Here is a 115343-nt window from a genome sequence, read left to right as displayed (position 1 = left end):
TGAACATACGTCACAAAATTTCCTGATTTTTAGTGAACGGTTAACTGGAATGTTGGCAATTCCAATTGAAACAAGGCAATTGATTGAATCACAGAAAGCGCTTTTGGAGGCTTTCATTCTGGTTCTTGCCGATGCGATTGATACTAAAAGTGCCCATACAGGAGGCCATTGTCGTCGTGTGCCCAAACTGGCAATGATGATTGTGGATCACTTGTCAGCAGAAACACAAGGGCAATATGCTGATTTCCATTGCAATGCGGATGATCGTGAGGCTTTCCGTCTGGCAGCATGGTTACATGACTGTGGTAAGATTACCACGCCTGAACATATTATTGACAAAGCCACCAAACTGGAAACCTTGTACAACCGTATCCATGAAATCCGTACCCGTTTTGAAGTGTTATATCGGGATGCCGAGATAGCGTGTCTAAAGGCTCAACTGACAGGAACAGAACAGGCATGTGCGGAAGCCCAGCGTGATGCACAGTATGCGCAACTACAGGATGATTTTGCCTTTATTGCCAAATGCAATATTGGAGGGGAGTTTTTAAGTGATGAGACGATTTTACGTTTAGAACAGATCGGGCAGCGAACATGGTTACGTCATTTTGATAACCGTCTTGGGCTATCGCTACTGGAACAGTCACTTTATCATAACCCTGCGCCATCACTCCCCGTACAGGAGCGACTATTGGCAGATAAACCTGAGCATATCGTTGCATGGGATGAAAATTATAAACCCCATGTAGAGCGGGATGATCCATTAAACATGCATGGTTTTGATATGCAACTTCCACATTACCAAAGAAATACTGGGGAAATTTATAATCTCAGTATTCGCCGAGGGACACTGACCAACGAAGATCGTTTTGCGATTAACAATCATATCGTCCAGACCCTGATTATGCTGACCAAATTACCTTGGCCCAAGCATTTGCAGCGTATTCCCGACCTTGCCACTAACCATCATGAACGTATGGATGGACAGGGTTATCCAAGACGCTTACAAGCGGCACAAATGTCTGTTGAGGAGCGTGTTCTGGCATTGGCCGATGTTTTTGAGGCGCTCACTGCCGCGGATCGTCCTTACAAATCTGCCAAAACCATTTCTGAGTCGCTGATGATCATGGCAAAAATGTGTCAGGAAAATCATCTTGACCGTACACTGTTTATCTATTTTGTCCAAAGTCGTTTATGGCTGGATTATGCCCAACAGTTTATTCCACCTCATCAAATTGATGAAGTAGATATAGACGCTGTGGTGCGTACCGCCAAAGCTAATCACGCATGATAATGCTTATTTTACAAACCAAGCACTTGCTTGGTTTGTGAAGTGGGGATATATTGTGAAGCATGACTGGGTTGTGTGAGGGGCTGAGGTCATGGTCATCTGGGTTATAACAATGTCATATGTTGGGCAAGGATCTTTGATCCAGGTAATGCTGCCCCTGTGATCATGTGGTTGCGTATGACGTTGATCCTGTATAGCTAACCTGTGATTAAGAATGAAAAATTAGGAATAAAATGAGTAATCTGGATACTTTACAAGTGGATGACAGCATCCAGCTTGAACGACAAGGCAGTATTTTAACGCTATGGCTGAACCGACCTGAAAGCCGTAATGCCATGAGTCTCAACATGGTCAATGCCATTCAGCAGGTCTTTGCTCATATTGTCGAAGATAGCTCGATTCGTGCCGTAATCCTGCGTGGAAAAGGCGGGCATTTCTGTGCAGGTGGTGATATTAAAGATATGGCAGCTTTGCGTGTTGAAGCGGCGAGTGTGGGCAGTTTACAGCCTTATGTTGATTTTAACCGCCGTTTTGGTGCCATGATTGAACAAGTTGATCAAGCTCCGCAAACGGTTGTTGTAATTTTAGAAGGGGCCGTGCTCGGCGGTGGCTTTGGTTTAGCATGTGTCTCTGATATAGCGATTAGTCGTGATAATGCTCAGTTTGGCTTACCTGAAACAGGGCTTGGGGTATTACCTGCACAAATTGCACCGTTCGTAGTGAAACGGATTGGGTTGACCCAAGCGCGTCGTTTGGCATTGTTAGGTTCACGTTTTAATGGTGAGACTGCGCAGAAGTTAGGTGTGATACATGAAGTTGTACGTGATCATATTGAGCTTGAGCAATTGCTTGCTGATACCATTCAACAGATCAAACGTGCTGCGCCGTTGGCATCTCGAAACACAAAAGCATTGCTACATCGAACTTTAAATGAGCCTCTAGATTCTTTACTGGATGCTGCTGCACAGCAGTTTGCTCAAGCCGTTGGTGGGGCAGAGGGGCAGGAAGGCACGATGGCCTTTATTAAAAAACGTTTGCCAAATTGGACTGAGCAATAATGAAATTTTCAAAAGTTTTAGTCGCAAATCGTGGTGAAATCGCAGTTCGGGTGATGCAAACGGCCAAAGCAATGGGCTATCAGACCGTTGCTGTGTATTCAGATGCAGATGAAAATGCACGCCATGTTCAAGTTGCCGATGAGGCGGTTTATATCGGGCCATCTAAAGTTTCAGAATCTTATTTGTCGATCACCAATATTATTGAAGCCTGCAAAAAGACAGGCGCAGATGCGGTCCATCCTGGTTATGGTTTCTTGTCTGAAAATACCGATTTTGCCCAAGCTTGTAGCGACAACGGTATCACCTTTATTGGGCCAAACGCCGCTGCGATTCATTTAATGGGCAGTAAGCGTTTATCTAAAATTGCCATGATTGAAGCGGGTGTACCGTGTGTACCTGGTTATGAGGGTGATCAGCAAGAGATTGAATACTTGGCTGAGCAAGCGGAAAAAATTGGTTTTCCATTGATGGTCAAAGCATCTGCTGGTGGTGGTGGGCGTGGTATGCGTTTGGTACACCAGTCGGCTGATTTGTTGGAAGCCTTAAAAACCGCACGTTCAGAGGCCGAAAATGCCTTTGGTTCAGGTGAATTAATTATTGAAAAAGCGGTGATCGCACCTCGTCATGTGGAAATCCAAGTGTTTGGTGATACACATGGCAATTATGTATACCTGTTTGAACGAGATTGTTCGATTCAACGCCGCCATCAAAAAGTGGTGGAAGAAGCCCCTTGTCCAGTGATGACATCTGAGTTACGCCAAAAAATGGGAGAAGCTGCGGTGGCGGCAGCAAAATCCTGTGATTATATCGGTGCAGGTACGGTTGAATTTTTACTGGATCAGTCTGGCGAATTTTATTTCCTTGAAATGAATACTCGTTTACAAGTTGAGCATCCTGTGACAGAAATGATTACGGGACTAGATTTGGTCGAGTGGCAACTGCGTATCGCCAATGGTGAAACTTTACCCTTGCAGCAGCATGAACTTAGTTTAAGTGGACATGCGATCGAAGTACGCTTATATGCCGAAGATCCACGTCAGGATTTCTTACCACAAACAGGCAAAGTATTACGTTGGCAGCCTGCGGCGTTGCCTAATGTCCGTATTGATCATGGCATGTTAGAGGCGGGTGAAATTAGCCCATTCTATGATCCGATGGTGGCGAAGGTGATTGCCTATGGTAAAACCCGTGAAGATGCTATTCGCTTATTAGCGCGTGCAGTAGATGATTGTGTATTGCTTGGTGTAAATAGCAATAAACAATTTTTGGTAAATTTATTGCGTCATCCGATTATTGTGGCGGGTGATACCAATACTGCATTTATCCAGCAGCATTTTCAGGATGATGTTAGCCTACATCAAGAAGTTCCAACCCTCGAAAGTTTAGCGATTGCAGCAACACTATTTGCGCAACACAAGGCTTCAAAAACGGCATGGCAAACAGGTATTGCAACGCCGCTACCATTAAAGTTGAAATGTGCAGATCAACAACTGTCACTACAAGTCGAGATGGATCAACAGCAAGTTACCGTGCGATTATGTGATCAGCAAAGTACGGTGGATGTGGTTGAGATAAGTGATACTCAGATCATCTATAAGGTTGATGGCGTGCGTCGAAAGTTGAGTTATGTACTTGATCAAAATCAACTCTATTTAGATACAGCAAATGGTAATTTAGTGATTGAAAATATCACCTATGCCGCACCTGAAGCTGCTGAAGTGGTAGGGGATGGTAAAATCCGTGCGCCGATGGATGGTGCGATTGTGAATCTGTTGGTTAATGCTGGAGACACGGTTGTTAAGGGACAAACCTTATTGATCTTGGAGGCCATGAAAATCCAACAACAAATCAAGTCGGATGTTGATGGTGTGGTAGATGAGCTGATTGGTCAAATTGGACAACAAGTGAAAAAACGACAATTATTATTAAATGTCGCAATTGCATAAAATGTGTAAATTAAAAAGCTAGGTTCCACGCCTAGCTTTTTAATAGCTTTTCAACCGTGATCAGTGAGTGTGTAGAATTGCCTTTCGGATTAATCAATGAGTTAAGGATTATGTTTGATCAGCGGCTACAATCGCTGCACTAGCCTGTTTTAAGCTATAAAGTAATTGTCCTAAAAGAACGTCTTTATTACTTAATGTCACCATCACCATCGGATGGTGTGGTGCAGGAATCGAAGTTAGGATTGCCTTACCATTCTCCGCATCCAGGGTGATGCTTTGACATCCAGTCAACTGGATTTCATTTAAGAATGCACTGACCATTGCCAGAATGGAACTGCTGACAGCAGCCAACTTGGTACTGTTATAAGGATTCTTCTTATAAACGGAAGCCAGTTCAAATCCATCTGTTGAACAGAGCATGATGTAATCAATACCCCGAATGTTCATTAAAATATCATTGGCCTGAGCTTTCGCCATTTGAATAAGTTCTTTGGGTGCTGTACGTTGTTGACTCGGGATACTGAACATAATTCTTCTCTTTATAAAGTGATTAATTTGTTGCTTTTAAATTGACTTCTAATGCCGCGATGAGTGATTCAATCATGAGCAGAACATGCTCCTGTTTACGGGCATCAATAAAAAACAGGGGATATTGATACTCATTCTGGATCAGCCACTCCCGATAAATGGAAGTAGAATGTTCCTTATTTTCATCGACATGCGTAATACCAATCGCAATATTTCTGGTATAGTCCTTAAATGTGTCAAGGTAGCCCTCAAGCTCTTCAAGGGGAACCTTGCTGTTGTGGTCGACTAATAGAATAACACCTAAAGCACCCTGACAGATAACAGGCCAGATAAAGTCAAAACGCGATTGCCCAGGCGTTCCATATAAACCAATCTTTACGCCATCATCTAATGTGATTTCACCATAATCAATACCAACTGTCGTTTGCATTTTATTATGGGCCTGAGAGTCTGTATTGAATGCTTCGGTGGCAAGGACAGGAATTTCAGAAAGGGACTTAATCGCTTCTGTCTTACCTGCACCCATGCTTCCTGCAAACACAATTTTATATTGTTGAAGAATCATATTGTTCCTTAAAGTCCAAAGCGACGTCTGATTTTGCCGAAAAATTTATTAAAAAAGTTGTGTTCTTCAACAGGCTGTTCGGCTGCTTCTGATTTCAAATAATGACTTTCTGTTGCTGGAATAATGTCTCCATTATTTGAAATGATGCAGGCAGCAATAAATTGTTGAACCGTTTGAATTGGGATTTTTAATTGCGTTGCCACTTGTGAAAGTTGAGCTCCTTGTATAAAACATGCTGAAAGCAAAAGTATAATTTTTCGATCCGTACTTTGACTAGGTTGAGGCCAATGTTCAATTTTAAAATATTCATTTTCATTCGGCGCAAGTCTTTGAAAATCTAAAGAATGCCAAAATAAATTCCATAACCAATCCTGTAAGTCATATTCAACTTTACGAGAAACTTTTGTGCAATCAAAAGTGGTCGCAAATTCATATTTAAAGCTATGATTGGTTTGCGTGTGTATGCGAGTTGGTTCTAACCATGCAATCTGACTACGCGTATCAATGATCGCTAAAGTCCCATGATCATCAAAAAGATGAAGTCGGGCATTTTCTGGATTCAGCATGTCTGTTAAAAACTTTTTATTGACCGCATCATGTCCTGAAACAGGCTCTATCTTGGTGTGTTGCGATTGTTGCTTGGATAGATAACTTAAAAGACGAAGATGAATCCATTTTTTCAATGCATCGGTCTGTTGAAAGGGTAAGTAAAGTGTATCGTATTCTTCTATGTTACAAGTTCCTGGCCCTTTGGAAACCTTTAAGCAGGGGAGTTGTTTTTGTTCTAAAATACGTTGAATGCTTTCAGTATTAAAAAAATTTTCATTTATGAGTAGTAAGTCGATATTTGGATCGGCAATGTTAATCCAGTTAATGCCAAATTCATGAGGTATTGTTTTTCTAAGTTCTATTTTTAATTCATCTGAAACCTTTAAACTTATACCCGAAATCGCGATATTAATGCAATGCCCATTCATAGTATCACTTTAATAATTTATAAAATATTGGACTGCACAAAACTAGTCTTTATAATAGAGACTAATAATAGACCGCTTGTATATATTTATCTTCTTATTATAAATAAAGAAGATGAAAATATATACAAGAAGTCTAATTATATTAAATCATTGTGTAATTGCCAATTAAGCAAAGTCTAACTCTTTTTCAAATGTTTTTAACTCATGTCGAGCCATTGCCAGATTAGATTTAGTGCGGTCCAATACCAGATAAAGGAACAGGTTGCCATTGCTTTCCAGAGGGCGGATCAAGTGATATGCCTTACCAAGGGTGATGAGAATATCTTCAATATCATCATTCAATTTCAGTGAGTTAGCAACACGGCGTTTTGCTCGAACAACCTCAGTGTTACCCGCAGCTGCCAATTCTAAATCAAGTGTGCCCCCACCTTGAGTTGCCAGCGCTAAGCCACTTTCAGTGTCTACTAATGCCGCTGCCACAAAACCATCAATATTTGTCAAGCTTTCTAGGGCTTGTTGAGAATTAACAAAGGCAACTGATTAATTTATAATAGTACTATGGATAGATACATACTTACTGATGCCCAATGGGCAAAAATGGAACCTTTTTGCCTAGGTAAAGTGACCGATCGAGGTCGTAGTGGAAAAGATAATCGATTATTTTTAGAAGCAGTTCTATGGATTGCCCGTACAGGCAGTCCATGGCGTGATCTACCTGCTCATTTTGGTAAATGGAATACCGTCTTTAAAAGATACCGTGATTGGGTGAAAGCTGGTGTATTTGAAGCTATTTTTGCATCTGTAAATGAAGATGTTGATTTGGAATACGCCATGATTGATGGAACGATTGTTAAAGTTCATCGACATGGCCAAGGTGCAAAAGGGGGACTTTCAAACAGTCTATAGGTAAATCTCGAGGTGGAATGACCTGTAAAATTCTTGCCTTAGTGGATAGTCTAGGCAACCTCATTAAGTTTCGATTAATGCCTGGTCAATATCACGATTTAGTAGAAACCAAACCTTTAATCGAAGATGTTGATTTTCAAGCATTACTAGCGGATAAAGCATTTGATGCAGATTGGCTCATCCAAGAACTCAATGAACGTAAAGTGAAAGTGGTGATCCCACCTAAATCTAATCGAAAAGTAATGAGAGCATTTGATACGATTATGTATAAATGGCGTCATCTCATTGAAAACTATTTCTGTAAGTTAAAAGAATTTAAACGTATAGCGATGCGTAGTTGTAAAACAGATACGAGTTTTGAAGCCATGATTCAATTGTGCGCGAGTTTAATTAACTCTCGGTAATTCTCAACAGACCCTAGTGAAATTTTAGCCATGATATTATCTCTACTGATACATCTTGTTTATAAAGTAATCTTCCCTACTTTTGTTTTTGATTCGTTTTCAAAAGTAGATAGTCTCATTATAGGAAACTCTTTTATTAAATCAATAAGACTTTAAAAGTATCAAAATCACAGGATCGCTAATCATTGATAATTTTTGTCAAATAAACAAATTAAAATGCCAATTAAAGATAATAATTTAAATTTAATGTGATTTTTACCACAAATACAGGGTGATTTTAAGTATTTTTTTTATTGTAAATAAATGTAAATCTTTATAATTATATAGTTTTTCTTATTTTAGTATGATTTAAATATCTGTAAATGTTTGATAAAGAAAGTAATATACTTTCTTTATCATTTTTAATATGCTTAAATAGTCGTCAGCTGAATGTAGCTGCAATATAAAAATAATAAAATAATAAGTGCTGTTACAGGTGCAATAATAAAAGACCATGTCGGTGTAGTTGGTTCAGGAGTTGAAATTTCTTCAGTATGTTGTGCTTGATGTACCATTTGATTAAATTCCTGTATCGTTGTCTCTAGAGAAACTTCTTGCTGTATGACTGGTTTTGAACCTAAAAGTTCAGTGAGTTGGTTGGTTGACCAAACCCAATCTTCTGCTTGTCCAGATAAATGTTCTATTTGACCTAAGAGAAGCTCACTAAAACCTGTTTGACCAAAGCTACCTGTTTGGTCTAATTGATTTAATTCTGCGAATTGTAAAGTGAGTATTTCTGAAATACTTGACTCTAACTCAGAAGGGCTTAAAGCGGATTGATTATATGCAGAGGTTGTAAGATGTCTAGCTATTCCTTGGATATAAAGGGGATCAGATGTTTTTATTTCCTGATAAAGTTTTTGATTATCTTTTTTCCAAAGACTGACCAGCTGTCCAAGAGCAAGCATATTCACTTCATCAATAAAATAAAGTCTTTCTTTTGATGAGTGTTGATCAAAGAGCTGTGGTTTTTGAAGTTTAATTTGTTCAGAAAAGTATTGAACTAAGTCAAATGCCATCGTGCATTTCCTCGCTTTTAATCTAAAATCCTAAGAGAAGGTTTTTTCTTATTCGGTTCGGCTTCTTGCTTTTTATCTTCTATTGGAGTTTCGATAGTCTCTTGAATATCGCCATATTCGCTTGGATCAAAAAATAAACCTTGTCCATTTTCTCTAGCATAGAGCCCTAAAACAGCGCGAATAGGTACATAAATATCTTTTGCTACCCCACCGAAACGAGCTGAAAATGAAATAGCATCATTATCCATATGAAATTGATGGATTGCATGGGGTGCCAGATTTAAAACGATTTGTCCATCTTTTACAAATTGTTGAGGAACATCTGTGTGTTGTTGTGTTGCATCAACGAGTAAATAAGGCGTCAATTGGTTATCACAAATCCATTCATAAATGGCACGTGCAAGATAAGGGCGTGTGGGTGTAACATTTAATTGATCTGACATAATTTACAAGCTTATTTAATCATAGGAATTAAATCATTGTAGCTGTTTTTTTCTTGAGCTGTCATTGATTTAATGAAAGATGGGCGACTGAAAACACGATGACAATATAAAAAAATAGGTCGGCAATGTTGCGGTGGAAGTTCAATTCCCATACTTTTTAATCTAAGAAAAATTGGTGCGAGCATACAATCTAAGATTGAAAACGTCTCAGACATAAAAAAAGGAAAATGTTGGAATAATGGGGTGAGTGAAATAAGCGTATCTCTAAGTTCTTTCTGGGCTTTTTGTTTTTCTTGCGGGTTCAACGTATCGGTATGTCTAAGCATTTGATCTGCAAGCTTGAACCAATCTTGTTCAAAACGCCAAATATATTGACGTTGCTCCGCTCTGGCCATTGGAGCATCCGCATAAAGCTTATTTTGACGATAGCGATCATCCAGATATTCACTAATGATATTTGGTGAAAAAAGTTTTAGATTTTGTTCAATCAACATAGGAAGTTGATTGTAGGGATTGAGATCAGCCAAATCCTCATCTTCATGATCAGTGATAATGAGCTGATATTTAATCTGCTTTTCAGCGAGTAAAAAGCGAATCCAATGTGAGCGGAAATCATCTGCATGACTATAAAGTGTAATGCCCTGAACTGGGGTCGTTTCAACAGATGACATATCACAAAGCTAATCAAGTAAACGGTTTAGCATACTAAAAAAATATAAGAAAAGCATCTTAGAAATATATAGATCTATATAAATAAAAAAACCTCGGATAAATCCGAGGTTTTTTGTCCAATTCGTAAAACGATTAACGTTTAGAGAATTGAGGACGTTTACGAGCTTTACGTAAACCAAGTTTCTTACGTTCAACTTCACGAGCATCACGAGTAACGAAACCAGCTTGACGAAGAGCAGGTTTTAAAGTTTCGTCAGCAGCGATCAATGCACGAGTAATACCGTGACGGATAGCGCCAGCTTGACCACCAATACCACCACCTTTAACAGTGATGTAAAGGTCAAATTTTTCAGTAACTTCTAAAAGCTCTAAAGGCTGACGTACAACCATACGAGCAGTTTCACGACCGAAATATTGCTCTAAAGTACGATTGTTGATTACGAGTTTGCCTGTACCAGCTGATAAGAAAACACGTGCAGTTGCGGTCTTACGGCGACCTGTACCATAATTAGTAGCCATGTGCTGTATCCCTTAGATGTCCAAAACTTGTGGCTGTTGAGCAGTATGAGGATGCTCGCTACCAGCGTACACTTTCATTTTTTTGATCATTGCATAACCAAGAGGACCTTTTGGTAACATACCTTTAACAGCTTTTTCTAAAACTGCTTCAGGTTTGTGAGCGATTAACTTTTCAAAGTTAGTCTCACGGATACCACCAGGGAAACCAGTATGGCGATAGTATTTCTTATCAAGTGATTTATTACCAGTCACTTGAACGTGTTCAGCATTGATCACAACGATGTAGTCACCAGTGTCAACGTGAGGAGTATAAGAAGTTTTGTGCTTACCGCGTAAACGACGAGCGATTTCAGTCGCAAGGCGACCTAAAGTTTTGCCAGAAGCATCAACAACATACCAGTCGTGTTGAACTTCAGCAGGCTTAGCGCTGAGAGTTTTCATTAACCACTACCTATTATAGTTGGTTTGAGCAAGGAATCGCCCAAACAAAAGGAGACCGAATTCTATATGAATTTCTAAAATCACACAAGAACAATTCATTGTTAATGTCATATTTTGCTGCAATGTGACTGATTTTGTAACTATATCGCCGTTAATTTTGAGCTACATTTTTTGGCTTGAGAGGCGGTGGTATTTGACTTATCATTTTTCAATTAATTATTTGAAATAAGTAGAAGTATTTACCTCTTCTTTTGGGGAATTTGATGAAATTGTCGTTTTCTACAAACATTATTGTAATCGCTATTTGCGTAATAGCTTGTTCCACACAAGCGAATGCACGACGCCTCTACAAATGGGTCGATCAGGGCAGTGTAACCAATTATTCTGAATTTCAGCCCAAAGAAGGTACAAGTCGTAAAGTTGAAGTCTTGGAGACTCGTGGTGAGCATGTTGATCCAGCAATGATGGTCACTGCTGAAATGAAACCACTTGAAATACCAGATGATCAAACGAACCCCTTAGCACAACCCTCAAGTTCTTCAGTGCAAGCAAATGCTCCCCTGCATCAACAATCATCGCAGACTATTGTAAAACAAGGTGCTATAGCATCTCCTTATACTTCTCACCCAGTAAATACGCCTCCATTGCCAGAAAAGAAAGAACCACAACTTGTGCAGCAGCCTCAACCTGTAGAGAAAAAAGAGCCGATTGCAAATCCATTTATAGAGAAGCCGAGTAGTGTTGCGGTTGTTGCGGTAGAAAAGAAAGATGAGACAGCGGTTGTTCAACCTGAGAAAAAGGTACAACCAAAAATTAACCCATGGACTCGTCAAGTTGAATTTGTACCTTCTAATCTCGTGCCTGAAAATCTGCCTAAAGCGAAAAAACCTTAAAAATTTCAAATTGTTCGCTATTTAGTTTTATTCTCTTTCTTGATTGCTTCTTATTTAGGAGGGGCGCGCTGAGAGGGAATAGAATTTGATGGATAATCATTTTAAGTGTTTCATCATTTTAAGTGTTTCATCAGCGTTATGTTGTGGCATCTAATCGCTCTAATGTTATTCCGATTGATTTTCTTTAGTCGCATTTAAATTCTATTTTTATAGTTTATATTCTTGTATTTATTGGTAAAAATAAATTTATTGTATTTATTGTTTATCAGCTTGTAAATTTTCACTTCATATTTTTTCAAAAACTTTTGCTTATATGGGGAGTGGATTGTTTTTTTCGGTAAACTATAACGTAATGCTTAAAATTAGAATTGGTGAGTCATGTTGCCTTTGTATGTCACTTCTGGCGAACCAGCCGGAATTGGACCAGATATTTGTCTAAGTCTAGCAAACCGTGTTGATGAGCGACCGATCGTTATTTTGGCTGATGTCCAGATGTTGCAGCAGCGCGCCAAACAGTTAAATATTGATGTTGAACTTATTCCATTTCAGGGCGAAAAACGGTCGAGTTTAGCAGGGCAGCTTTTCGTTGAGCATGTGCCTTTAGCAAAACCTGTTATTTTAGGTCAGTTAGATTCAGCCAATGCTGCTTATGTTTTAGAGCAATTACGTCGTTCAGCTGACTATGCGATGTCGGGGCGGAGTGTAGGGGTTGCTACAGCGCCAGTGCAAAAGTCGATTATTAATGATGCAGGCATTCTATTTAGCGGACATACTGAGTTTTACCAAGAGTTTGCAGGTGTGGATCGTGTGGTGATGATGTTGGCGACTAAAACATTGCGTGTTGCATTGGCAACCACACATTTGCCGTTGCGAGATGTACCTGATGCGATTACTAAAGAGCGTTTGCATCAAGTGATTGATATTCTGATTCAAGACTTAAAAAGCAAATTTAAAATCGCACAACCACGCATTCTGGTCTGTGGCTTAAATCCACATGCAGGTGAAGATGGTTATTTAGGTCGAGAAGAAATCGACGTGATTAATCCAGTGCTAGAAAGCTATCGTGCACAAGGTATAGGGATGAGCCTCTGTTTGCCTGCAGATACCTTATTTACCCCAGAAAATCTAAAAGATGCAGATGCTGTTTTAGCAATGTATCACGATCAAGGTTTACCTGTGTTAAAATCACAAGGCTTTGGTAAAGCAGTAAACATTACATTAGGCTTGCCATTTATTCGAACTTCGGTCGATCATGGTACAGCACTTTCTCTTGCAGGCACTGGACAAGCAAAAGCATCAAGTTTGCAGGTTGCAGTGGATTTAGCACTTGATTTAGCCCGTCAGTAATGGGCGAGTAAATTATTCACGTTGGAATTATTATGTATCAAATTAATGCCCTAAACCCTAAAGATGAAGGGCATCAGGCTCGAAAACGTTTTGGTCAAAACTTCTTACATGATCAACGTGTGATTGCCAAAATTGTACGTTCAGTGAATCCGCGTGCGGGTGAAAATATTGTCGAAATTGGACCGGGTTTAGCTGCATTGACCTCACCTTTAATTGGCGAGTGTGATGCGTTGACCGTGGTTGAGCTAGATCGTGATTTGGCTGCCGGCTTACCGGGACGTGTGCCACATCCTGAACGACTGACCATTATTGAAGCCGATGCTTTAAAATATGATTTCACGCAATTGTTTCAAGACGGTCGTCCACTACGTGTGGTGGGAAATTTACCCTATAATATTTCTACGCCTTTGTTGTTCCATCTCTTGGAGTTTGGTGACAAGGTCAAAGACATGCATTTCATGTTGCAAAAGGAAGTGGTTGATCGTATTACGGCAACACCAAACACCAAAGAATATGGTCGTTTATCGGTGATGATTCAGTATTACTGTAAACCGACTTTCTTATTTGAAGTGCCACCGGGTTCATTTAATCCGCCACCAAAAGTAACATCAGCCGTATTTCGTTTGGAACCTTATGACGTAAAACCGATCGTAGCAAAAAATGAGAAAGCATTGGCGCGTTTAGTGGGGCATGTGTTTACCCAACGTCGTAAGACCTTGCGCAATAGCTTAAAAGGGATGTTGGCAGAAGATGGCTTTGAAAAAGCAGGTGTTGATCCGATGGCGCGCCCAGAAACCTTAAGCTTGGCTGATTTTGTCGCACTTTCTGATCAGATGGTATCTTAATGTCTAAACGCTATAACTATGTCATTGGTGATGTACAAGGTTGTTTTGAAGCGCTGAAAGCGTTATTGAAAGAAATTCGCTTTGATCCAGATCAAGACTTTTTATGGTTTGCGGGTGATTTAGTTGCACGTGGCGAAAACTCGGTGGGCGCATTACGCTTTATTAAAAAACTGGCTGATCGTGGTGCTGCTGCAACTGTATTAGGTAATCATGACCTGACCTTGATTGCTTGTGCCCGTGGTTTTAAAAAAGTTAAAGATAAAGATCGTACTCAGGATGTGATTGATGCGATTGATGGCGATGAGTTGATTGATTGGCTGCGTAAACAGCCGTTAAGCCTATCTCCAAATGCACAGACCTTGATTTCCCATGCAGGTGTGCCGTGTATCTGGAATGCCGAAAAAACGGTGGCATTGGCACAAGAAGTCCAGCAGGTAGTGGGTCATGACGATCTTTCGATTTTAGATAGCTTTCTTGCCGAGATGTATGGTTCACAACCTGATTTATGGTCAGATGAGCTGACAGGTATGGCACGTTTGCGCTGTATTACCAATTATCTGACCCGAATGCGTTTGACTGATGCCGAAGGGCGTTTAGAGTTTGACTTTAAAGATGCACTTGATGCGCCGATGCCAACAGGCTTTCAGCCGTGGTTTGAGTTTGATAGTCAGGCTGCACAGACTCATCAAATTATTTTTGGACATTGGGCGGCCTTACAGGGTAAAACTATTAGTCCTCAAATTCAAAATGTCGATGGTGGTTGTGTTTGGGGACAGCAATTGATGGCGTTCCGTTTAGAAGATCAACAGCTTTTCGCTGTGGATAATCCTTTGGCTTGATTAGCCTGTGATCTCTTTTAAATGTCCATTTTCATATTGAAATCGGGCATTTTCTATTTTTAAGACTGTCAAAAAACTGTCATACACTGATCATTAAAGTGTCAAAAAATATTTATAAGCTAAAAGCATGAAAATAACGACACGAATGGATGGCGATATGCAAAGTACATACGCGACATCTCTACTAAAGCAAGAACAGTTTCCTGAAAGTTTTAAATTTTACTTTAAAAGGAAACAACTCAAAAATAAACAAGATGAATTGTCTGAACTTCGGGATTTAGTTCGCCCTCGTTTGAGAATCGCAATTGTCACTGAAACATGGCCACCAGAAATTAATGGTGTAGCATTATCTATGATGCAATTATGTCAGGGGCTACAACGGCTTGGACATAAAATTCTATTGGTCAGGCCTATACAAAAAACGATTTGTACAGAATTTAACCCTGAACAAGAATGCTTGGTGATGTCTCAGCCTATTCCAAAATACCCAAGTGTTCAATTTGGTTGGCCACAATATCTTAAAGTCTCTAAAGCATTTGAGCAGTTCGCACCTGACGTAGTGCATATCGTGACTGAAGGTCCATTAGGTTTAATAGCACTACAAGCTGCAAAGTCAAAAAAAATCGCCGTATCGAGTGGATTCCATTCAGCTTTCCAAGATTTTAGCCGTTTCTTTGACTTGGCTTTTTTAGTCAAACCGATTCAACGTTACTTAACATGGTTCCATAATAGTACAGATGTCACGTGTGTACCCAGTCAATACACGGAACAAGCACTACGTGGTTTTGGTGTGACTTGTCCTTTAGTTGTTGTTGGACGAGGTGTTGATACCGCGAAGTTTTCCCCAAAACATCGTTCACAGCAATTACGCCAACAATGGGGTGTAGGTGCTGATACCCGTGTAATGCTGTATGTTGGACGCTTATCACCAGAAAAAGAAATTGATGTCTTAATTGAAGCTTTCCATGCTTGGCAGAGACAGCAAGGTGCAAATACAAAATTTGTAATTGTTGGAGATGGGCCTGATCGTATTCGTTTGAGTAAATTAGCGATATCAGAAGATATTATTTTTACTGGTAGCTTAAGTGGTAAGAATCTTTCAGCCGCTTATGCAAGTGCAGATGTTTTCGCCTTTGCTAGTCAAGCTGATACGTTTGGAAATGTAGTGCTAGAAGCAATTGCTAGCGGATTACCAGTGATTGCTTATGACTACGTATGTGCGCATCAGCATGTCAAACATGGTGTTACAGGTTGGTTGAGTCCTCTCGGACAGGCCGCAGATTTAACCCAATCCATTTGTCATTTGCCAGCTCTCCCAGAACTGAGAAAAATGGGTTTATTAGCAAGTGAAACTGTACAGGAAACCAGTTGGCAGTTTCCTGTACAACAATTAGAACAAGCACTTTATCAGGTAGCGCAGGAACCTCTTATGAACTCTACCTAAAGTATCCTCAGAAAGGAGAAAAGTATGAAATTTCAAAATGCAAAAATAAAAATACTCGATCTAGATCTAAAAGGGTGTGTATACCTTAATCATCTCTCACAGTCACAACGCATTGCCTTATTTTTTAAAACGATTAGTCGTTTGGGTGATGGAGCATTTTGGTATGTCATGTTGTTATCAGTATGGATCGCACAAGGTTTGGCATACGGTCTGCAAATTCTATATTTGCTCGTTGCAGGTTCTGTTGGTACGGGGATTTATAAGTTTTTAAAGCATAAAACGACTCGACCACGTCCTTATCAAGTTCACCAAGTGATTGTACTGGGCGAGCGACCATTGGATCATTTTAGTTTTCCATCAGGTCATACTTTGCATGCGGTCATGGTTACTATTACATTAGGCTATATCCAACCGTTGTTATTAATCTTGATGTTGCCATTTACGATTCTAGTTGCATTGTCCCGCATGATTTTAGGATTACATTACCCAAGTGATGTGATCGTCGGGGCGGTGATTGGTGCATCCGTCGCTAGCTGTATTATTTTGTTGGCACCAAGCTTCAATATCATTCTTTGAATAATTTAACGAGTTTTAATGATAGAAGACTATTTTTTAAATCTTGGGATTTGTTAAAGTACGCTCAATCACAAACTGTTAATTAGGTTATCAAATGGGCTTACGTTGGACAGATACGATTGATATCGCAATCGAACTTACTGAAGCACACCCAGATGTAGATCCTCAATGGATTCGTTTTACTGATTTACATGCTTGGGTTTGTGCATTACCAGACTTTAATGATGACCCAAATAAGTCGACGGAAGGTTTGCTTGAAGCGATTCAAATGGCTTGGTTGGATGAAGTTCGTTAAAAAAACATCAGAAATCACTGAACTTTTACAGATTCAAGCTGATTATTGGCGATGACATCGGTATAATGCGGCAAATTTTTTAGTTTACACCATAAATAGGAGTCAATCATGGCGATTGAACGTACTTTATCTATCGTAAAACCAGATGCAGTTTCTAAAAACCACATTGGTGACATTTTTGCTCGTTTTGAAAAAGCGGGTTTAAAAATTGTTGCGACTAAAATGAAACACCTTTCTCAAGCTGATGCTGAAGGTTTCTATGCTGAGCACAAAGAACGTGGTTTCTTTGGTGATTTAGTTGCATTCATGACTTCTGGCCCAGTTGTTGTTTCTGTTCTTGAAGGCGAAAATGCAGTTCTTGCTCACCGTGAAATCTTAGGTGCTACAAACCCTAAAGAAGCAGCTCCAGGTACAATCCGCGCTGATTTCGCTGTAAGCATCGACGAAAATGCTGCTCACGGTTCTGACTCAGTTGCTTCTGCTGAGCGTGAAATCGCTTACTTCTTTGCTGACAACGAGATCTGCCCACGCACTCGTTAATCCAAAGTATTCAAGCCAGATAAGTGGTATACTACTTATCTGGTTTTTTATTTTTTATAGATTGAGTTGTGTGAAAAACACACAGCATTTTCTAGCGCTGATATCGTTTAGGTAAATATACATGAGTTCTGTAGTGGTCGTTTCATCTGAGAATGTCGATGAAAAACAACAGTCTTTAACTACGTCTGTCGTTCAAGCTGCCGATAAGAAAGTAAATTTACTTGGCATGTCCAGAGCCGAATTAGAAAAATTCTTTGAAGACTTAGGCGAAAAGAAGTTTCGTGCCGGTCAAGTCATGAAATGGATACACCAGTTTTTCGTCACTGATTTTGCTGAAATGAGTAATATTTCAGGAAAATTACGTGAAAAATTAGAAAAAATCTGCGAAATCAAAGCACCTGAAGTGGTGCACCGTAACTATTCTAAAGATGGTACCCGTAAATGGGTGTTTCGTGTAGGTGATGGTGAAGGTTCTCTGGTTGAAACCGTACTGATTCCTGCAGAAGATAAAACAGGTACACGTAAAACCCTGTGTATTTCATCACAAGTGGGTTGTGCACTGGATTGTTCATTCTGTTCGACGGGTAAACAAGGTTTCCAACGTGATCTAACACCAGCAGAAATCATCGGTCAGTTGTGGATGGCAAATTATTCTTATATGGAAGATGTGCCTGTTGCTGAGCGTGAACGTACCGTGACCAATGTGGTCATGATGGGTATGGGTGAACCTTTACTTAATTACGATGCAGTACTCAGTTCAATGCAGTTAATGTTAGATGATTTTGCCTACGGAATGTCTAAACGCCGTGTAACTTTATCAACATCAGGTGTTGTTCCAAAAATTGATCAATTAGCACAAGACATTGATGTTGCACTTGCGATTTCGTTACATGCACCAAATGATGAACTACGTAATGAATTGGTTCCTATTAATAAAAAATATCCATTACAGCAACTTATTGCTGCGTGCCAACGTTATTTAGCTAAAGATGGCAATGAAAGCTCACGTCGCCATGTCACTATCGAATATGTGATGTTGGAGGGTGTCAATGATCAGCCTGAGCATGCACAGCAATTATTAAAATTATTGAAAAACTTGCCAAGTAAAATCAATCTGATCCCATTTAATCCATTTCCACATGCACCTTACGGACGTTCGAGTCGTAATCGTATCATTGCTTTTCAAAAAACTTTGTCTGACGCTGGATTTGTGTGTACGATTCGTCAGACACGTGGCGATGATATCGATGCTGCATGTGGTCAATTGGTAGGACAGGTTGCTGACCGTACGCGTCGTGCGGAACAGTGGAAGAAGAAAGTGGCGCAACGACAAGAAATTTTGCGCACACAAGGATAAAACTTGGGGATATAGCGTTGAATACAACTCGACTAAAAACGATTATAACGACTGCTGTTGTGTTTACTGTAATGGGTTTAACCGCTTGTCAATCTTCGACAGGGTTGAAGAAAGACCCAGAAAAAGCTGTTCAAGTTCGTTCTCAACTGGCTGCTGAATATATTCGTACAGGTGATTTGGATTCCGCTAAACGTTCTCTTGATCAAGCTTTAAATATTGATTCGCGTGATGCAAACGCCAATATGATGATGGGGATTCTACTGCAACAAGAAGGCAGTAAACCTAATATGGAAAAAGCAGATGCTTATTTTAAGCGTGCGATTTCTTCAGAACCAGATAATGCACAAGCTCGTAATAATTACGGTACATATTTGTATCAAATGCAACGTTATAATGAAGCGATTGAGCAATTTACCCGTGCAGGTGCAACCTTAGGTTATGAACAGCGATTTCAATCGTTGGAAAACTTGGGGCGAATCTATTTAAAGTTAGGCGATGTTGCGAATGCTGAAAAAGCATTCAAACAAGCGCTACAAGCAAATCGTAATGCAACTATTTCAATGTTAGAGTTGGCAGAAATTTTCTATTTGCAACAAAATAATAGAGATGCATCGCAACTATACGAACAGTATGTTCGTAATGTGGGGCAAAAAAACCAAGGTGCACGTGCACTTTGGATTGGTATACGCATTGCTCGAGCGAGTGCGGATCAATTAGGAATGCAAGTGTTAGTGAATCAATTACGAGCATTATTTCCTGAGAGTCCAGAATATCAACGTTATTTGCAATTACAGTACAGTACTGAGGCCGTATGGAAATAAATCCAAATTCACATCAGCCAACTGGCTCAACCTCGCCATCGTCAACGTTAGGAAATATTCAACGACCTGGTGAGTATTTGCGTCAAATTCGTATTGCACAAAAGAAAGAACTTGAAGAAATTGCAAGCGTATTGAATATGCCCGTTAAAACATTAACGGCATTAGAGCAAGATGACTATAAATCCTTGCCTGAAGCCACATTTATCAAAGGCTATTACCGTGCCTATGCAAAACTGCTCAATGCAGATGCTAGTGCCATCATCCAGCGTTTTGATGAAATCTATGCCAATGACACAGGTCTCAAGGCCAATCATGCCCTGAGCAACTCCCCAATCAAGACTATGGGCAAGCTTGCTGGATCGAAAAGTGTACGTAATCGTAAATGGTTGAAGCGTATTGCTATTTTAGCTGCTGTTTTAGTCTTAGCTTGGTTAGCAGTGATGGCTGTACAAAATTGGACATCAAGCCACAAAGATGATGCAGAAGTTGAAGCGCCGAAAGCAAAAAGTTCTGATGTCGAAATTATACCGATGGGAACCACAACGAACGTAACTTCTGGCGACCAATTAGTTTTGAACTTTAGTCGACCAACATCTGTGCATATCGTTGATGCAACAGGTAAAGTATTAGCAACAGGTCGTCAAGCATCTACATTAACTTTGAGTGGTGAATCACCATTCCAAATTCGTTTAGATGATGCAACAGCTGTATCCTTGACCTTGAATCAGGAGCAAATATCTTTGTCTCCATATACGGTTAATGGAAAAGCAGAATTCCGTTTGTCTCGTTAATGCCAAAGAGTAGAGCTATACGATGATTGTGAATCCAATTAAACGCCGTCCAACACGTAAAATTCGTGTTGGTTCAGTGTATGTCGGTGGTGATGCCCCGATTAGTGTTCAAAGTATGACCAATACTGAAACCTGTGATGTGGATGCAACTGTAGCGCAAATCCAGCGCTGTGCAGATGCAGGTGCGGATATCATGCGTGTTTCTGTACCGTCAATGGAAGCAGCAGAAGCTTTTGGGGCAATTCGAAAACGAGTCTCTGTCCCATTGGTTGCTGATATTCACTTTGATCATCGTATTGCTTTAGCAGTTGCGGACTATGGCGCAGATTGTTTGCGCATTAATCCGGGTAATATTGGTTCGGATCAGAAAGTACGTGAAGTCGTTGCTGCAGCAAAACATCATGGTATTTCGATTCGTATCGGTGTGAATGCAGGTTCTCTGGAAAAAGACTTACAAGTGAAATATGGTGAGCCGACAGGGCAGGCCTTGCTTGAGTCAGCGATGCGCCATATCGATATTCTCGACCGTTTAGATTTCCATGAGTTCAAAGTCAGCGTTAAGGCATCGAATGTATTTTTAACGATGGATGCTTATCGTTTGCTGTCTCAACAGATAGATAATCCACTGCATCTTGGTGTGACTGAAGCAGGGATTTACCGTACGGGTACAGTCAAATCAGCAATTGCCTTGGGCGGACTGTTGATGGAAGGCATTGGCGATACTATGCGTATTTCGCTCGCGGCTGAACCTGAGGATGAAATTAAAATCGGTTTTGATATTTTAAAATCGTTGGGCTTACGTTCAAATGGTATTAACTTTATTGCTTGCCCAAGCTGCTCACGTCAGGAATTTAATGTGATTCAAGTGATGCAGGCTTTGGAAGAGCGCCTAGAAGATATCCGTACACCGATGGATTTATCCGTGATTGGATGTAAAGTGAATGGTCCTGGTGAAGCTAAAGAGGCGGATATCGGTATCGTTGGCGCATCACCACGTTCACTGGTCTATCGTAATGGTGAAAAAAGTCATTTAATTGACACAAATCAGTTGGTTGATGAAATTGAAACAATGGTTCGTCAACGTGTTCAAGAGCTTGAAGAAGCTAAATCTAAAGAAATTATTCGTAGTTCATCATGAGTTCAATTGTCGCGATCAAAGGTTTTAATGACACCCTTCCAACACAAACTGCTGCTTGGAGAAGTCTGGAACAACAATTAGCATCTTTAATGGATGCCTATGGCTATCAACAAATCCGTTTACCGATCGTTGAACAAACGGGTTTGTTTAAGCGTGCGATTGGTGATGCAACCGATATCGTTGAAAAGGAAATGTATACCTTTTTTGATAAAGGTACTCCACCTGAATCGCTGACTTTGCGTCCAGAAGGTACGGCTGGGTGTGTGCGTGCGATGTTGGAACATAACTTATTGCGTGGCGCAACACCGCGTGTTTGGTATGTGGGTCCAATGTTCCGCTATGAAAAGCCACAAAAAGGTCGCTATCGCCAGTTCCATCAATTTGGTGTTGAAACTTTTGGTGTGGCAACGCCAGATATTGATGCAGAAATCATTTTAATGACGGCTCGCCTATGGAAACGTATGGGTGTAGCAGCAAATGTTCGTCTAGAACTCAATACTTTAGGTGAGACGGATGAGCGTGCGGAATATCGTGCTGCTTTGGTTGAGTTTTTAAATCAGCACAAAGATGCATTAGATGAGGATTCACAACGCCGTTTAAGTACCAATCCATTACGTATTTTAGACTCTAAAATTGAATCAACACAAAAGATTTTAGAAAATGCACCAAAGTTGCATGATTTCTTAAAAGAAGATTCGATCAATCATTTCCAACAGTTACAACAGTACCTCACTGATGCAGGCGTTGAGTTTGTAATTAACCAGAAGTTAGTACGTGGCTTGGACTACTACAACAAAACTGTATTTGAATGGACGACAACGATGTTGGGTTCACAAGGAACAGTCTGCGCAGGCGGTCGTTACGATGGCTTGGTAGGACAACTGAAAGGTAAAGCAGATCAATCTGTACCTGCAGTTGGTTTTGCAATGGGTATGGAACGTTTACTGTTGTTGCTTGAGCAGGTTGAACAAGCCCAAGAAGTACGTGATTGTGAAGTTTTCTTATTGGCTGAGCCTGCATTTCAAGCTAAAGCTTTAGTATTAGCAGAGCAAATCCGTGACCAGTTAGAATCAGCAAACAGCTCAATTCGTCTGAAAACAGGTTCACAAGGCAGTATGAAAAGCCAAATGAAAAAGGCTGATCAATCGGGTGCAATCTATGCAGTGATTTTGGGTGAGCGCGAGTGGGAATCACAACAGCTTTTGGTCAAAGAGCTAGCAACGGGTGAGCAGGCGCAGGTCGCTTTAACTGAGCTGACATCTTTTTTTATCGAAAAATTTAAACAATAAATTGCATAATATTTAGGGAAAGGACAATCACATGAGTTTAAGTGATGAAGAACAACTCGACCAATTAAAGTCTTTTGGCAAAAAATATGGTTCTGCCATGATTAGCGGGATTCTGATTGCCTTGATTGCCTTTTTCGGATGGGAATATTGGCAAAAGAAAAATTTAGCTGAGGCACAGAGTCAAACGGCGAAAGTACAAAAATTGATGGACGAAGCTAAGGCTGCATCAGGTCAACCAAATGCTTTCGCTACAGTATCTGAAGCAGCAGATAAAATTGTGAAAGATGATGCTAACTCGGTTCAGGCGATTCAAACCCAATTTATCTTGGCGAAGCTTGCTTATGATAAACAAGACTATGCTGCAGCTGAAAAAGCATTAAAGAAAGTTGAAAACTCAAAAGTTAAAGATGCGGGTTTGCTGCAAATTGTAAAAATACGTTTAGCGGATTCACAATTAGCACAAAAGAAATATGATGAGGCGCTGAAAACCTTATCAAACGTGACTGAACCAGCGTTTAAAGCAACTGCAGAAGAGTTACGTGGTGATATTTTTGTTGCAAAGAAAGATACTGCATCGGCGCAAAAAGCATATCAAAGTGCTTGGGATAGCCTCATTGAACGTAAACAAGAGCGTCAGCTTTTACAAATTAAACTCGAAAGCGTTGGTATTTTAGTAGATGATCCTGAAATTGAGCGCCCGATCTTAGATACCAAAGTGGATGAGTCTTAATGCAGAACAAACTAAAATTACCTTTGGCAATTGCAATTGCTTCAGCTTTATTAATTGGATGTTCAACCAATAAAGTAAAAGAAGTGAAACCGAATCCGTTGCCAAAAATTACGCAACAGCAAGGCTTAAATCTGGTCTTTTCTCAAAGTGTTTCGTCGACAAATGCAGCAGAAGCTTTACGCTTGCAGTTAGATACAGATAACGGTGTAATTTTTGCGATTGATCCAGATGGTCAGGTTTCTGCTTATAAAGCTAAGCAGCGTCTTTGGAAAAGTAAGGTTACTAAGCAAGAACTTACTGCTGGTGTAGAAGCAGGTGAGGGTATTGTCATTATTGGTAATCGTAAAGGTGAGTTATTTGCCTTAGATCAGACTACTGGTAGCCAAAAATGGTCTGCCAAATTATCTGGTGCGATTTTGTCTCCTTCACTCATTCAATCGGGACGAGTTATTACGATTGCAAATGACGGGACTGTATTTGCGCATGATACTGTTACTGGACAGCAAGTGTGGGCATATAAATTACCAAACGTTCAGTTTAGTTTACGTGGTCAACCTGCACCCGTTCGTTTAGATGAACGTACAGTCGTTGTTGCATCAGCGAATGCTTATGTTTATGCATTGGATGTAATCAGTGGCGTGCCGCGTTTCCAACGTCGAGTTGCAGTAAGTGATGGTCGTTCGGATATTCAACGTTTGATTGATGTTGTCGGTGACCCAGTTGTTGCAGGTCAATATCTAGTAACAACCAGTTTCCAAGGGCAAGTGACAACTACTGATCTTACGACACAGCGTGTGGTGTGGAGTGAAGATGCAAGTAGTACGAATAGCGCTGAAGTTTCAGGTGATAAAGTTTTTGTCTCGACTGCAGATGGAAAATTGAAAGCTTATAATTTAGCGACAGGCGAACTTCTTTGGCAGAATGAGGAATTACTTAACCGTCAATTAAGTAATCCTGTGATGCTTGGACAGAACCTTGTGGTTGGCGATTTAGATGGAGTTATTCATTTGATTGATCCAAACACAGGGAAGTTGATTGGTCGTGCGAAAACTAGTGGTGAAGTCCGTTCATTGCGTGTGATTGATAATCAGCTTTACGTTGCAACTCGAAAAGGTGCATTAAGCATTTGGCAGAATCGTTAATTTTGCCTTAGCTTGTGGTAAAATATTTAATTAGCAATTGCTAATAAAAGAATGATCGGGGTATTTGTTTGAACAAAACCCCGAATTTTTATTGTGATTATTTGATCACCAAAATCTTCCATACTGTTTCTGATACGATGTCATGAATGATGGCTCGTCTGAATTAAGGTTAATTTATGAAACCCGTTATTGCGCTTATTGGTCGTCCAAACGTCGGAAAATCAACGCTATTTAACCAAATCACTAAAAGTCGTGATGCTTTGGTTGCTGACTTCGCTGGTTTAACTCGTGACCGCAAATATGGCGATGCGGTGTATCAAAATAAATCATTCATCGTCGTTGATACTGGCGGTATTGGTGAGAATGAAGGCGGTATTGACTCATACATGGCGGAGCAGTCAAAAACTGCTATCCATGAAGCAGATATCATTGTTTTTGTTGTGGATGCACGTGCAGGTTTGTTGGCATCAGATGAACAGATTGCCCGTGAATTGCGTACACTAGGTAAGAAAGTTTATTTAGTTGCCAATAAGGTTGATGGTGTTCATGCAGAAGCAGCGCTAGTTGAATTCTATAAACTTGGTATGGGAGAACCTATTCAAGTTGCGGCCAGCCATGGTCGTGGTGTGCAGCAAATGCTTGAGGAAGTATTAGCTGAAGTACCAGAAGATGAAAATCCTGAAGAACATAACAAAAATACAGGTTTGCGTTTAGCGATTATTGGTCGTCCTAACGTAGGTAAGTCAACTTTAGTCAACCGCTTGCTTGGCGAAGAGCGTGTAGTTGCATTTGACCAGCCCGGTACTACACGTGACTCAATTTATATTCCTTATGAGCGTGATGGTCGTCAATATACGTTGATTGATACTGCGGGCGTGCGTCGTAAAGGTAAAGTTGATGAAATGATTGAGAAGTTCTCAATCGTGAAAACATTACAAGCGATCAAAGATGCTCACGTGATTGTCGTCGTGCTTGATGCACGTGAAGGGGTCGTTGAGCAAGATCTACATTTAATTGGTTATGCATTAGAAGCTGGTCGTGCCATGGTAATCGCCATTAATAAATGGGACAACATGACTGAATATGATCGTAAGCAATGTAAGCTTGATGTTGATCGCCGTTTTGACTTTATTCCTTGGGCGAAAGTACATTTAATCTCGGCATTACATGGAACTGGTGTGGGTGATTTATACCCAACCATTCATCGTGCTTATGATTCATCACATTTGAAAGTGTCACCAGCAAAATTAACGCAGATTTTGAATGACGCGACTGACGCGCATCAACCACCAATGATTAGTGGTAAGCGTATTAAAATGCGTTATGCGCATATGGGCGGACAAAATCCACCTACAATCGTGATTCATGGTAACAAAGTAGATAAAACACCTGCTGATTACCGTCGTTATTTGGAAAACGTGTTCCGTAAAGTGTACAAGCTGGAAGGTACACCAGTACGTATTGATTTTAAAACCTCAGAAAACCCATTTGAAGGTCGCAAATCTCAAGTTGATGAGCGTGTTGCAGCACGTAAACGTCGTTATATACAGAAATTTAAAAAGGCTGAGAAAAAATTTAAGCGTTAAGCTGAATTTGCCGTTAAAACCCAAACATTGTTTTGGGTTTTTTTATGCTTTTAATGTGACTCATGAGATAAGTTGCTCATGCACTTGCGAATGAAGTCTTAAGTTAGGCGATTAAACGAAATAAGCTTGATTATAATCTTCTAGGTTTTTATACAATCAGGTTTATATTGAACGATGTTTTGTTGAGTGAAGCTGATGGTGATACGTAAAATTGAAATACATATTCAAGCTTTGGCTTCACTTCTTGAGCGAGATAAAGCGGATTTCTCAGATTTTAGATCGTTTAATGATTATCAAAAACAACAGATTAAAGCCTATCGGGATCACCTTCTGGCAAATAAATTAAAGTGTTTAACGACTGATCTACAATTTTCAAAACATGAATACGGTAAGCCATTTTTAAGCTCTCATACCTTGGAATTTAATCATTCACATAGTCAAAAATACTATGCTTTGGCGATGAGCGAGCGTGTGAAAGAGATTGGTGTTGATGTGGAAGAGTTGGATCGGAAAGTTCGTTTTGATGCTTTGGCTCAACATGCCTTTCATCCTGAAGAATATCAAGCATGGTTGCAACAAGATCAAGACCCAGAGTATTGGCTCAGAGTATGGACGACTAAGGAAGCAATTCTAAAAGCATCAGGTTTTGGAATTAGACTGGATTTAAATAGTCTAAATACACAAGTTCATCCATCACATGATGGTGGAATGTGTACTCATCCTTTGATTGGAACATTTGCTTATCAAAATTTTGTTTTAAATCAGAAGATCATGCTGACTATCGCATGGGGTGCAGAGCAGTCTTGTCGCGGTTTTCAATTTCCGCAGATTCAAATTATTCAACATTGATAAATGAAGAACGTACAACCCCGTGCTCTAATCTTAATCAAAAAAGCCAGCATTATGCTGGCTTTTTTGATTTGAATTTTACGATGATTCAGATTTAAGGAATTTCTTCTTCATCAAATTCAGGTTTAACTTGGACAATAAAATCTTGACGATTTAAACCACGCCATAAAGCAAATGCGGTACCAATATAAATAGATGAGTACGTACCAATAAAAATACCAACACACATTGCAATTGAGAACCAATGTAAACCATCACCTCCCCAGAACATCATGGCAAGAACCACAAGTAATAGCGTCATTGATGTATGGATTGTACGACGCAAGGTCTCTGTTAATGCGATATCTACAATTTCACGTGGTGTTGCTCCACGAATTTTACGGAAGTTCTCACGGATACGATCCGATACAACGATGTTATCGTTGAGTGAGAAACCCATTACCGCAAGTATTGCTGCAAGCACGGTTAAATCAAATTGCCATTGGAACAATGCAAATGTTCCGATGATAATTACGATATCGTGAAATAATGAGATTACGGCACCCATTGCAAGTTTAAACTCGAAACGAATGGTGACGTAGATCAGCATTAAGATCAAAGCAAGTGCAAGCGCACCTGCAGAGCGGATATAAAGCTCATTACCTACTTGACCGCCAACAGAGTCAACTTTATGAACTTCTGCTTGGTTATTTGGCAATTGGACTGCTTTAGTGATGGTATCGTTTAGATCTTCAACTTTAAGATCTTCTTGCACTGGCATACGTACAATCAGGTCTTTATTACTTCCTAATGTTTGTACAACGGCGTCTTTAAAGCCTGCTTTATCGAGTGCTTGAGCGACTTGAGCGGGTTGAACAGCTTCTTTGTAGTTGAGTTCAGCAGAGATACCTCCAGTGAAGTCCAAACCGAGATTCAGCCCTTTTGTGACGATAAAGAAAACGCTCGCAAGGGTAATCAAGATCGAGAAGATTGCAGCAGGTTTAGCAATCTTCATGAAAGGAATGATTTTTAGATCATCTGGGCGACCGTATTGTTTTGAGTCTTGTTGAGTCAGATCAGTCATGTGAATCTCCTTAAATACTCAACTTAGTCAAATTACGGCGTTTGCCATAAATGAGCTGGACGACAGCACGGGTCACAGTAATCGCAGTAAACATTGAACATACGATACCGATCATCAAGGTGACCGCAAATCCTTTGATTGGACCTGTACCAATTGCGAACAAGATAAATGCCACGATGAAAGTGGTTAAGTTCGAGTCAAAAATAGTGTTGTAGGCCCGATCATAACCCGCGATAATCGCTTGTTTAGGGGAGGCGCCCCAAAGCATTTCTTCTCGGATACGTTCGCAGATCAGTACGTTGGCATCAACCGCCATACCAATACCAATGACGATCCCCGCGATACCTGGTAAGGTGAGGGAAGCACCAATCCATGACATAAAAGTTAAAATCATGGCAAGGTTGAATACCAAGGCAAAGTTTGCAATTAAACCAAACAGACGGAAGAAAACAACCATCCAAATTGCAACCAATAAGAAACCGATTTGAGTCGATAACACACCCTTATCAATATTCTCTTGACCAAGACTTGGACCAACAACACGCTCTTCTACAAAGTACATTGGTGCAGCTAAAGCACCTGCTCGAAGCATCAAGGCAAGTTCTGCTGCCTCTTGAGGTGAATCTAAGCCAGTGATACGGAATTGTGAGCCCAATACCGCTTGAATAGTTGCCGCATTGATGACCACAGATTCTGTATATGGTGTGCGTACTTCAGTTTGAGCACCCGTCTTAGGATCAGCAACATAAGAGATCTTTTGTTTATTTTCAATAAACAATACTGCCATACGTTTACCCACGGCATTACGTGTTGCATCTGCCATGAGCTTACCACCAGCGGTATCTAGGGTGATATTTACTTCAGCGCCGCCAGAATCTTGACTAAAACCAGAGCTTGCATTTTGAACACGCTCACCTGTCAAAATACGATTACGTTGTAAAAGAAGTTGACGACCGCTGTCCAGAGATTGATAAGCAAAAACCTCAGTACCCGGTGGAAGTGGTTGACCATTATATTTGCCAGTGTATTGATCAATATATTGATCATTACTGTCAGCAACTAAACGGAATTCTAAGTTCGCGGTACGACCTAATACACGTTTTGCTTCAGCAGTATCTTGAACACCCGGTAGCTCAACCACGATACGGTTACTACCTTGTGTTTGTACCAATGCTTCTGCTACACCAAGTTCGTTAATACGATTACGTAATGTAGTTAAGTTTTGGTTGACTGCATAAGACTGAATTTCTTGACGACGAGTATCTGTATAATTCAGTTTTAGAGTCGCGCCAGATGTCGTTGCAATGGCTTGTTGAGTAAACTCATTACTGTTACGACGTAAAAAATCTGCTGCGGCATCACGATCTGTATTGTCAGCAAATTGGATCGTAATGGTGTTATTACTTAAAGCAAGATTATTAAATTTAATTTTGTTGTCACGAAATTGACGACGCAAATCAGTCGCAGATGTTTCCATACGCTGACCAATCGCTTTATCCATGTCGACTTCAAGCAAGAAATGTACACCGCCACGTAAGTCCAAACCGAGTTTCATCGGTTTAGCCCCAATCTTTCGCAACCATTCTGGTGTTGTTGGTGCAAGGTTGAGTGCAACCACATAGTCATCACCTAAATCACGGCGCAACACTTCTTTGGCTTTTAACTGTGCTTCTGAAGAGTTTAATCGTAATAATGCCGCATTATTGGTGAAGCTATTGTCGTGACTGCTAATGTTGGCAGTTTTTAAAATCTGCTCCGCTTTTTGCACAATGGTTTGATCTATTTTTGTGCCTGCTTTAGCGCCTGAAATTTGGACAGCAGGTTCATCTGGATACAAACTAGGAAGTGCATATAACGTACTGATCACAAGTACCACAAGGATCAGTAAATATTTCCATGCAGGGTAACGCATTCGCTTTCTTCTTAAATGAAAAAGTCGTGCTGAGGCACGACTATCTTATGATTAAAGGTTATTTAGTGTGCCTTCAGGTAATACTGAAATGACACTCGCACGTTGAATTTTTACATCGACACCACGGCTGAGTTCAACGACTGCAAAGTCACCATCAAGTTTGGTGATTTTTCCCATCAAACCGCCTGCAAATACGATTTCACTGCCCACACCTAAGCTTTCGATTAAAGAACGATGCTCTTTAGCACGTTTTGCTTGAGGTCTCCAAATCAAGAAATAAAAGATCCCGATAAATACAGCAATCATCAACAAGTTTGCCATCAGGCTAGGGCCTTGTGCAGCCGCTGGAGCAGCGTGAGCAGAAGAAATTAAAAAGCTCATTTCGATTTCCTAAAATTAAAAAGTCAAAAATTAATAATAAAATTCCAATTCGTTTTGCAATGTACCTTGTCTTGCGGTCAGGCGCAAATCTTGATGCAATTCATTCACATTAGTCTTCAGGACAAGCGGGAACTTCTAGACCACGACGTGCATAAAAGTCCTGAACATATTCGTCAAATGTGCCGTTATCCAATGCATCACGCATCCCTTGAGTCAGTCTTTGGTAGTAACGCAAGTTATGAATGGTACCGAGCATAGATGCCAACATTTCTCCGCATTTCTCTAAATGATATAAATAGGCACGAGTGAAGTTTTTACAAGTGTAACAATCACAATGTGGATCTAAAGGTCCTTTATCATGACGATATTTACTATTACGAATTCTTACCAAACCATCAGTGACAAAATAATGACCATTACGTGCATTACGGGTTGGCATGACACAGTCGAACATATCGACACCACGGCGAACTGCCTCAACGATGTCTTCTGGTTTACCAACACCCATCAAATAACGTGGTTTGTCCTGTGGCATTTTGTTTGGTAAATAATCAAGCACTTTGATCATTTCTTCTTTGGGTTCACCAACTGATAAGCCACCAATTGCATAACCGTCAAAGCCAACTTCTAATAAACCTTTAAGTGATTCATCACGGAGGTCTTCATACATACCGCCTTGAATAATACCGAATAAGGCATTTTTATTCTTAAGCTCATCATGGTGGTGGGTTTTACAGCGTTTAGCCCAACGCAAAGACAGTTGCAGAGATTTTTGCGCTTCTTCATGCGTTGCAGGGTAAGGAGTACATTCATCAAAGATCATCACGATATCTGAATTCAGTACGTGTTGGATCTCCATTGAAATTTCTGGAGACAAAAACACCTTTGAACCGTCAATAGGAGAACGGAAAGTTACACCGTCTTCTTTGATTTTGCGCATTGCGCCTAAGCTAAATACTTGGAAACCACCTGAGTCGGTCAAAATTGGTTTATCCCATTGGATAAACTCATGTAGACCCCCATGCTCCTTGATCACTTCCAAGCCAGGGCGTAAATATAAATGGAAGGTGTTACCTAAAATAATCTGTGCCTGAATTTCTTCAATGTCACGAGGTAACATGCCTTTCACTGTACCGTAAGTACCGACAGGCATAAACACAGGTGTTTCAACCACACCATGCTCTAACGTAAGTCGACCACGACGGGCACGTCCCGACTGACCTAATTTTTCAAATTTCATCACACATCCATCAAGGCGAAAAAACAGTTCGCTGATCAAAAGCGGCTATTTTCCTTGATTATGGCGTGTAGTTCTACTACTAAATGTAGCGTAAGTTAAAAAATAAAAAAGCCAATCAAGATAAAGCTTAGATTGACTTATATTCAAGTAAAAATAAATTTTAAAAATTTGGTTTATAGTCAAAATTTTCAGTTGCAAGATTATCCTTAAACGGGCGAATGGCTTTCTTGGATAAGGTGAGGGTATTGATCAGGTTGTTGGGGAACACCTCGATCTGGTTATTAAACAACTCTACGTTACGGTTGAATATCGTGATTGCCGCACCCACATTCTCGTTTTGTTCCTGAATATCATCCATCATCTTGCTATAAAGTGCATCAGCTTTCAGCTCGGGATAGTTTTCCACCACTACATTGAGGCTACGAATCAGTTCCTTACTCATTTTCTCAATCTGTTGTAATTGAGAAATATCGGTATCATTGACATTCAGATTCAGAATTTGTTGGCGTAATTCAGTCACTTTTTCCAAAGTTGATTTTTCAAACTGAGTATATCGATCTAATGTTGCTTCCAATGCTTCTAAAGTCTTTACTTTTTGGCGCTCAAAGTTGGCAACTTCTGACCATGCCCGTTTGGTGGCATTAAAATACCGTACGATGTTGTTGCGAATAGAAACGCCCCATACGATCAGCACCACAAAAATTCCCAAAAAAATCAGTAAACCGGTCATCGTCATTCCCCTTATTGTTATGGCTAAATGATTAGCTAATTAAATTCAGCATGAGCTGTTGAAACTTTTGATATTGCGGCATGGTCATGGTACGTAAATGTCCACGTAATGCTGAAATATCATGGATTTCACTACGTTTACTGGCGGTTTGGAAAAGGTTTTGTTCGCCGAGGTAACACAAAATTTGCTCTTCATGATGATAAATTAAATCACCAGTAAAATGTTGAAAAAAATCATGTAGCTTTAAGGTCAAACTTGGACTAATTTCTTTTGCTAATTGATGTTGATCGACCCCAAAAATATTTAGCTCTTGGTTAATTAAAATATCGCTGCTTTGCCATGAACTTGTATATGGTTCAAAAAAACGAGAACGTTTATTGCTGACCGCTATTCCTGAAGCAGGCATTTGAAAAATAAAAGCGCCCCATAGATCTTTGTGAATTTCTTTGGCAATTTTCTGATTGCTATTTTCTTCCTGAAAAATGGGGAGTTCACTGACATAGTGATATTGAAACAATAAAACTTGATGTTCAGTCGTACCATCATGCCATGTAGTTGAAGCATATTGGGTGATTTCGTTAGATTCAGTGCCACGATTAAATAATGGGAAAAATTGCTTCAATCTACTGATCACCAATAATGGCTGTGCTTGAATGGGTAAATAAGTGGGTAGCTGTTGAAATTGCAGACCATAACGTAAGACGGTCATGCGTTGTTCGAGATATGTAATGACCTGTGTGAGTGGCTCTTTCGGCTCATACAGTAAATACGCTAAAAAGCCAGTCAAAAAGGCAGCGAGGAGGCTAAAGATATACTGAATATGTGGGTGAAAAAAATAGCCAAATACTAATGTGCAGACGCTCACAATGCCTAAAATAAACGGCAATACATTAAAAAAGCATAAGCTATGATCATCACGCCACGGATGTAAAGCATCCAGCAAATCTTGATCACTATGTGATTTTTGTCCTATATCCCAAAGCCGAGCAATATTGCGGAAAACCTGCGCATTTTTTTTTCGTCTTATATGTAAGGCTTGTTCTACAGTATCGATCGGCATCGTTCTATTTAAATCAGGTGTTTAATTGATCCACTAGCATAGCATCACCATAGCTAAAGAAACGATAGCGTTGTTCAACAGCATGTTGGTAAGCCGCTAAAATGTGGTCTCGATTTGATAATGCAGAAACTAGCATCAGCAAAGTGGATTCTGGTAAATGGAAATTAGTAATCAAACGATCTACGATACAGAATTGATAACCTGGATAAATAAAGATTTGCGTATCACCTGTCCAAGCTGCAATTTTACCTTGATTAGCTTGCGCAGCACTCTCTAAGGCACGAGTCGCAGTCGTTCCAACAGCAATGACTTTATTACCACGAGCTTTAGTTTCTAAAATTAGATCAATTGTGGCTTGCGGCACATCACACCATTCACTGTGCATAATATGATTGGTGATATCGGTGGTACGTACAGGCATAAAGGTGCCTGCACCTACGTGTAAGGTCACAAAAGTTTTTTGCACGCCTTTAGCGGCTAATTTTTCTAATAAGCCTTGATCGAAATGTAGGCTTGCTGTCGGCGCTGCAACACTGGCAATTTTTTCAGGATCGTGGAATACAGTTTGATAACGCTCAGTATCAATCTCTTCGGCTTCACGGTTGAAATATGGTGGAATAGGGAGTTGACCGTATTGATCCAGTACCGACAAAATTGGTTGTGAAAACTTCACCACAAACAGATTTTCATGGCGACCTTGTACGGTGACAGGAACGGCATCTTCACCGATATACAGTTCTGCGCCTGCTTTAGGTGAGTTACTTGATTTGATATGGCAATGTGCGGTGTGGGTGTCCAACATGCGCTCAACCAGTACTTCGATTGCGCCACCTGTAGCGCGTTTGCCTTTTAAGCGTGCTTTCATGACTTTAGTATCATTCAGTACCAGCAAATCACCTTCTTCAAGTAAATCAAGAATATCGGTGAAAACATGATCGTGATACTGACCTTGAGCATCGATATGGAGTAGGCGAGATGCGCTACGGCTATCTAGTGGGTAGCGAGCAATAAGTTCATCAGGAAGATCAAACGAAAAGTCGGAGAGTTGCATACATCTAAAACATTGCAAAAAATTGGGTGTAGTATAGTCTTTTTTGTGTTTTCTCGCTGAGTTCACGTGTTTATAAGCAGAAAAATATCTGAGTGACTTAAAAGTGAGCAATAAGCGGTAGTTAGTGTTTGACAATAAAATCAAACAGGTTATGATACGCAACACAAAGCATCGCACTCTTCCCGAGGTGGTGAAATTGGTAGACGCGGCGGACTCAAAATCCGCTGTCAGAGATGACGTGTCGGTTCGAGTCCGACCCTCGGGACCAAGATTCAAAGACCCCAAGCTGGTATTAAAGGCTTGGGGTTTTTTAATGCTTATAATTTTTAATTAAAAATTATGTTCCAAGAACAAAGATGAACAAAGAGTTGAATCTTAAATTTCATATTGAAAGCATTTATAATTTTGAATTATTTAAATATTTTTACATCATAATTGTTTCTAAAGCGTTTAATGTTGATTCTTGGCTCCTTTTAATATGAAATGTAGCCACACTTATTATTGGAATCTTAGTTGCTTTTATTTCAGGAATATTATTTCTGAGTGTGGATGCATTGATTGAGATATATGATGATTTGAAAGTTCAACAAATTTCCAAAAATTGGATTCCCTACGGAATTAATTTAAGTTTAAATTTCATGAAAGTTCACGTTTTGTTGCGAATTGGTTTAAGAATGAATTGCCTTTTATGTTAAATTTTGTTAATAGTGGGTGATGGTTTTGACATTTTTCTTAGTGATTTGTAAATAACCGTATAAGGATAATACACGAGAGGCGGGCATGGCTATTCAACTATTAGAATTACAGCAAGCCGATAAGTTAAGTGCTTGTAAAATTTCGCTTTCTTTAGGCTTGAATTCTGAGCAAAATTTACTTGAACAATTTTTACAGTTTAACCGTAAATTGATGCAAGCAGATACTGCTTTGCTCGCATTCCATCAAGAACCCTACCTTTGGCATTGTTGTGCAGAAAAGTTACACGTAGTTGATATTTCAAAAATTAGTAAAAGTCTAAATACACTGTTTGTAAATGGTGATTTGATCGATCAACAACACCCGCAATATCAGAGTTTATTGGCCTTTCTAGCGCCATTCAAACGTAAAATACAAACTGCAATTGCAATACACTTAAGGCATCCAGATCAAACATCATTAGGATATCTTGTTTTATTTGATGATGTTGCACAAGATTTCAGCGAATTACAAAAACAATTACTTCAAGAGCACTGTATGAGTTTTATGCAGAAACTGGAGTTAAAGGTCAATCATGACCAACTGAAAGAATTATACGAGCAAGAAGCCGCATTAAACTTTAGTAAAACTAAATTCTTTTCGATTATATCTCATGATCTACGAGCACCATTTCATGGTCTATTAGGTTTCTCTGAAATATTGGCAAAAGAGCGTGACACTTTAGATGAATCTAGCATTCAGAATATCGCGGACTATCTTTACGATACTTCTCAGTCGACCTATAACTTGTTGGAAAGTTTACTAAATTGGTCGATGGCTGAAGGCGGGCGCTTTGTTTACCACCCAATTAATTTTAAGCTACGACAGATTACCAATATTGTTACGGATGTCTTAAAAACACTGGCGATCAAGAAAAATATCCAGTTGATTAATGAAGTGGATGAAAATCTTAAAGTTTATGCTGATATGAATATGATCACTTCCGTGATTCAGAATTTAGTATCCAATGCGCTGAAATTTACTGATATTGATGGTTCTGGCAAAGTCTTCATGCAAGCTCAAACTCAAGGTAACTTTGTTGAAATTTATATTAAAGATACTGGCTTAGGGATGACCCTTGAGCAGATTGAAACGCTATTTCAGCCGAGAATCACGGTCAGTTTTAAAGGTACTGCGGGTGAAAAAGGGGCGGGTCTAGGGTTAACATTGTGCAAACGGTTCGTTGATCTAAATCATGGTGAAATTAGTGTTAGCTCGAATGAGGGTGAGGGCACAATCTTTAAAGTTGTATTGCCTGCTGCAAATGAATCAATAGATTTATCTGTAGAACAGTATAAATCTAAAGCGAAATTAGCCTAAAGAGATTTTAAAGATAAGCGCGTAACTGATATAACTAATCCTAGATAATACGAGATTAGCCGAGCCTTTTTATATGAATGCGGAACAGCTACAGAAAACTTTAGTTGCCAGTCAATATGCTGAGCAAGTTTTAAATTTATATCAAACACAATTAGAACAAGATTATTGCAAAGATCAATTTCTCCAATCACTTTCTACTGAAAGTATTCATGAAAAAGTTCAACAAGCTGTTGCTGATGTAACAGATGAGCACGCTTGGATGAAAGCATTACGAGTCTTGCGTGCAAAGTTGATGTTTCGCTGGATTTGGCAAGATGCTAATCAACTTACCAATGTGGTGACGCTGACACGTGAACTTTCAGATTTTGCTGATGCCAGTATTTGTGCTGCAAAAGCTTTTGCATTGCCACCGCTCTTAGCCAAACATGGCGAACCGATTGGTTATTCAGGTCATTTACAAGATTTGATCGTGATAGGAATGGGGAAACTTGGTGCACAAGAACTTAACCTTTCTAGCGATATAGATCTCATTTTTGCCTTCGATGAACAAGGCGAAACCAATGGACGTAAATGTATTGATGTACAGCAGTTCTGCATTCTATGGGGGCAGAAGCTGATTTATCTGCTTGATCATATTACTGCAGATGGTTTTGTATTCCGTGTCGATATGCGCTTACGTCCGTGGGGCGATGGTTCAGCTTTGGCGATTAGCCACAGCGGGTTAGAAAAATATTTAAGTCAGCATGGGCGTGAATGGGAACGCTATGCTTGGATTAAAGCACGGGTGATTACAGGGGGCAAAGCAGGCGCTGAACTGATGGAAATGGCGCGTCCATTTGTGTTTCGCCGTTATGTCGATTATTCCGCCTTTGCCGCGATGCGTGAAATGAAAGCCATGATCGAGCGTGAGGTGATGCGCCGTAATATTGAGGATGACATTAAGCTTGGTGCTGGCGGCATTCGTGAAATTGAATTTATCGTTCAAGTGTTTCAACTCATTTATGGTGGCTCGAAACGTGAGTTGCAGCACCGTCAATGTCTGGTCAATCTGCACTATCTCGGTGAGGCTGAATTACTGGATCAGCAAGCAGTGATTGACCTTGAGGATGCCTACCTGTTTTTAAGGCGGGTTGAACATGCCATTCAGGCACTGAATGACCAGCAAACCCAGTCCCTGCCCAATGAACCTGAGTTAAGGCAGCGCATGATTGAGACTTTGGGCTTTGCAGATTGGCAAGCCTTTGTTGATGTGCTGAATCAGAAACGTGACAAGGTCAAGGTTCAGTTCAAGCAACTGATTCAGGAACAGGAATTTGCATCCCCCATTGATGATTTTTCACAACTGGAACAGCGTCTCAATAGTGTACTGGATGATAATGCCCAAAACCTGATTCAAAACTTCTGGCATGGGCAGGCTTTACGCAAGATTCCAGCCAGTGCGCTGGAACGTTTAAAGAAATTCTGGCCGCATTTGATCGAGGCAATCTTACAGTCACCGCAACCACAGGTTGCCTTGTTGCGTTTGATGCCATTGGTGGAGTCAGTGCTGCGCCGTACCGTGTATTTGGTGATGTTGATGGAGAGCCGTGGTGCCTTGCAGCGACTGGTCAAAATGGCAACGGTGAGTCCGTGGATTTGTGAGGAACTGGCGCAATATCCAGTGTTGCTGGATGAATTCTTGTCGATGGATTTTGGCTTGCCGCAACGCAAGGATTTAGAGGATTCATTACGCCAGCAATTACTACGTATTGAGATTGATCAGGTTGAAGACCAGATGCGGGTATTGCGCTTATTTAAAAAGAGCAATGTATTGACCGTTGCGGCCAGCGATGTACTGGCTGAAAGTCCACTGATGAAGGTTTCCGATGCCTTAACCGATATTGCCGAAGTCAGCGTACAGGCAACTTTAAATTTAGCCTATCAGGCGGTGGTGGAACGGCATGGCTATCCTGTCGGAATCAATGGTCAGCGCTGTCGTCTCGATGCCAAAGGCTTTGCGGTGATTGGTTATGGCAAGCTGGGTGGGATTGAGTTGGGTTATGGTTCTGACCTTGATCTGGTGTTTATTCATGCACTTGAGGAACAAAGTGAAACCGATGGCAAGAAAAGCATTAGTGGTGCCGAGTTCGCCATTCGGGTGGCACAAAAGTTTATGTCCCTGATGACCACGCAAACGCTGGATGGACGGGTGTATGAAATTGATACACGTCTCAGACCCTCAGGTGAGGCAGGGATGCTGGTCACCAGTCTGAAAGCCTATGAACATTATCTGCAAAAAAGCGCATGGCTATGGGAACATCAGGCACTGGTTCGGGCACGTTCAATTGCGGGGGATGCTGATTTATGCCAGCAGTTTGAACAGATTCGCCGCCAGATTCTGACCCAAGTCCGTGATGAAAATGAAGTTCGTCAGGAAGTGCTAAAAATGCGTCAAAAAATGAAAGACCATTTGGGATCGTCTTCTGAACAAAAAAAACATGGCATTTTTCATTTAAAACAGGATGCAGGTGGTATCGTTGACATCGAATTTATGGCACAGTATGCAGTGCTTGCATGGGGCGGGACGAATCCAGATCTTGCCCATTATTCTGATAACGTAAGAATTCTTGAAGATGCTGCTCGAGCAGGCTGCTTATCCAGTGAAGATGCCACAGCACTCATCCATGCTTATCTCCGTGAACGAGCTGAGAGCCACCGTTTAGCGCTTGCAAATCAATCTATGCAAGTCAATGCTGCGGATTGGCACGATACCCGAGAGATCGTTTGCAAGTTATGGCAAAGGTTAATTGATCCAACTGCAATAGCATTGGAAAGTGAATGATTGTGTAAAAATTTGGAGTATGTGCCATGAATTTGGCTGATCGTGATGGTTTTATTTGGCAAGATGGAAAATTAGTTGATTGGCGTGATGCAAAAATTCACGTCTTAACACACACATTACATTACAGTATGGGTGTTTTTGAAGGCGTCCGTGCTTATGAAACCCCAAATGGTACAGCAATCTTTCGTTTGCAAGATCACACTAAACGCTTATTAAATTCAGCAAAAATTTATCAAATGAATGTACCATTTGATCAAGCGACTTTAGAGCAGGCGCAGATTGATGTTGTGCGTGAAAATAAATTGGTTTCAGCTTATTTGCGTCCTCTCATTTGGATTGGCTCTGAGAAACTAGGAATTGCTGCAACAGACAATACCATCCATGCTGCTGTAGCAGCTTGGTCATGGGGTGCATACCTTGGTGAAGAAGCGATGGCACGTGGTATTCGTGTTAAAACATCATCATTTACGCACCACCATCCAAACGTGACGATGTGTAAAGCAAAAGCATGTGGTAACTATACCGTATCGATTTTGGCACACCAAGAAGTTGCACGTTCAGGTTATGACGAAGCAATGTTGCTTGATCCTCAAGGCTTTGTTTGTCAAGGTGCAGGTGAAAACGTATTCTTAATCAAAGATGGTGTTTTACATACACCTGACTTGGCAGGTGGTGCGTTAGAAGGGATTACCCGTCAAACCGTAATTACCATTGCCAAAGACCTTGGTTATGAAGTGGTTGAGCGTCGTATCACACGTGATGAGTTTTACATCGCTGATGAAGCATTCTTTACCGGTACTGCTGCGGAAGTAACGCCAATTCGTGAATATGATGACCGTGAAATCGGTTGTGGTTCACGTGGCCCGATTACCACTGTTATTCAAAAAACTTTCTTTGATGCAGTACAAGGTCGTAACGATAAATATGCACATTGGTTGACTTATGTAAAATAAGATCAAACCAGATCAATTAAGCGAAGCTCAAGCTTCGCTTTTTTTATTGCTGAGTTGTCAATAGATTGCAACTAAATCATCATCAATCTTTCATTTAATTTGATTACGGTAAACTTTAAGTGCAATTAAAACAATAGAGAAGCAATGAAAATTACTGTTGTAGGTGCAGGTTATGTTGGCTTATCCAATGCTTTATTATTTTCAAAACAACATGATGTGATGGTCTACGATATTGATAAAACACGCGTAAAGAACATTAATCAGCGCGTATCTCCGATGAGTGATACCTGTATTCAAAACTATTTATCTGAGTCTAATATTGAAGCGACTTGTGACCAAGAGCTGGCTTATCAACAGGCTAAACTGATTATTATCGCAACACCCACCAATTATAATCCTGAAACAAACTATTTCGATACATCGAGTATTGAAAACGTTATTCATAGTATTCAAAAAATAAATCCTAAAGCGTTGATGTTGATCAAATCTACAGTTCCAGTTGGCTATACCAAGGAACTTTCTAAAAAACTTGCGTTAAATAATCTTATTTTTTCTCCTGAATTTCTAAGAGAGGGGCAAGCTTTACAAGATAATTTATACCCGTCACGGATTATTGTGGGGGAAAAGTCAAAGCGAGCTGAGAAAATTGCCAAGCTTTATTTGAAAGCAACCATAAAAAAAGATGCGGTATTGTTATGTGTTGACTCAACGGAAGCAGAAGCAATTAAGCTGTTTTCAAATACATATTTGGCGATGCGAGTTGCTTTTTTTAATGAGTTGGATACCTATTGTCTAAAAAACAAATTGAGTGCTTTAGATATAATTAAAGGGGTGGGATTAGATCAACGCATCGGTGATCACTACAATAATCCTTCTTTTGGTTATGGAGGTTATTGCTTGCCTAAAGATACCAAACAGCTTTTAGCTAATTATGATGATACTCCTCAAGAACTGATTTCAGCGATCATTCGCTCTAACCAGACTCGTAAGCAAGCGATTATTGAAGATATACTGTGTCGAAATGTCACTTGTGTTGGTATTTATCGATTAACCATGAAAGCCGACTCAGATAATTTTAGAGAGTCAGCTGTACATGATGTGCTGAGTGGTTTGGCGGATGCAGGAATCCAAATCGTGATCTATGAACCCACATTGGGTGTGAAAGCGTACCTTGGTCATCCTTTAATATCGAGTCTACAAAAATTTAAAGCAATCTCTGATTTGATTATTGTCAATCGTATGGTGCCGATGTTTAGTGACGTGATGGAAAAAATATATACACGAGATTTATTTGGGATAAATTAGCGCTTAAATGATTAAACAAAACTATAAACAATCCTCCTAGTTTGGTGAATTAATAATAATTTTTTTGATAACGCCTATGCTAAGATAGCCCAATATTCAGTGCATATGATTGAACACTTAATTGCATGTTAAGACGGCAAAGTGGCACATCGTATCTCAAGCATTAAGGTTATCAAATGGCAGATATTCAACAAGATTCGGCAACTCATGAAGACAATATTATTTTGTGCATGAAATGGGGAACCAAATATGGCGCAGAATATGTCAACCGTTTGTATAATATGGTTAAACGCCATCTGACCTTGCCGTTTAAAATGGTTTGTTTGACTGATCGTACAGAGGGAATTGACCCCAATGTACAATGCTTCCCAATCCCACCTTTAGATTTGCCAGCAGGTGCACCTGAACGTGGCTGGAACAAGCTTTCAACCTTTGAACCAGATTTATATGGCTTAAAAGGTAACGCACTTTTTCTCGATCTTGATGTCGTGATTATTGATAATATTGACTGCTTTTTTCAGGAGAAAGGTGAGTTTTTAATTATCCACGATTGGAAAAGACCTTGGCGTATAACGGGCAATAGTTCTGTATATCGTTTTAAATTGGGCGGATTTCCTGAAATCTTGCCTTATTTCCGTGAAAACTTTGATGAGATTCGTCAAAAATTTCGTAATGAACAAGCTTATTTATCATGGTTCGTTGATGCACATGGAACTTTGAGTTATTGGAACGAAGATTGGTGTAAAAGTTATAAATATCATTGTTTACAAAAGATTCCATTAGCATATGTGAAGCCGCCAGTAAAACCGAAAGGTGCAAAAATTATTATTTTCCATGGCGAAATTAATCCACCCGATGCAGTAAATGGTGGTGGTGGTAAATGGTATCGTTATGTATTGCCTTCTGATTGGATTAAAGATGCTTGGCAGTAATTAGATAATCTGTACATTTATTAATATATTAGGTCAAATCGTGAAAATTTCTTTTTATTTAATTAATTTGGATTCAAGTGTAGAGCGTTTAAATAAAGCAGATACAGAATTGAGTAAACAAAAAATTAACTATACTCGTATTTCCGCTATTGATGGACGTAAACTCGAACTTTCCTCATATTCAAATTATGATAGTAAAAGATCTCATATTTTTACTGGAAGAGATTTAATAGGTGCTGAAATAGGCTGCTATTTAAGTCATAAAAAAGCAGTGGAGACTTTTTTATTGTCTGGTTCAGATTATGCTGTCATTTTAGAAGATGATTTAAGATTAAATGAGGATTTTAATCAAAAAGTTATAGAAATCATAAGATGGTTGGAAAATAATAAATATACAGATTGGAATGTTATTAACCTAGGTGCAAAAAAGAAAAAACTAACATCTAAAATTGCTGAATTTGGCAACTATGAGCTATTAAATGCTTATTATTTTCCAATATTAGCTATAGGGTTAATTTGGTCAAGAAAAGGTGCACAGGATTTTTTAGAAAAGATTAATGATCAGCCTATTTTTATGCCCATTGATGTAGAGTTACAAGCATGGCTAAGTAAGAATGGTAAAGGCTTATCCGTTTACCCTGCATTAGTACTGCAAAATGGTTCAGAAAGTGATATTGATGCTGGAACCTTAATAAATCAGCAAAAGAGTTTACGTGCAGATCGTTTTTTTCCTCGCCAGAAACGGATGTGGATGAATAAATGGAATGCATGTAAAAAACTTTTAGAGAAATGAATTAGGGTATTAAAAATGAAAGTTTTAATGATCAATTTAGATGGTTCCAAAGATCGTTTACAGCAGCAAAATGAACAATTTGATAAATTAAAAGTTGTATTTGAGCGTTTACCTGCAGTTTCAATTGCTGATTTTAGCAAAGATGATTATCAAAAATTAGCCTTCAATGGTCAAAGACCAATGAAACAATCTGAGTTAGCTTGTTTTTTGAGTCACAAAAAAGCATGGGAGTACGTTGTTACATTAAATGAACCTTGTGTTGTTTTAGAGGATGATGCTGTTTTAGTACGAGAATTTAAACAAATTATTAATGCGGTAACTAATTTAGAAAATATCGATTTTATAAATTTAGAGGTGCATGGACGTAGAAAGTTAATTGCAAAATCTGCTACATTTGATTTAACTGATGATCATTTTCGATTATTTAGTTTATATCAAGATAGAAGTGGAACAGGGGGATATATTTTGTACCCAAGTGGTGCAAAAAAACTTCTAGATTTCATGGAAAAGAGAGCAATTGGTTTAGCTGATGAGTTTATTTATAGTTGTAGATCATTAGAAGCTTATCAAATTGAGCCAGCAGTTTTACTTCAGAGCGATAAATGTGAAATGTATGGCGTCAAGCCGATGGACGATATGCATTCAATTATCGGTCAAGTTAAAAATACAGTTTCTTTTGAATTATCTATAATAGAAAAAATTCAATTTAAATATAGAAGAATAATAGCTCAAATTATTTTGGGCTATTATTACCTTTTATTTATGTGTAAAGGTGCTGTTAAAAGAGAAATTAAGGTTGAACCTAAGCGATTTGATTAACCAAAAATTTTTGCTTTAGTTTTTTGCCACCATGTTATTTTAGGTGGATTAGCTAAGCTATTTTCCCAGCCAATATGGTGACACACACCACTTTTTAAGAAAAGATTATATTGGTTTCTTTTTCGGAACCAACGTGAAATATGTCGTTCTTTTTTAAAGTTCTGAAATCCTTGTGTTGCTTTCCACATAGTAATGGGTGAAATATGGGGGTTAAAAGTGAAACCGTGCCATTGATCATGGAGTTTGGTAAGTTTTGCAGTAGTTATATCACTATTTTGAATAAATTGGATCTTATTAAATTCTTCTTCTGTAAAAGAAAAGTCAGATAACTTTCTTAATACAATAGAGGTTGCTGAAGAGTCATCTTTTAAAATATTTATATATTCTTCAATTTGAATAGGTTGATCAAACAGCCAATCATCTTCACAATGAAAAATGTAGTTCGTCTTAACTTGAGCATACATTAAATCCACGGCTTTGTGATGTCCAACTTGTTCTGAAAGGTTAATCAGTATTCCTGTAGGACATAGTTCTCGAAAAACTTGATTGGTTTCCTCATCACGAAAATCATTGATTGCAATAATATGTTCAAAACTAATCTGGTTGAATAGGCTTTCTAGAGTTTGACGTAATAGTTCTGGGCGTCGGCCAATAGTAAGGCAAAGTGTAATATCTTGTGCTTTCAACGATCATTCTCCAGAACAGTTCATAGCCAATATGATTGTAGATATTTGTGATTGTAGGACGAATTCATTGTATACTCAAATAATATTGAATACACTGCATCTACAATAGTGCTGGAGATTTTTTAGGTTATTTTACGATGAAAAATTATGTCATAAGTTTAAAAACAGCCTTAGATCGAAGACAGCATATTGAAAATGAATTTAGTCATCATCAAGTTGAATATCAATTTTTTAACGCACTAACGCCAGATTTAGCGGCAACCATGGCTGATAAATTAAAATTAAATGTAAATGAAAAATTTTTAGCGAAAACTGAATTAGCATGTTTTATGAGCCACGTTGCGCTTTGGCAAAAAATGCTCGATGAAAATATTAGTTATATGGCAATTTTTGAAGATGATATCTATTTAGGTGATGATGCAAATTTTTATTTGAATAGCCATGACTGGATTGATCCAGATTGGAATGTAATAAAAATTGAAGCATTTAATGAGCGTGTTTTGATTGGGAAACCATATGTCCAGTTGGAAAAAGGGAATCGGTCTATATCTAAATTAAAAAGCTGTAATTTAGGTACGGCTGGTTATATACTTTCTATAAAAGGTGCAAAAGAATATTTAGAATACATTCAATCTATTGAATTAATACCTTTAGATCAATTGATGTTTAATCAGTATGTTTTAAATAAAAAAAATAATATTTATCAAATGAATCCAGCGCTATGTATTCAGGAAATGATTTTATACCCTGAAAAGAGTAAAACCTCTTTGGTTAGTGATCTATATAATGAGCGTCAACAAAGAATGAAAAATAATAAAAAGAAAGGCTGGTCTAAAATAAAATTAGAAATTTATCGGATATATATGCAATTATTTAGCATTATTGCTTATAAAACTATTAAGTTTAAATAATGAGAAATATAATTATGAGTGATATTAATCAAAAAACTGTAGCCGTCTTATACATTGCAACTGGACGATACACTGTTTTTTGGAAATATTTCTATGAATCTGCTGAGAAATATTTATTAAATAACTGTTTAAAGCATTATTTTGTTTTTACAGATAATTCAGAGGATATTGTTGGGAAAAGTAGGGGTAATGTTACTTGTATACAGCAAAATAAATTAGGCTGGCCTTTTGATACATTAATGCGCTTTGATATTTTTTTATCGATTAAGGATCAGCTAGAAGCATTTGATTATGTATTTTTCTTTAATGGAAATTCTGAAATAGTATCTGAAATCACTTCAGATGATCTACTACCATTAAGAGAAGATCAAAAGTTAGTATTTGCTCATCAGCCACATATGTTCCATTTATCCAAACGTAAATTTACATATGATAGAAATCCTGAATCTTCAGCCTATATTCCAAATGGTCAAGGTCAATATTATTTTATGGGTGGGATTAATGGGGGGAACACATCAGCATACTTGGAAATGTGTGAAAAATTAAATCAGAATATAAAATCTGATTTAGAGAAAGACGTTATTGCGCTATGGCATGATGAAAGCCATTTAAATAAATATGCATTAAACCGTGATGATGTAAAAATTTTACCACCTCTTTTTAGTCGTGGTGAGTATGAATACTGGAAAAAAACATCAAAAGTAGTATTCCTAGACAAATCACATTATCGATTTGGTGGACATGCATATTTACGTGGTGAGAGTGAGCATAAAATTAGTCAGGTAGAATGGGAAAATGCAAATACAAAACAATCAAAATTCTACAAAGTTAGATTCAAACAATTTATCAAATCTTTTCTCTTATGAAACTGATTTTGTTCGTTTAATTTATAAGCTGCATAAAAAGCCTTGGCGAATTTTGTACTTTGGATTCATCCCAAAAAAATTAAGAAAGAAATATAATCTGATAGCAGACCGATCTAAACAAGCATCAGTGGCTGATGCTTGGGAGAAAATGATTAATCTATATCAAGATAATAAAATTGAACATTTTCAACTGAAACCAAAGAAGACATTTTTAGATCAAAAAATAATTTGGCAGTATTGGGCGCAAGGCGTTAATCATGGTCAGTTACCTGAAATTGTTAATTTGTGCTTTAAATCAGTAGATAAATACTGTGCTGATTATAAAATTATCCGATTGGATGATAATAATATAAATGATTATTTGGATTTGCCTGACTTTGTATATTTAAAGAAACAGAACCCTGAATTTAAACATGCTTTTTTTGCGGATTTAATTCGATTAGCATTACTTGATGTTTATGGGGGTACTTGGTTAGATGCAACTATTATGCTAACGTCTCCAATTAAAGAAAATATTGCTGATTCTGATTTTTTTATGTTTCAAAGATCATCAGAAGCTAAAAACAAACGTTATTGGTCTGAGTATAATTCTGATTACTTTGATTGGGATAGTAATCACCGTATTAATGTTCTAAATAGTTTTATTGTTGGTAAAAAAGGAAATATTGTTATACACACATGTTTAGATCTATTGTTGAATTTTTGGAAAACGCAAAATAATATTCCTCATTACTTTTTCTTCCAAATTTTATTTGATGTTTTAATCAATAAATATTTTTCAGATCAACAATCTATGATTGTAGATGATACTTTACCCCATTTATTACAATCTAAAGCCAATAATTTTTATGATCAGACTGAATTTAATAAAATTCTTAGCCTAATTAATATTCATAAAATGACATATATTGCTAATTCGCCACAGAACTCTTTTTATAATTATTTAAAAGATAATATTTAGTTTGAACTAAGGTGATCTTATGAAGTTTATGTATCGCTATACTAGATTAAGAGTATGGTTCTATAGGAAATTCTTTTCTAATATTCGTAAATTGAAATTTACGGGTAAAATATTACAAGCTACACAATTTATCGGAACTGGAGAGATTTTTGCTCAGAATGTAGAGTTAGGTGTTTTTCCATCTCCATATTTTACTAATGGAGTTGGGTATATAGAAGCTAGAAATACTACTGCTAAAATTGAAATTTTAGATAACACCTTTATAAATAATAACTTTGTAATGATTGCTGATCGGACAAAAATTACTATTGGTCGTAGATGCTTAATAGGTACTAATTTTTTCGTCACTGACTCAGATTTTCATGGCTTGGCCATTAATAATAGAACGAATGGAAATTATGAATGCTTACCAGTAGAAATTGGAGACGATGTTTTTATTGGATCTGATGTGAAAATACTGAAAGGTGTAAAGATTGGTCAAGGTGCAGTCATTGCAAATGGTGCAATTGTTGTGAAAGATGTGCCACCATTGACAATTTTTGGAGGTATACCTGCAAAATTTGTCAAGAATATTCTTGTAGATTAACTTTGTTTTGAAAAATATCTATTTTGAAGATAAATCAAATAATATTTACAACGAAGCATTAATGATTTGATAGGACTTTCTTTTCTTAGTGGCCTAATTTTTATTATTTTTTGTATGGTATAAACAGCGGACGGATATAATTTATGATCTCGATATTGCATTGCGATTTTTAACATTTCTTCATACATCATATCTTGATTTTTACTCATATTTTCGTCATGTGATCTATAATTTACAAGCGGATAAGGGATGTAGATAATTTCTTTGTCCAAGTTCGATAGACGTAATAATAGATCCCAATCTTCAATTTTTGTTTGAGGATTAAATCCACCTACCTTTTGAAGAGTTGCAGTATCTATCATTTGCGATGAAGCAGGTAAATCATGCTGATTTAAAAAGATCTCACTAAAGCAAGTTTTTTTAAAACTTCTGACACGTTGGTCTATAATCTTGTTATGTTTATCTATAATATTTACACCGCCAAAGCAAGCAATAGCTTCAGGATATTCATGCAAAGCCTGAATTTGTAATTCAATTTTTTCAGGTTGAATCATATCATCAGAAGCTAATGTGCAAAAATATTCTCCATTTGCCCATTTTAATGCTTCATTTAGAGTATTACATAACCCTTTATTCTCTCTATATCTAAATTCAAATCGACTAAATCTATTTGTACAAATTGAAATTAATTCTTGAATTTTTAATACAGAGTTATCTTTAGAACCATCATCTATAATAATTAGTTCAATGTTTGAATAAGATTGATCAATAATACTTTGGATACTATCTTGAACATATTGCTCATGGTTATAACAAGGAATAGCAATTGTTACTAAAGGCGTGGTAGTCATTGATGTCATGATAATTTAAATCCATTACAGACATCTACGATGAATTGAGCATCCGTTAAGCTAAGAGTGGGGCCCATAGGTAGACTCAATACCTCAGAATGAATTTTTTCTGAAATTGGAAAGCTTGAGTTGTTCCATTCCTCATAAGCTTGTTGCTTATGTGGGGGAATAGGGTAGTGAATCAAAGTTTGTATCCCATGTTCAGTTAAGTGCTTTTGTAAAGCTTTGCGATGTTCGGTTCGAATCACAAATAAATGCCAAACATGTTGCTTATCATCTAAAGCATTAATTTGCGTTTCAGGAAGTTGAATTAAAGAGTTATTAATATTTTCTAAATAAAGTGCTGCAATCTTACGACGGTGTAAAGTCTCTTGGTCTAGAAATTTAAGTTTAATATCCAAGATAGCGGCTTGAATTTCATCTAAACGACTATTTACACCTTGTACAAGATTTTTATATTTTTCATGTGAACCATAATTGCGTAATGCTCTAAGCATATTGGCAAGCTCTAGATCATTCGTTGTTATTGCGCCAGCATCACCTAATGCACCAAGGTTTTTACCAGGATAAAAACTAAATGCGGATGCATGTCCCCAATTCCCAGCTTTTCTACCTTTAACTTCTGCACCATGGCTTTGAGCGGAATCCTCTAAAACTAATAAGTCATATTGATCTGCAATTTGCATAATTTCAGGCATTGCTGCAAGCTGACCATATAGATGAACTGGTAAAATAACTTTTGTCTTATTTGTGATAGCTGTTTCAATTTTTGTAGGATCAAGATTGAAGGTATCTGGATCAGGTTCAATAAGAACAGGTTTAAGCTGATTAGCGCTAATGGCTAAAATACTGGCAATATAAGTGTTTGAAGGAACAATAACTTCATCACCGGCTTTTAATTTACCTAACTCTTTCCAAGCTCTTAATGTCAAAATAAGAGCATCTAAACCATTGGCTACGCCGATTGCATATTTGGTTCCGCAAAATTTTGCAAAATTCAGTTCGAATTGTTCGAGTTCTTTGCCACCAATATACCATCCAGAGTCAATAACTCGTGTACAGGCTTCAATGAGTTGCTCGCGGTATTGTTGATTAATATTTTTAAGATCAAGAAAAGGAATCATTGTCCAATATACCCTTTAATTTTTGCTGGATTGCCGACCATAATTGCATTTTCTGGTACATCTTTTGTTACGACTGCACCTGCACCAATCATTGCATTCTTTCCTATTCGAATACCTGGCAAGATAGTTGCGTTCGCGCCAATACTCGCGCCTTGTTTTACAACCGTATTTGCGAAGCTTTCAGGATACTGTTTTGATCGTGGTTTTTTATCGTTGGTAAAAGTGACGCATGGACCAATAAACACATTATCTTCTAGGGTAATGCCATCCCAGATGTATACGCCTGATTTTATGGTGACATTGTCACCGATTTGGACATCATTCTCGATTAAGGTGTGGGCACAAATATTACATCCAGCACCAATCACTGCATTTTTTAGAATCACACTATATTGCCAAACGCGTGTATTCTGACCGATGTTGGTGCTGTGTACATCGGATAAAGGATGGATAAATGGACGATTTACAACGCTGAGAAATTCATCATAACTACGGATATAATCGTTTTCATCATAATGTTCACTTGCCAACACTAATAAGACACAATCTTCTGAAAAGTCGTGCATTTCACGCCAAGTCATACTTTCGATGATCAAGCCTTGAGTTGGTGAGCTGAGTATAACCTCTTCTTTATTATGCCCATCATCTAAAATGAAGCGACATTGACCATGTAGGCAGATTGCAAGTTGTTTTAAGTCTTTATGTGCGTGAAAACCTCTGGGTTTATCTTTTGAGGCAGCAAAAATATAATAGATACGTTTAATATCAAAGGGGATATGCTGGTTCGCTTCGATCGCAACGAGTCCACCGCGTTGATCTCCTAGATCTGGTAAATCAATGAGTTTCTTTAAGCCCATATTTCATTCACCAAAGAAATTAGATATTGACCATAATCATTTTTATTCATACTTTGGCCGATTTGTAAAACTTGCTCTTTGCTTAGCCAGCCGTTGTTAAACGCAATTTCTTCTAGGCATGCCACTTTATAGCCTTGACGTTTTTCAATCGTTTCTACAAATTGTGCTGCTTCAAGTAAGCTTTCATGTGTGCCTGTGTCGAGCCAAGCAAAACCTCGACCAAGTAACTCAACATTTAAGTCGCCGCGCTCTAAGTACATTTGATTCACAGTCGTGATTTCTAATTCACCACGTTCAGATGGTTTAACTTTTTTTGCGATTTCCACAACATCATTATCATAGAAATATAGACCAGTTACAGCAAAATGTGATTTTGGCTGTTTAGGTTTTTCTTCCAGAGAAACTGCACGTTTTTGTTCATCAAACTCAACCACACCAAAGCGTTCAGGATCTTTAACCTGATATCCAAAGACCGTCGCGCCTTTTTGACGAGCGACAGCTTGACGTAACATTGGTGTAAAGCCCTGACCATAAAAAATATTGTCACCAAGCACAAGGCATACATTACTTTTGCCAATAAACTGCTCACCAATAATGAATGCTTGGGCTAAACCATCTGGACTCGGTTGGATTGCGTAACTCAATTCAATACCCAATTGAGAACCATCACCAAGTAAACTTTTAAATCCATCGATATCGTCAGGCGTACTAATAATGAGGACTTCACGGATACCTGCCAGCATTAAAACTGAAAGGGGATAGTACACCATTGGTTTATCATAAATAGGGAGTAATTGTTTAGAAACACCTTTGGTGATTGGGTAGAGGCGTGTACCTGAACCACCTGCAAGAATAATACCCTTTGTAGACATTATACATTTACCCCTAATCTTTCACGTTGATAGCTACCATCCTGAACATGGCGGCACCATTCTAAATTGTTTAAATACCATTCGACTGTTTTACGGATACCTGTTTCGAATGTCTCTAGAGGTTTCCAGCCAAGTTCATTTTCTATTTTTGAGGCATCAATTGCATAACGTAAATCGTGTCCTGGACGGTCTTTTACAAAAGTGATTAAGTTTTCATAAGGTTGAGCATTATTTTGTGGTCTTAATTGATCCAGAATTCTGCAAATGGTTTTCACTACTTCAATATTCTGTTTTTCATTATGCCCACCGATATTGTAAGTTTCTCCAACCGTACCTTGAGTGACAACTTGATATAAGGCTCTTGCATGATCTTCAACGAATAACCAATCACGGATTTGATTACCAGTTCCATAGATAGGGAGTGCTTTACTATCTAAGGCATTCAGAATCACTAAAGGAATTAATTTCTCAGGAAAGTGATATGGACCATAATTATTAGAGCAATTTGTTACAATAGTTGGTAGACCAAAGGTCCGTTGCCAAGCCCGAACTAAATGGTCGGAACTCGCTTTACTGGCTGAATAAGGTGAGCTTGGTGCATATGGTGTTGTTTCAGTAAATAAATCCGTAGTCCCGTCCAAATCACCATAAACCTCATCTGTTGAAATATGGTGAAAGCGAAAATTTACTTTTTTAATTTCGTCTAATCGCTGCCAATATTTACGTGCTGCTTCTAATAAGGTGTATGTGCCAACAATATTGGTTTGAATAAATGTACTTGGCCCATCTATAGAACGGTCAACATGTGACTCGGCAGCTAAGTGCATGATTGCATCAGGTTGAAACTGTTCAAAAATCTGTTCTAGTTTTGAAGCATCACAAATATCAACTTGTTGAAATTGATAGCGTGGATTCTGATCAATTTCTTTTAGTGATTCTAGATTACCTGCATATGTAAGTTTGTCTATATTAAGAACTTCATCATTGGTATTTTTTATAATATGACGTACTACAGCTGAACCAATAAATCCAGCTCCGCCTGTAATCAAGATTCGCATGCAACTACTTTCCTTTTAAATGATTGGATCATTAAATTATTCATTTGAAAAATAAATTATTTTTGAAATACGTCAATAAGAATTTATTTAATACTAAGTATATTTTAATAAAACTTAGTATCACCACCTCTAAACCTTTTATATCCCCACATATATTCAGCAGGAAAGCGGTTGATCATCTGTTCAACTGCTTTATTGAGTGCCGCAGTTGCGATCTCAATATCGCAATCGTATAACTCAGGATCATTCAGATCATCGCAATACACATCAAATCCTTCACCATCTTCACGACGGAAACAGCTTAATCCCACCAGACGACATTGGGTTTTTTGCGCCATTTTGCTTGCAAGTGTACTAGTTAAACAGGGAATTCCAAAAAAAGGAACGACAACCCCGCCTGAAGGTTGAGGGACATGATCAGGTAAAATTACGCTAAAACCACCTTGTTTTAGATTCTTAAATAACGCTTTTACACCATTAGCATCAGTTGGAACTAAGGTGGCGTTTAATCGTTGGCGAGCATGCAAAGCAAAAGCATTAAATCCTGAGTCTTTCATGGGTTTATACATAATGGTAGGTGTACCATACTGATTGACCCATGCATTCATCATTTCCCATGTACCCAAATGCGGAGTAATAATCAAAGCACCACGCGGATCACTTAAAGCATTTGTTAATACTTCTAAGTTATGCACAGTACGAATTTGCTGAATGCTCCATTCAGGAGGCATTGCCCAACATTTCCCTGATTCAATATAACTCAGACATTGTTTGGTCACACTCTCTCGAGCAAGCTGTTCTTTTTGCTCTGAAGGAAGTGTTGGGTAGGCTAAACCAATATTAATTCTGGTTTTCCAAAGCATACTTTTATCAGGATTTTGATTGATAAAGTAGGCAGCCACTTTTGCGATACTACGCAAAAATGCTAAAGGTAAAATACGGAGTAGGGTAATATAAAACGACATGACGATCAGTCTTGCTTATCGGTATTGCCTTTGAGCACCATATAAATTAGTGCTACAAAAATCAATAACGCACCTACAAGACTACTGACGCAGAAATATAAAATACGTTGATTGGTGGTCATATTGAAAAGTTCATTTGCCAAGATGTAACGCATAAAAAACCATTGAGCAAGTGAAAACACAATAATTACAATTGTGTGTCGACGTACATCAGGACGCATTGCCATAAGACTGACCTCTCAATAAAAAAGCAGCTTATTATGCCATTACGCTGCATGATCGCAAAGTAAAACCATGTAATATAAAAAAACCCTGCATTAAGCAGGGTCTTATTCAGCAATCAATTGAAAAAATTACTTTTCTTCAGCTTTTGCTTTTTCACGTAAACGAATACCCAAGTCACGTAATTGATTCGCTTCTACTGGTGCTGGTGCTTGAGTTAATGGACATTCAGCAGTCTTCGTTTTCGGGAATGCAATCACATCACGAATAGAAGAAGCACCTGTCATGAGCATGATCAAGCGGTCAAGACCAAATGCCAAACCACCGTGTGGAGGCGCACCATAACGTAATGCATTCAATAAGAAGCTGAATTTTTCTTCTGCCTCTTCTTCACCAATACCTAAAGCTTCAAAAATCGCTTTCTGCATCTCTAAGGTATAAATACGCAGTGATCCACCGCCGATCTCAGTACCATTGAGTACCATATCGTATGCAACAGACAACGCAGCACCTGGATTGCTCTTCACTTCTTCAACACTTGATTTTGGTAGTGTGAATGGGTGATGCACAGAAGTCCATTTGCCATCATCAGTTTCTTCGAACATTGGGAAATCAACAACCCAAAGTGGTGCCCACTCGCAAGTTGAAAGATTCAAGTCATGACCGATTTTCACACGAAGTGCACCCATCGCATCATTTACAACTTTTGCTTTATCCGCACCAAAGAATACGATGTCGCCATTTTCAGCACCAACACGTTTTAATAAATCGAGTACGATTGGCTCGATGAATTTAACGATTGGAGATTGAAGACCTTCGATGCCTTTTTCAAGTTCATTGACTTTGATGTAAGCCAAGCCTTTAGCACCGTAGATGCCTACGAATTTGGTGTATTCGTCAATCGCACTACGTGGTAATGAACCAGCACCTGGTACACGTAAAGCGACAATACGACCTTTAGGATCTTTTGCAGGACCTGCGAAAACTTTGAATTCAACGTCTTGCATTAAGTCTGCAACGTCAACTAATTTCAATGGAATACGCATATCTGGTTTGTCAGATGCATAATCACGCATTGCATCGTTATAGGTCATACGTTCAAATTTATCGAATTTTACATTCAATAATTCGTTGAACATTTTAACCGTTAAGCCTTCCATTAAATCCATGATGTCATCGTCACTCATGAACGATGTTTCAACGTCGATTTGGGTAAATTCAGGCTGACGATCTGCACGTAGATCTTCATCACGGAAACACTTAGCGATTTGGTAATAACGATCGATACCACCGACCATCAACAACTGTTTGAACAATTGTGGTGATTGTGGGAGCGCGTAAAAGCTACCATTTGAAACACGACTTGGGACTAAATAGTCACGTGCGCCCTCAGGAGTTGCACGAGTCAAGATCGGTGTTTCAACATCGAGGAAACCGTGATCTTCAAAGTAGTTACGAATCAAGTTTGTAACTTTAGAACGGAAGCGTAAGCGATCTAACATTTCTGGACGACGAATGTCCAAGAAACGGTATTTCAAACGAATTTCTTCAGAAATATTGGTGTTTTCGTCATTCAATGGGAATGGAGGTGTTTCAGAAGCAGCTAAAACTTCGATTTCTTTTGCTAAAACTTCGATTTGACCACTCACCATGTTGGCATTTTCAGTACCTTCATAGCGACGACGTACACGACCTGTAATTTTTAATACAAATTCAGAGCGTGCTTTATCCGCAGTTGAGAAAGCTTCTGGTGTATCAGGATCAATGACGACTTGAACTAAACCATCACGGTCACGCATATCAAGGAAAATTACACCACCATGGTCACGGCGACGATGAACCCATCCGCATAAAGTCACTGTTTGATCGATTTGGGCTTCAGTTAAAGAGCCACAGTAATGAGTGCGCATCATATTGAATTATTTATCCAAACTATATTGGCTAGAAGGTGAATGCGTAAACAGCGCATCACCAATGAAGGGGAGATTATGCCTTGTTGAACATATTGTCTCAAGTCTTAATCATTTCAACAGAATTTTAAAGCGACGTTTTTTTAAAAAAATGATCTTGTTTGACCTTTTCGATCAAATAATAGTAGCAACAGACATGCTGCTGTAAAAACACAAAGTGCTGTTTGAGTAAATTCGTTAATTGATTTACCAATAAAAAAATATCGTTCGGTGTACCAGAGTTCTGATGAAATATGACGACTATAGTCCCAAATTGACAACAATCCAGCAACTGTTGAAATCATTAAGCTTGTCGTGATAAATCCTTTGATTTTAATCGGTACAGGTTGAGCTAGTTTATGTTTGATGTAATAGCGTTTGCACATCCAGAAGATAAAAGGTAAGGCGAGAATAGATGAAGCAATCTGCAAAATAAAATGTAATGGATAATGCAAACCAAAGAGAGAAATATCTTGTGCGAGTAAATCTTTAAAAGCGAAGGTTCGAAAGTCCAGATGGGTTAATCCATCCCAGATTAAATGTGTCGCTGTACCCAAAATAATCGCAAAGCAATTCATAAGACTAAAGCCCACTGCATCATCAAAATTGCTGATCTTTATGGGATCTTTTATACCCAGAAAACGATAACTGACAGGTCGATAAATGAGATACCACAAGAGACAAAAGAATAATCCAATCGGAAGATTGGGGAATAATATGCCAGACCACTGATGTGTTAATGCAATTGTTTCTTGAGTAAATAAACGATGCAGGTCTGGGGTCATACAGCCGATTGCAAGCGCTGCGACAGGCAAATGACCCTTACTCAATTTTGATAGAGGTGGTGCAAGAACAGCGTGAGAAAGAGTAAATGGCATATTCTTGGAACGTTATAAACATTGAATAATGGATCAGCAGTGTAGCAAATGTTTTTTGTGGTTATGTTTTTTATTGCAAAATAAATGAAATGTTATAATATAACAAAATATATTTAAGCTGATCTGAGACACGGCATGTCATTTTCTAAAAATATTTTGACTTTATCTATTTTAGCAATAGCCAGTAGTACCACCTTTGCAGAAGAGGAAACAAAGGTTCAACAACTTGCTACGATTGAAATTAAAGCGCACCCTTTAGAGCGAAATGCAGCCGATTTTGCTGTCGCAGATCATGTGGTTGAGCAAAAAGAGTTAACTGAAAAAAGTGTAACATTAGGTGATGCCTTAGCTGGTGAGATGGGGATACATACCAATCAGTTTGGCGCAGGTTCCAGTCGTCCAGTGATTCGCGGACAAGATGGTGCTCGAGTCAAAGTGTTGCAGCATGCCTCTGAAAATATTGATGTTTCAACCTTATCGCCTGACCATGCGGTCACGGTTGATCCATTATTAGCAAAGAAAATAGAAGTTATTCAAGGACCATCTACTTTACTGTACGGTGCTGGTACTGTAGGTGGTTTGGTCAATGTCACAGACAGCAAAATTCCGACACAGATGCCAGAAAATGGTTATGAGGGGAATGTTGGACTCCGTTATAACACGGGCAGTGATGAAAAATTAGCAAGCGCGGGTGTTACTGTTGGTTTAGGTGATCAAGTTGCATTACGTCTTGAAGGTCTCAAACGTGAAGCCAATGATTATATTGCACCTGATTATTTCCATGAAGGCGAAAAAGAACGCCGAGTCGATAATACTTTTGCCAAAGGGCAAACTATAAATATGGGTCTATCGTGGATTTATGATCGTGGCTTTACGGGTATTTCATATAGCAATCGTCAGGATCAATACGGCTTGCCAGGACATAGCCATGAATATGAAAGCTGCCATTTACAAGGTCTGAGTTTACATTGTGGTGATCACGACCCAAATGATGCGCATAATGCGGGACCTTGGATTGACTTAAAATCAGAGCGTTATGATGTTCGTACTGAGTTGGACAACCCATTTGCAGGCTTTAAAAAATTACGCGCACAAGCGAGTTATACAGATTATCAACATGATGAGATCGAAGAAGAGACCATCGCGACTCGTTTTAAAAATAAAGGTTATGATGGCCGCTTAGAGTTAGTACATAACCCGCTGGGTGCATGGGAAGGGGTCATTGGTACACAATATGGACAACAAAAATTAAAACTTACAGGTGAAGAAGCCTTTTTAGCGCCAAATACCACTAAAAAATGGAGTGTGTTCGCATTAGAACATGCACAACTTAATGATGTTCATGTTGAATTAGCTGCTCGCGCAGAACAGCAAAAAATTAATATTGATGATGCAACGAAAAAAGATTTCGACGGTTCGGCTTTTTCTGTTTCTGGTGCCGCCAATTGGGAGTTTGCACCAAACTACAAACTCTCGTTTGTTACTTCGCATCAAGAACGTTTACCTTTAGCACAAGAGTTATATGCTAATGGTGGGCATTTCGCCACCAATACCTATGAACTAGGGAATGATCAGCTTAAAAAAGAGCAGTCAAATAATGTCGAACTTGGTTTTCATTACGATGATAACAAGTTCGATTACCATGTACATGTCTACCATAACTGGTTTGACGACTACATCTATGCCCAAACTTTAGGTCGTTATAAAGATTTCCGTCTGGTGCAATATGCACAGGACAAAGCCAGGTTCTATGGTGCGGAAGCGGAAGCAGGCTATCAAATTTCACCGATCTATAAACTCGGTGTATTTGGTGATTATGTTCGTGGCAAGATCGATAATGAAAATGCACCACGTGTACCCGCAGGTCGTTTGGGTACAAAAGTGAATGCAGACTTTGATGATGGTTTTAGCGGTTCAGTTGAGTATTACCATGTATTCCAACAAGATAAGATCGCAGCTTATGAAACCGATACACAAAGTTATAATATGTTAAATTTGGGTGTGGCGTATTCAGGTAATTATGGCAATGTCGGTGATTACCGTGTATTCCTCAATGCTAATAATTTGTTGGATGATCAGGTTTATCAACATGCATCATTTTTATCAACCATTCCACAAGTTGGACGTAATTTTAGCGTTGGTGTGAACTTTAGTTTCTAATTTGTCACTCAAATCTTATTGAAAAATCAAAGTATAAGCTCTAGCCTTAGTCCATTAGGCTAGGGCTTTTTCTGTTTATATGCGCATCTTCCAAAGAATTCATCAAAAATTAAACTGGTCAGGTCGACGTTACATGGCAGTCATATTGAGTATTTTTGCGATTGGGTATATTGCTTCGGCAATTTATCACACTGTAAAACCACTCCCAAAAGGACTGGATTTTACGGGACAACTGCGCCATGCCAATGTGAAATTTTTAGCGGATCAAACTTATATGGATACGAAGGGTCAGCAACAGGTAGACCAGCATATTTTTAAAGAAATTTTTCAACTGATTGATCAGGCACACACCACAATTGTGCTGGATATGTTCCTGTTTAATCAGGAAGTTGGAAAATCTAAAGTTAAACAGATTCCTTTAACGCAGCAACTGACTAATGCATTGATCGCAAAGCGTCGTCAAGACCCAAATATTCAGGTGGTTGTCATTACTGATCCAATTAACTCGGTTTATGGTGGAATAACGCCTCAACACTATCGTCAGCTTCGTCAAGCAGGCGTAGATGTGATAGAAACAGATTTAAAACCTTTGCGTGCTTCAAATCCATTGTGGTCGGGTTTTTGGTATATCTGTTGTCAAAATTTAGGCAATAATCCTGAAGGTGGTTGGTTAAGTAATCCCTTTGGGAAGGATAAAGTAACCTTACGTAGTTATTTAGAATTGTTAAATTTTAAAGCCAATCATCGTAAAACCTTAGTGGTCGATACGGCTCAAGGTTGGAAGAGTTTAGTGACCTCAGCGAATCCTCATGATGGAAGTTCACATCATAGTAATGTCGCACTGGTCGTGGATGGCCCAACCGCGATTGATGTATTACAAACTGAGCAAACCGTCGCGAATATGTCACAAGGTTCAAGCCCTTTTGTGATTATGGGTGGGCTGGTGGAAGATAAGCGCTTGCCACAGGTGCAGCTACTGACTGAAAAAGCGATTTATGATGCTGTGTTGAAGATGATTCAATCTGCAAAAAGTGAAGAGCATTTAGACATGGCTATGTTCTATCTGTCTGAGCGAAATATTATTGAGGCGTTAAAACAGGCTAAACAACGTGGTGTAAATATTCGTATCATGCTTGATCCAAATAAAGATGCATTTGGTCGTCAAAAGAATGGTATTCCAAATCGTCAAGTGGCTTCAGAACTCAATGCGGTAGGCATTCCAATTCGTTGGTGTGATACATATGGTGAACAATGCCATAGTAAAATGCTACTCAAATATAACGCTCAGCAAGCTGAAATTATTTTAGGTTCAGCGAATTTAACGGCACGTAACCTGAAAAATTATAACCTTGAGACAGACATGCGCGTTTTAGGTTCAGCACAAGCACAAGTGTTTAAAGATGCAGGACAGTATTTTGATGCTGCTTGGAGTAATGCGAATGGTCGTCAGATCACGGTTGATTATGCAAAATATGCTGATGAATCAAAAATCAAATACTGGCTCTATCGTTTTATGGAGTGGTCGGGCTTATCGACTTTCTAAAAGAAAGAGGCTTTAAGCCTCTTTTTTTATTGTGGATTGGGTGGAATCAATTGATCTAAGTCCTTATCAGCCAATTGATCTAATTCACTTAAATCCGTTTTGATTTTCCACTGGCTTTCATTTTCCACAGGCGTTGGAAGTCGTGCTTCCAGCCAGTCACACACTACATCAGGACTAAACTCAGCATGATTACATTGAATCACCCAAGCTAAAAAGTCTTTCGCTTCACCATTCATATAAGGAGGAGGAGAGACAGGGAAGAATTGAGTGGGTAAGCGCTCATTGGTCGATAAGTAGTTCAGTACATGCCCAAGTTCCTGAACGGTCTGCCATGCCAGAGGATGCTCAACATCAATATTAAATTTAAACCACCATGCATGTTGACCATCTGTACCATGCGCCACGATTCTGGATTCTTGCACACTTGGAACCTTACAGAAAAATTGATAGAGACGATCAAAATTCATTTCAGACACTGACATTGCCTCAAAATTGAAAAATGGATTCTAGCATATTCTTAATCTGAGCAAGAAAATCCCTCCTTATTTCATCCTTGATTTGCCCTGAATGGTATCGAATGGTAACAGTCATTGCTGGTTTTTTACTCTAAAATAGAAATTAGGATTTGATGATGGGAGAGGGCAATCTTGCGATCTAAATACGATGTTTATGCTTTTATCAGTGTGTTGAGCTGTCTCCCCGTAATGGTCTACGCCGATAATGCCTGGAGCGGCTATAGTGGGGTGGAGCGCCGTTCCTCGCATCAGGCTTCGCCATCTTATCAGCAGCCTGCACAGGACCCATTTGCCTTTTCAAATCAGCGTTACACACCGACGGCACCACCCAAAGGCTATTATTATCAACCGAATCAAAATAATTATTATCCTTATCCAAGCCATCGACCGGGTGTTCGTATTGAATACTATCCAGAAACACAATATGAGCACAGCTATCGACGTGAATCATTTGTTGTTGGAAATGAATTACCCGGCGAGTTTCGTAGTGAACGCTATGTGATTCGAGATTGGGATTCATATTCATTGCGTGAACCACCAAGAGGTAGGCACTGGGTGATGGTCGATGGTCGTTATCTTTTGGTGACTGATGATAATTTTACGATTGAAATTATCCGCTGATTTTAAATGTTTTTTTGAATTTTATTCAAAATTGAAATCTCCATAATTTCTTGGTTTTCATTACAAAGTTTTGCAATGTCGCTGGATTTGTTCATGGTTTCTCCTTGAGTTTTTCTTAATCTGGATTCAGGTCAAACAGAGGATCAAACAATGAAAAAGACAGCAATATTACTTGTATCAACCTTAATGCTTGGTGTTTCTGCATCTGCGATGGCAGATTCCAATCGCTGGAACAATCATCACGATCATAAAGATCGTTACGATCATCGCTATGACCGCCATGATCATCGTGAAGCCCGCTGGTCAAATGGTGATCGTGGCAACCACTATGGTCAACGCATAAATCTTAAACGTGGTGAACGTTTACCTTCAGAGTTCCGTAGCAACCGATATATGATTTCCAACTATCGTATGCACCGTTTATATGAACCACCACGTGGTTATAACTGGATGCAGGTACAGGGCAAATATGTATTGGTTGATTCGAAATATCGTGTGTTCCGAGTTGCATAAAATACCTAAGAAAAAGCAGGCGAAATGCCTGCTTTTTTTATTTATGCAAGTTCGTCATCTTGTGGTCGTGGTGTCTTATTTGCAGGAAGTTGTTGTTCATGATCTTTACCACGAATCACCGATGGATAGTTCCACGAAGCAAAACGCACCACTAAAATGGCTAGGGCGAGGATTAAAATAGAACCCGTAATAATCACCTGATCCATTGAGGCTTTATGATTATGTTGAATATCTGCAATCAAGAGGCGAGTAAGTGCAGTGATTGCCACATAAATCAAAAAGCGCACCGGCATGTGATTGGTCTTGAAATAAATCCCAACCATCGCGCCCAGTTCAAGATAGATAAATAACAGCAGAATATCGTCAATGCTTGCGTATTGCTTAACGGTCAAAATTTCAATCACCGTATGCACGGCTGACCATGCGATCATACAGCCGATAATAAACAGTGCCAGATAATGAAATGCTTCAACCGCATAGTGACCTAAACGGTCGAATAGACGTTGCAGGTCTTCAAGTTTCTCTTTTGAACTAGACATGGAAATTTAATGTACTCAACATGATCATGAAAATGGATGCAATTTTTATGCTGATTTTATTATAGCCATAAAAAAACTGCCTAAACCAAATGATTTAGGCAGTTTTTAAAACCGAACTAGAATTAAGCTTGGTTTGTGAAGTAATCTTCGCTGAAGTTCATGATTAAGTCAGAACCTGCTTTAATCTTCGCAAGGCGAGAATCAAGTTCTGGCAAAATACGGTCAACAAAGTACTGTGCCAAAGCAAGTTTGTTTTGGTAGAAATCACCAGACTTATCTTTTGCAGCAGCAGCAATCTTAGCAAACATATAAGCAAAGCTAAGTAGACCAACTGCGCTTAAGTAATCTACTGCAGCAGCATTCGGGAAGTCTACATTTTCAGCAGCTTGCTCAATGATGAATTGAGTGATTGCTTCAATTTCAGTTGCAGCATCTAAAGTTGCATCTTTAATGAAGTTTAAGTCAGTGTCTAATGAATTGGCAAAATCACGGATCTCAGCAATATATTCAGCAATAAACGCACCGCCACACTTAATGGTTTTACGACCAATTAAGTCTTGAGATTGAACGCCGTTTGTTCCTTCGTAAATTTGAGAAATACGAAGATCACGGATACATTGTTCCATACCCCATTCACGGATAAAACCATGACCGCCAAATACCATTTGTGCATCTAAAGTTGCTTGGAATGCAGTATCTGTGAGGTAAGCTTTTGCAATTGGTGTTAACAGCGCAACACGGTCATTGGCTTTCTTCACTGCTTCTGCATCAGTAGAGAATTTAGTGATATCAAGCTGTTGACCTACATATACTGCAAATGCACGAGATGCTTCATTATTTGCACGTACATTCAATAACATACGACGAACATCACCGTGAACTAAGATGCTATCCGCAGGTTTATTTGGAGATTTAACACCAGAAGCACTACGACCTTGTAAACGATCAGTTGCATATTGAGCTGCATTTTGGTAAGCAAATTCAGAAGCACCAAGACCTTGGATACCCATTGATAAACGTTCATAGTTCATCATCACGAACATTGCTGCAAGACCTTCGTTTTCTTTACCAACGAGATAACCTTTTGCAGCATCAAAATTCATCACGCAAGTTGCAGATGCCTTGATCCCCATTTTATGTTCGATTGAGCCAGGACCAACAGGGTTACGCTCACCTAAAGAACCATCTGCATTTACAATGTATTTCGGTACGATGAATAAAGAAATACCACGTGAACCCGCTGGTGCATCAGGTGTTTTTGCAAGAACTAAGTGAATGATGTTTTCAGCGAGGTCGTGATCACCACCTGTGATGAAGATCTTAGTACCTGTAATGTTATACGTACCATCTTCGTTGCGTTCAGCTTTGGTTTTAATAATTCCTAAATCTGTACCTGCATGCGGTTCAGTTAAGCACATCGTACCTGACCATTCACCAGAGTAGATTTTAGGTAAATAGGTTTCTTTTTGCTCTTGAGATGCATAGCTGTTTAATGCCATACCTGCACCCACAGAAAGAAGCGGGTAGAGCATGAATGATGGATTGGTTGCGAATAACATCTCATCAGAAAGAACAGTCAGCATTTTTGGCATTGCCTGACCGCCCCATTCCTCATCAGCACCTAAGCCAATCCAACCACCTTCAGCGTATTGACGGAATGCTTCTTTAAATCCTGCTGGTGTGAATACTTCACCGTTAACCCAACGTGCACCTTCTTCATCACCAGTACGATTAAGTGGGTGAGTTACGTTTTGAGCAAATTTAGCCATTTCTTCTAAAATTGCTTCAGCAGTTGCAGCATCTACATGAGCAAGATTCTCATTAGACTGCCAAAATTGTTCTGCTTTAAATACATCATTTAAGATGAATTTCATGTCTGCTAAAGGTGCATTGTAAATTGGCATAATCGTTCCTTTTTACGCACAGGTTATGTGCAAAGTGATTAAATAAAACGAACAAACAAATTGAATAGTTTAAATTTAGCATTGATTAAACAAAAAAAGGACGGTCAAAACTGACCAGTCCTTTTTTTGTGATGAACGTTGCATCTCACTCTAATCTATGATTAGAACGCGAAGTGTTCCGCATCAAGTTCAAACAATGGCGCAACACCAGTTGAAAGTACATCTACATGCGAGCGAACACGTGGCAAGATCTTCTTGAAGTAGAAGCGAGCAGTCGCTACTTTAGCATTGTAGAAGTCAACATCAGTTGAGCCTTCAGCCAGTTTCTCCTGAGCAACAAGTGCCATACGTGCCCATAGGTAAGCAAGTGTGACATAACCAGAGAAGTACATGTAGTCAACCGCAGCTGCACCAACTTCATCAGGGTTTTGCATTGCACGCATACCGATTTGCATCGTGATATCGCCCCATTCTTTGTTTGCAGCAGCCAATGGTGCAAGGAATTCTTGCATTGCAGCATTGTCTTTGTTTGCTTCAACAAATTTATGGATGATCTTGGTGAAGTCTTTAAGCATTGCACCTTGAGTTTGCAATACTTTACGACCTAAAAGATCAAGTGCTTGAATTTCAGTTGTTCCTTCGTATAAGCAAGCAATACGTGTATCACGTACGATTTGCTCCATACCGTGCTCAGAAATAAATCCGTGACCACCAAATACTTGCACACCGTGGTTTGCAGATTCATAACCAGTTTCAGTTAAGAATGCTTTAGCAATAGGTGTTAACACAGATAAGATGTTGTCAGCAAACTTACGCTCTTCTTCAGTTTCGCCTTTTTCAACGACATCTGCATATTGAGCAAGTAAGTAAACAAGCGCACGACCACCTTCAGCAAATGCTTTTTGAGTTAAAAGCATGTTACGAACAGCAGGGTGAACAATAATTGGATCTGCTTCTTTTTCAGGTGCTTTAGGACCTGAAAGTGAACGCATTGCTAAACGGTCTTTTGCATATGCTAACGCACCTTGGAAAGAACCTTCAGATGCAGATAAACCTTGAACAGCAGTACCAATACGTGCAGTGTTCATGAATGTGAACATGCAGTTCAAACCACGGTTCTCAGGTCCAATCAAGTAACCTTTTGCTTGGTCAAAGTTGATGACACAAGTTGCGTTACCATGGATACCCATTTTGTGTTCGATTGATCCACAACGAACCGCATTACGCTCGCCAACAGAACCGTCAGCATTTACGTGGAATTTTGGTACGATGAACAGTGAAATACCTTTAGTGCCTTTAGGCGCGCCAGGTAAACGAGCAAGTACGATATGAATGATGTTTTCAGCCATGTCGTGTTCACCAGCAGAGATAAAAATTTTCTCGCCAGAGATTGCATAGCTACCGTCAGCATTTGGTTCTGCTTTAGTACGGATAATACCTAAGTCTGAACCTGCATGAGATTCAGTTAAGCACATTGTACCTGTCCAAACACCTGATACAAGCTTTGGCATGTAAATCGATTTTTGCTCATCAGAACCGTGATGTTCAATCGTACGAACAGCACCGTGAGAAAGACCAGGGTACATACCCCAAGACCAGTTCGCTGTACCTACCATTTCAGAGATTGCAATCCCTAAAGAGTTTGGTAAAGCTTGACCACCGAACTCTTCATCAGCAGAAAGAGATGGGAAACCAAGTTCGATATATTTTTGATATGCTTCTTTAAAGCCTGTAGGTGTCGTAACAACACCGTCATTCCATGTACAACCTTCGCGGTCGCCCACTTGGTTTAAAGGAGAAAGCTCATTTTCACAGAAATCAGCCGCTGCTTCTAAATATTGATCAACCAATTCGCGGCTTACGGTGCCTTGAAATGCAGGAAGTGTTGCGTAATGTGCTTCAGCATTTAATAATTCGTGCAATACGAACTGCATATCACGTAAGGGTGCTTTGTATTGTGGCATAGCATTTTCCTCAATACTGGTTAAACCAGAGTTATAATCTTAGTCAATGATAAATATACCCAAAGAGGGTAGCATTTTGTGTTGCTAATCGTGCAACAAGTTATAGTTCGGTACAAGCTTTAACAGGGCATTTCTTAGTGACTGTAAAGTCAAAGATAATCATAAAACTATGTTAAAGCGTATTGATTGTAGGTAGTTTGCGTTGAATTCGCTCGTAATAATATGCAAAAAATCGTAAGCAGCTGTGTAATTAAAAATAATTGGCTCTGCAAATAAATAAAAGGCGCTTGAGGCGCCTTGATAACGAAATAATATTATGTTCTTAGATAGGTTTAACGTTTGAATTGTGATCTCTCAGGCGTAAAGCGAACTTCACAAGTACCTTCAATTACACGATTATTCCACTGAACATTCACACGGTCACCAATACGTTTGCCCTGACAGGCTTTCTCGATCTGTGCTCTCTGTAGTCGATGTTCTTCACGCATTTGTTCTCGTTGTTCTTCACGTTGTTCGCGTTTAGCTTGCCATTCTGTACGTTGTTCAGGGGTTAGCGGTTGACGTTGCATTTCGTGGCGGTGGCGGTCATGATTCATTGCTTGTTCTGAAGGTGTTACTTGGCAGGCAGCCAAACCTAAAACAGAACCGAGAAGAGTTGTCATTAATACAACTTTTGTCTTGTTCATTATTTTATCCTGCGTGGTCAGTTAAGATTCGATTGTTAAAGATTAGATAATAAAGATGAAGAAAGAATGGAGAGTTTTTTTGAACCATGTTGGTTACAATCCATAAATAGAACACTATTGAGATTTCGCTTTTGAATGTTCGTCGCATGCCTTTAGCCATACGTTTATTTTTAACGCTATTACTGACTACCTTAGTGATTGCAACAATCAGTTTAGGGGTATTGCATTGGACCATGCAAAAGAACTTCGCACGTTATGTTGCTGATGTGGAAATGCAAAAATTAGATCGTTTGATTGCGAATCTAGGTAATGTTTATACGGTTTATCATGACTGGGGGAATGCCATTCAGGCGCAGATTTTACAAATTGAAGGGAACGCAGCACCTGATGATTATGATCGTTTGTCTCAGTGGTGGTTGCGCCGTCAGTATGATATTGCCTTACAACAACGTTATTTTAATGACCATACCTTATTAACGCTTTCCCCCACTTTAGCGCAAAACAACACCGAAATAAAAAATCGTCAGATTTTTAATGATGAAGAATTAAAGATTCTTAAACAAAATTTACCCTCAGAATATCAACCCTTTGAAGGCTTACGTTTTCCTTTGAGTCCGAGCCAATTTCGGTTAAAGAAAGATGCGAAAGATGACAAGCAAGAGACTAAATCTAGTTCATCATCTGAACACGTTAAAAAGCGTTTTGTATCAATTCCAGATCGTTTAGGTTTAAGTTCAAGACTGTCTTTATATGATGAAAAACACCAATTTATTGTGGGCGAACCTGCAACTGATCAAATAGCCTACCGTCCAATTCTGGTCGATCAAAAAGTTGTGGGTTATCTCGGCTTAAAACCCGTATTGGATCAGGATGATGCATCGAGTATTAATTTCTTTAGTAATCAAAAGCGTTATTTACTTTTAGTTTATGCCTTAACCGTACTTTCTAGTCTGGTGGCGGCATTATTGATGGCAACTTATTTTAAAAAGCCAATTCAACGTTTGCTCAATGCGACTTTGGAATTAACGCGTGGAAATTACCAACATCAGGTTGTGATTAAGCGAAATGATGAATTGGGAGATTTATCGAATCAACTGAATCATTTGGCTGATATTTTGCATCAGCATGAAGAGTCTCGCCGTCAATGGGTCGCAGATACTTCTCACGAATTAAAAACGCCTTTGGCTGTGTTACAAGCACAGATTGAAGCGATGCAGGATGGAATTCGTAAAGCAACACCCGAGCATCTTGATGCAATGATGCGTCAAGTGAGTAGTTTAAAGAAGCTAACACAAGATTTGGCTGATTTAGCACAGGCAGATGCGCAGCAGTTAAAATGCTATTTTGCTGAAGTCAATCCATGGGATGTCGTACTGCAAGAAGTTGAGAATTTTAAACCTACATTTGAACAAAAGCGGTTTGATGTTTCACTCTCAGGCGAAGGAATAAGCCTATCTTTAGATCGAGATCGTTTTAAACAGATCATTGTTAACTTGCTTGGAAATTGTGTACGTTACACAGAACAAGGTGGAAAAATACAGATTCATACTCAACAAAATGAGCATGAATGGATATTGTATGTGGATGATAGCCCATTTGGGGTAAGTGATGAGCAGTTGGCGCGTTTAGGCGAGCGTTTCTATCGTGTGGATGATTCACGCACACGTAGCACTGGCGGAACGGGTTTAGGTTTGGCTTTGTCTTGTAAACTTGCGCAGGCTTTAGGTGGTTCACTTACTTTTAATCATTCACCTTTAGGTGGATTGCGTTGTGTGCTGACTTTCCCAAAATTAATGAAATAACTTTTTTGATCCTCTTTGCTTGAGGACGATGGATAGGATGAAAACCATGAAGCATATTATGTTGGTTGAAGATGAAGTTGAACTAGCGCAGTTGGTTCGTGATTATTTAGAGGCGGCTGGTTTTGAAGTCAGTATGTTTCATGATGGTCAGGATGCTTATACCCAGTTTCAACAACGTAAACCTAGTCTCATGATTTTAGACTTGATGGTTCCTCGTATGGATGGTTTAACCATTTGCCGTAAAGTACGTGAACAATCTGATTTACCGATTATTATGGTAACTGCGCGTACTGAAGAAATTGATCGTGTTTTAGGCTTAAATATGGGAGCAGATGACTATATTTGTAAACCATTTAGTCCGAAAGAGTTGGTTGCACGTGTACAAGCTGTTTTGCGTCGTTTAGAGCGTAAGGCAGAACCTGATCATAATGATTTATTTCGTATTGATAAAGCACAGCAACGTATTTGGTATCAACAAAAAGCATTAACTTTAACACCGACTGAATTCCGTTTATTGGAATTATTTTTGGAGCATCTCGGTCAAGTCTATTCACGTGCGCAATTATTAGATCATATTAACCCAGATAGCTTTGATGTGGCAGATCGTGTAATTGACAGTCATATTAAAAATCTGCGTCGTAAAATTACCGAAGCTGCTGAAACAGGAAATCGTCATGAATGGATTCAGGCGGTTTATGGCGTAGGTTATCGTTTTGAATATCCTGATGAGTAAAATATAAAAGCCCTTTTGTAAATAAAGGGCTTTTTATTAAATAATAAATTGTCATTATAATTATAAGTAGCTATTATTTGTTCAAAGTCAATATATGACTTTTATTAAGTCCTAAATTTAAAAATTTAGATAATAATTTTATTATAAAAAGGGGTGTCAAATGTTTAAGAAAACATTGTTAGTTTTAGCTTGTTCAGCCATTTTAACTGCTTGTGGTGGAGGCGGTGATTCATCATCAAATAATGGTAGTAATAATCCTGAAAATCCAGCTATTCCAGCATCAGATCTGGATAAGGCAAAGCAATTGGTAGATACAACAAATACTATTATTAGTTATTTTGATAGTTTTGATGGATTGCAATCACAATACCAGCCAACATTTGATGCAATTAGTGATGCTGGTAGTGATATTGGTAATGCCAGTAGCTTGATTTTGACTTTAGCTTCATTGGCACAGCAAGATGCACAAGGTTCAGAAAAAGAATATAATGCGGCCCAGCTAGAGGCTTTATTAAAAGAAGACTCAACCTATGGCCAGTATTATTATCCTGACTATCAATTGAGCAATAATGAGCTAAAAGTGAATGTAAAGGCTGACTCTATTACTGTAACAGGTAGTGTTACAGCTAAATATTGGACAGATTATGTTTGGGACGATAAAACTCAGACAGGTCATGACGTTTTTGGTGATGAAGCCAAAGTGACTGTAACCAATTTGAAATTAGAAGCACCATTCTCTGCATCTCAATCAACTTACGATTTTAAATTGGTTGCTGGTGGAAAAATTGCCACTAAGAATGTTGTGAATGAAAAACAAGCAATTTTGGCAGTAAATAGTGATAGTACTGCTCAGGTTGTTTATAACAATTCAGCAAAATTGGGTGATCGTTCTAGTGATCAAATTCCTAAGACTGCACAGTTTAAGTTTGCAAATATTGTGTTGACTGCTGTTGGTACAGGTGCAGAGTTGAGCTTAACTGAGTTTTCAAGCAAGGCGACGCAAGTTCAATTTAAAGATGGTTTAAGTACATCCACAGAAATTATTCCTACTGAGCTGAATTTAAAAGGTAAGGCTGTTGCTGGAACGGAAAACCTGAACTTAGAGGCAAGCATTAAATTAAATAATGATTTATCCAAAGTAATTGATATTACAGGTGGTAATGAGTCTGCTGCAGCATTTATCAATGCGGACCTTAATGTGAAACTCAGTGGTAATGTCAAGGGTGGTGGCACAAGTATTAAACCATTTAGTGTTGATTTAACTGCTAAACGTAATGAGTATCAAAAAGGTACAGCAACGATTAAGGTTGCTGTAGATAAAGATGCGCTTACGGCTGACTTTAAAACAGATAATTTGATTGGTAATGATCCTAATGCGGCGTATGAGCCAACTGTATGGGCAAAACTGTCTCATGCCAATGGTGCTTATGTTGAAATTGCTGATCTTGACAAGTTTACGTCAGCACAGATCAAAGTGGGTAACACCTCATACGCTACAGTAAGCAAAGTCTCAGATAACGTATATTCTGCAAAATTCACAGATAATACCGTTAAAGCGATTGCACCATAATTATAATAAGGAGAGGGGGAGTAAATCCCCCTTTTTATATGCTCAAAAAAAGTCTAGCTGTATTGGGAATGCTAATGCCTTTCTATTCCAATGCCCAGGAAAAAATCTATTATCAAGTACAGGCAGATGTATATAGCCAACCTTTGTCGATTCACGCATTTACAGATGATTGGGATGATCCAAACTTTAAATCGGGAAAAAATGCATTTGCCCATGGCCTAATGCAGTTAGGTGTTAAACAGGGACAATGGGATTTTAGCTGGATTTGGCGTTACGATTATGTACTGCGATTTAGTCCAGACACTGCGAAATTATATTATCAAGTTAAAAATGATAAACTGATTGATGCCAATACCCAATATAATTTGCAACTTGAGGCACAGCACGTTGATACGGTTGGGTCACGTTTTGCCTATACATGGCAATTGAGTCCGAACTGGAGTTTAACAACGGGTGCAACTGCATTAATTGGGCGCCATTATGTAGATGGACAAGTAAATGCTTTGGCTCAAAGCACAAATCAACAACAATTGATGGAGCGTGTGAAGTGGCTCAATGGTCAAATTGACTATAGTTATGACCAGCCTGCATTAAAAGAAGACAAAATGGGCTGGAATGAGCGTGCAAATCAGGGTTATGGTTTTGCATTTGATACTTCATTACAAGGGACAATTGCGAATCACTGGAAAGTAAATATCAATATTCAAGATGCTTTAGCCTATTTATATTGGCAGGATGCACCCTACACTCAATATCAGATTGCTTATGATCAGGATCAGCGTCCCCGATTTGATATTCAGGGACAATTTAATAAGTATCACCAATATACGCAGAAGCTGCCTTTTAAAATTTATACTGATCTAAATTATCAGTCAGATCAGAATTGGCGTTTAGGTATGAGTTCAATCAGCAATCAATATAGTAGTCTTTGGCAATTAAACGCTTATTGGGATAGAGGTGTACAATGGGGAATCCATTTTGAACCTCAGACCCATGCTTTAGGCTTATCAGTACAGCATCAGAATTTTGGCTTGAAGTATATTGCAGATGATCTAAATACCAATCAGGCCAAGAGGATGGGTGCTCAATTGTTTGCGCAATATCAATGGTAGAGGCTAAGCAAATAATAATCCACATCTAAACTTAACCCCAGTGTAAACAATTTTCTAATATTGGCTGCGCTAACGGGGCGGTGATGTGGATTTTCAATATGTCCTGTTGCACTGACACCGAGTGAATATTGAGGATTAAAAAGAGCTGCTGTAAGGTATTTTGATAAGATCGTAACTGTTCCAGTACATCAGTGATATGTTCATCCAGTTTTAATGAATCTCGATCGGCTTTGTTGCACAAATAGCCAACACTATGATTTTATTATATTTATTTTTATTAAAATTTTAAAAAACCCTTAAAAATCAGTATCTTGCAAAATATTTATGCAACAAAGCCACAGTGAAATAAAAATATTCACTGTAGCTTTGTTGTTGTGACACTATTTTTTGACTCTTAAATGAAAAACTCACCTGAACCGCGATAGCGGCGCAAGGGAACTCAAACTGTTTAGAATTAAGATGAACAACTTACCATCACCTCAGGCACATCACTTGGTAAAGGTGCAGTATCTTGTTCAGTTTCCAACTCTGGCTGTTTTTGATAAGGCTGATTGAGTAGCTTAAATAAACGATCAACTTCACTGAAATCACCACCTTCGGCTAGTTCAATCGCTTTTTGTGCCATGTGGTTGCGTAAAATATAATGAGGATTAGCGCTTTGCATAACTCGATCTAACTCGTCTGTATCTTGAGTTTTGCGAATTTCCTGATATTGATGGAGAAAAGCATCAAACTGACGTAGATCTAAGCAATCATCACGGAGTGTTTTATATTCCTTGTTCTGTAGGCGAATAAAACTTTGCGTATAGTCGAGTTGTTCCGTTTGCAAAATTCGCAAGAATGCAAAACTACAATCTAAACTGTCTTTATGAAAATGGGGGAGTCCCATCTTCTCACAGAGTCCTAGACCATAATGATGTAAAAAGATTGGTTCAAATTGTTCTAAGCAAGTCGCTAAATCTTGTTTGAATTGTTCTTTATGCTCAGGCTTAGCTAAAGGAATAAGATTGTTCAACCATGTCCACAAATTCCAATGTCCAATACTTGGTTGGTTTTGATAGGTATAACGACCTTGGTAATCGGAGTGGTTATTAATCCAGTTTGGTCGAAAGCGTTCCATAAATCCATAAGGACCAAAATCTAAGGTTGAGCCTGTAATATTTAAATTATCGGTATTCATTACACCATGCGCGAAACCGACCAATTGCCATTTGGCGATCATGATTGCTGTACGTTCAATGACAGCTTTAGCGAAACCCAGAACAGGGTTCTCAGCTTCTAGGCATTCTGGATAATGCCATTCGATACACTTTTGCGTAAATTCAGTTAAAAGTTCAGGTGCATATTGGTTGATCCACTCAAAATGACCGAAACGGATATGACAGTCTGAGGTGCGTAACAACATTGCACCAAGTTCAAGAGTTTCACGTTGTACACCTTGTGTAGATGTGGTGAAACCAACGGCATGGCTAGATGCTACGCCAAGAGCATTGAGTGCATGTCCAGCTAAGTATTCTCGAATAACTGAACGAAGCACGGCACGACCGTCCCCCATACGAGAGTAGGGCGTTGAACCTGCACCTTTCAGATGTAGATCAATGGTTTGTCCATGTTGATTTAGAATTTGTGCAATCAATAAACCACGCCCATCCCCTAATTGACCTGCCCATTGACCAAACTGATGTCCTGCATAGACCATGGCCAAAGGGGGAAATTCGGCAAAGGTTTTTTGCCCGCTACAAATCTCAACCCAGTTGGCTTTGTCTTCATCACTCCATTGCAACTCATCTGCCAAAGCCTCATTGAAATGACCAGCTTTTGCACCACGTAAAGGGCTAGGCTGTTGCTGGTGATAAAGCTTTGAATTGAGAGATGAATAGCGAGGATTGAAATGCATAGGTCAATATCATGGCAAGAAGCTGAATGATGACTATAACAAAGATAAGTCTAAAATAGTGAATTGTGATTATGAACTGAGTCTTTAAATAGGCATAAAAAATGGCCTCTAAAGAGACCATTTTATTGAGTATTTTTTATTCTGAAACTGGAGCCTTTTTGATATTACGCACTAATGTTTCTAAACATTCACGATGGTGTGCAAGGCGATGTTCAAGCAGTTGAAAATCGACTTTAAGCTTATGATCCATTTGATGGATTTTTTCAGCCATTGCCGCTTTTTTTGCTTGTAGCTCTTGCTCTTTCAACTTGGCCCAATCGTTTAGAGTTAATGTAAAAGCTTCATATTCTTGAGCAATACGTTGTTTCATCTGAGCAATATCAGTGTTCACATCGTGACCATAAATTGCGAGGTCTTGTTCAGCATATTTAAACTTCATCGCAAGCTCGGCTTTTTGGATATTAAAGCTTGGAATACGACGTAAGTTTTTCGCTAAGCCTAACTTGGAACTTGTCCAAATTAGCCATTTTGTAGGGTCATATTGCCACCATTTAACACCATTACGGTAATCGTATTGGAAAATATGGTGATAGTTATGATAGCCCTCACCCCAAGTGAGAATCGCTAGGATAAAATTATCACGTGCGGTATTTTCGTCAGTATAAGGGCGTTTACCCCACATATGACATAAAGAGTTAATGAAGAAGGTGACATGATGGCTAAGGAATAAACGAACTAAACCACCCAAAAGTAACACACCCCAGATATCACCAACTAACCAACCGACAGGCAACAAAATACCTGCATGCACAGCAATCACTAAAGGAACATAATATTTATCTTGGAACATGACTAATTTGTCATTTAACAAATCAGGTGCATTTTTATAATTTGGTTCGGCAGCAGGGTAGTTACGTAACATCCAACCCATATGTGCATACCAGAATCCATTATTAATCGAGTATGGATCTTGGTCTACATCGTCAACATGACGGTGATGTGTACGATGACCTGAAGCCCAAAATAAGATACTATTTTGAACTGCAAAAGTACCCATAATCATAAGAATGATTTTTAAAGGTAGAGTTGCTTCATAAGCACGGTGTGCCCATAAGCGATGATAGCCAGCAGTGATACCTAAACTGCTTACACCTAGTAAGACAAACATGCTAATCCATGCGCCCATACTAAAGTCATGATAATAGGTATAAATTGGAATCGAAATGAGCGCAACAACTGGTAAGAATACCAGTGCGAAAATTGCAATCCAATTAATGGGTGCTTTCTTGAGTGGGGCGGAAGTCATATCCGTCAGCGCTCCTAAAAACCTTGTTTACACAAGATATAAAAACCAAACGAGATAGCAAAACCAATCATGACGATATATTGCTATTTTATGTTCGATATTAGCATGCTCAGATTAGATAACACTAGCATTATTCTACAGTTGTACTGAAAGAACAGTAACAGAATTCGTTTGTTGAATTAATCAATAAATTAAAAGGCGAAATAAATCAATGTCAGAACAAATAAGCGTGAAAAATACAATTTATTCTTTGAATAAGTTTTTTCACAAAACTTTAATATTATCTTGTGCTTTGCTACTTACTGCATGCCAAAGTCAACCGACACAGATCACTAAAAATAGCTTACATCCAAAACGTGTAAGTGAATTGCCTCCTATGCAAGTTCGTAAAAGCAACGATGGCATTCAAGAGGTGAATTGGCAAATAACCATGATTCAAAATAAACATGCTTTATTCTTCAATCAATACCCAAGTTTTATGCTGAATTCAGTGACTAAAACCATTTCAGGTCATACGGGCTGCAATAACATTTATGGAAGTTATCAATATGATCTTAGCCAAAGGAAAATAAGTTTTGATGTGAGAGCGCAGCACTTAAGTTGTGATAAAGCATTAGCACAAGAAGCAGATCTGATGGATGCGATGCAGCGGATTGAACGTTTCCAAATTGAAGGGACGAATTTGTATTTATTAGATGCGAAAGGGCAGCGTTTAATTCAGGCGCAATCTAAAAAATAAAATTAGTTGTCGGAATAAACTCCATACTTTTATAAAGTTAGATGTTGCAACATGGTGCTCGGGAAATCAGTGATTAACCCTTGAATGCCCAATTGTTGTAGATGTTTGGCACGTTCAACGTCATTAACTGTCCAGACACTCACAGCAAGTTCGGCTTGCTGTGTAAACTGAATGATTTGATCAGTTGCCAGTTGATCTTTCCAACCAATTTGGTGGCACTCATATTGTTGAGCAAGCTCGATTGCGTATTCCCCAATTGGAATTTCAACCAACAGACCACGTTTAAAATGACTTTGATGTTGTTGTAATGCCGCTAAAATTTTTACATCAAAACTCGTAATTGTGGCAGTTTGTTCAAAGCCGACTAAATCTTGGTGTAATTGTAGAATTAAACGCTCAGCCGCTACTTCATCTGCAACTGCTTTAATTTCAACTTCAATATGTTCAAAATCAGTTAAACAATCCATTACATGGGGCAGGCTAGGTGTGTATTCTTCAAATCCCCACGCCTGCCATTGATGGCGATGATCAAATTGCTGAGCTTCAGACAAATTACAGCTTTCAACATGCTGTGATTTACCCGTGGTACGAACAAAATCATCATCATGAATCACCACCAATTGGTCATCTTTGAGTTGACGCACATCAAACTCAACTGCACGTACACTTAAATCATGTAAGTAACGGAAGCCTCCTAACGTATTTTCAGGAGCTTCACCACGTGCGCCACGATGACCAATGATTCGCATTTTGATTTACCTTAAAATAATTATGCTTGATCAATACTATCATTAATGTTTTTTTGCCAAAGCACTTCACTACCGCCTTCTGCACGTTGCAAAGCACGTGAGGCAACAAATAACCAGTCGGATAAACGGTTCAAGAGTTGTAATGCAGTAGCTTGAATATTTTGATCACGATTGTGTACTGACATCAAAGTGCGTTCTGCGCGGCGGCATACAGCACGCGCTTGATGTGCATAACTACATGCTAGGCTACCCGAAGGCAAGATAAACTCTTTGAGCATCGGTAGAGATTCATTCATGTGATCAATTTCTTTTTCGAGAAACTCGATACAAATTGGTTGGAGTAAATGATAGTTTGGAATACAAACTTCACCACCTAAATCAAATAACCAATGTTGGATCAAGCTTAAACTTTTATCCCAATCAGCTTTATTTTCAATTTGAGATATACTGATTTGTGCTCTTAATACGCCAATCGTGGCATTGAGTTCATCTACATCACCTAGCGCATTAATTCGTAAGTCATCTTTAGCGACACGCGAGCCATCCCCAAGTCCTGTTGTACCTGAATCACCTGTACGTGTATAGATTTTACTTAAACGATGTCCCATGGAGCTGTCCTACAAATAAAAAGGGGATAATGTCGGTCAGAACATTACCCCGAAATTGGAGTTAAGAAAATATTTTTATTGTCTAGATTGCACGATTAATAACGAAGAGTGACACCCACAGAAGCTTGGCGACCACCGTTTACATACCAACCATCACCAAAATTATCAGCAGTTCTGTACTCAACATCACCCATATTCTCAATATTACTGAAAACTTTAATATTAGGGTTGATATTCCAGTACATGTTTAAATCAACGGTTGCATAACCAGGAGCTTTAACTTTATTGGCATTATCTGCATAAATATCTGAGCGTGCGATAATTGAGGCGCTTATTCCATAAATTGAATTTTCAAGTCCAGTCGTTAAAGTGAGGGTCTGTTTAGGCTTATATGCAACTCTCAGATCAGTCTTTTTATCTTTTGAATCAACATAAGCGTATTCTGTGTTTAGGAATAGGTCATCTTTTTTCCATTTAAGACCTAGCTCACCACCATTGATTTCAGCTTTATCTATGTTGATATACGTTGAGTTCGGGCTTGAGTATTTATAGCTGATTAAATTTTTTATTTCAGTATGGTAAGCAGATAAAAAGGCATTTAGGTTTTGCCCAATTCTTTGATCTACACCAATTTCATAGGAAATACTTTCTTCTGGTTTTAGATCAGGATTACCATAGGTATTTCCATAGGACTTTTCTGAAAAATAATAGAGTTCTGTTAGGGATGGGGCTTTAAAAGCTGATCCGATATTGGCATAAATACTTGTTTCGGGTAATACTTGATAACGAACAGCTCCTTGACCGATTGTATGTGTACCGAATAGTTCATTATCTTCAGTACGAACACCAACCTGAGTATTTAGCTTATCTGTCTTATACTGATGTTGAACATAATAACCGGTAGAATCGATACTTTGTTTTTTATCTTTTACATCATTACTTTTAAAATCTGATTTTAGATAAGTTACACCTGCGAGTAAATTATTCTTAGAGTCTATATTCCAGTTTAAGTTTAGATCACCTTCATTGTTTTCTGTATCAAAGTGGTTTGGATCACTATCTTTTACTTGTTGGTTATCAATAAAGTTTGAATAACGTGCAGATAATGTAAGATTTTCAGCAAAACCATATTCAATGCTTGAATTAATCAGGCGGTTCTCAAATATACGCTCTGCATTATTTTTGATAGTCATGTAATTGTAGAATTGACTCAGCCCTTCATTTTGACTGATTGACAGGTCAGTTTTAATATTCTTTTTATTGTCGTAACCTACTTTCGCACTATAACCTTTCTGATCATAAGCGGCTTTTTGATCTTTGCTTTGATTATCTAGTACTCGTGTTCCATCACTTTCTAAGCGCTGTCCTCTAATTTGTGCATAAAAACCATCTTGAATGAGGTCAGCTCCTGCAATAGCTTTATAGGTATTGTTTTCCCCATAGATACCTGTAATAAAACCGCTATTTTTTGTTGGAGTTGAGGTTATCATTTGAGCCACTCCACCAATTGCATCTGTTCCATATTGTACAGATGCTGGACCTTTAAGAATTTCTATCTGTTCAAGATCAGATGAATCAAGAAATGATGGATAAATTGCAGCAAGGTGGTTTTGGCTATTTAGACGAGCGCCATCTTTTAATATGAGAGTGTGATTTGGTCGAGTTCCACGAATTGAGATTTCCGTGATCTGACCTATTCCGCCACTTTGTTTGACAAAAACAGAAGGATCACGCTGAATTAAATCTGATAAGTTGAGAGCAGGATTCTTTTCAATCGTTTTTTGATCAATCACAGTCAGACGTGCAGGAACATTCTTTAACTTTTCTTCAGAACGAGATGCCGTCACAACAATCGTATCTAGCGTCGCAGTTTTCGCGCTTGATTGATCTTGAGCAAAAGTAGTTGAAGAAAACCCCATCGCAATAGCGATAGCACCAACTAAACGTGTCGGTTGAAAAATAGTAGACATGATGTCGCTCCATACATTCACCCGTCGTGAATGTTAAAGTGGAAATAAACAACAAGCAGGTCTCCGGACTTCACTATATCATCACAATGACGATGCTATTAATCATCTTCCCACATCATTCAGATGCAGTGATTTGGCGTTTAGCTAAGATTAATAATTCGGTGTTACCGTTGCGAGGGCAGTGTTGGACTTACACCAACTTCCCTATAAGCAAAAGAATGTGCTTTAGACTTGTTGCGAGATGATGCGAAGTATAGAGTGTTCACGTTTTTTAAACAATTGCATTTGGAAATGAACTTTGACCAAAGTATGTCAAATTGCTTTACAATGTGAGAGTAGTAAATAGTCATCTCAAATTGGACATCAAATGCGTCAAACCCAACTCCGAACTCGCGCCAAGATTTGTGGAATCACGCGGACTCAAGATATTGATGCTGTTGTGCAAGTAGGAGCAGATGCGATTGGATTGGTATTCTTTCCCCCAAGCCCACGTCATGTCAGTATTGAGCAAGCACAAATTTTGGCAAGCTCAGTACCCGCTTATGTTCAGTTGGTCGGTTTATTTGTAAATGCAAGCGCAGAAGAAATCCAAACAGTGCTTGATTCAGTTCCGTTGGATGTATTACAACTACATGGTGATGAAACACCTGAACAATGTCGACAAATTGCGTTGCATTGCAAACGCCGTTGGTACAAAGCCATTCAGGTTAAACCCGATTTAGACATTTTGACCGAAATTCAACGCTATCAAGCTGTGGGAGCCAGTGCGGTTCTACTTGATGCGTGGCATCCTGATTTAAAAGGTGGAACAGGTCACTGTTTCGATTGGAATCAATTTCCAAAACTTGATATTCCACTAATCTTGGCAGGGGGCTTAACCCCTGAAAATGTGAGTGACGCTATTCATACTACAGCAGCTTTTGCTGTGGATGTCAGCGGAGGCGTAGAGTCCGCTAAAGGTATAAAAGACCAACAACTCATTGAAAAATTTATGCAAGGAGTCCAACGTGGATCAGCAAAACCTTAGTCAACAAAATCAGGCGATTGACTACACCCAGTTTCCAGATGCTCAGGGGCATTTTGGTATTCATGGTGGGCGTTTTGTGTCAGAAACGCTTATGGCTGCACTTGAAGACTTAGAAAGTCTTTATGGTCGTATGAAAAATGATGCTCAGTTTTTAGCAGAGTTTGACCGTGATCTTGCGTTTTATGTTGGTCGTCCAAGTCCACTTTATCATGCTGAGCGATGGTCTCAGCACCTCGGCGGTGCGCAAATTTACCTGAAACGTGAAGACTTGAACCATACAGGTTCACACAAGGTCAACAACACCATCGGTCAAGCGTTATTGGCAAAACTGTCGGGTAAAAAACGTATCATTGCTGAAACAGGTGCAGGTCAACATGGTGTTGCGACCGCAACCATCGCTGCTCGCTTGGGTATGGAGTGCGTGGTGTACATGGGGGCTGAAGATGTAAAACGTCAGGCGATGAATGTCTATCGCATGCGTTTGCTTGGCGCAAAAGTTGTACCCGTGCAAAGCGGATCCAAAACTTTAAAAGATGCATTGAATGAAGCGATGCGCGATTGGGTCACCAATGTTGATACGACTTATTATGTCATTGGTACGGTTGCTGGTCCGCACCCATATCCACAGCTTGTACGTGATTTCCAATCAATCATTGGTCGTGAAGCACGTCAACAGATCCAAGCACAAGCAGGGCGTTTACCTGATGCCTTGGTTGCTTGTGTGGGCGGAGGTTCAAATGCAATGGGCTTGTTCTATCCATTCCTGAATGATCAGGATGTGAAAATGTACGGTGTTGAAGCGGCAGGTTTCGGCATTGAAACAGGCAAACACTCAGCGCCATTGAATGCAGGCCATGTGGGTGTATTACATGGTAACCGTACTTACCTCATGTCGGATGAGCAAGGTCAGATTATTGAAACACATAGTATTTCAGCAGGTTTGGATTATCCAGGTGTTGGTCCAGAGCATAGTTTCTTAAAAGATATGCATCGTGTGGAATATGTGCCAATTAAAGATGATGAAGCCTTACAAGGCTTCCGTGATTTAACTCAGATTGAAGGCATCATTCCTGCGCTTGAAAGTTCACATGCGATGGCTTATGTCACTAAACTTGCCCCAACGATGTCGAAAGACCAAATCATTATTGCAACAGTTTCAGGTCGTGGCGATAAAGATTTAATGACGGTTGCGAAAATTGATGGTATTCCGATGGTCGACTTATAATATCGAATATTTGTATGATAGTATTGTATAAATAGTGTCCCTAGACAACATCGATATTTATGTTGTGACTGGTTGTACATGGACGTATAACACGATAATAATCATACAGGACTGCGGAGGATGAAATACCCTCTACTCAAACATATTAATAAAATTTTTCTTGCAATGCTGGACTGGGATTTGGTTAAAAAATCTCAGGCCATATTGTGGTATGCCAGTTTTACCGGCCTTATCATCTATTTTATGCAAATAAAATATATGTATCATCCTTTGGCAAATACAGGGTTGTTACTTAAACTTCAGTGGTTATATCCTGGTATATTTGTTCTAAATACTTTCTTAATTTTATTTGGCTTTTTTATTAAAAATAAACCAGAAGCACATATTTATTATGTGTTGTTTTTGTCTGTTTATTATCCATGTTCATTGTTGGGTTTACCTATAGGTATTGGACTGTTAAATCTCCTTAATGGGGTGATCTTCATGGGGATTATACTGACTGCACTATTATTATATCCCCGATTTGTGGTGTATTTTGGCCTGATTGTCTATGTTGCCGTATATTACCTTTTATCTGTGCTGACGGTGACTGGGTATCTGGATTATGCGCTGGCCTATAAACCTTATACCTTGTTGCATAAGGATGTTCAAAATACCCAGATTATTTACTCCATGTTTTATACCACCTTATATGCAGCATTCACCATCACCTTGTTTGATATTAGTGTGGAGCGTTGGCGGCGCTATAATTCAAAAATAGAAAAACTCAGTTGTACTGATGAGTTAACAGGGCTGTTGAATCGCCGTGGGGTCAATGAGATTATTGATTTACAGATGCAGCAGGCACAAATTACCCATCGAGAAACATCCTTGATTATGGTGGATATTGATAATTTTAAAAATATTAATGATCACTATGGACACCATCAAGGAGATTTGGTTTTAAAACATGTTGCAAATATACTGCGAAAAAATTTACGAGCCAGTGATGTGATTGGACGTTATGGTGGTGAGGAATTTGTCATTTTATTACCATTTACTTCTATTGAAAATGCAGTGTTGTTGGCAGAGGTATGTCGTAAAGCATTAGAGCAAACCGCAGTTGAAGTGAAAGAAAATGAAATGCTTTATATCAAGGCGTGTTTTGGGGTAAGTAGTACAGCTTTTAGTGGTTTTGATTATACAGGCTTGTTTGAGCAAGCAGATAAGGCGTTGTACGATGCGAAACACAATGGTAAAAATCAGGTCAGAACGGCATTTACGTTATAATTGAGTTGGGGAAATCTTGTGAAATTGATACAGAAAAATGGCCAGCCTCGTTATGGGCGTTTTGATCAGATACCTTCACAGATCAATTTGGATGACTATATTTATAAAACGCCTTATGGCCAAGTACTAAAAGGCTGGCGCAAGCAGCTGAAATATAAAAAATTTAAATTCTGTGGTTTACAACATGAGCATTACAGCATTGGTATTGCGATTGTCGATCTATCATGGGCAGGGCATGGCTTTTTCTATGTTTATGATCATGTTTCTAAAAAAGTAATCGAATGGAATGCGATTCAGCCATTAGCGTTGAAAACACATCTGGATGAACAACCTTTATTTAGTCAAAGCTATTTTAAAAAATCTGCTTATCAATTTGATATGCAACACGCCAATGGTGTGCGTTATATCCAAGTGACCAAACATGGCGAAGTACAACTGAAAGCGCGTATTTTTTGTGCAGGTACGGATGCACTCAGTTTATGTAGCCCAACAGGGATTAATGGTTGGACATATACGCAAAAACAAACCACTTTGGCAGTAGAAGGCTTTTTCATTAGCCCAGATCAACAGCAGATCGAGTTCAATGCGTATAGTCTTGCTGCACTCGATGATACTTGTGGTTTTTTACGACCTGAGACGGCTTGGTTTTGGTTGTCTTGTCAGTTCTGTGATGCAAATGATCGCCGCATTGGCTTGAATCTCGCATCAGGTGTCAATGAAAGTTTTGGTAATGAAAATGCGTTGTGGGTCGATGGTCGTTTATATCCACTCACTGATATTTTATTTGAGCAACAAAATGAAAATTGTTGGTCAATTCGTTCTTTAGATGAGCGATTAAATTTGCTAGTTGAAACGGGTTGGTGTCGTTTTGAGAATATTAACCTACGCCTGATTGGCAGCAAGTTTAATCAGTGGCAAGCGAAAGTAAGCGGTACGATTGAACATGAAAATGTTGAACTGGTGATGTTGAACAACGAATATGGATTATTAGAACAGCACTATGCGAAGTGGTGATAATGACAGAAAGAATCCCCTAAATTCAAAGGGGATTCTTTTGATACGTGAATTAAAGCCCTGCTTGCCAGAATGCTTCACCCGCAGCAATTGGATCATTGGTCTTCGCTAAAGTATCAACCCAAACATCATATTGGCGAATAACAGGATGTTGATTTGGATGGAAATCCTTTTTAAACCAGTCACTATATTGAGATCTTTTTGCAGTCAAAATACCGTTACGACCGAAGAACCACGGTAAACCTTTACGTGCCATATCAAAGCGTTGTCTTAAATTAAAACCATCAGTTTTTAGCATTACATCCGTACGATACAAAGTAAAACCAAACATCATGACGGTGGTGAAGAGCAGCGCAAAACGTCGAGTTGCTTCAGGTACATCACCGACTTGCTTCATCACATCAAAAGCAACATCACGATGTTCCATTTCTTCAATCGCATGCCAAGCGAATAGCGCACGAACAAATGGATCTGCCTCCGCTAAAGTCTCTTTTTTACTATAAAAAGTATCTGCCATTAACGCAGTTAAATGCTCTGCAGCTGCGGTCATGGCAATGTTGTATTGAGCTGAACGGTTTTTTAATTCAAATCTAAAAATCTTTTTCAACCGTGCAGTGAATTGATCTACAGGCATGCCTTGCTCTTTCATGATCTGATTCATTTTGTCATGTGCAATACCATGCTGTGCTTCCTGACGGATAAAATCAGCCACACGTTCTTGCAAGTCAGGATCATTAATTTTGTCACGGAATAAACGCACACATTCAATAAAATAGCGTTCGCCATCAGGGAAGGTTAGGCTTAATGCATCAAACATACGAGTACGAAATGGATCACCGCCAAACCAAAAACGTGGTGCTTGATCTAAATGAAAATCTAGTTTTGTTCTAACAACTGGCTCAACTTGATAGGAAACATGTGCATTCATTTTTTGCTATTCCTTGTCTTTTCTTCATGAACTCAGTATGGAAAAAGTCCGATGAAATGTTTTGACAGTTACAGCCAAGTTTTATACAAATAACGACAGATCAGGATGAGATCGGCATATGTCAGTTAAAATTATTATTGGATACCTGCGATTATTTAATCGTGTTTTACAACAAGAACAAATTGATTTGTCTAAAGTTGTTGCGCCTGAGCTTTGGCAAGCTTTTCATACTTGCTTGGAAAATCCAGATGAGCATGATTTTGATGTCGAACGTTATGTGTTGCTTTTGCAATCGGCACAAGCTTATTTCCCTCGACCGATTACATTAGTATTGGCTGAACATGCCAATTTGCAAGATTTGGGTTTAATGGGATATTTGGCTTCAACCAGTTTAGATCTGCAACAGGCGTTACAGCTTTTACAACGTTATTATTCTTTAGTCTTTAAACAGACCAATTTAGAACAACTGAATGTTCAGCAGTTTTCTGATCATATTCAAATTGTTTGGGGAGCATCCTATAGTGATTATCGGGAAATGTATGAGCTAAATCTGGCGCTGATCTTTAAAATTTCTCAGTCTATTGTACAAGATGCCCTCATTCCACCACAGATGATTCAATTTGGTTACGCACCACATACAGCTTTATATCATTTTGAAAAATTTTATGGTTGTCCGATCCAAATTCAAGCTGGACAATATGCAATTCGCTTTTCAAATCAAATTTTAAAAGCAAAAAGCATCGCTGCAGACCAACAATTAAACCATGTACTCTCGACTCAAGCTCAGCAATCACTGAATAGCATTGCTTCTTTTGAGATTCAGCAACAACAGTTCCGTCAAAAAATACAAACGCATATTGAACAAGGACTTTTACAACAAGAAGAGCTACTGCTCAGTTATGTTGCTAAGCGTTTGCATTGCTCTGAACGAACATTACAACGCCAACTCAAAACCTATCAGCTTAATTTTCAGGATATTTTAGATCAGTATCGTTTGGAACAAAGTAAACTGTATTTGCAACAGGGCAAATCATTGTCAGAAATTGCGGAACGTTTAAATTATGCTGATCAAAGTGCGTTTGGGCGGGCGTTTAAACGTTGGACAGGAATTACACCCAAGCAGTTTTTGAAATCTCTTTAACTTTAAAGCAAGCTAAAGAGATTTATGGATTGTTTTTAGCGTGTTTTTAAACGTGGATAATTAAAAACAATTGCAAGGATTGCGCACACTGCAAGAATCCAGCAATAGTAGATATTGCCAATTAGTTCAACTGGCGAAAGTTTGGCAATTGAACAAGCAAGCAGTAATTGAGCACCGTAGGGAATAATCCCTTGGATTACGCAAGAAAAAATATCAAGTAAAGCTGCACTTCGCTTAGGATCAACACCATATTCTTTCGCTACTTCACGTGCCATATCTCCTGATAAAATAATCGCAACGGTATTATTGGCAACAAATAAATTTGAGAATATGACTAGAAAACTCATGCCTAATTCACCTGTACGCTGTTTGCCAAATTTGAATAGACGTGTAATCGTATAAATACGTTGAATAAGCCATTGCAAACCGCCTTCTTTTTGCATCAGGGTAGACAAACCACCTAGCAACATGGAAAGTAATGCCACCTCAAACATGCCAACAAAGCCATCATAAATTGAGTTATTGAGTTTTAATAAATCAAATTCAGGTTTTTCAATGAGACCAATCACACCTGACAAAATAACACCAATCATTAATACAGCAAGTACATGCAAGCGTGTAAAGGCAAGAAAAAAAACAGCTAAATAAGGCAAAATAAGCAATAAATCATAAGGTTTTGATGGAATTGATTCTGTTTGGTGACTCATCATTACATAAAGCATCAATGTAATGATTGCAGCAGGAAAGGCAATCCACACATTCACCCTAAACTTATCTCGAAGTTCAACATTTTGGCTACGTGTGGCAGCGATCGTTGTATCTGAAATCATAGATAAATTATCACCAAACATAGCGCCTCCCACCACTGCACCTATGGCATAGAGAGGTGCTATCTCTGTTGCTTGGGAAAAACCGAATGCAATTGGTGCACAAGCTGCGATGGTGCCCATAGACGTTCCCATTGCTGTTGCAATGAATGCCGCAATAATGAATAACATGGGTAACACAAATTCAGGCGAAATCAGTGAAAGTCCCAACTGTACTGTCGCATCGACGCTGCCTATGGCACTGGAGACACTGGCAAAAGCACCTGCCAACATAAATACCATAAACATTAAAATTAAATTTGGATGACTAGCACCTTGTAGGAATTCCTCAATTGCCGTATTGAGTTTCTGTTTATAAAGTAGTAATGCCAGAATAACAGCTGGAATCGCGGCAATAGGTGCTTTGACTTGATAGAATGCAAATTCTGTCCCGATCATTGAATGATAGAGACCACTCCCGAGAAAGATGATCAAAAATACCAATAGTGGTAGCAAAGCAAGGGCATTGCTTTGTACTTTTTCCTGAGTGTGGGCAGACATAAAAATAAAAAGAAAACTTAAAAATTGCGGGTAGTATAAAGGAGCTGAGCTCATTTCTAAAATCAGCCTCGATGAAGCTAAAATTAGGAAGCTTTGATCATTGAGAAAAAGCTGAAAATATAGATAAATGTAGCAGGGCAGTTGTAAGTAGCAACATTCACTGTTGCAATCACGTCAAACTCTGTTCAATGAACAAAAAATAGCGTTACAATGCAGTGTTCTTGTATGACTACAAACAACTCCTCAATTTATATAAATCAAGGAAAGCATAATCCTATGTCACGTCTTGCCACTCGTTTTGAACAGCTTAAATCTCAGCACCGTAAAGCGCTTGTTTCTTATGTTATGGCAGGAGATCCGCATCCACAAGTCACAGTTCCACTGCTTCATCAAATGGTTGAAGCAGGCGTTGATGTGGTTGAGTTGGGCTTGCCATTCTCGGACCCAATGGCGGATGGTCCAGTAATTGCCTTAGCTGCTGAACGTGCTTTAGCAGGTGGATCGAGCACACTCGATGCTTTGAATATGGTGAAAGAATTTCGCGAAAAAGATCAAACGACACCCGTTGTTTTAATGGGGTATTTAAATCCTGTTGAAGTGATTGGTTATGAAAAGTTTGTGGCTTATGCGAAAGATTGTGGTGTTGATGGTGTACTTTTGGTGGACTTACCGCCTGAAGAATCAAAGCAATTTGGCGATGTCTTAAAACAAAATGAGATGGATCAAATTTTCTTACTCGCACCAACATCAACTGATAAACGTATTCAGCATGTTGTAAATCAAGCCAGTGGCTTTGTTTACTATGTGTCGTTAAAAGGTGTGACAGGTGCAGCAACACTAGATACCTCTGAAGCAGCAGCTCGTATTGCGAAAATTAAGAGCATGACTAACGTTCCTGTTGGAGTTGGTTTTGGGATTAGTGATGCAGCTTCTGCAAAAGCAATGGGTCAAGTTGCTGATGCCGTAATCGTAGGAAGTGCTTTCGTTAAATCTTTTGCGACATTGCCAGCAGACGAAGCTGTGCAACAGACGGTGAATAAAGTGAAGGAGCTTCGAGCCGCGCTCGATGAGTTAGTATGAGTCAAGAGTTAACAGCAGGGAAGGTTCTGAGCCCATCAACGCCTTGGACAGAGCGTCAAGTGCCTGGTATTCAAGTTGCGAATGAACAACAGACATTCAAAGCAACATTTACGGAACCAACCATTGAATGTCCTGAATGTCATGCCTTAGTAACACGTACGGCAATGTCATTTAATGCCTACGTATGCCCACAATGCGATGAGCATTTGCGTATGCGCGCACGTGATCGTTTGAATTGGTTCTTTGATCAAGTCAATGCAGAGTTAGGTCAAGAATTTAGTGCGAAAGATCCATTGAAGTTTGTGGATAGCAGACCTTATCCAGAGCGTATGCGTGAAGCACAAGATAAAACTGGTGAAACAGAAGCATTAGTTGTAATGCAAGGTTCATTAAAAGGTTTGGACTTGGTGGCTTGTGCATTTGAGTTCGATTTTATGGGTGGTTCAATGGGGACCGTTGTTGGTGATCGTTTTATCCAAGCGGCAGAACGAGCAATTCAACTACATCAACCGTTAATTTGTTTTGCTGCTTCAGGCGGTGCTCGTATGCAAGAAGGCATGTTGTCTTTAATGCAAATGGCACGTACTTCGGCTGCGATTCAAAAAATGAAAGAAGCTCGTGTTCCATATCTCGTTGTATTGACTCATCCCGTCTATGGAGGTGTAACAGCTTCATTAGCGATGTTAGGTGATGTTCATCTGGCTGAACCGAAAGCGATGATTGGTTTTGCAGGTAAACGCGTCATTGAACAAACAGTTCGCGAGAAGTTAGAAGAACCATTCCAACGTGCAGAATATTTGCTTGATCATGGTGTGGTCGATCAAATTGTTCATCGTCATGCATTACGTGATACTGTATATAGACTCGTAGCTAAACTGATGAATTTACCTTGAAACTGGACGCACCACATTCTACAGATACATTAACAACATGGCTCGATTATTGGGGCCATGTTCATGTTACAGGCATTGATTTAGGTTTAGAGCGCGTAATTCCCGTTGCTGAAAAATTGGGAGTTATGCAACCTCAAGCAAAAGTTTTTACTGTGGCAGGAACGAATGGTAAAGGCTCAACAACAACGACACTCGCTGCAATTTTAAATGCACAAGGTTATAAAGTTGGTTTGTATCAATCACCGCATATTTATCGTTTTAATGAGCGGGTAAAACTTGCTGGGATTGAAGTTGATGATCAAAGCTTAGTTGATGCCTTTGTGTTGGTTGACCAAGTCCGCCGAGAATGTGGTTTATCATTGTCCTTTTTTGAAGCAACCACTTTGGCTGCTTTTCTTATTTTTAAACTAAAACAATGTGATGTCTGGGTACTTGAGGTTGGCTTAGGCGGTCGTCTGGATGTCGTGAATGTGATTGATCCTGATATTGCCGTGATTACCAATATTGGTTTAGATCATGTCGATTGGTTAGGTGACACGATAGAAAAAATCGCCTTTGAGAAAGCAGGGATTATTCGTCCGAATATTCCAGTGGTATTTGCGGGTCAACAACAATTACCCCAAGCGATTCAAGATAAAGTAGCTGAAACTCAAGCAGATCTATATGCGCTAAATCGAGATTATTTTTATCAACTTAATGACGATGGTCAAACTTGGTCATTTGCATCCTCTGGCACAACGCTAAAACTGCCAATCGGTCAGCTTGCATTAGATAATATTTCGGCTGCTGTTGCAGCGGTACTGGTGAGTGGTATTGAGGTCTCTCAGGCAGCGATTGCAACAGGTATTCAGCAAGCACGTTTGCAAGGTCGTTTTGAAATACGGCAAATTCAAGACAAAACAGTGATTTTTGATGCTGGACATAATCCACATGGCGTCGAATTTTTATTGAATCAATTGCGAAAATTCTTAAAATACAATAAACAGTACACAGATGTTGTCGCAGTATTTTCAATGTTGGCAGATAAAGATATCTCGTCTGTCACCGATTTACTAAAAACAACAGTAAAAGATTGGTTTATTGCTAGTTTAAATGTACCTAGAGCAGCGCCATTGCATCAACTACACGATGCATTACAAGGTCAACAGGTATATGAGTACGGTAATATCCAGCAAGCCTTTGAAGATGTGCTGAAGCAAAGTAATAACAATCAGCTGATTTTAGTCTGTGGATCGTTTCATACCTTAGAAGCGGTTTGGGAGTATTTAGAACAATGTCAATGAATAACAAACAACGCTGGATGGGAGGCGTTGTTCTATTGGGTGGAGGTGTTTTATTGGCAGCATTACTCCTTAAAGGTAATGACGAAATAGGGCATGACAAAACGCAAACGGCAATTACACACCCAATTCCTAAAACAGAACCTAAAACTCAAACAGCTCAATCGACCCAAGAAGGTGAAATGGTTTCATTACAACCATTAGCGGTAGATGTTGAGACAGAAAAAAGATTGCTTGAAGAACAACGCCGTTCTCGTGAGAAAGCCGTTGCTGAACAAGAGGCACGTGCAGCTGATTTTCTAAAAATGCAACAAGAAGCTGAAGCTGCTGCTGCGCGTAAAGCAGCCGAAGAATACGCTGCAATTAATGCACGCCGTACAGCCGAACAGGAAAGCTCTGATAACATTCCGCCAGAGCTTGGCGAAGATGATAAAGCTAAGACACAACGAGCGACTGAAGAAAAAAATAAATTAGATGAAAAGAAAAAATTAGAACAGCAAAAAGCAGATCAGCAGAAAAGTGATACTGATAAAAAGTTAGCGGAAGACAAGCGCAAGGCTGAAGCCGAAAAAAAGTTGGCAGAAGAGAAGCGTAAGGCAGAAGCTGAAAAAAAGGCTGAGGAAGATAAGCGTAAAGCTGACGCTGATAAAAAAGCGTTAGAAGAAAAGCGTAAAGTTGATGCAGACAAGAAAGTTGCCGAAGATAAACGTAAAGCCGAAGCTGAGAAAAAAGCAGCTGAAGAGAAGCGTAAAGCTGAAGCTGAGAAAAAATCGGCTGACGAGAAAAAGCGTAAAGCTGAAGCTGAGAAAAAAGCCGAAGCTGAAAAGGCTCGTGATCTCATGGAAAATGGAGATAAAAAGTGGATGGTACAAGTGGCATTGGCTGCCAACCAAGCCAATGCAGATGCAGTTGTATCTAAATTGCGTGCCAAAGGTTATAAGGTTACAACAAGCCCGACTTCAAAAGGAATTCGTATCATGGTTGGACCATCGAAGGACCGAGATGTTGCAGATGCCGCACGTAAAAAAATTACCTCTGATGAAAGTTTAAATATGAAATCAGCGTGGGTGATTGATTGGGTTCCACTTGATCAGCGATAACAAAAGATAAGCGATGAGATCAAAGCCGGCAAGCGTCTGGTTTTGACCTCGTTACAAGTGTTCTATTTCTGCGGGCAGTGAGTACAATATGAGTAGCGGCTTTAAGATATTAGAACACTTTATATTTTCAGAGGATTCGAGTGTTAGTGCGCTTTCTGGTGCGGCTTGTGTGGGAAATGATCTCTACTTGGTTGGAGATGATGTGGGTTACTTACTCAAAACTAATCAAAAAAATAACATCAATCGTGCGACTAATTTTGAAAAAATTCCATTATTTGAACAGCCTAAACATACGACACTAACGGTATTTAGTAAAAAAACTAAACCAGACTTTGAAGCGCTTAGCTGTATTCGCTTTGACGGACAACCTCAGTTACTAGTGATGGGTTCAGGTTCTACAGAAAATCGAAAAAAAGCATTATTGTATAATCCAGCTGATCATCAGGTTCATGTTTTATTTGATACCTCGGATTATGATTTCTTAGAACATTGTTTGGCGTTGACTGGTGGCGCTGATCTCAATATAGAAGCAGTTTGTTCAGATCAAAACAATTTATACATTTTTCAACGTGGCAATATCAATCGTTTTCATGGTGTTTTAGTCTTTGATTTAATAAAGATTCAAAATGGAAAATCATTAGAATGTGCGCTCAAAAAATCATTCAATCTGACATTACCAGAGCTTGAAGGGGCAGCAAGTGGTATTTCTGATGCTTATTTTTTTGTGGAGAAAAATCTAATTGTTGCCACTGCTGCGGTTGAGCAAACATTAAATACTTATGATGATGGCGCGGTGCTAGGCAGTTTTATTTTGGTGTTATCGCCTGAGGGAAAAATTTTATTTACACATCTGATTCAGGATTCGAAAGGACAAACTCTTGCTATTAAAGTAGAAGGAATTACATGGTTAGAGTCGACATCTGATGGTGAGGTATTTTTATTGGTCACGGATAGCGATGGTGGTGATTCTGAAGTTTTTAAAATATTACTTAGCAACTCTGTTTTTGCCAATTCTTCAGCTTAGTTCGTATTTGTTAGGTTACCATTCAGCTTATAAAATTAGGTTTTTTAAAAGCCCAATAAAAAGTGCATAAAACCCAAAAATTAAAGAAACAAATCTTACACGTCTAAGCTCTATCTCTCTAAAAATTGGATTTAATCTAAAACTCATCTCGCAATCTAAATAGATGCTGGATTTGAAAGTTGTTGTTGAATCCATTCTACATTTTCAGGGGTGAAAAGATGGTCAATATTTTTCCAAATGATATGATAGCCATATCCCCCTTCTTTCATTTCTTTAACCGCATCTTCAATTGCCCAATGCTCAAAAATAATTCGATACATCGCAATTGTGGCACCAGTTCGATCTGAGCCATGATAGCAATGCACTAGGATTTTCTGATTTTGTTGTTTAGCAGTTTGAATAACACGCATTGCTTCTAACAAGTCTTTACGATTCATTGCCCAAGTATTGATTGGAATGTGTACCAGATTAAAAGGCTGATCTTTTAAAACTATGGCATCTTCATTTCTAGCTCTCAAATTGATAATCGTATTAATTTGATGAGCTTCAAGGCTTGGGATCAAATCAATACTTGGCTGTTCGCTACGAAAAACATCTGAACTAATTTGATAAAAATTATAGCTATTAGAAATAAGAGTTCCCCAATTTTGAGGACGTTGGTCTTTTTCTAAACTCGAATGCTGCATACACCCAGAAACATTAAGCGTTGATAAAAGAACAACAGTGATAAGCGCTTTTTTCATATTATTGATAACGATTAAATTCAACAGGATCATGCGCACAAATTAACTCAATACTCGGTTCATGTTGAGCCAGATATTGTAACTGTTTAAGGTTATGTAACCTTTGTCGATTATCTTCTGCCAATAAACGTTCAGTAAGATCTAAGGCTCTCAATTTGTTTTTTGGATTGAGTTCTAAATGGGTGTAATACGCATCACCACAGAATAAAATCCAGCCTTCAGCTTTTTTAATTGCAATACCACAATGTCCAGCAGTATGACCAATCAATGGAATCATTAATATTTCATCTTGGAAAAAAGGAAGACCTTGAACCCTTTTTAAATTAAACCAAGCTTCACCATTTGTATGTTCAGCAAAATTCCAATGACGATGTTGTTTAAATTGTTCAGTTTTATAACGAAATTTACCTTTGGCTGTTAATGTCTGTGTTGCATTAAACTCGGAAGCTAAAATATGCACGGTTGCATTAGGAAAATCTGAGATACCACCTGCATGATCAAAATCAAGATGTGTGACAAAGATATGTTGCACATCTTCAGGGCGTAAGCCTAATTTTTGAATTTGTTCGATGGCACTTAATTTGAGATTGGGCACAATCGAACCAAATTGAGTCAGTAATGAACCTAGACGTTGTTCAGTGTGCAAATAGTCCTGTATACCCAAGCCTGTATCAATTAAAACCAGACCTCGATCAGTTTCAATAAGTAGGCAATGACAAACTAGATGTGCTTTCCAGCCTTTCTGTCCAAATAGGGGAGCACAAACAGGGCAGAAGCTTCCGCAATGGAGATGATGGATGTTATAAATCATCGTGATTGTTATTCTATTTTGAAGAGAATTATTTTTATAACGTATCGACTAAAAAATACCAACAAGTTTTTATTTTGCGATTTAAAAAGCCTATCGGGTCGATAGGCAATAGAGTTTGTTATTCAGATTCAATATTTATTGTTCGATTTGCATTCGTAACGAGCGTTATTCGTTTTGTGTACTGCGCACTTCGTTTGTCTTGCGCTGCGTTTGAAGCCTTTAGTCGGCTTCAATCTTTTAACTCACAGCATAGCTGTTTCGACTTGCGTTCGTAACGAGCGTTATTCGTTTTGTGTACTACACACTTCGTTTGTCTTTCGCTGCGTTTGAAGCCTTTAGTCGGCTTCAATCTTGCTCAGGTTGTGGTGTTAAACGTAGATAAGGTTTCACTGCGGTATAGCCTTGAGGAAAACGTTGTTTAATTTCTTCTTCATCTTTCAATGACGGTACAATGACGACATCTTCACCATGTTGCCAATTTGCAGGTGTTGCGACTTTATGTTTATCCGTTAGCTGTAGTGAATCCACCACTCGCAACACTTCATTAAAGTTACGACCTGTTGAGGCTGGATAAGTAATAATCAAGCGGACTTTTTTATTCGGATCAATAATGACCAGTGAGCGAACAGTTAAGGTCTCACTCGCATTTGGGTGGATAAAACCATATAGTTCAGAAACTTTACGATCTTTATCCGCAATAATTGGAAAGTTGACCGTAGTATTTTGTGTTTCATTAATATCTTGAATCCAGCTTTTATGCGATTCAACATCTTCGACTGAAAGTGCAATTGCTTTGACGCCACGCTTTGTAAATTCATCTTTCAGTTTAGCGGTGAAGCCAAGTTCGGTGGTACAAACTGGGGTGAAATCCGCTGGATGTGAGAATAAAATGCCCCAGCTGTCGTCTAAAAATTGATAAAAATCAATATGACCGTCGCTAGAGTCTTGTTGGAAATTCGGGGCGATATCACCTAAACGTAATGTCATTTAATTAGTCCTCAATACATTATTGATGTTTTATGTGTGTATTTAATATGCAGGAATCACTTTATAAATAAAATTATTGTTTTTTCATTTTGTTATGAGAATTTAAGATAATTGAATGTAGCGAAGCTAAAAAATTGATCATAAATTCACACGCAAAGCGATGTAAGTTAAATCCAAATTTGCTACATTAACGCTCTTTAGTTGTGTGATGTCAGAATCGTCTCGCAGTTTTTTTACCTGTTTGGATGCAAAGCCCTTGTAGTTCTTATTTCTGACTCCATAATAACAGCTAAGAAAAAATTACTTATTTAAACAAACAGGATTAGAGAGTTTATTCATGTTGGCAAGTCTGATCGGAGGTATCTTCGGTACAAAAAATGAGCGTGAGCTCAAACGCATGCGTAAAATTGTTGAACAAATTAATGCGCTTGAACCGACGATATCTGCTCTTAGCGATGCAGACCTCTCTGCAAAAACTCCAGAATTCAGACAGCGTTTTAGCAACGGTGAAAGTTTAGATAAATTGATGCCTGAAGCCTTTGCAGTCTGCCGTGAAGCAGCAAAACGGGTTATGGGTATGCGTCACTATGATGTGCAGTTGATTGGTGGTATTACCTTACATGAAGGTAAAATTGCTGAGATGCGTACAGGTGAAGGTAAAACCCTCATGGGTACTTTGGCTTGCTATCTCAATGCATTGAGTGGTCAAGGTGTTCATGTGATTACGGTAAATGATTACTTGGCACAACGTGATGCTGAGCTGAATCGCCCATTATTTGAGTTTTTAGGTCTCAGCATTGGTGTGATTTATTCGATGCAAATGCCTGCTGAGAAAGCACAAGCTTATTTAGCAGACATTACTTACGGTACGAACAACGAATTTGGCTTTGATTATCTTCGTGACAACATGGTGTTTTCTCTACAAGAGAAAAAACAACGTGGTTTAAGTTATGCGATCATCGATGAAGTAGACTCGATATTAATTGATGAAGCACGTACGCCATTGATTATTTCAGGTCAAAGTGAAGATTCATCGCATTTATATCAGTTAATCAATAGCATTCCTCCAACATTAAAACCTCAGAAAGAAGAAAAAGTGGCTGATGGCGGACACTTCTGGGTTGATGAGAAACAACGCTCAGTTGAAATGACTGAGGTTGGTTACGAGACTGTTGAGCAAGAGTTAATCCGTATGGGATTACTTGCTGAGGGTGAAAGTCTTTATTCTGCTGCGAACCTAAATCTGGTTCACCATGTCACTGCTGCGATTCGTGCGCATTATCTATACCAAAAGAACGTTCACTACATTATTGGCATTAATCCTCAGACTCAAAAAGAAGAAGTGATTATTGTTGATGAAAGTACGGGTCGTACGATGCCTGGTCGTCGTTGGTCTGAAGGTTTACACCAAGCGGTTGAAGCCAAAGAAAATATGGAAATTCAGCCTGAAAACCAAACTTTGGCAACCACAACGTTCCAGAACTATTTCCGTTTATATAAAAAGCTTTCAGGTATGACAGGTACAGCTGATACTGAAGCTGCTGAAATGAAAGAAATCTATGGTTTAGATGTTGTTATTATCCCAACTCACCGTCCGATGGTGCGTAAGGATCACAACGACTTAATTTATTTAAATCGTAACGGTAAATACAACGCAATTATCGAAGAAATTACCAATATTCGTAAGCAGGGTGTTGCACCGATTTTGATTGGTACTGCAACTATTGAAGCGAGTGAAATTTTATCTGCAAAGTTATTACAAGCAGGTATCCAACACGAAGTCCTCAATGCCAAACAACATGAGCGTGAAGCAGATATTATTGCGCAAGCAGGTAGTCCAAACGCCGTAACGATTGCAACCAACATGGCGGGTCGTGGTACCGATATTTTGCTGGGTGGTAACTGGAAAGCCAAACTCGCAAAAATTGAAAATCCTACGCCAGAAGACGAAGCTCGTTTACAAGCGCAGTGGGAAAAAGATCACGAAGATGTATTGAACTCAGGTGGTTTACATATCATCGGTTCAGAGCGTCATGAATCACGTCGTATTGATAACCAGCTTCGTGGTCGTGCAGGTCGTCAGGGTGACCCTGGTGTTTCTCGCTTCTATTTATCACTTGAAGATGATTTGATGCGTATCTTTGCGGGTGATCGTGTCGTTGCGATGATGCGTGCAATGGGCTTGCAAGAAAATGAAGCCATTGAGCACAAAATGGTGAGTCGTTCGATCGAAAATGCGCAGCGCAAAGTTGAAGCACGTAACTTTGATATTCGTAAAAATCTATTGAAGTACGATGATGTAAATAATGAACAACGTAAAATTATTTACTCACAACGTGATGAGATTTTGGCAGAAAGTACATTACAAGATTATATCGAAGAGATGCATAAAGAGGTGATGAAAGGGGTAATTGCGAACTTCATTCCACCTGAATCAATCCATGATCAATGGGATATTCCTGGTCTAGAAACTGCTTTACGCACGGATCTAGGTATCGAGCTTCCTGTACAGCAGTGGTTAGATCAAGATCGCCGCTTGGATGAGGAAGGTCTGATTGCACGTATTTCTGATGAAGTGATTTCACGTTATCGTCAACGCCGTACTCAAATGGGTGATGAATCTGCTGCGATGTTAGAGCGTCACTTTATGCTGAACTCTTTAGATCGCCATTGGAAAGATCATTTAGCGGCGATGGATTATTTACGTCAGGGTATCCACTTGCGTGGCTATGCTCAGAAAAATCCAGAGCAGGAATATAAGAAAGAAGCATTTAATTTGTTTGTGAACATGTTGGGTATTATCAAATCAGACGTTGTGACTGATTTATCTCGTGTTCATGTACCAACAGCAGAAGAATTGGCTGAGCTTGAAGCACAACAACAACGTCAAGCTGAATCAATGCGTTTATCATTTGAACATGATGATGTTGATGGTTTAACAGGTGAAGTGACGATTTCTGAAGAGAGTGGTAGCTTATCTGGAAATGCAGTATTTCCAGTACCAGAAAGCCGTAATGCGCCATGCCCATGTGGTTCAGGTCTAAAATATAAACAATGTCACGGTAAAATTTAAAATTTTGACTTAGTTTGTATTCAAATGAAAAGCAGAGCATTTGCTCTGCTTTTTTACGAGAAGTAACTTGTGTCTAGAGCAACTTTGTAGTTTTATTATGAGAATTATCCTCCTTAATTGGATTCGCATTAAAAGCGGGAAGACAATGAAAAAGCCATTACAACTTTTAATTTTAGCGAGTGCTGCATTATCTGGCGTTGTACTTGCAGATAACGTTCCTCAAACGACTACGGTCGATAAAGTGCTTGCAGCAAAAGGGGCGACTACTGCTGAGGCGCAGGTTAAACGTGAAGTTACTACTGTGATTAGTCCACGTACAGGTATTCGTTATATTCTCGGTGATACAGGTAATCGTCCAATCGTGTTACAAACTGCGGCAATTGCACCAGCAAATTCTGCCAATATTAATCGTATCGTGGCATCAAATCCTGCTTTGTCTGCTAAGAGTCAGGAAAAAGCCAAGATTGCCCTGATTGGTGAGGCTGCGGTTCAGGCGGCAGATATGGCGGCCCAAACAGCCAGTGCTCAAGCACCTCAGACAAATCAATAATATTGTTTGGCAATAAAAAAGAGATGCTCAGCATCTCTTTTTTATAATCAGCTTTTATAAAAAGCTAGGTAAAAGTATTAGACCAATAATGATTGCAAACATCAGCCATTTTGCAAGATAGTAAACTTTACGATTACGTTGTTTTAAACCACGACCATAGTGATGTACAGCATAACCATACTTGAAAATTCGATTGATAAAACCAGTTTTATCTTGATCATCATTGGGTGAACTTGCAGCAGACATCACGTTTCGTCCGAACCAATGATTTACTTTCTGTGCCCAACCCCATTTCATTGGACGTTCAATATCGCAGAATAAAATAATACGTGTTTCATCTGTTTGATTATGTGCCCAATGGACATAAGTTTCATCAAAAACAGTGGCTTCACCATCTCTCCAAGAATAACGTTCCTGATCGACTTCAATGAAACAGTCATCGCTATTCGGTGTGACTAAACCTAAGTGGTAGCGAACAGAGCCCGCATAAGGATCACGATGTTTACCAAGATAACTACCAGATGGTAATTCAGTAAACATGGCTGCTTTTACTGAAGGAATACTTTCCAACAGAGCGACTGTTTTGGGGCAGAGTTGTTGTGCTGATGGGTGGCTATCTTGATACCATTTCAGATAAAAGCGTTTCCAACCGCGTTTAAAAAAAGTATTAAAACCAGCATCATTATTTTTTTCTGAAGCTTTAATTTGATTTTGAAGTTGGATCGCTTCTTCTCGAATCACTTGCCAGTTATCTTGTAATGGTTTCAGTTCTGGGAACTGCGCCACATCAAAGAACGGTTGGTTAGGCAGTTTAGAGAAACCAGTCATAAACATGTTAACTGGGGCTAGGAATGTAGAATGGTCGAATAATTGTCGAGATGCTTTTAATCGTTCCTTGCCACGATAATAAGTGTATAGGAAGCTGACTAAAAATACGGCAACGATAATCACTGCGTACATATATACAGTCGTCTAAAAAATAGGAGGGGAGTATTTTAGCACAAAAAATATTTTGCAGAATGTTGTTGTTAGACCAAGTGTAAAAGGCTTGAAATTGCCCGATAAATGGTTATCGGATGATTAGGGTCTGTTGACATTTACTGTTCATAATTAACCCTATAAAGGTAGCCATAAAAATATACAGGCTAAAGCAACAGAACTTTGATAATTTCTTTTGAGCTTGTCATATCGAGTAGCTATTCCTCTAAATTGCTTTAATCTACAAAACATATTTTCAACTAAATGCCTGATTTTATATAAATACCAGTCCATATGGTCATTGTTCGATTGGCTATTTGTTTTCTTTGGTATATTCGCTTTAGTCCCTGTTTTCCTGATCTGTTCACGCAGTGGTTCTGAATCATAGCCTTTATCTGCACATACCACTTTTGTCTCTTTTAAATCTAATGTTGATATTAAATCAGGTGCAACTTTAACATCATGTGTGGTTCCATCGGTAATCATGAAATCAATAGGATTGCCATGTGCATCAACAATCAAATGTATTTTTGAGGAGTTTCCTCCTACACTTTTAGAAATAGATTGATTCGCTATGCCGGCAGAATGTTGATGAGCACGTACATGAGAGCCATCAATAAAAATCCACTCCATATCGGGGCATGAGGCTAGTAATTTGAATAATCTAAGTAACTTACCGCTGCTTGACCAACGATTAAAACGTTTGAAAATAGAGTTTGAATGACCAAAACAACAAGGAATATCTCGCCACGGACAGCCTGTTCTAATTCTATAGAGAATAGCTTCAATAAAATTGCGTAAATTTGAGTTGTGGTGAATGGATAAATTACGCAGAATAACTTTCAACTTTTGCCAGTGTTGATCTGTCAGCATGGTACGAGGCATAGCGAATAGTAAAATTGGGTTCGGCGATTTGATTTTACTACTTCGCTATTTTTTTAAGCTAAAAGTGTCAACACACCCTAATTAAATAAATCATCCGAGAATAAAAGGTGTGATTAAATTTGGTTATTTACATCATCATTTTTGGTTTCACGAATCAGTAAAAATGCAATTAAAGATAATACAGAAGCTAAGCTTAGATATAAACCGACAGCCCCTAAACCATAACTTTCTGCAAGTTGAGTCGCGATATAAGGTGCAAATGAAGCACCAAAAATTCCAGCTAAATTAAAGGTTAATGCTGAACCTGTATAACGTACTGATGTTGGAAAAATCTCTGAAAGCACAGTTCCAATGGGTCCATAGGTCAACCCCATGATTGAAAGTCCAATACACAAGAATAAAAACACCAATATTGGGCTACCAGAACCAAGCAATGGAGCGAAGCATAAGCCAAATAGTGCTGATAATACACAGACAGCGATTGATGTGGTTTTGCGTCCAAATTTTTCAGCTAAAATGGCTGAAACTGGAATAAATGAAGCAAAACACAAAGTTGCGGCTAGTTGAAGTTGTAAAAACTCACCTCGTGTATAGCCTAATTGAGTTGTTCCCCATGTTAGAGCAAATACTGTCGTGAGATAAAACACCACAAAAGTACAGATTGCCGCAATCGTACCGAGAATTAACATCGGTAGATGCTTGGTCATGACTTCTTTAAATGGCACATTGACTTCTTTTTGCTTATTTAGCACCTTTTGAAAGGCTGGTGTTTCATGCAGTTTCAAACGAATGTAGAGACCAACAAGAACCAATACAGCACTGGAAATAAATGGAATACGCCATCCCCAAGTCATAAAATCTTGCTCGGACATAAAGGCATTCAATAATAGAAATGAGCCTGTGGCAAGGATAAAGCCAATTGGCGCACCGAGTTGAGGAAACATACCATACCAAGCGCGTTTACCTTCTGGTGCATTCTCAGTAGCGAGTAGAACAGCACCACTCCATTCACCGCCTAAGCCTAAACCTTGTCCTAAACGGCATAAGGCAAGAAGTAAAGGAGCTGCAAGACCGATTTGTGCATAGGTCGGCAAAAGACCAATACAAACGGTTGAGATTCCCATAGTAAGCAATGCCGCAACGAGCGTTGCTTTACGCCCAATTCGATCCCCTAAATGTCCAAAAATGGCAGCACCAATTGGTCGAGCGATAAAAGCAATTGCAAAGGTTGCGAGTGATTTAAGTACTGCGGCACCATCACTACTTTCAGGGAAGAAGAGATGTGGAAAAATCAATACAGCTGCGGTTGCATAGATATAAAAGTCGAAAAACTCAATCGTAGTGCCAACGAGGCTGGCAAATAACACTCGTACTTTTGAGTTGCTAGCCACTGCTGTAGTGACTGTCGTAGTACTTGACGACATACATAACCTTAATTTTATTTATTCAAGATGCAGAGCGATCACGACCTTGAAAAGCCCTTTTGAATGCGGGGTTTACTTAACAAACTGGATGTAATGTAGAGCTTTATAATACATAACAATAGATCGCCAAAAAGTGTAAACCTGCCCCTAATAGCACAAAAACATGCCAAATTGCGTGGGTATATCTTACCTTTTTTAACGCATAAAACAATGTGCCAACGGTATAGGCAAGTCCACCTGCAATTAATAGTTGAATTGCTTCTTTTGAAAGGTAGCGTTGCATATCATCCATGACCAAAACTGCCAACCATCCCATCACAAGATAAGCGGCTAATGAAACTTTTTGAAAGCGATGAATAAAAACTAACTTAAATAGCGTGCCAATCAGTGCAATTACCCATAAAGCAATCAGTAAATAGTGGGCTTTAGCTGTCGGAATCGCGATGCTCAGAAAGGGGGTATATGTACCTGCGATGAGATAATAAATCGCAGTATGGTCCAGTTTTTTATACCAATAGCGTTTACGCTCATCTTGAGCAAAATGATAAATCATTGAGCTACTCAGTAATAAGACTAAGCTAAAACCATATACCCATAAACTGCACCATTGTCCTAAAGGCAGGTGTTGACCTTTAATAATGAGTAAAATAGAAGCAATCAGTGCTAATACAGCTCCAATACCATGACTATAAGCATTAATTCGTTCTTCTTTCGGGTCATAGCTCAACAAGGTATTTACGGTCATCAGATTTATTGTTTGCATAAAAATACAACTGTATCGTAATGCAATTTCCCTTTTAAAGTAAGACGCTTTAAAATTTAGTTTCTATTTGTCAGGTTTTCATTATGTTTGCGCCGAAATTTTCTTTTGAACAAGAGCAGCAGTTTTTCTTGGATATCCAGCAATCTATTGAAAATAAAAGCTTTGATCGGCTGATACTTAGTCAATACAAAGGTGAATTGACAGAATTAGAGAAAATAACTTTTCGTATGATTGAATTACAAGGACAGGCAACACTGTCTTGTTTATATCATCACACCACTCAGGATGTGACGAAAAATTACACTCTAACTGATGGTGTAAAAAAGATTGCTGAGTTACTGAATCTATCTAAACAAGCTAATTTATTCACTTTGAATCAAGATATCCAATTAAAGAAAAATAAAAAGAAAGCGATGTTAAATTATCAAAAAAAGCAAACATCAGTACTTAAAGTTGAACAACAACAGCACAATCGTGAAAAGCAACGTTATGTACAGCAGCAAAGTCCTTTTTTAAGACATTTAGGCATTACAGATGAAAAAGGCCAGATTGTTCCAAGTATGGGGCGAAAGTGGAAGCAGATTAATAAGTTTATTGAAATCTTTTCAAATGCCTATGAACAGATTGACGCTTCGCAACAGCAATTAAATATCGTTGATTTTGGTTCAGGTAAAGGTTATTTAACTTTTGCATTGTATGATTATTTACAGTCGCAACAAAAAACACCATTGATCACAGGAGTGGAATTGCGTTCCAACTTAGTCGAGTTTTGTCAGAATGTAGCTGATCAGGTAGGTTTCAATCATCTTGATTTCTTTGAAGGTGATGTACGTAGTTATCAACCTGAGAAATTGGACGTGATGATTGCTTTACATGCCTGTGATATTGCCACCGATTTTGCGATTCATACGGGTATTCGTCTGAACGCTTCAATGATTATGTGTGCGCCATGTTGTCATAAAGAACTTCGCCCACAATTACATAGCCCAGAAGTATTACAGCCAATGCTGCAATTTGGTATTCACGCAGGGCAGCAGGCGGAGATGTTGACGGATACCCTACGTGCCTTATTACTGAAAGCATATGGTTATGAAACCAAAGTATTCGAGTTTGTTGCCTTAGAACATACCAGTAAAAATAAAATGATTTTGGCGACGAAACGTAAAGCACTTCAACAGCCTGATCCAAAAATTATGCAACAAATCCAAGCCTTAAAAGCCATGTATGGCATTGAAAAACAAAGCCTAGAATTATTATTGCAAGATCAAATGCCGATCGAAAATATTGGCTGCAAATGTTAATCGAGTCTGGGGATTGTATGTATCAGGTCAAACACGGACGTTGGGATCAATTACAGCAAGATGCTAAATTGATCCGAACGCAGGTTTTTATTTGTGAACAAGGTATTACTGAAGCAGATGAGTGGGATGATCAAGATGTGATTTCTCAGCATTTTGTAATCTATGACCAAGATCAGCCGATTGCCACAGCGCGTTTGTTGCAGAACCACAGTGTAGGGCGAGTGGCTGTTGTTAAAGCCTATCGGGGGCAAGGTATTGGACAAATGATTATGCTAGAAATTATTAGTTATGCTCAAAAGCAACATCTATCAGTATTGACATTATCCTCTCAAGTCCATGCAATCTCATTCTATGAAAAGCTAGGCTTTACTGTACAAGGTAATTCATATGATGAGTGCGGAATTTCGCACATTGAAATGACGATGAATCTAAATACTTTATAAATGAAAATCGTGTTGAGAGGGCTTACTCAACGGATCGTAATCAAGATGATATAAGCTCATATTTTGATGCTACTTTTGTTGGTTATGCTCAATAACTTCTGATGCAGCAGAAGCATGTTCATGTTGAGCAAGCTCTTTCTCTTGTTGGGCTTTACGTTGTGCACTAGGCATGTAATCAGGTTCTTGAGACATTGCTAAATAAAAAAAGCTGAGAAATATGGTACTTAATACGCCCACAATAATGACAAACTTCCATCCTAATACCGTTTCTTCATTTGAGTTTTTTTGTGATGATGGTTGATTGCTCATAATAAATTCCAAAAATTAAAATTTTAAGGTTGCAGCATTAATCAATAAAACTAATAAAACCTTAAATATTATAGGACTTACGCACTATTATTTATAGATTCTCTGTGGTAGCAGATGATTTTTATCGAGAATAAAGTCATCAATGAAGTCTTTGATGATTGGTCTAAATAATTTCTTCTGCCAACGATATACATTTTCAAAGGTCCGCTCAAACTGGTTCTTTTGTATCTGAACGTAGGCCATCAAGGCTGAAAAAATATGATTCAAAATCAGTTTAGATCGTCTTACCTGAAACTTTTCAATATGACAAACCTGTTTAATCACTCGGTGATATTGTTCTATTTTCCAGTGACTTGAATGTAATTCATGAAAACCCTCAAAGGATAATAAATCATCTTCATCTTGATGCACAATATAAAACCTCTGCTGTTCTTTTAACTGAGTCTTAAATAATTGTACAAAGCCAAAATCTTTGAGCCAGACCACTTGACCCTGATGGAAATCTGGCAATAAACGCAGTTGAAACCATTGTCCTTTTTCAGGGGAAACCTTACGGTTACTGTCGACACCAAACATAAATCGAATACCATATTTTCTTATGGTTTTTAGATTTTCAGTCGATGAATACCAACTATCACCTGTAATAAATTGAATCTTTGCACCCCAACTGAGTACTTCACTTAACATCTCCATAAAGTAATCATTCTTGGTTTTACTTGCTGACTTATCATAAATTCGAAAATTAATTGGAATATTTTTGCCATTTTGATCTGTCGCATACAAGGTAATGAGATTAATACCCTTGACGGATCGGTGGTGTTTGCCTGACCAAAAATAGCTAACTAAGTCCATATGCTGACTATACGGTTTATCTAAAACAGTATCATCAATACTGACTATAAGTTTATTATTATCAATATGTTGAATTGTTTCTTGATATAGGTCGTGAGGTGTGTAGTCTTCACGCTCTAGAAAGCGATTTACACTATCATGCGAGATATTATAAGTCTCGGCAAGTTGTGTGCAGCTAATAGAGTTCGGTTCTGTCATGAGAAAGCCCATATAAATGGGTAGAGTACAAGTTGCTGTAGAAGCATGTTTAATTCGTCTGATCACAGATACTTTATAAAGTATTTTAGTACTTTTTTGAATCCGTCAATGCGTAAGTCCTATATTATATGGTTTGAAAATTACTTTGGGGAATTTATTTATATTTTGTATTGGATTCAATGCGTAAGAGTCTGCAAAAGTCAGTTAAAAAAATCGCATTGTAGATATTAAAAATAGAAAAAAGCATAAATGATTGAATAATTGGGGATAGAAATAACCAAATTATTCAATCCTGATTCATTCAAGATTTGGTCGTGCAGAATCAGAGGCTCTTCCAATCCTCAATCGCTTTTAACCCTGTTTCGATTCCGACATCGTAGCTATAGCGGATTTTTGTTTTATTTTTAGAAAGTCGACCTGCCATGTTTTTTAGATCAGGGGGGCAAACTTCAAGAATTTGTTGTTTTGACGCTGAGCGAACAAATTGCACCGAATCATTGTAACGTTGAGTTCTGTTAAGCAAGCTTTGTGCAAAACCACGTTTTTGTTTAAACACATATTTAGCAAGCAACTGATCACCTTTGCTGCTAGCTTTATAATAATTCTTTGGTCGTGTTCGCAATACCATAAGTTTCGAAACATCATGTTGCTGAGCAGCCCAATGTATTGGGAGGGCATCCGCAACGCCGCCATCAAAGTAGGGCTCACCAAATACGTCAACTGCTTGACGTGTGAGGACAGGGATAGAACTAGATGCTCTTAATCCATCTAAAATATTGTCTTTAGATGCTCTGATATAAGTGGCTTCACCTGAAATCGCATGGGTGAGCACCATATAAAATTCAGGGTGATTTTCAAATAGATGTGTCTGATTTAAAGGATATTCTTTTTCAACTACATCCCACATCCATTTTAAATCCAATAAATCACCGCCTTTAAAGAAGCGGCCATAATGGATAAATTCAGGGCGGAGTGAGTGATCTAGATAGATTTGCAGGGTGCGACCCTGTTGTGCGGCGAGGTAGTTGGCAATATTGGTAGAACCTGAGGAGACACCGACACAGAGATCAAAGGGATTAAATTGCTGCTGTAAAAATGCATCCAGAACACCGCTAGTAAATGCGCCACGCATTCCATCACCTTCAACGACCAGTGCCTGACGATCTTGCTGAAATATTGAACATCTCGAATATCATGATGAATCCATGTTTAACATGGATTTATCATCTTCGACAAGAATACTTTAGTGATTGTGTTGCTGATGCTCGCTATGTTGAGCTTCGCCATTTGCTGGAGATTGTGACATTTCAGCTGCTGCCGCTGCTTTTTTTTGATTCATTGGCATATAGTCAGGCTCATTATTTATGGCTAAATAAAAAATCACCATAAAGATAAAGCTTAAAATGCAAGTGATGATCAGTGCTTTCCAACCCCACGGCGAGGTTTCAGGACAGAGTTTCTCAGACATAAGCGCAGTTCCAAAGGACATAAAAAAAAGCGGAATGGCGATGTTTATAGCATAATTTGTGATGGATTAGACGGAAATTCTGCTGGGGTTTTATTTGGGCAATTAAAAAGCCCGTACAGATCGGATGTTCCATACGAGCTTTAACGCTTTTAAAAGAAATGGATTATTGAATCACTTCTTTCTTCTGTGCCTTGTCTTTCAATAACTGCGGTGGATTAAAACGTTCACCATATTGAGCCGCCAATTGTTCTGAACGCTGGAGAGATTTTTCAATTCCATTCTGGTTCAGGAACTGGATTGCGCCTCCTGTCCATGGTGCGAAACCGATTCCAAAAATTGAACCGACATTGGCATCAATGACTGATTCTAGAACACCTTCTTCATAGCAGCGCAAAGTATCCAGCGCTTGAACAAACAAGAAGCGATCAATCATATCTTGTTCAGAAATATCATTCGCTTTTGTCCAACGGCTGAGCCCATCCCACAAATGTTTTTTGCCATTTTCTGGATATTCATAGAAGCCTGCACCTGCTGCTTTACCTTTACGATTGAGCTCGTGAATCATGGTGTGAACCACTTCATCTACAGGGGTTTTCGGTAAGTCTTTCCCTTCAGCTTGCAATGCTTTACGCGTTTCGCTTGCTACATGCTCAGTCAGAGTTAAAGATACTTCATCCTGAATCGCAAGAGGACCAACAGGCATACCTGCTTTGAGTGCTGCCATTTCGATTTTTGCTGGATGTACACCCTCAGCAAGAAGACGCATACCTTCTTGAATGAATGTACCAAACACACGACTGGTAAAGAAACCACGACTGTCATTTACCACGATTGGTGTTTTAGCAATTTGTTGTACAAAGTCATAGGCTTTAGCTAATGTTTCAGCTGAAGTTTCTTTGCCTTTGATGATCTCGACCAATTGCATTTTGTCGACTGGGCTAAAGAAATGTAAGCCAATAAAGTTTTTAGCATCTTTACTTGCTGTTGCTAGACCTGTGATAGGTAAGGTAGACGTGTTCGATGCAAAAATTCCATCTTCCGCTAAATACTGTTCAGCTTCTTGAGTCACCTTGGCTTTGAGTTCTTGATTTTCAAATACTGCTTCAATGATTAAATCACAGCCTTGTAGATCAGCTGCATCAGCAGTAGCTGTAATAAGCGCTAACACTTGATCACGTTTTTCTGCGGTCATACGACCTTGTGAAACACGTTTATCAAGTAGCTTTTGTGAATAAGCTTTGCCTTTCTCTGCATTTTCTACAGACACATCTTTGAGTACGACAGGAATTCCTTTGATTGCGGTTGAATAGGCAATCCCTGCACCCATCATACCTGCACCTAAAACACCGACTTTTTTCACTTGCCATTTAGCAACTTCAGCAGGACGACTCGCACCTGATTTAATTGCATTTAGACCATGCCAAAACGTACCGATCATGTTCTTCGACACTTGACCGACAGTCAGTTGCGTAAAGTAACGTGATTCAATACGAAGCGCGGTATCTACATCGACTTGTGCACCTTCAACTGCAGCCGCCATGATCGCTTCAGGAGCAGGGTAGCAACCTTTGGTTTTGTCACGTAGCATGGCAGGGGCAATTGCAAGCACTTGCGCAACCGCAGGCGTTTTAGGATCACCACCAGGGATTTTGTAGCCTTTCACATCGTAAGGTTGTTGTGACTTCGGGTTGGCTTTGACCCAAGCAATGGCTTTGTCTAACAGCTCTTGTTCATTCTCGGCGGTGTCATGTACCAAGCCGAGAGATTTTGCTTTATCGACACCAAATTGCTTACCTTCCATGAGGAACGGGAATGCATTTTGTAAGCCGAGCAGACGCACCATACGGACGATACCACCACCACCTGGCAGCAAGCCCAAAGTCACTTCAGGTAAACCAAATTTAGTTTTTGGATCATTAATGGCAATGCGGTAATGACAACCTAAAGCAATTTCCCAGCCACCGCCAAGCGCAGTACCGTTTAATGCGGCAACAACAGGTACACCTAAAGTTTCGATTGTACGTAAGTCACCTTTGAGTTTTTCAATCATCTTGAAAAATTCAGTGGCATGTTCAGGTTGTACCTGAATCAGCTCATCTAAGTCACCACCAGCAAAGAAGGTTTTCTTAGCTGAACGGAAAATAATACCTTTCAGATCAGTTTCAGCTTTCAGTTTTTGACTGACTTCATCTAAAGCATCACGGAACTCTGCATTCATGGTATTTGCAGATTGACCCGATGAATCAAGGGTAAGAATTACAATATTGTCAGCGTTTTTTTCGTATTTAATAGCGCTCATACATCATCGTCCAATATTTTATGAGCTTAATCGTAAGTGACCTGCATAAGTAAATATAAGCATCGCAGCGTCTTGTTAAACTCTCATCTAGTTTTAGGATAAACCTTCGGTTCGACCTACTTTTGTTTCGTCAAAAGTAGGCAAAACCATTGTCATTCGCAAAACCTGTTCAATTCTTTCATTTATACAATTTATCGCAGAAACAATATATTGTAGATACTAAGCAGGTTGCGAATGACGTTTCCGAGTCTCATATTTCAGGGAGGTTTTGAGTGATTTACACCAACTCGATAATGGTAGCGATACCCATACCACCACCGACACATAATGTTGCTAGACCACGTTTTTTACCTTGACGCTCTAATTCATCTAACAAAGTTCCTAGAATCATAGCGCCCGTTGCACCCAAAGGATGTCCCATAGCGATCGCACCACCATTGACATTGACTTTCTCGGCAGGAACTTTCAATTCAGTGATAAAACGCATCACCACAGCTGCGAAAGCTTCATTCACTTCAAATAAATCAATATCGTCGATACTCAAGCCTGCTTTTTCTAATGCTTTACGTGCAGCAGGAGCAGGGCCTGTCAGCATAATGGTTGGGTCTGTGCCGACCAATGCGGTTGCCAGCACTTTGGCACGAGGTTTTAAGCCTTGCTCTTTAACTGCTTTCTCAGAAGCCAATAACACCACCGCAGCACCATCAACGATCCCTGATGAGTTGCCTGCATGATGAACATGATTAATTTTTTGTGCTTCAGGATACTTCTGTAATGCAACTGCATCGAAGCCCATTTGTCCCATCATCTCAAAGCTAGCATTCAGTTTTGCTAAACCTTCAACGGTGGTTGTCCCTTTGATAAATTCGTCTTTTTCTAAGATTGTTACACCTGCATGATCTTTCACAGGCACTACGGATTTATCGAAATAACCATTTGCCTGAGCAGCAGCGGCCTTTTGTTGTGAACCCACTGCAAAAGCATCTACATCTGCGCGGCTATAACCATCTAAAGTTGCAATCAAGTCTGCACCCACACCTTGTGGTACAAAAGATGATTTTAAATTGGTTTCAGGATCAAGTGCCCATGGTCCACCATCTGAACCCATCGGGATACGTGACATTGACTCCACACCGCCAGCAACCACAACATCTTCCCAACCTGAACGAACTTTTTGTGCTGCCAAGTTCACCGCTTCTAAACCAGAAGCACAGAAACGGTTGATTTGTACGCCAGCGACATCATCATTCCAACCTGCAGCAATCGCAGCAGTTTTGGCAATATCCCCACCTTGATCACCAATCGGTGTTACACAACCGAGAACGATATCATCGACTTTAGATGTGTCGAGTTGATGGCGTTGTTGTAATTCATTCAATAATGTTGTGAGTAAAGTAATTGGTTTTACTTCATGTAATGAGCCGTCTTTTTTTCCTTTTCCGCGTGGTGTGCGAATGGCATCAATAATATAGGCCTCGCTCATAGCTGTTCCTTGTATTGCCTTAAATTAAAATCATTGTGCTTCGAGTGTACTCAATTTAACTGGCAGTGCAATGATGATAAACATTGGCAAGTGTGATGTTTTTCGCCAATTTTAATCGTTAAAATGGCATGCATAAATAAAACACCATGAGTCAAATCCAGTTTTTTAGCAGTCACGATCGGGAAATACAGTTAGAGGTTAATCTGGAACAGGAAACTGTTTGGTTAAGTCAGGCATAGATGGCAGAGTTGTTTAGCACAAAACGCCCTGCAATTACCAAACATTTGGGAAACATCTTTAAAGTTGGTGAACTTGAACAAAGTTCAGTATGTTCCATTTTGGAACATACTGCGAGTGATGGCAAAATTTATCACACTCAGTTTTATTTTATTGAAAGAGATTGTTGAATAATAAAAGAGATCGGTCCGTATTCTCAGAGTCAGCGGAGTAGATAGCCTGAGCTTTCAGACTATCTATATGCAGTGATTTATAAATGCTGTCCGTGTAGTTGGCGATATAAACCAGGCGTAACACCTGTCCATTTTTTGAAGGCACGGTGGAAGGTACTGGTTTCACTAAAGCCAACTTGTTGAGCAACATCTTCAAGGGTAAGGTTTGGTGTTAATAATAAATGAATTGCAGCATCACGACGTAAGGCATCTTTGACCCCTTGATAGCTTTTACCTTCTGCTGCCAAACGACGACGCAATGTTTGTGGAGAAAGATATAACATCGCTGCAACATCATTCAAGGTTGGCATTTCTTCACCAATTTGGCTCTTCAATACATCTCGGATACGTGAAGTCAGTGAGTTGGTATTCTTGAATTTTACCAGTAATTGTGCAGGTGCCGCTTTCAAAAACTCTTCTAAGGTTTTGTCATCTTGGCGTATTGGTAAATCTAGATAATCAGCAGCAAATGTGATTTCCGTACGTTGTGCATCGAATTGCATCACAGGCGCAAAGAACAGCGCATCATATTCATCGGCGTGGTTAGGGCGTTCATAGCCAAAATGAACACGTTCCAGTGGCAGGCGGCGTTCGATTAACCATGATGCAAGTCCATGCCAAATCATCAGCATGCTTTCAGTAATAAAATGATCAGGGTCAAGCGCTTTGGGAATATGGGGAACCAGACGGGCCTCGTGTTTGTCACGCTCCAGACTCACCGACCATTCATCACCAAACAATTTATAGAACTGGGAGGAGAGTTCCAGTGCCTGTCCAAGTGTTTTCGAATGTATGATTAATTGGCACATAATGGCAAATGTACCTAAACGACGAGGCTGTACATCAAAACCTACGTGTTCATCTTGAGTGACCATCCATAACATTTTGACAAAACGAGTATATTGCTCAGGGGAGATTCGCGCTTTGGGTTGACGCAGCAGTTCTGCCTCAATTCCAACATGTGAAAGTAATGTTTCAACGTCCATGCCAAGGCGTTTAACCCCTGTTAAAGCCGCATTCACGAAGTGGATGCTGATCGTATCACGGCTCATATTGAATCCTTCAGTTTCTTTACTATTCACGATAATTGACCTAAATAACCGTCTAAAATATCTAATTGAGCAATTGACAAGAGAAAAAATATTGCTCACTAAGTACATGTTAAATTGCCGAAACGATCAAGGTAAATGGCTGAACATGACATTGTTTTTGTGTTTATCCGAACCTAGTATAAAAGAAAATTTGAACAAATCGAGTAAAAATTATTATGCCATCTGCTTTAAAAGGATTGAAAGTTCTAGATTTTTCTACTTTATTGCCTGGTCCATTTGCAAGTATGTATCTTGCGGATATGGGTGCAGAAGTGATCCATGTGGAATCTCCAACGCGTCCAGATCTCGTGAGAATTATGCCACCCTATGCCAATGGGCAAGCCACTGCACATAGTTATCTGAATCGAAATAAACAGTCGATTGCGCTTGATCTAAAAGAGCCAAACAATATTGAACTGATCAAAAATAAAATTTCTGAGTTTGATATTGTTTTGGAACAGTTTCGTCCTGATGTCATGCGCCGTTTAGGTTTGGACTATGAGACTTTGGCAGAGATTAATCCACGTTTAATCTATTGCTCGATTACGGGATATGGCCAAACAGGAAGTTATAAAGATCGTGCTGGGCATGATATTAACTATCTCGCATTAGCGGGTGTTTCAGGTCATAGTGGCCGTCAAGATAGTGGCCCACCACCACTTGGAATTCAAATTGCGGATGTGGCAGGTGGTTCTTTGCATGCGGTGATTGGTATCTTAGCTGCGGTTGTTGAGCGTCAACGTAGTGGTCTTGGACAATATATTGATATTTCCATGACAGATTGTGTGGCAAGTTTAAATAGCATGGCTGCTTCTGCAAGTTTGGCAGGTCAGACGCCACAAGCACCAGAACAAGGGATGTTAAATGGTGCGAGTTTTTATGATTATTATGAAACCAAAGATGGGCGTTATTTCTCTGTCGGAAGTTTAGAACCACAATTTATGGCGGGTTTGGCAGCGGCTTTAGAATTGCCATTACTTCTTGCCAAAGGCACATCATTTGATCCTGAAGACCGCCAAGCGGTGAAACAAGCATTGCAGGAAAAGTTTAAGAGCCAAGATTTTGTAGTATGGCAGCAACTTTTTAAAACCTTAGATATTTGTGTGGAACCTGTCTTGAGCCTTGACGAAGCACTGGTTTCTCCAATTGCTGAACAACGTGGTTGGGTCGTGGATGTACCATTATCTGAAAATAGTGAACAAACCGAAGCGCAATTGGCATGTCCAATTAAGTTCTCACGTTCACAAATTAAATATGCCTTTATTGGTCAGGGTCTAGGTGAGGGTAAGTGGTAGACAATATGTGAGATTCATCACTGTATTGTTAAGATGTTGTATAGATCTACTTCGATTTCAATAAAATTCTAGGTTGACAAGATACTGAGGCGCAGTGATGTTCGTTGCAGCAACCCAAGATAATTATCTTCGTGCATTCAATGTTTCAAATGGCGATAAGTTATCGGAAGCACGTTTACCTGCGGGTGGACAGGCGACTCGAATGACCTATGAAATCAATGGCAAGCAATATGTGGTGATTATGGCGGGTGGGCATGGTTGATTTGGGACGAAAAAGGTGATTATTTAGTCGCTTACACATTGCCAGATAAGAACTAATTTCATTTAGAAAATGATTGTAAAAGCTCAGATTTGTCTGAGCTTTTTCTATTTGCGGCAATTAGATAGGCTTATCAATAAAATCGTTATTAAATATGCAAAAAAAGCATTTTGTTGATGAATAAAAGCTCGCTATGCTAGTCACCTTTATAATGA

General features: G+C 39.0%; 109 protein-coding genes, 1 tRNA gene, 1 pseudogene and 1 riboswitch (1 of these 112 cut by a window edge). Of the genes and pseudogenes, 59 read left to right on the top strand and 52 right to left on the bottom strand.

Features of this window, described 5'->3' with window-relative positions; translation table 11 throughout:
• The 3 genes from ABLB98_RS11325 to ABLB98_RS11315 all read left to right on the top strand — a co-directional run.
• On the top strand, window positions 1–1291 hold the 3' portion of the coding sequence (locus ABLB98_RS11325) for an HD domain-containing phosphohydrolase (protein WP_348883584.1). Its footprint begins 1562 nt before the window's first position; the window shows 1291 of its 2853 coding nt (coding positions 1563–2853); its start codon lies off the left edge, out of view; its stop codon occupies window positions 1289–1291.
• 233 nt (window positions 1292–1524) lie between these two features.
• A complete protein-coding gene (locus ABLB98_RS11320; protein WP_348883583.1) occupies window positions 1525–2349 on the top strand; it encodes an enoyl-CoA hydratase-related protein in 825 nt (274 codons plus the stop codon).
• Entirely contained in the window at window positions 2349–4295 is a 1947-nt protein-coding gene (locus ABLB98_RS11315) for an acetyl/propionyl/methylcrotonyl-CoA carboxylase subunit alpha (RefSeq protein ID WP_348883581.1), read from the top strand. The genes ABLB98_RS11320 and ABLB98_RS11315 overlap by 1 nt, the downstream gene beginning before the upstream one ends.
• A gap of 108 nt (window positions 4296–4403) precedes the next feature.
• Here ABLB98_RS11315 and ABLB98_RS11310 read toward each other — a convergent pair whose 3' ends face one another.
• The 4 genes from ABLB98_RS11310 to ABLB98_RS11295 all read right to left on the bottom strand — a co-directional run bounded on the left by ABLB98_RS11310 (window position 4404) and on the right by ABLB98_RS11295 (window position 6866).
• Window positions 4404–4823 carry a roadblock/LC7 domain-containing protein gene (locus ABLB98_RS11310; RefSeq protein WP_249571255.1) on the bottom strand — a complete coding sequence of 140 codons (420 nt, stop codon included), beginning with the start codon at window positions 4821–4823 and terminating at the stop codon, window positions 4404–4406.
• Between the two features lie 22 nt (window positions 4824–4845).
• Window positions 4846–5388, bottom strand: coding sequence for an ATP/GTP-binding protein (locus ABLB98_RS11305; RefSeq protein WP_249571254.1), 543 nt, complete (start codon window positions 5386–5388; stop codon window positions 4846–4848).
• 8 nt (window positions 5389–5396) lie between these two features.
• The gene (locus tag ABLB98_RS11300; RefSeq protein ID WP_348883580.1) at window positions 5397–6365 is read right to left on the bottom strand and encodes a hypothetical protein; all 969 of its coding nucleotides are present in this window, start codon (window positions 6363–6365) and stop codon (window positions 5397–5399) included.
• 165 nt (window positions 6366–6530) lie between these two features.
• Window positions 6531–6866 carry a roadblock/LC7 domain-containing protein gene (locus tag ABLB98_RS11295; RefSeq protein WP_348883579.1) on the bottom strand — a complete coding sequence of 112 codons (336 nt, stop codon included), beginning with the start codon at window positions 6864–6866 and terminating at the stop codon, window positions 6531–6533.
• Between the two features lie 57 nt (window positions 6867–6923).
• On the opposite strand from ABLB98_RS11295, the gene ABLB98_RS11290 reads away from it, so the two are divergent.
• Window positions 6924–7675 (top strand): IS5 family transposase gene (locus ABLB98_RS11290; RefSeq protein WP_099714932.1). Its coding sequence is split into 2 segments (ribosomal slippage): window positions 6924–7260 and window positions 7260–7675, totalling 753 coding nucleotides; the frame shifts between segments, so codons are not numbered across the junction.
• 410 nt (window positions 7676–8085) lie between these two features.
• Here the strand turns inward: ABLB98_RS11290 and ABLB98_RS11285 are convergent.
• From ABLB98_RS11285 to rplM, 5 genes are all read right to left on the bottom strand, one after another.
• Window positions 8086–8733, bottom strand: a complete 648-nt coding sequence (locus ABLB98_RS11285; RefSeq protein ID WP_249571251.1) for a hypothetical protein — start codon at window positions 8731–8733, stop codon at window positions 8086–8088.
• A gap of 17 nt (window positions 8734–8750) precedes the next feature.
• The gene (locus ABLB98_RS11280) at window positions 8751–9176 is read right to left on the bottom strand and encodes a ClpXP protease specificity-enhancing factor (RefSeq protein WP_004664913.1); all 426 of its coding nucleotides are present in this window, start codon (window positions 9174–9176) and stop codon (window positions 8751–8753) included.
• Between the two features lie 11 nt (window positions 9177–9187).
• Window positions 9188–9847: a glutathione S-transferase N-terminal domain-containing protein gene (locus tag ABLB98_RS11275; protein ID WP_348883056.1), complete on the bottom strand. Its 660-nt coding sequence runs from the start codon at window positions 9845–9847 to the stop codon at window positions 9188–9190.
• 133 nt (window positions 9848–9980) lie between these two features.
• Window positions 9981–10367, bottom strand: coding sequence for a 30S ribosomal protein S9 (gene rpsI, locus ABLB98_RS11270; protein ID WP_004640839.1), 387 nt, complete (start codon window positions 10365–10367; stop codon window positions 9981–9983).
• Window positions 10368–10379: 12 nt separating this feature from the next.
• Window positions 10380–10808: a 50S ribosomal protein L13 gene (gene rplM / locus ABLB98_RS11265; protein WP_004664909.1), complete on the bottom strand. Its 429-nt coding sequence runs from the start codon at window positions 10806–10808 to the stop codon at window positions 10380–10382.
• Window positions 10809–11071: 263 nt separating this feature from the next.
• Between rplM and ABLB98_RS11260 the strand changes: the two genes are divergently transcribed.
• The 17 genes from ABLB98_RS11260 to ABLB98_RS11180 all read left to right on the top strand — a co-directional run bounded on the left by ABLB98_RS11260 (window position 11072) and on the right by ABLB98_RS11180 (window position 27290).
• Window positions 11072–11701: a hypothetical protein gene (locus ABLB98_RS11260; protein ID WP_348883054.1), complete on the top strand. Its 630-nt coding sequence runs from the start codon at window positions 11072–11074 to the stop codon at window positions 11699–11701.
• A 378-nt stretch (window positions 11702–12079) separates the two neighbouring features.
• Window positions 12080–13048, top strand: coding sequence for a 4-hydroxythreonine-4-phosphate dehydrogenase PdxA (pdxA, locus tag ABLB98_RS11255; protein ID WP_348883053.1), 969 nt, complete (start codon window positions 12080–12082; stop codon window positions 13046–13048).
• Window positions 13049–13080: 32 nt separating this feature from the next.
• Entirely contained in the window at window positions 13081–13893 is an 813-nt protein-coding gene (rsmA, locus tag ABLB98_RS11250) for a 16S rRNA (adenine(1518)-N(6)/adenine(1519)-N(6))-dimethyltransferase RsmA (protein WP_348883052.1), read from the top strand.
• Window positions 13893–14732 carry a symmetrical bis(5'-nucleosyl)-tetraphosphatase gene (locus ABLB98_RS11245; RefSeq protein WP_249571246.1) on the top strand — a complete coding sequence of 280 codons (840 nt, stop codon included), beginning with the start codon at window positions 13893–13895 and terminating at the stop codon, window positions 14730–14732. The genes rsmA and ABLB98_RS11245 overlap by 1 nt, the downstream gene beginning before the upstream one ends.
• Window positions 14733–14859: 127 nt before the next feature.
• Window positions 14860–16176: a glycosyltransferase family 1 protein gene (locus ABLB98_RS11240; RefSeq protein ID WP_348883051.1), complete on the top strand. Its 1317-nt coding sequence runs from the start codon at window positions 14860–14862 to the stop codon at window positions 16174–16176.
• A 24-nt stretch (window positions 16177–16200) separates the two neighbouring features.
• Entirely contained in the window at window positions 16201–16752 is a 552-nt protein-coding gene (locus tag ABLB98_RS11235; protein ID WP_348883050.1) for a phosphatase PAP2 family protein, read from the top strand.
• 94 nt (window positions 16753–16846) lie between these two features.
• On the top strand, window positions 16847–17047 hold the full coding sequence (iscX, locus tag ABLB98_RS11230) for a Fe-S cluster assembly protein IscX (protein WP_004664895.1): 201 nt from the start codon (window positions 16847–16849) through the stop codon (window positions 17045–17047).
• A 108-nt stretch (window positions 17048–17155) separates the two neighbouring features.
• Window positions 17156–17587 carry a nucleoside-diphosphate kinase gene (gene ndk / locus ABLB98_RS11225; protein ID WP_003654870.1) on the top strand — a complete coding sequence of 144 codons (432 nt, stop codon included), beginning with the start codon at window positions 17156–17158 and terminating at the stop codon, window positions 17585–17587.
• Window positions 17588–17708: 121 nt separating this feature from the next.
• Complete coding sequence (rlmN, locus tag ABLB98_RS11220) at window positions 17709–18944, top strand: 23S rRNA (adenine(2503)-C(2))-methyltransferase RlmN (protein ID WP_348883049.1); 1236 nt, start codon at window positions 17709–17711, stop codon at window positions 18942–18944.
• A 17-nt stretch (window positions 18945–18961) separates the two neighbouring features.
• Complete coding sequence (pilW, locus tag ABLB98_RS11215; RefSeq protein ID WP_034602770.1) at window positions 18962–19765, top strand: type IV pilus biogenesis/stability protein PilW; 804 nt, start codon at window positions 18962–18964, stop codon at window positions 19763–19765.
• Entirely contained in the window at window positions 19756–20556 is an 801-nt protein-coding gene (locus tag ABLB98_RS11210) for a RodZ domain-containing protein (protein ID WP_087535642.1), read from the top strand. Before pilW ends, ABLB98_RS11210 begins: the two co-directional genes overlap by 10 nt.
• Before the next feature lie 22 nt (window positions 20557–20578).
• Window positions 20579–21694, top strand: coding sequence for a flavodoxin-dependent (E)-4-hydroxy-3-methylbut-2-enyl-diphosphate synthase (gene ispG / locus ABLB98_RS11205; RefSeq protein ID WP_004664888.1), 1116 nt, complete (start codon window positions 20579–20581; stop codon window positions 21692–21694).
• The gene (gene hisS / locus ABLB98_RS11200; RefSeq protein ID WP_249571243.1) at window positions 21691–22983 is read left to right on the top strand and encodes a histidine--tRNA ligase; all 1293 of its coding nucleotides are present in this window, start codon (window positions 21691–21693) and stop codon (window positions 22981–22983) included. The genes ispG and hisS overlap by 4 nt, the downstream gene beginning before the upstream one ends.
• A 31-nt stretch (window positions 22984–23014) precedes the next feature.
• On the top strand, window positions 23015–23713 hold the full coding sequence (locus tag ABLB98_RS11195; RefSeq protein ID WP_005162294.1) for a tetratricopeptide repeat protein: 699 nt from the start codon (window positions 23015–23017) through the stop codon (window positions 23711–23713).
• Window positions 23713–24855: an outer membrane protein assembly factor BamB gene (gene bamB, locus ABLB98_RS11190; protein ID WP_348883048.1), complete on the top strand. Its 1143-nt coding sequence runs from the start codon at window positions 23713–23715 to the stop codon at window positions 24853–24855. Before ABLB98_RS11195 ends, bamB begins: the two co-directional genes overlap by 1 nt.
• 176 nt (window positions 24856–25031) lie before the next feature.
• The gene (gene der, locus ABLB98_RS11185; RefSeq protein ID WP_005162290.1) at window positions 25032–26441 is read left to right on the top strand and encodes a ribosome biogenesis GTPase Der; all 1410 of its coding nucleotides are present in this window, start codon (window positions 25032–25034) and stop codon (window positions 26439–26441) included.
• A gap of 195 nt (window positions 26442–26636) precedes the next feature.
• The gene (locus ABLB98_RS11180) at window positions 26637–27290 is read left to right on the top strand and encodes a 4'-phosphopantetheinyl transferase superfamily protein (protein ID WP_348883047.1); all 654 of its coding nucleotides are present in this window, start codon (window positions 26637–26639) and stop codon (window positions 27288–27290) included.
• Window positions 27291–27384: 94 nt separating this feature from the next.
• On the opposite strand, the gene secF is transcribed toward ABLB98_RS11180, so the two are convergent.
• From secF to queA, 7 genes are all read right to left on the bottom strand, one after another.
• Window positions 27385–28353: a protein translocase subunit SecF gene (gene secF / locus ABLB98_RS11175; protein WP_004664877.1), complete on the bottom strand. Its 969-nt coding sequence runs from the start codon at window positions 28351–28353 to the stop codon at window positions 27385–27387.
• A 10-nt stretch (window positions 28354–28363) separates the two neighbouring features.
• Window positions 28364–30265 (bottom strand): protein translocase subunit SecD, encoded by a 1902-nt coding sequence (secD, locus tag ABLB98_RS11170; RefSeq protein ID WP_005162285.1) that lies wholly within the window; start codon window positions 30263–30265, stop codon window positions 28364–28366.
• 51 nt (window positions 30266–30316) lie between these two features.
• Window positions 30317–30646 carry a preprotein translocase subunit YajC gene (yajC, locus tag ABLB98_RS11165; RefSeq protein ID WP_348883046.1) on the bottom strand — a complete coding sequence of 110 codons (330 nt, stop codon included), beginning with the start codon at window positions 30644–30646 and terminating at the stop codon, window positions 30317–30319.
• Between the two features lie 109 nt (window positions 30647–30755).
• Window positions 30756–31886 carry a tRNA guanosine(34) transglycosylase Tgt gene (gene tgt / locus ABLB98_RS11160; protein ID WP_348883045.1) on the bottom strand — a complete coding sequence of 377 codons (1131 nt, stop codon included), beginning with the start codon at window positions 31884–31886 and terminating at the stop codon, window positions 30756–30758.
• A 160-nt stretch (window positions 31887–32046) separates the two neighbouring features.
• Window positions 32047–32616 carry a LemA family protein gene (locus ABLB98_RS11155; protein WP_087535648.1) on the bottom strand — a complete coding sequence of 190 codons (570 nt, stop codon included), beginning with the start codon at window positions 32614–32616 and terminating at the stop codon, window positions 32047–32049.
• A gap of 31 nt (window positions 32617–32647) precedes the next feature.
• Complete coding sequence (locus ABLB98_RS11150) at window positions 32648–33676, bottom strand: hypothetical protein (RefSeq protein WP_348883044.1); 1029 nt, start codon at window positions 33674–33676, stop codon at window positions 32648–32650.
• Between the two features lie 13 nt (window positions 33677–33689).
• Window positions 33690–34727, bottom strand: a complete 1038-nt coding sequence (gene queA, locus ABLB98_RS11145) for a tRNA preQ1(34) S-adenosylmethionine ribosyltransferase-isomerase QueA (RefSeq protein ID WP_050041401.1) — start codon at window positions 34725–34727, stop codon at window positions 33690–33692.
• 181 nt (window positions 34728–34908) lie between these two features.
• On the opposite strand from queA, the gene ABLB98_RS11140 reads away from it, so the two are divergent.
• From ABLB98_RS11140 to ABLB98_RS11105, 8 genes are all read left to right on the top strand, one after another.
• Window positions 34909–34995, top strand: a tRNA-Leu gene (locus tag ABLB98_RS11140).
• Window positions 34996–35507: 512 nt separating this feature from the next.
• Window positions 35508–36779 (top strand): HAMP domain-containing sensor histidine kinase, encoded by a 1272-nt coding sequence (locus ABLB98_RS11135; protein WP_348883043.1) that lies wholly within the window; start codon window positions 35508–35510, stop codon window positions 36777–36779.
• Between the two features lie 73 nt (window positions 36780–36852).
• The gene (gene glnE, locus ABLB98_RS11130) at window positions 36853–39600 is read left to right on the top strand and encodes a bifunctional [glutamate--ammonia ligase]-adenylyl-L-tyrosine phosphorylase/[glutamate--ammonia-ligase] adenylyltransferase (protein ID WP_348883042.1); all 2748 of its coding nucleotides are present in this window, start codon (window positions 36853–36855) and stop codon (window positions 39598–39600) included.
• A gap of 26 nt (window positions 39601–39626) precedes the next feature.
• The gene (locus ABLB98_RS11125) at window positions 39627–40553 is read left to right on the top strand and encodes a branched-chain amino acid transaminase (RefSeq protein WP_004664837.1); all 927 of its coding nucleotides are present in this window, start codon (window positions 39627–39629) and stop codon (window positions 40551–40553) included.
• Window positions 40554–40697: 144 nt separating this feature from the next.
• Entirely contained in the window at window positions 40698–41858 is a 1161-nt protein-coding gene (locus tag ABLB98_RS11120) for a nucleotide sugar dehydrogenase (RefSeq protein WP_348883041.1), read from the top strand.
• A gap of 176 nt (window positions 41859–42034) precedes the next feature.
• Window positions 42035–42790 carry a glycosyltransferase gene (locus ABLB98_RS11115; RefSeq protein ID WP_348883040.1) on the top strand — a complete coding sequence of 252 codons (756 nt, stop codon included), beginning with the start codon at window positions 42035–42037 and terminating at the stop codon, window positions 42788–42790.
• 40 nt (window positions 42791–42830) lie between these two features.
• Window positions 42831–43583, top strand: a complete 753-nt coding sequence (locus tag ABLB98_RS11110; RefSeq protein ID WP_348883039.1) for a glycosyltransferase family 25 protein — start codon at window positions 42831–42833, stop codon at window positions 43581–43583.
• A gap of 15 nt (window positions 43584–43598) precedes the next feature.
• Window positions 43599–44402 (top strand): glycosyltransferase family 25 protein, encoded by an 804-nt coding sequence (locus ABLB98_RS11105; RefSeq protein WP_348883038.1) that lies wholly within the window; start codon window positions 43599–43601, stop codon window positions 44400–44402.
• Here the strand turns inward: ABLB98_RS11105 and ABLB98_RS11100 are convergent.
• Window positions 44399–45088: a glycosyltransferase gene (locus ABLB98_RS11100; RefSeq protein WP_348883037.1), complete on the bottom strand. Its 690-nt coding sequence runs from the start codon at window positions 45086–45088 to the stop codon at window positions 44399–44401. The two genes, ABLB98_RS11105 and ABLB98_RS11100, sit on opposite strands and share 4 nt — an antisense overlap.
• 137 nt (window positions 45089–45225) lie before the next feature.
• On the opposite strand from ABLB98_RS11100, the gene ABLB98_RS11095 reads away from it, so the two are divergent.
• The 4 genes from ABLB98_RS11095 to ABLB98_RS11080 are packed head-to-tail and all read left to right on the top strand — an operon-like array spanning window position 45226 to window position 48412.
• Window positions 45226–45999 carry a glycosyltransferase family 25 protein gene (locus ABLB98_RS11095; protein ID WP_348883036.1) on the top strand — a complete coding sequence of 258 codons (774 nt, stop codon included), beginning with the start codon at window positions 45226–45228 and terminating at the stop codon, window positions 45997–45999.
• Between the two features lie 14 nt (window positions 46000–46013).
• A complete protein-coding gene (locus tag ABLB98_RS11090; protein ID WP_348883035.1) occupies window positions 46014–46865 on the top strand; it encodes a family 6 glucosyltransferase in 852 nt (283 codons plus the stop codon).
• On the top strand, window positions 46795–47826 hold the full coding sequence (locus ABLB98_RS11085) for a capsular polysaccharide synthesis protein (RefSeq protein ID WP_348883034.1): 1032 nt from the start codon (window positions 46795–46797) through the stop codon (window positions 47824–47826). The genes ABLB98_RS11090 and ABLB98_RS11085 overlap by 71 nt, the downstream gene beginning before the upstream one ends.
• A 19-nt stretch (window positions 47827–47845) precedes the next feature.
• A complete protein-coding gene (locus tag ABLB98_RS11080; RefSeq protein ID WP_348883033.1) occupies window positions 47846–48412 on the top strand; it encodes an acyltransferase in 567 nt (188 codons plus the stop codon).
• Here ABLB98_RS11080 and ABLB98_RS11075 read toward each other — a convergent pair.
• From ABLB98_RS11075 to ABLB98_RS11035, 9 genes are all read right to left on the bottom strand, one after another.
• Window positions 48409–49272 (bottom strand): glycosyltransferase, encoded by an 864-nt coding sequence (locus ABLB98_RS11075; protein WP_348883032.1) that lies wholly within the window; start codon window positions 49270–49272, stop codon window positions 48409–48411. The genes ABLB98_RS11080 and ABLB98_RS11075 overlap by 4 nt on opposite strands.
• Window positions 49269–50387, bottom strand: coding sequence for a DegT/DnrJ/EryC1/StrS family aminotransferase (locus tag ABLB98_RS11070; protein ID WP_348883031.1), 1119 nt, complete (start codon window positions 50385–50387; stop codon window positions 49269–49271). The genes ABLB98_RS11075 and ABLB98_RS11070 overlap by 4 nt, the downstream gene beginning before the upstream one ends.
• The gene (locus ABLB98_RS11065; RefSeq protein ID WP_348883030.1) at window positions 50384–51244 is read right to left on the bottom strand and encodes a WxcM-like domain-containing protein; all 861 of its coding nucleotides are present in this window, start codon (window positions 51242–51244) and stop codon (window positions 50384–50386) included. Before ABLB98_RS11065 ends, ABLB98_RS11070 begins: the two co-directional genes overlap by 4 nt.
• Window positions 51235–52116 carry a glucose-1-phosphate thymidylyltransferase RfbA gene (gene rfbA / locus ABLB98_RS11060; protein ID WP_348883029.1) on the bottom strand — a complete coding sequence of 294 codons (882 nt, stop codon included), beginning with the start codon at window positions 52114–52116 and terminating at the stop codon, window positions 51235–51237. Before rfbA ends, ABLB98_RS11065 begins: the two co-directional genes overlap by 10 nt.
• Window positions 52116–53174, bottom strand: coding sequence for a dTDP-glucose 4,6-dehydratase (gene rfbB, locus ABLB98_RS11055; RefSeq protein WP_348883028.1), 1059 nt, complete (start codon window positions 53172–53174; stop codon window positions 52116–52118). Before rfbB ends, rfbA begins: the two co-directional genes overlap by 1 nt.
• A gap of 104 nt (window positions 53175–53278) precedes the next feature.
• Window positions 53279–54139: a lysophospholipid acyltransferase family protein gene (locus ABLB98_RS11050; RefSeq protein ID WP_348883027.1), complete on the bottom strand. Its 861-nt coding sequence runs from the start codon at window positions 54137–54139 to the stop codon at window positions 53279–53281.
• A 5-nt stretch (window positions 54140–54144) separates the two neighbouring features.
• Window positions 54145–54366 (bottom strand): hypothetical protein, encoded by a 222-nt coding sequence (locus ABLB98_RS11045; protein ID WP_004664817.1) that lies wholly within the window; start codon window positions 54364–54366, stop codon window positions 54145–54147.
• Window positions 54367–54492: 126 nt separating this feature from the next.
• Window positions 54493–56274: an aspartate--tRNA ligase gene (aspS, locus tag ABLB98_RS11040; protein ID WP_004664816.1), complete on the bottom strand. Its 1782-nt coding sequence runs from the start codon at window positions 56272–56274 to the stop codon at window positions 54493–54495.
• A 140-nt stretch (window positions 56275–56414) separates the two neighbouring features.
• Window positions 56415–57188 (bottom strand): DUF4184 family protein, encoded by a 774-nt coding sequence (locus ABLB98_RS11035; RefSeq protein ID WP_348883026.1) that lies wholly within the window; start codon window positions 57186–57188, stop codon window positions 56415–56417.
• A 135-nt stretch (window positions 57189–57323) separates the two neighbouring features.
• Between ABLB98_RS11035 and znuD the strand changes: the two genes are divergently transcribed.
• Together znuD and ABLB98_RS11025 are read left to right on the top strand one after the other, a co-directional pair.
• On the top strand, window positions 57324–59348 hold the full coding sequence (gene znuD, locus ABLB98_RS11030; RefSeq protein WP_348883025.1) for a zinc piracy TonB-dependent receptor ZnuD: 2025 nt from the start codon (window positions 57324–57326) through the stop codon (window positions 59346–59348).
• Between the two features lie 79 nt (window positions 59349–59427).
• Window positions 59428–60891, top strand: coding sequence for a phospholipase D family protein (locus tag ABLB98_RS11025; protein ID WP_348883024.1), 1464 nt, complete (start codon window positions 59428–59430; stop codon window positions 60889–60891).
• A gap of 26 nt (window positions 60892–60917) precedes the next feature.
• Here ABLB98_RS11025 and ABLB98_RS11020 read toward each other — a convergent pair whose 3' ends face one another.
• Window positions 60918–61367, bottom strand: a complete 450-nt coding sequence (locus ABLB98_RS11020; RefSeq protein ID WP_171495713.1) for a hypothetical protein — start codon at window positions 61365–61367, stop codon at window positions 60918–60920.
• A gap of 168 nt (window positions 61368–61535) precedes the next feature.
• Here ABLB98_RS11020 and ABLB98_RS11015 point away from each other — a divergent pair, with 168 nt between their 5' ends.
• Window positions 61536–62027 (top strand): RcnB family protein, encoded by a 492-nt coding sequence (locus ABLB98_RS11015; RefSeq protein WP_151790083.1) that lies wholly within the window; start codon window positions 61536–61538, stop codon window positions 62025–62027.
• A gap of 150 nt (window positions 62028–62177) precedes the next feature.
• The gene (locus ABLB98_RS11010) at window positions 62178–62540 is read left to right on the top strand and encodes an RcnB family protein (protein WP_151790082.1); all 363 of its coding nucleotides are present in this window, start codon (window positions 62178–62180) and stop codon (window positions 62538–62540) included.
• Between the two features lie 41 nt (window positions 62541–62581).
• Here the strand turns inward: ABLB98_RS11010 and ABLB98_RS11005 are convergent, their stop codons facing one another.
• From ABLB98_RS11005 to ABLB98_RS10990, 4 genes are all read right to left on the bottom strand, one after another.
• On the bottom strand, window positions 62582–63079 hold the full coding sequence (locus tag ABLB98_RS11005) for a phosphate-starvation-inducible protein PsiE (RefSeq protein WP_005162200.1): 498 nt from the start codon (window positions 63077–63079) through the stop codon (window positions 62582–62584).
• A 122-nt stretch (window positions 63080–63201) separates the two neighbouring features.
• The gene (locus tag ABLB98_RS11000; RefSeq protein ID WP_348883023.1) at window positions 63202–64983 is read right to left on the bottom strand and encodes an acyl-CoA dehydrogenase C-terminal domain-containing protein; all 1782 of its coding nucleotides are present in this window, start codon (window positions 64981–64983) and stop codon (window positions 63202–63204) included.
• 161 nt (window positions 64984–65144) lie between these two features.
• A complete protein-coding gene (locus ABLB98_RS10995; RefSeq protein WP_348883022.1) occupies window positions 65145–66947 on the bottom strand; it encodes an acyl-CoA dehydrogenase C-terminal domain-containing protein in 1803 nt (600 codons plus the stop codon).
• Window positions 66948–67279: 332 nt separating this feature from the next.
• Complete coding sequence (locus ABLB98_RS10990; protein WP_348883021.1) at window positions 67280–67633, bottom strand: heavy-metal resistance; 354 nt, start codon at window positions 67631–67633, stop codon at window positions 67280–67282.
• A 131-nt stretch (window positions 67634–67764) separates the two neighbouring features.
• Here ABLB98_RS10990 and baeS point away from each other — a divergent pair, with 131 nt between their 5' ends.
• The 4 genes from baeS (at window position 67765) to ABLB98_RS10970 (ending at window position 72850) form a co-directional block, all read left to right on the top strand.
• Complete coding sequence (gene baeS, locus ABLB98_RS10985; RefSeq protein ID WP_348883020.1) at window positions 67765–69435, top strand: sensor histidine kinase efflux regulator BaeS; 1671 nt, start codon at window positions 67765–67767, stop codon at window positions 69433–69435.
• Between the two features lie 46 nt (window positions 69436–69481).
• Window positions 69482–70168, top strand: a complete 687-nt coding sequence (locus ABLB98_RS10980; RefSeq protein ID WP_348883019.1) for a response regulator — start codon at window positions 69482–69484, stop codon at window positions 70166–70168.
• Window positions 70169–70328: 160 nt separating this feature from the next.
• On the top strand, window positions 70329–71738 hold the full coding sequence (locus tag ABLB98_RS10975; protein WP_348883018.1) for a hypothetical protein: 1410 nt from the start codon (window positions 70329–70331) through the stop codon (window positions 71736–71738).
• 38 nt (window positions 71739–71776) lie between these two features.
• Window positions 71777–72850, top strand: coding sequence for a hypothetical protein (locus ABLB98_RS10970; protein WP_348883017.1), 1074 nt, complete (start codon window positions 71777–71779; stop codon window positions 72848–72850).
• Between the two features lie 454 nt (window positions 72851–73304).
• Here ABLB98_RS10970 and ABLB98_RS10965 read toward each other — a convergent pair whose 3' ends face one another.
• Both ABLB98_RS10965 and ABLB98_RS10960 read right to left on the bottom strand, forming a co-directional pair.
• Window positions 73305–74747, bottom strand: a complete 1443-nt coding sequence (locus ABLB98_RS10965) for a protein adenylyltransferase SelO family protein (protein ID WP_348883016.1) — start codon at window positions 74745–74747, stop codon at window positions 73305–73307.
• A gap of 136 nt (window positions 74748–74883) precedes the next feature.
• Entirely contained in the window at window positions 74884–76053 is a 1170-nt protein-coding gene (locus tag ABLB98_RS10960; RefSeq protein WP_005162177.1) for an acyl-CoA desaturase, read from the bottom strand.
• A 211-nt stretch (window positions 76054–76264) separates the two neighbouring features.
• On the opposite strand from ABLB98_RS10960, the gene ABLB98_RS10955 reads away from it, so the two are divergent.
• Window positions 76265–76792 carry an META domain-containing protein gene (locus tag ABLB98_RS10955; protein ID WP_348883015.1) on the top strand — a complete coding sequence of 176 codons (528 nt, stop codon included), beginning with the start codon at window positions 76265–76267 and terminating at the stop codon, window positions 76790–76792.
• 29 nt (window positions 76793–76821) lie between these two features.
• Here ABLB98_RS10955 and ABLB98_RS10950 read toward each other — a convergent pair whose 3' ends face one another.
• From ABLB98_RS10950 to ABLB98_RS10940, 3 genes are all read right to left on the bottom strand, one after another.
• A complete protein-coding gene (locus ABLB98_RS10950; RefSeq protein ID WP_348883014.1) occupies window positions 76822–77541 on the bottom strand; it encodes a glycerophosphodiester phosphodiesterase in 720 nt (239 codons plus the stop codon).
• A gap of 20 nt (window positions 77542–77561) precedes the next feature.
• Window positions 77562–78149 carry a cob(I)yrinic acid a,c-diamide adenosyltransferase gene (locus ABLB98_RS10945; protein WP_087544581.1) on the bottom strand — a complete coding sequence of 196 codons (588 nt, stop codon included), beginning with the start codon at window positions 78147–78149 and terminating at the stop codon, window positions 77562–77564.
• 95 nt (window positions 78150–78244) lie between these two features.
• Window positions 78245–80119, bottom strand: a complete 1875-nt coding sequence (locus ABLB98_RS10940) for a TonB-dependent receptor (RefSeq protein WP_348883013.1) — start codon at window positions 80117–80119, stop codon at window positions 78245–78247.
• Between the two features lie 36 nt (window positions 80120–80155).
• A riboswitch (cobalamin riboswitch) is annotated at window positions 80156–80369 on the bottom strand.
• 117 nt (window positions 80370–80486) lie between these two features.
• Here ABLB98_RS10940 and ABLB98_RS10935 point away from each other — a divergent pair.
• The 4 genes from ABLB98_RS10935 to ABLB98_RS10920 all read left to right on the top strand — a co-directional run bounded on the left by ABLB98_RS10935 (window position 80487) and on the right by ABLB98_RS10920 (window position 84654).
• Entirely contained in the window at window positions 80487–81146 is a 660-nt protein-coding gene (locus tag ABLB98_RS10935) for a phosphoribosylanthranilate isomerase (RefSeq protein WP_348883012.1), read from the top strand.
• Entirely contained in the window at window positions 81127–82371 is a 1245-nt protein-coding gene (gene trpB, locus ABLB98_RS10930; protein WP_005162160.1) for a tryptophan synthase subunit beta, read from the top strand. The genes ABLB98_RS10935 and trpB overlap by 20 nt, the downstream gene beginning before the upstream one ends.
• A 180-nt stretch (window positions 82372–82551) precedes the next feature.
• The gene (locus ABLB98_RS10925; RefSeq protein ID WP_348883011.1) at window positions 82552–83640 is read left to right on the top strand and encodes a GGDEF domain-containing protein; all 1089 of its coding nucleotides are present in this window, start codon (window positions 82552–82554) and stop codon (window positions 83638–83640) included.
• A gap of 18 nt (window positions 83641–83658) precedes the next feature.
• Complete coding sequence (locus ABLB98_RS10920; RefSeq protein WP_348883010.1) at window positions 83659–84654, top strand: DUF2804 domain-containing protein; 996 nt, start codon at window positions 83659–83661, stop codon at window positions 84652–84654.
• A gap of 52 nt (window positions 84655–84706) precedes the next feature.
• Here ABLB98_RS10920 and ABLB98_RS10915 read toward each other — a convergent pair whose 3' ends face one another.
• The gene (locus ABLB98_RS10915) at window positions 84707–85582 is read right to left on the bottom strand and encodes a metal-dependent hydrolase (protein WP_005162153.1); all 876 of its coding nucleotides are present in this window, start codon (window positions 85580–85582) and stop codon (window positions 84707–84709) included.
• Between the two features lie 118 nt (window positions 85583–85700).
• Here ABLB98_RS10915 and ABLB98_RS10910 point away from each other — a divergent pair, with 118 nt between their 5' ends.
• The gene (locus ABLB98_RS10910; RefSeq protein WP_348883009.1) at window positions 85701–86723 is read left to right on the top strand and encodes a helix-turn-helix domain-containing protein; all 1023 of its coding nucleotides are present in this window, start codon (window positions 85701–85703) and stop codon (window positions 86721–86723) included.
• A gap of 35 nt (window positions 86724–86758) precedes the next feature.
• On the opposite strand, the gene ABLB98_RS10905 is transcribed toward ABLB98_RS10910, so the two are convergent.
• Entirely contained in the window at window positions 86759–88090 is a 1332-nt protein-coding gene (locus ABLB98_RS10905; protein WP_348883008.1) for a Na+/H+ antiporter NhaC family protein, read from the bottom strand.
• A gap of 276 nt (window positions 88091–88366) precedes the next feature.
• Between ABLB98_RS10905 and trpA the strand changes: the two genes are divergently transcribed.
• The 5 genes from trpA to ABLB98_RS10880 all read left to right on the top strand — a co-directional run bounded on the left by trpA (window position 88367) and on the right by ABLB98_RS10880 (window position 93467).
• Window positions 88367–89170, top strand: a complete 804-nt coding sequence (trpA, locus tag ABLB98_RS10900) for a tryptophan synthase subunit alpha (RefSeq protein ID WP_087535689.1) — start codon at window positions 88367–88369, stop codon at window positions 89168–89170.
• A complete protein-coding gene (accD, locus tag ABLB98_RS10895; RefSeq protein WP_249570846.1) occupies window positions 89167–90063 on the top strand; it encodes an acetyl-CoA carboxylase, carboxyltransferase subunit beta in 897 nt (298 codons plus the stop codon). The genes trpA and accD overlap by 4 nt, the downstream gene beginning before the upstream one ends.
• The gene (gene folC, locus ABLB98_RS10890) at window positions 90060–91346 is read left to right on the top strand and encodes a bifunctional tetrahydrofolate synthase/dihydrofolate synthase (RefSeq protein ID WP_348883007.1); all 1287 of its coding nucleotides are present in this window, start codon (window positions 90060–90062) and stop codon (window positions 91344–91346) included. The genes accD and folC overlap by 4 nt, the downstream gene beginning before the upstream one ends.
• A complete protein-coding gene (locus ABLB98_RS10885; protein WP_348883006.1) occupies window positions 91337–92443 on the top strand; it encodes an SPOR domain-containing protein in 1107 nt (368 codons plus the stop codon). Before folC ends, ABLB98_RS10885 begins: the two co-directional genes overlap by 10 nt.
• Before the next feature lie 88 nt (window positions 92444–92531).
• Complete coding sequence (locus ABLB98_RS10880; RefSeq protein WP_348883005.1) at window positions 92532–93467, top strand: hypothetical protein; 936 nt, start codon at window positions 92532–92534, stop codon at window positions 93465–93467.
• Window positions 93468–93622: 155 nt separating this feature from the next.
• Here the strand turns inward: ABLB98_RS10880 and ABLB98_RS10875 are convergent, their stop codons facing one another.
• The 3 genes from ABLB98_RS10875 to ABLB98_RS10865 form a co-directional block, all read right to left on the bottom strand.
• Entirely contained in the window at window positions 93623–94210 is a 588-nt protein-coding gene (locus tag ABLB98_RS10875) for a dual specificity protein phosphatase family protein (protein ID WP_348883004.1), read from the bottom strand.
• A gap of 1 nt (window position 94211) precedes the next feature.
• Entirely contained in the window at window positions 94212–95021 is an 810-nt protein-coding gene (locus tag ABLB98_RS10870; RefSeq protein ID WP_348883003.1) for an MBL fold metallo-hydrolase, read from the bottom strand.
• Between the two features lie 345 nt (window positions 95022–95366).
• Complete coding sequence (locus tag ABLB98_RS10865; RefSeq protein ID WP_348883002.1) at window positions 95367–96008, bottom strand: peroxiredoxin; 642 nt, start codon at window positions 96006–96008, stop codon at window positions 95367–95369.
• 337 nt (window positions 96009–96345) lie between these two features.
• Between ABLB98_RS10865 and secA the strand changes: the two genes are divergently transcribed.
• Together secA and ABLB98_RS10855 are read left to right on the top strand one after the other, a co-directional pair.
• A complete protein-coding gene (gene secA, locus ABLB98_RS10860; RefSeq protein WP_348883000.1) occupies window positions 96346–99081 on the top strand; it encodes a preprotein translocase subunit SecA in 2736 nt (911 codons plus the stop codon).
• A gap of 145 nt (window positions 99082–99226) precedes the next feature.
• A complete protein-coding gene (locus ABLB98_RS10855; protein WP_348882999.1) occupies window positions 99227–99631 on the top strand; it encodes a hypothetical protein in 405 nt (134 codons plus the stop codon).
• Between the two features lie 54 nt (window positions 99632–99685).
• On the opposite strand, the gene lpxO is transcribed toward ABLB98_RS10855, so the two are convergent.
• From lpxO to ABLB98_RS10835, 4 genes are all read right to left on the bottom strand, one after another.
• Window positions 99686–100591 carry a lipid A hydroxylase LpxO gene (gene lpxO, locus ABLB98_RS10850; RefSeq protein ID WP_087535698.1) on the bottom strand — a complete coding sequence of 302 codons (906 nt, stop codon included), beginning with the start codon at window positions 100589–100591 and terminating at the stop codon, window positions 99686–99688.
• Window positions 100592–100747: 156 nt separating this feature from the next.
• Complete coding sequence (locus ABLB98_RS10845) at window positions 100748–101494, bottom strand: IS5-like element ISAba31 family transposase (RefSeq protein WP_004645384.1); 747 nt, start codon at window positions 101492–101494, stop codon at window positions 100748–100750.
• Window positions 101495–101607: 113 nt separating this feature from the next.
• Window positions 101608–102918: an MFS transporter gene (locus ABLB98_RS10840; RefSeq protein ID WP_348882292.1), complete on the bottom strand. Its 1311-nt coding sequence runs from the start codon at window positions 102916–102918 to the stop codon at window positions 101608–101610.
• Between the two features lie 103 nt (window positions 102919–103021).
• Window positions 103022–103663, bottom strand: a complete 642-nt coding sequence (locus ABLB98_RS10835; protein WP_087543432.1) for a hemolysin III family protein — start codon at window positions 103661–103663, stop codon at window positions 103022–103024.
• Between the two features lie 101 nt (window positions 103664–103764).
• On the opposite strand from ABLB98_RS10835, the gene ABLB98_RS10830 reads away from it, so the two are divergent.
• Together ABLB98_RS10830 and ABLB98_RS10825 are read left to right on the top strand one after the other, a co-directional pair.
• A complete protein-coding gene (locus tag ABLB98_RS10830) occupies window positions 103765–104982 on the top strand; it encodes an SAM-dependent methyltransferase (RefSeq protein ID WP_348882291.1) in 1218 nt (405 codons plus the stop codon).
• A 17-nt stretch (window positions 104983–104999) separates the two neighbouring features.
• Window positions 105000–105425 (top strand): GNAT family N-acetyltransferase, encoded by a 426-nt coding sequence (locus tag ABLB98_RS10825; RefSeq protein WP_348882290.1) that lies wholly within the window; start codon window positions 105000–105002, stop codon window positions 105423–105425.
• 69 nt (window positions 105426–105494) lie between these two features.
• Here the strand turns inward: ABLB98_RS10825 and ABLB98_RS10820 are convergent, their stop codons facing one another.
• The 6 genes from ABLB98_RS10820 to ABLB98_RS10795 form a co-directional block, all read right to left on the bottom strand.
• The gene (locus ABLB98_RS10820; RefSeq protein ID WP_087535701.1) at window positions 105495–105734 is read right to left on the bottom strand and encodes a hypothetical protein; all 240 of its coding nucleotides are present in this window, start codon (window positions 105732–105734) and stop codon (window positions 105495–105497) included.
• An 87-nt stretch (window positions 105735–105821) separates the two neighbouring features.
• The gene (locus ABLB98_RS10815) at window positions 105822–106850 is read right to left on the bottom strand and encodes a transposase (protein WP_348882289.1); all 1029 of its coding nucleotides are present in this window, start codon (window positions 106848–106850) and stop codon (window positions 105822–105824) included.
• 256 nt (window positions 106851–107106) lie between these two features.
• The gene (locus ABLB98_RS10810; protein WP_348882306.1) at window positions 107107–107961 is read right to left on the bottom strand and encodes a patatin family protein; all 855 of its coding nucleotides are present in this window, start codon (window positions 107959–107961) and stop codon (window positions 107107–107109) included.
• Between the two features lie 66 nt (window positions 107962–108027).
• A complete protein-coding gene (locus ABLB98_RS10805) occupies window positions 108028–108252 on the bottom strand; it encodes a hypothetical protein (RefSeq protein ID WP_004908835.1) in 225 nt (74 codons plus the stop codon).
• A 163-nt stretch (window positions 108253–108415) separates the two neighbouring features.
• Window positions 108416–110551 carry a 3-hydroxyacyl-CoA dehydrogenase NAD-binding domain-containing protein gene (locus ABLB98_RS10800; RefSeq protein ID WP_348882288.1) on the bottom strand — a complete coding sequence of 712 codons (2136 nt, stop codon included), beginning with the start codon at window positions 110549–110551 and terminating at the stop codon, window positions 108416–108418.
• 277 nt (window positions 110552–110828) lie between these two features.
• The gene (locus ABLB98_RS10795) at window positions 110829–112034 is read right to left on the bottom strand and encodes an acetyl-CoA C-acetyltransferase (protein ID WP_288400311.1); all 1206 of its coding nucleotides are present in this window, start codon (window positions 112032–112034) and stop codon (window positions 110829–110831) included.
• 239 nt (window positions 112035–112273) lie between these two features.
• On the opposite strand from ABLB98_RS10795, the gene ABLB98_RS10790 reads away from it, so the two are divergent.
• Window positions 112274–112441 carry a hypothetical protein gene (locus ABLB98_RS10790; protein ID WP_369028712.1) on the top strand — a complete coding sequence of 56 codons (168 nt, stop codon included), beginning with the start codon at window positions 112274–112276 and terminating at the stop codon, window positions 112439–112441.
• An 80-nt stretch (window positions 112442–112521) separates the two neighbouring features.
• Here the strand turns inward: ABLB98_RS10790 and ABLB98_RS10785 are convergent, their stop codons facing one another.
• Entirely contained in the window at window positions 112522–113535 is a 1014-nt protein-coding gene (locus tag ABLB98_RS10785) for an AraC family transcriptional regulator (protein WP_348882305.1), read from the bottom strand.
• A 215-nt stretch (window positions 113536–113750) separates the two neighbouring features.
• On the opposite strand from ABLB98_RS10785, the gene ABLB98_RS10780 reads away from it, so the two are divergent.
• Both ABLB98_RS10780 and ABLB98_RS10775 read left to right on the top strand, forming a co-directional pair.
• Entirely contained in the window at window positions 113751–114869 is a 1119-nt protein-coding gene (locus ABLB98_RS10780) for a CaiB/BaiF CoA-transferase family protein (RefSeq protein ID WP_256415286.1), read from the top strand.
• A 94-nt stretch (window positions 114870–114963) separates the two neighbouring features.
• Window positions 114964–115131 (top strand): annotated as a pseudogene (locus ABLB98_RS10775) (hypothetical protein); the annotation flags it as partial.
• Window positions 115132–115343: the final 212 nt, after the last annotated feature.

This window comes from Acinetobacter yuyunsongii, assembly GCF_041021915.1.
Taxonomy (GTDB): Bacteria; Pseudomonadota; Gammaproteobacteria; order Pseudomonadales; family Moraxellaceae; genus Acinetobacter.
Note: the sequence above shows the minus strand (reverse complement) of the source record. Positions and strands in the feature narration are given on the sequence as shown.

Bases quoted from the DNA above. Each gene is read 5' to 3' on its own strand.
- ABLB98_RS11320 (WP_348883583.1), top strand. From the start codon at position 1,525: ATGAGTAATCTGGATACTTTACAAGTGGATGACAGCATCCAGCTTGAA.
- ABLB98_RS11315 (WP_348883581.1), top strand. From the start codon at position 2,349: ATGAAATTTTCAAAAGTTTTAGTCGCAAATCGTGGTGAAATCGCAGTT.
- ABLB98_RS11310 (WP_249571255.1), bottom strand. From the start codon at position 4,823: ATGTTCAGTATCCCGAGTCAACAACGTACAGCACCCAAAGAACTTATT.
- ABLB98_RS11305 (WP_249571254.1), bottom strand. From the start codon at position 5,388: ATGATTCTTCAACAATATAAAATTGTGTTTGCAGGAAGCATGGGTGCA.
- ABLB98_RS11300 (WP_348883580.1), bottom strand. From the start codon at position 6,365: ATGAATGGGCATTGCATTAATATCGCGATTTCGGGTATAAGTTTAAAG.
- ABLB98_RS11285 (WP_249571251.1), bottom strand. From the start codon at position 8,733: ATGGCATTTGACTTAGTTCAATACTTTTCTGAACAAATTAAACTTCAA.
- ABLB98_RS11280 (WP_004664913.1), bottom strand. From the start codon at position 9,176: ATGTCAGATCAATTAAATGTTACACCCACACGCCCTTATCTTGCACGT.
- ABLB98_RS11275 (WP_348883056.1), bottom strand. From the start codon at position 9,847: ATGTCATCTGTTGAAACGACCCCAGTTCAGGGCATTACACTTTATAGT.
- rpsI (WP_004640839.1), bottom strand. From the start codon at position 10,367: ATGGCTACTAATTATGGTACAGGTCGCCGTAAGACCGCAACTGCACGT.
- rplM (WP_004664909.1), bottom strand. From the start codon at position 10,808: ATGAAAACTCTCAGCGCTAAGCCTGCTGAAGTTCAACACGACTGGTAT.
- ABLB98_RS11260 (WP_348883054.1), top strand. From the start codon at position 11,072: ATGAAATTGTCGTTTTCTACAAACATTATTGTAATCGCTATTTGCGTA.
- pdxA (WP_348883053.1), top strand. From the start codon at position 12,080: ATGTTGCCTTTGTATGTCACTTCTGGCGAACCAGCCGGAATTGGACCA.
- rsmA (WP_348883052.1), top strand. From the start codon at position 13,081: ATGTATCAAATTAATGCCCTAAACCCTAAAGATGAAGGGCATCAGGCT.
- ABLB98_RS11245 (WP_249571246.1), top strand. From the start codon at position 13,893: ATGTCTAAACGCTATAACTATGTCATTGGTGATGTACAAGGTTGTTTT.
- ABLB98_RS11240 (WP_348883051.1), top strand. From the start codon at position 14,860: ATGAAAATAACGACACGAATGGATGGCGATATGCAAAGTACATACGCG.
- ABLB98_RS11235 (WP_348883050.1), top strand. From the start codon at position 16,201: ATGAAATTTCAAAATGCAAAAATAAAAATACTCGATCTAGATCTAAAA.
- iscX (WP_004664895.1), top strand. From the start codon at position 16,847: ATGGGCTTACGTTGGACAGATACGATTGATATCGCAATCGAACTTACT.
- ndk (WP_003654870.1), top strand. From the start codon at position 17,156: ATGGCGATTGAACGTACTTTATCTATCGTAAAACCAGATGCAGTTTCT.
- rlmN (WP_348883049.1), top strand. From the start codon at position 17,709: ATGAGTTCTGTAGTGGTCGTTTCATCTGAGAATGTCGATGAAAAACAA.
- ABLB98_RS11210 (WP_087535642.1), top strand. From the start codon at position 19,756: ATGGAAATAAATCCAAATTCACATCAGCCAACTGGCTCAACCTCGCCA.
- ispG (WP_004664888.1), top strand. From the start codon at position 20,579: ATGATTGTGAATCCAATTAAACGCCGTCCAACACGTAAAATTCGTGTT.
- hisS (WP_249571243.1), top strand. From the start codon at position 21,691: ATGAGTTCAATTGTCGCGATCAAAGGTTTTAATGACACCCTTCCAACA.
- ABLB98_RS11195 (WP_005162294.1), top strand. From the start codon at position 23,015: ATGAGTTTAAGTGATGAAGAACAACTCGACCAATTAAAGTCTTTTGGC.
- bamB (WP_348883048.1), top strand. From the start codon at position 23,713: ATGCAGAACAAACTAAAATTACCTTTGGCAATTGCAATTGCTTCAGCT.
- der (WP_005162290.1), top strand. From the start codon at position 25,032: ATGAAACCCGTTATTGCGCTTATTGGTCGTCCAAACGTCGGAAAATCA.
- ABLB98_RS11180 (WP_348883047.1), top strand. From the start codon at position 26,637: ATGGTGATACGTAAAATTGAAATACATATTCAAGCTTTGGCTTCACTT.
- secF (WP_004664877.1), bottom strand. From the start codon at position 28,353: ATGACTGATCTGACTCAACAAGACTCAAAACAATACGGTCGCCCAGAT.
- secD (WP_005162285.1), bottom strand. From the start codon at position 30,265: ATGCGTTACCCTGCATGGAAATATTTACTGATCCTTGTGGTACTTGTG.
- yajC (WP_348883046.1), bottom strand. From the start codon at position 30,646: ATGAGCTTTTTAATTTCTTCTGCTCACGCTGCTCCAGCGGCTGCACAA.
- tgt (WP_348883045.1), bottom strand. From the start codon at position 31,886: ATGAAATTTGAAAAATTAGGTCAGTCGGGACGTGCCCGTCGTGGTCGA.
- ABLB98_RS11155 (WP_087535648.1), bottom strand. From the start codon at position 32,616: ATGACCGGTTTACTGATTTTTTTGGGAATTTTTGTGGTGCTGATCGTA.
- ABLB98_RS11150 (WP_348883044.1), bottom strand. From the start codon at position 33,676: ATGCCGATCGATACTGTAGAACAAGCCTTACATATAAGACGAAAAAAA.
- queA (WP_050041401.1), bottom strand. From the start codon at position 34,727: ATGCAACTCTCCGACTTTTCGTTTGATCTTCCTGATGAACTTATTGCT.
- ABLB98_RS11135 (WP_348883043.1), top strand. From the start codon at position 35,508: ATGGCTATTCAACTATTAGAATTACAGCAAGCCGATAAGTTAAGTGCT.
- glnE (WP_348883042.1), top strand. From the start codon at position 36,853: ATGAATGCGGAACAGCTACAGAAAACTTTAGTTGCCAGTCAATATGCT.
- ABLB98_RS11125 (WP_004664837.1), top strand. From the start codon at position 39,627: ATGAATTTGGCTGATCGTGATGGTTTTATTTGGCAAGATGGAAAATTA.
- ABLB98_RS11120 (WP_348883041.1), top strand. From the start codon at position 40,698: ATGAAAATTACTGTTGTAGGTGCAGGTTATGTTGGCTTATCCAATGCT.
- ABLB98_RS11115 (WP_348883040.1), top strand. From the start codon at position 42,035: ATGGCAGATATTCAACAAGATTCGGCAACTCATGAAGACAATATTATT.
- ABLB98_RS11105 (WP_348883038.1), top strand. From the start codon at position 43,599: ATGAAAGTTTTAATGATCAATTTAGATGGTTCCAAAGATCGTTTACAG.
- ABLB98_RS11095 (WP_348883036.1), top strand. From the start codon at position 45,226: ATGAAAAATTATGTCATAAGTTTAAAAACAGCCTTAGATCGAAGACAG.
- ABLB98_RS11090 (WP_348883035.1), top strand. From the start codon at position 46,014: ATGAGTGATATTAATCAAAAAACTGTAGCCGTCTTATACATTGCAACT.
- ABLB98_RS11085 (WP_348883034.1), top strand. From the start codon at position 46,795: ATGCAAATACAAAACAATCAAAATTCTACAAAGTTAGATTCAAACAAT.
- ABLB98_RS11080 (WP_348883033.1), top strand. From the start codon at position 47,846: ATGAAGTTTATGTATCGCTATACTAGATTAAGAGTATGGTTCTATAGG.
- ABLB98_RS11075 (WP_348883032.1), bottom strand. From the start codon at position 49,272: ATGACATCAATGACTACCACGCCTTTAGTAACAATTGCTATTCCTTGT.
- ABLB98_RS11070 (WP_348883031.1), bottom strand. From the start codon at position 50,387: ATGATTCCTTTTCTTGATCTTAAAAATATTAATCAACAATACCGCGAG.
- ABLB98_RS11065 (WP_348883030.1), bottom strand. From the start codon at position 51,244: ATGGGCTTAAAGAAACTCATTGATTTACCAGATCTAGGAGATCAACGC.
- rfbA (WP_348883029.1), bottom strand. From the start codon at position 52,116: ATGTCTACAAAGGGTATTATTCTTGCAGGTGGTTCAGGTACACGCCTC.
- rfbB (WP_348883028.1), bottom strand. From the start codon at position 53,174: ATGCGAATCTTGATTACAGGCGGAGCTGGATTTATTGGTTCAGCTGTA.
- ABLB98_RS11050 (WP_348883027.1), bottom strand. From the start codon at position 54,139: ATGTCGTTTTATATTACCCTACTCCGTATTTTACCTTTAGCATTTTTG.
- ABLB98_RS11045 (WP_004664817.1), bottom strand. From the start codon at position 54,366: ATGGCAATGCGTCCTGATGTACGTCGACACACAATTGTAATTATTGTG.
- aspS (WP_004664816.1), bottom strand. From the start codon at position 56,274: ATGATGCGCACTCATTACTGTGGCTCTTTAACTGAAGCCCAAATCGAT.
- ABLB98_RS11035 (WP_348883026.1), bottom strand. From the start codon at position 57,188: ATGCCATTTACTCTTTCTCACGCTGTTCTTGCACCACCTCTATCAAAA.
- znuD (WP_348883025.1), top strand. From the start codon at position 57,324: ATGTCATTTTCTAAAAATATTTTGACTTTATCTATTTTAGCAATAGCC.
- ABLB98_RS11025 (WP_348883024.1), top strand. From the start codon at position 59,428: ATGCGCATCTTCCAAAGAATTCATCAAAAATTAAACTGGTCAGGTCGA.
- ABLB98_RS11010 (WP_151790082.1), top strand. From the start codon at position 62,178: ATGAAAAAGACAGCAATATTACTTGTATCAACCTTAATGCTTGGTGTT.
- ABLB98_RS11005 (WP_005162200.1), bottom strand. From the start codon at position 63,079: ATGTCTAGTTCAAAAGAGAAACTTGAAGACCTGCAACGTCTATTCGAC.
- ABLB98_RS11000 (WP_348883023.1), bottom strand. From the start codon at position 64,983: ATGCCAATTTACAATGCACCTTTAGCAGACATGAAATTCATCTTAAAT.
- ABLB98_RS10995 (WP_348883022.1), bottom strand. From the start codon at position 66,947: ATGCCACAATACAAAGCACCCTTACGTGATATGCAGTTCGTATTGCAC.
- ABLB98_RS10990 (WP_348883021.1), bottom strand. From the start codon at position 67,633: ATGAACAAGACAAAAGTTGTATTAATGACAACTCTTCTCGGTTCTGTT.
- ABLB98_RS10980 (WP_348883019.1), top strand. From the start codon at position 69,482: ATGAAGCATATTATGTTGGTTGAAGATGAAGTTGAACTAGCGCAGTTG.
- ABLB98_RS10975 (WP_348883018.1), top strand. From the start codon at position 70,329: ATGTTTAAGAAAACATTGTTAGTTTTAGCTTGTTCAGCCATTTTAACT.
- ABLB98_RS10970 (WP_348883017.1), top strand. From the start codon at position 71,777: ATGCTCAAAAAAAGTCTAGCTGTATTGGGAATGCTAATGCCTTTCTAT.
- ABLB98_RS10965 (WP_348883016.1), bottom strand. From the start codon at position 74,747: ATGCATTTCAATCCTCGCTATTCATCTCTCAATTCAAAGCTTTATCAC.
- ABLB98_RS10960 (WP_005162177.1), bottom strand. From the start codon at position 76,053: ATGACTTCCGCCCCACTCAAGAAAGCACCCATTAATTGGATTGCAATT.
- ABLB98_RS10955 (WP_348883015.1), top strand. From the start codon at position 76,265: ATGTCAGAACAAATAAGCGTGAAAAATACAATTTATTCTTTGAATAAG.
- ABLB98_RS10950 (WP_348883014.1), bottom strand. From the start codon at position 77,541: ATGCGAATCATTGGTCATCGTGGCGCACGTGGTGAAGCTCCTGAAAAT.
- ABLB98_RS10945 (WP_087544581.1), bottom strand. From the start codon at position 78,149: ATGGGACATCGTTTAAGTAAAATCTATACACGTACAGGTGATTCAGGT.
- ABLB98_RS10940 (WP_348883013.1), bottom strand. From the start codon at position 80,119: ATGTCTACTATTTTTCAACCGACACGTTTAGTTGGTGCTATCGCTATT.
- ABLB98_RS10935 (WP_348883012.1), top strand. From the start codon at position 80,487: ATGCGTCAAACCCAACTCCGAACTCGCGCCAAGATTTGTGGAATCACG.
- ABLB98_RS10915 (WP_005162153.1), bottom strand. From the start codon at position 85,582: ATGAATGCACATGTTTCCTATCAAGTTGAGCCAGTTGTTAGAACAAAA.
- ABLB98_RS10910 (WP_348883009.1), top strand. From the start codon at position 85,701: ATGTCAGTTAAAATTATTATTGGATACCTGCGATTATTTAATCGTGTT.
- ABLB98_RS10905 (WP_348883008.1), bottom strand. From the start codon at position 88,090: ATGTCTGCCCACACTCAGGAAAAAGTACAAAGCAATGCCCTTGCTTTG.
- trpA (WP_087535689.1), top strand. From the start codon at position 88,367: ATGTCACGTCTTGCCACTCGTTTTGAACAGCTTAAATCTCAGCACCGT.
- accD (WP_249570846.1), top strand. From the start codon at position 89,167: ATGAGTCAAGAGTTAACAGCAGGGAAGGTTCTGAGCCCATCAACGCCT.
- ABLB98_RS10885 (WP_348883006.1), top strand. From the start codon at position 91,337: ATGTCAATGAATAACAAACAACGCTGGATGGGAGGCGTTGTTCTATTG.
- ABLB98_RS10880 (WP_348883005.1), top strand. From the start codon at position 92,532: ATGAGTAGCGGCTTTAAGATATTAGAACACTTTATATTTTCAGAGGAT.
- ABLB98_RS10875 (WP_348883004.1), bottom strand. From the start codon at position 94,210: ATGAAAAAAGCGCTTATCACTGTTGTTCTTTTATCAACGCTTAATGTT.
- ABLB98_RS10870 (WP_348883003.1), bottom strand. From the start codon at position 95,021: ATGATTTATAACATCCATCATCTCCATTGCGGAAGCTTCTGCCCTGTT.
- ABLB98_RS10865 (WP_348883002.1), bottom strand. From the start codon at position 96,008: ATGACATTACGTTTAGGTGATATCGCCCCGAATTTCCAACAAGACTCT.
- secA (WP_348883000.1), top strand. From the start codon at position 96,346: ATGTTGGCAAGTCTGATCGGAGGTATCTTCGGTACAAAAAATGAGCGT.
- ABLB98_RS10855 (WP_348882999.1), top strand. From the start codon at position 99,227: ATGAAAAAGCCATTACAACTTTTAATTTTAGCGAGTGCTGCATTATCT.
- lpxO (WP_087535698.1), bottom strand. From the start codon at position 100,591: ATGTACGCAGTGATTATCGTTGCCGTATTTTTAGTCAGCTTCCTATAC.
- ABLB98_RS10845 (WP_004645384.1), bottom strand. From the start codon at position 101,494: ATGCCTCGTACCATGCTGACAGATCAACACTGGCAAAAGTTGAAAGTT.
- ABLB98_RS10840 (WP_348882292.1), bottom strand. From the start codon at position 102,918: ATGTCGTCAAGTACTACGACAGTCACTACAGCAGTGGCTAGCAACTCA.
- ABLB98_RS10835 (WP_087543432.1), bottom strand. From the start codon at position 103,663: ATGACCGTAAATACCTTGTTGAGCTATGACCCGAAAGAAGAACGAATT.
- ABLB98_RS10830 (WP_348882291.1), top strand. From the start codon at position 103,765: ATGTTTGCGCCGAAATTTTCTTTTGAACAAGAGCAGCAGTTTTTCTTG.
- ABLB98_RS10825 (WP_348882290.1), top strand. From the start codon at position 105,000: ATGTATCAGGTCAAACACGGACGTTGGGATCAATTACAGCAAGATGCT.
- ABLB98_RS10820 (WP_087535701.1), bottom strand. From the start codon at position 105,734: ATGAGCAATCAACCATCATCACAAAAAAACTCAAATGAAGAAACGGTA.
- ABLB98_RS10805 (WP_004908835.1), bottom strand. From the start codon at position 108,252: ATGTCTGAGAAACTCTGTCCTGAAACCTCGCCGTGGGGTTGGAAAGCA.
- ABLB98_RS10800 (WP_348882288.1), bottom strand. From the start codon at position 110,551: ATGAGCGCTATTAAATACGAAAAAAACGCTGACAATATTGTAATTCTT.
- ABLB98_RS10795 (WP_288400311.1), bottom strand. From the start codon at position 112,034: ATGAGCGAGGCCTATATTATTGATGCCATTCGCACACCACGCGGAAAA.
- ABLB98_RS10790 (WP_369028712.1), top strand. From the start codon at position 112,274: ATGGCAGAGTTGTTTAGCACAAAACGCCCTGCAATTACCAAACATTTG.
- ABLB98_RS10785 (WP_348882305.1), bottom strand. From the start codon at position 113,535: ATGAGCCGTGATACGATCAGCATCCACTTCGTGAATGCGGCTTTAACA.
- ABLB98_RS10780 (WP_256415286.1), top strand. From the start codon at position 113,751: ATGCCATCTGCTTTAAAAGGATTGAAAGTTCTAGATTTTTCTACTTTA.